120 protein-coding genes, 1 tRNA gene, 1 rRNA gene and 1 pseudogene (2 of these 123 only partly in view) are annotated in these 115,343 nt (G+C 36.6%); 86 read left to right on the plus strand and 37 right to left on the minus strand.

Going from position 1 to position 115,343, the window contains the following annotated elements; genetic code table 11:
- The 10 genes from RBU59_RS18355 to RBU59_RS18400 form a co-directional block, all read left to right on the plus strand.
- Positions 1-946: ribosomal RNA gene (locus RBU59_RS18355) — 23S ribosomal RNA — on the plus strand (it extends 1,972 nt beyond the left edge of the window).
- Between the two features lie 696 nt (positions 947-1,642).
- On the plus strand, positions 1,643-2,416 hold the full coding sequence (locus RBU59_RS18360; RefSeq protein ID WP_308143929.1) for a hypothetical protein: 774 nt from the start codon (positions 1,643-1,645) through the stop codon (positions 2,414-2,416).
- Positions 2,417-2,453: 37 nt separating this feature from the next.
- Positions 2,454-3,140, plus strand: a complete 687-nt coding sequence (locus RBU59_RS18365) for a hypothetical protein (RefSeq protein WP_308143930.1) — start codon at positions 2,454-2,456, stop codon at positions 3,138-3,140.
- A 649-nt stretch (positions 3,141-3,789) separates the two neighbouring features.
- Positions 3,790-4,737, plus strand: a complete 948-nt coding sequence (locus RBU59_RS18370) for a transporter substrate-binding domain-containing protein (RefSeq protein ID WP_308143931.1) — start codon at positions 3,790-3,792, stop codon at positions 4,735-4,737.
- A gap of 121 nt (positions 4,738-4,858) precedes the next feature.
- A complete protein-coding gene (locus RBU59_RS18375) occupies positions 4,859-5,599 on the plus strand; it encodes an amino acid ABC transporter permease (protein WP_308143932.1) in 741 nt (246 codons plus the stop codon).
- Between the two features lie 12 nt (positions 5,600-5,611).
- Positions 5,612-6,346 carry an amino acid ABC transporter ATP-binding protein gene (locus tag RBU59_RS18380; RefSeq protein WP_308143933.1) on the plus strand — a complete coding sequence of 245 codons (735 nt, stop codon included), beginning with the start codon at positions 5,612-5,614 and terminating at the stop codon, positions 6,344-6,346.
- Between the two features lie 21 nt (positions 6,347-6,367).
- Positions 6,368-6,928, plus strand: a complete 561-nt coding sequence (locus RBU59_RS18385) for a helix-turn-helix domain-containing protein (protein ID WP_308143934.1) — start codon at positions 6,368-6,370, stop codon at positions 6,926-6,928.
- Positions 6,929-7,006: 78 nt separating this feature from the next.
- A complete protein-coding gene (locus RBU59_RS18390; protein WP_308143935.1) occupies positions 7,007-8,221 on the plus strand; it encodes an aspartate aminotransferase family protein in 1,215 nt (404 codons plus the stop codon).
- Between the two features lie 88 nt (positions 8,222-8,309).
- The gene (locus tag RBU59_RS18395) at positions 8,310-8,945 is read left to right on the plus strand and encodes a cytidylate kinase-like family protein (RefSeq protein WP_308143936.1); all 636 of its coding nucleotides are present in this window, start codon (positions 8,310-8,312) and stop codon (positions 8,943-8,945) included.
- Between the two features lie 55 nt (positions 8,946-9,000).
- A complete protein-coding gene (locus RBU59_RS18400) occupies positions 9,001-10,146 on the plus strand; it encodes an iron-containing alcohol dehydrogenase (protein ID WP_308143937.1) in 1,146 nt (381 codons plus the stop codon).
- Between the two features lie 279 nt (positions 10,147-10,425).
- Here RBU59_RS18400 and RBU59_RS18405 read toward each other — a convergent pair whose 3' ends face one another.
- The 3 genes from RBU59_RS18405 to RBU59_RS18415 form a co-directional block, all read right to left on the minus strand.
- The gene (locus RBU59_RS18405) at positions 10,426-11,928 is read right to left on the minus strand and encodes a MutS-related protein (RefSeq protein ID WP_308143938.1); all 1,503 of its coding nucleotides are present in this window, start codon (positions 11,926-11,928) and stop codon (positions 10,426-10,428) included.
- Positions 11,921-13,552, minus strand: a complete 1,632-nt coding sequence (locus RBU59_RS18410; RefSeq protein ID WP_308143939.1) for a MutS-related protein — start codon at positions 13,550-13,552, stop codon at positions 11,921-11,923. Before RBU59_RS18410 ends, RBU59_RS18405 begins: the two co-directional genes overlap by 8 nt.
- Before the next feature lie 255 nt (positions 13,553-13,807).
- Positions 13,808-14,257, minus strand: coding sequence for a MerR family transcriptional regulator (locus RBU59_RS18415; protein WP_308143940.1), 450 nt, complete (start codon positions 14,255-14,257; stop codon positions 13,808-13,810).
- A 117-nt stretch (positions 14,258-14,374) separates the two neighbouring features.
- Here RBU59_RS18415 and RBU59_RS18420 point away from each other — a divergent pair, with 117 nt between their 5' ends.
- From RBU59_RS18420 to RBU59_RS18435, 4 genes are all read left to right on the plus strand, one after another.
- On the plus strand, positions 14,375-14,557 hold the full coding sequence (locus RBU59_RS18420; RefSeq protein ID WP_330698557.1) for a DUF2961 domain-containing protein: 183 nt from the start codon (positions 14,375-14,377) through the stop codon (positions 14,555-14,557).
- Between the two features lie 365 nt (positions 14,558-14,922).
- Positions 14,923-15,726: an amino acid ABC transporter substrate-binding protein gene (locus tag RBU59_RS18425; RefSeq protein ID WP_308143941.1), complete on the plus strand. Its 804-nt coding sequence runs from the start codon at positions 14,923-14,925 to the stop codon at positions 15,724-15,726.
- Positions 15,727-16,172: 446 nt separating this feature from the next.
- Entirely contained in the window at positions 16,173-16,823 is a 651-nt protein-coding gene (locus RBU59_RS18430; protein ID WP_308143942.1) for an amino acid ABC transporter permease, read from the plus strand.
- A gap of 15 nt (positions 16,824-16,838) precedes the next feature.
- A complete protein-coding gene (locus tag RBU59_RS18435; protein ID WP_308143943.1) occupies positions 16,839-17,600 on the plus strand; it encodes an amino acid ABC transporter ATP-binding protein in 762 nt (253 codons plus the stop codon).
- A 185-nt stretch (positions 17,601-17,785) separates the two neighbouring features.
- Here RBU59_RS18435 and RBU59_RS18440 read toward each other — a convergent pair whose 3' ends face one another.
- On the minus strand, positions 17,786-18,610 hold the full coding sequence (locus tag RBU59_RS18440) for a glycerophosphodiester phosphodiesterase family protein (protein ID WP_308143944.1): 825 nt from the start codon (positions 18,608-18,610) through the stop codon (positions 17,786-17,788).
- Between the two features lie 431 nt (positions 18,611-19,041).
- On the opposite strand from RBU59_RS18440, the gene RBU59_RS18445 reads away from it, so the two are divergent.
- The gene (locus RBU59_RS18445; protein WP_308143945.1) at positions 19,042-20,742 is read left to right on the plus strand and encodes a S8 family peptidase; all 1,701 of its coding nucleotides are present in this window, start codon (positions 19,042-19,044) and stop codon (positions 20,740-20,742) included.
- A gap of 42 nt (positions 20,743-20,784) precedes the next feature.
- Here RBU59_RS18445 and RBU59_RS18450 read toward each other — a convergent pair whose 3' ends face one another.
- A complete protein-coding gene (locus RBU59_RS18450; protein ID WP_308143946.1) occupies positions 20,785-21,279 on the minus strand; it encodes an acyl-CoA thioesterase in 495 nt (164 codons plus the stop codon).
- Between the two features lie 268 nt (positions 21,280-21,547).
- Here RBU59_RS18450 and RBU59_RS18455 point away from each other — a divergent pair, with 268 nt between their 5' ends.
- The 12 genes from RBU59_RS18455 to RBU59_RS18510 all read left to right on the plus strand — a co-directional run bounded on the left by RBU59_RS18455 (position 21,548) and on the right by RBU59_RS18510 (position 33,131).
- Positions 21,548-22,429 carry a TolB family protein gene (locus tag RBU59_RS18455; protein ID WP_308143947.1) on the plus strand — a complete coding sequence of 294 codons (882 nt, stop codon included), beginning with the start codon at positions 21,548-21,550 and terminating at the stop codon, positions 22,427-22,429.
- Between the two features lie 215 nt (positions 22,430-22,644).
- Positions 22,645-22,716, plus strand: a tRNA-Gln gene (locus RBU59_RS18460).
- Positions 22,717-23,002: 286 nt separating this feature from the next.
- Positions 23,003-23,944, plus strand: coding sequence for a phospho-N-acetylmuramoyl-pentapeptide-transferase (locus RBU59_RS18465; RefSeq protein WP_308143948.1), 942 nt, complete (start codon positions 23,003-23,005; stop codon positions 23,942-23,944).
- Positions 23,945-24,509: 565 nt separating this feature from the next.
- On the plus strand, positions 24,510-25,709 hold the full coding sequence (locus RBU59_RS18470) for a sensor histidine kinase (RefSeq protein WP_308143949.1): 1,200 nt from the start codon (positions 24,510-24,512) through the stop codon (positions 25,707-25,709).
- Positions 25,699-26,346 (plus strand): response regulator, encoded by a 648-nt coding sequence (locus tag RBU59_RS18475; protein WP_308143950.1) that lies wholly within the window; start codon positions 25,699-25,701, stop codon positions 26,344-26,346. The genes RBU59_RS18470 and RBU59_RS18475 overlap by 11 nt, the downstream gene beginning before the upstream one ends.
- Positions 26,347-26,411: 65 nt before the next feature.
- Positions 26,412-27,554 carry an ABC transporter permease gene (locus tag RBU59_RS18480; protein WP_308143951.1) on the plus strand — a complete coding sequence of 381 codons (1,143 nt, stop codon included), beginning with the start codon at positions 26,412-26,414 and terminating at the stop codon, positions 27,552-27,554.
- A 3-nt stretch (positions 27,555-27,557) separates the two neighbouring features.
- Positions 27,558-28,214, plus strand: a complete 657-nt coding sequence (locus tag RBU59_RS18485; protein ID WP_308143952.1) for an ABC transporter ATP-binding protein — start codon at positions 27,558-27,560, stop codon at positions 28,212-28,214.
- A gap of 148 nt (positions 28,215-28,362) precedes the next feature.
- Positions 28,363-29,889, plus strand: a complete 1,527-nt coding sequence (locus RBU59_RS18490) for a serine hydrolase domain-containing protein (protein WP_308143953.1) — start codon at positions 28,363-28,365, stop codon at positions 29,887-29,889.
- A gap of 112 nt (positions 29,890-30,001) precedes the next feature.
- Complete coding sequence (locus RBU59_RS18495) at positions 30,002-30,655, plus strand: GDSL-type esterase/lipase family protein (RefSeq protein WP_308143954.1); 654 nt, start codon at positions 30,002-30,004, stop codon at positions 30,653-30,655.
- A 25-nt stretch (positions 30,656-30,680) separates the two neighbouring features.
- Positions 30,681-31,409 (plus strand): hypothetical protein, encoded by a 729-nt coding sequence (locus tag RBU59_RS18500; protein ID WP_308143955.1) that lies wholly within the window; start codon positions 30,681-30,683, stop codon positions 31,407-31,409.
- 27 nt (positions 31,410-31,436) lie between these two features.
- A complete protein-coding gene (locus tag RBU59_RS18505; RefSeq protein WP_308143956.1) occupies positions 31,437-31,916 on the plus strand; it encodes a DUF1648 domain-containing protein in 480 nt (159 codons plus the stop codon).
- A 108-nt stretch (positions 31,917-32,024) separates the two neighbouring features.
- Positions 32,025-33,131: a PQQ-dependent sugar dehydrogenase gene (locus RBU59_RS18510; RefSeq protein ID WP_308143957.1), complete on the plus strand. Its 1,107-nt coding sequence runs from the start codon at positions 32,025-32,027 to the stop codon at positions 33,129-33,131.
- Positions 33,132-33,148: 17 nt separating this feature from the next.
- Here RBU59_RS18510 and RBU59_RS28690 read toward each other — a convergent pair.
- Both RBU59_RS28690 and RBU59_RS18520 read right to left on the minus strand, forming a co-directional pair.
- Positions 33,149-33,345 (minus strand): annotated as a pseudogene (locus tag RBU59_RS28690) (MATE family efflux transporter); the annotation flags it as partial.
- A gap of 464 nt (positions 33,346-33,809) precedes the next feature.
- Positions 33,810-34,358, minus strand: coding sequence for a TetR/AcrR family transcriptional regulator (locus RBU59_RS18520; RefSeq protein WP_308143958.1), 549 nt, complete (start codon positions 34,356-34,358; stop codon positions 33,810-33,812).
- 186 nt (positions 34,359-34,544) lie between these two features.
- On the opposite strand from RBU59_RS18520, the gene RBU59_RS18525 reads away from it, so the two are divergent.
- Positions 34,545-35,384 carry a carotenoid biosynthesis protein gene (locus RBU59_RS18525; protein ID WP_308143959.1) on the plus strand — a complete coding sequence of 280 codons (840 nt, stop codon included), beginning with the start codon at positions 34,545-34,547 and terminating at the stop codon, positions 35,382-35,384.
- 699 nt (positions 35,385-36,083) lie between these two features.
- Positions 36,084-37,004, plus strand: a complete 921-nt coding sequence (locus tag RBU59_RS18530; RefSeq protein WP_308143960.1) for an oxidoreductase — start codon at positions 36,084-36,086, stop codon at positions 37,002-37,004.
- A 229-nt stretch (positions 37,005-37,233) separates the two neighbouring features.
- Here the strand turns inward: RBU59_RS18530 and RBU59_RS18535 are convergent, their stop codons facing one another.
- From RBU59_RS18535 to RBU59_RS18665, 27 genes are all read right to left on the minus strand, one after another.
- Positions 37,234-37,923 carry an MBL fold metallo-hydrolase gene (locus tag RBU59_RS18535; RefSeq protein WP_308143961.1) on the minus strand — a complete coding sequence of 230 codons (690 nt, stop codon included), beginning with the start codon at positions 37,921-37,923 and terminating at the stop codon, positions 37,234-37,236.
- A gap of 64 nt (positions 37,924-37,987) precedes the next feature.
- A complete protein-coding gene (locus RBU59_RS18540; protein ID WP_308143962.1) occupies positions 37,988-38,890 on the minus strand; it encodes an NAD-dependent epimerase/dehydratase family protein in 903 nt (300 codons plus the stop codon).
- 126 nt (positions 38,891-39,016) lie between these two features.
- On the minus strand, positions 39,017-39,244 hold the full coding sequence (locus RBU59_RS18545) for a hypothetical protein (protein ID WP_308143963.1): 228 nt from the start codon (positions 39,242-39,244) through the stop codon (positions 39,017-39,019).
- An 84-nt stretch (positions 39,245-39,328) separates the two neighbouring features.
- Positions 39,329-40,108 (minus strand): lysophospholipid acyltransferase family protein, encoded by a 780-nt coding sequence (locus tag RBU59_RS18550; RefSeq protein WP_308143964.1) that lies wholly within the window; start codon positions 40,106-40,108, stop codon positions 39,329-39,331.
- Positions 40,109-40,283: 175 nt separating this feature from the next.
- On the minus strand, positions 40,284-40,619 hold the full coding sequence (locus RBU59_RS18555; RefSeq protein WP_308143965.1) for a DUF3784 domain-containing protein: 336 nt from the start codon (positions 40,617-40,619) through the stop codon (positions 40,284-40,286).
- Positions 40,620-40,705: 86 nt separating this feature from the next.
- Positions 40,706-41,173: a hypothetical protein gene (locus RBU59_RS18560; protein WP_308143966.1), complete on the minus strand. Its 468-nt coding sequence runs from the start codon at positions 41,171-41,173 to the stop codon at positions 40,706-40,708.
- 79 nt (positions 41,174-41,252) lie between these two features.
- Positions 41,253-41,654: a cytidine deaminase family protein gene (locus RBU59_RS18565; protein WP_308143967.1), complete on the minus strand. Its 402-nt coding sequence runs from the start codon at positions 41,652-41,654 to the stop codon at positions 41,253-41,255.
- Positions 41,655-41,703: 49 nt separating this feature from the next.
- Complete coding sequence (locus tag RBU59_RS18570; RefSeq protein WP_308143968.1) at positions 41,704-42,543, minus strand: GNAT family N-acetyltransferase; 840 nt, start codon at positions 42,541-42,543, stop codon at positions 41,704-41,706.
- A gap of 144 nt (positions 42,544-42,687) precedes the next feature.
- Complete coding sequence (locus RBU59_RS18575) at positions 42,688-43,686, minus strand: HD domain-containing protein (protein ID WP_308143969.1); 999 nt, start codon at positions 43,684-43,686, stop codon at positions 42,688-42,690.
- Between the two features lie 75 nt (positions 43,687-43,761).
- A complete protein-coding gene (locus tag RBU59_RS18580; protein ID WP_308143970.1) occupies positions 43,762-43,989 on the minus strand; it encodes a hypothetical protein in 228 nt (75 codons plus the stop codon).
- A 252-nt stretch (positions 43,990-44,241) separates the two neighbouring features.
- Positions 44,242-44,994 carry a class I SAM-dependent methyltransferase gene (locus RBU59_RS18585; protein ID WP_308143971.1) on the minus strand — a complete coding sequence of 251 codons (753 nt, stop codon included), beginning with the start codon at positions 44,992-44,994 and terminating at the stop codon, positions 44,242-44,244.
- Positions 44,995-45,168: 174 nt separating this feature from the next.
- Positions 45,169-45,615 carry a GNAT family N-acetyltransferase gene (locus RBU59_RS18590; protein ID WP_308143972.1) on the minus strand — a complete coding sequence of 149 codons (447 nt, stop codon included), beginning with the start codon at positions 45,613-45,615 and terminating at the stop codon, positions 45,169-45,171.
- A gap of 22 nt (positions 45,616-45,637) precedes the next feature.
- Complete coding sequence (locus tag RBU59_RS18595; RefSeq protein WP_308143973.1) at positions 45,638-46,126, minus strand: NAD(+) diphosphatase; 489 nt, start codon at positions 46,124-46,126, stop codon at positions 45,638-45,640.
- Between the two features lie 13 nt (positions 46,127-46,139).
- Entirely contained in the window at positions 46,140-46,577 is a 438-nt protein-coding gene (locus RBU59_RS18600; RefSeq protein WP_308143974.1) for a GNAT family N-acetyltransferase, read from the minus strand.
- A 39-nt stretch (positions 46,578-46,616) separates the two neighbouring features.
- Positions 46,617-47,003 carry a VOC family protein gene (locus RBU59_RS18605; RefSeq protein ID WP_308143975.1) on the minus strand — a complete coding sequence of 129 codons (387 nt, stop codon included), beginning with the start codon at positions 47,001-47,003 and terminating at the stop codon, positions 46,617-46,619.
- Positions 47,004-47,347: 344 nt separating this feature from the next.
- On the minus strand, positions 47,348-48,793 hold the full coding sequence (locus RBU59_RS18610; RefSeq protein ID WP_308143976.1) for a DNRLRE domain-containing protein: 1,446 nt from the start codon (positions 48,791-48,793) through the stop codon (positions 47,348-47,350).
- A 674-nt stretch (positions 48,794-49,467) separates the two neighbouring features.
- The gene (locus RBU59_RS18615; protein WP_330698363.1) at positions 49,468-49,827 is read right to left on the minus strand and encodes a hypothetical protein; all 360 of its coding nucleotides are present in this window, start codon (positions 49,825-49,827) and stop codon (positions 49,468-49,470) included.
- Between the two features lie 56 nt (positions 49,828-49,883).
- Entirely contained in the window at positions 49,884-50,309 is a 426-nt protein-coding gene (locus RBU59_RS18620; RefSeq protein ID WP_308143977.1) for a VOC family protein, read from the minus strand.
- A gap of 361 nt (positions 50,310-50,670) precedes the next feature.
- A complete protein-coding gene (locus RBU59_RS18625) occupies positions 50,671-51,261 on the minus strand; it encodes a GNAT family N-acetyltransferase (protein ID WP_308143978.1) in 591 nt (196 codons plus the stop codon).
- A gap of 42 nt (positions 51,262-51,303) precedes the next feature.
- The gene (locus RBU59_RS18630) at positions 51,304-51,813 is read right to left on the minus strand and encodes a YcxB family protein (RefSeq protein WP_308143979.1); all 510 of its coding nucleotides are present in this window, start codon (positions 51,811-51,813) and stop codon (positions 51,304-51,306) included.
- 24 nt (positions 51,814-51,837) lie between these two features.
- Positions 51,838-52,407: a hypothetical protein gene (locus tag RBU59_RS18635; protein ID WP_308143980.1), complete on the minus strand. Its 570-nt coding sequence runs from the start codon at positions 52,405-52,407 to the stop codon at positions 51,838-51,840.
- Between the two features lie 136 nt (positions 52,408-52,543).
- Positions 52,544-52,765 carry an alpha/beta fold hydrolase gene (locus RBU59_RS18640; protein ID WP_308143981.1) on the minus strand — a complete coding sequence of 74 codons (222 nt, stop codon included), beginning with the start codon at positions 52,763-52,765 and terminating at the stop codon, positions 52,544-52,546.
- A 203-nt stretch (positions 52,766-52,968) separates the two neighbouring features.
- On the minus strand, positions 52,969-53,292 hold the full coding sequence (locus RBU59_RS18645; protein WP_308143982.1) for a DUF3784 domain-containing protein: 324 nt from the start codon (positions 53,290-53,292) through the stop codon (positions 52,969-52,971).
- A 284-nt stretch (positions 53,293-53,576) separates the two neighbouring features.
- Complete coding sequence (locus tag RBU59_RS18650; protein ID WP_308143983.1) at positions 53,577-53,951, minus strand: NUDIX hydrolase; 375 nt, start codon at positions 53,949-53,951, stop codon at positions 53,577-53,579.
- Between the two features lie 83 nt (positions 53,952-54,034).
- Positions 54,035-54,670 (minus strand): GNAT family N-acetyltransferase, encoded by a 636-nt coding sequence (locus RBU59_RS18655; RefSeq protein WP_308143984.1) that lies wholly within the window; start codon positions 54,668-54,670, stop codon positions 54,035-54,037.
- 344 nt (positions 54,671-55,014) lie between these two features.
- Positions 55,015-55,149, minus strand: coding sequence for a DUF6273 domain-containing protein (locus tag RBU59_RS28695; protein ID WP_308143985.1), 135 nt, complete (start codon positions 55,147-55,149; stop codon positions 55,015-55,017).
- 624 nt (positions 55,150-55,773) lie between these two features.
- Entirely contained in the window at positions 55,774-56,691 is a 918-nt protein-coding gene (locus RBU59_RS18665; protein WP_308143986.1) for a DUF2935 domain-containing protein, read from the minus strand.
- Positions 56,692-56,953: 262 nt separating this feature from the next.
- Here RBU59_RS18665 and RBU59_RS18670 point away from each other — a divergent pair, with 262 nt between their 5' ends.
- A complete protein-coding gene (locus RBU59_RS18670; protein ID WP_308143987.1) occupies positions 56,954-57,703 on the plus strand; it encodes an AAA family ATPase in 750 nt (249 codons plus the stop codon).
- A 310-nt stretch (positions 57,704-58,013) separates the two neighbouring features.
- Here the strand turns inward: RBU59_RS18670 and RBU59_RS18675 are convergent, their stop codons facing one another.
- Positions 58,014-58,613: a hypothetical protein gene (locus RBU59_RS18675; protein WP_308143988.1), complete on the minus strand. Its 600-nt coding sequence runs from the start codon at positions 58,611-58,613 to the stop codon at positions 58,014-58,016.
- Positions 58,614-58,958: 345 nt separating this feature from the next.
- On the opposite strand from RBU59_RS18675, the gene RBU59_RS18680 reads away from it, so the two are divergent.
- From RBU59_RS18680 to RBU59_RS18730, 11 genes are all read left to right on the plus strand, one after another.
- The gene (locus RBU59_RS18680) at positions 58,959-60,269 is read left to right on the plus strand and encodes an SPFH domain-containing protein (RefSeq protein WP_308143989.1); all 1,311 of its coding nucleotides are present in this window, start codon (positions 58,959-58,961) and stop codon (positions 60,267-60,269) included.
- Between the two features lie 116 nt (positions 60,270-60,385).
- Positions 60,386-61,084, plus strand: a complete 699-nt coding sequence (locus RBU59_RS18685; protein WP_308143990.1) for a hypothetical protein — start codon at positions 60,386-60,388, stop codon at positions 61,082-61,084.
- Positions 61,085-61,086: 2 nt separating this feature from the next.
- On the plus strand, positions 61,087-61,650 hold the full coding sequence (locus RBU59_RS18690; protein WP_308143991.1) for a hypothetical protein: 564 nt from the start codon (positions 61,087-61,089) through the stop codon (positions 61,648-61,650).
- A gap of 16 nt (positions 61,651-61,666) precedes the next feature.
- Positions 61,667-62,101: a hypothetical protein gene (locus RBU59_RS18695; RefSeq protein WP_308143992.1), complete on the plus strand. Its 435-nt coding sequence runs from the start codon at positions 61,667-61,669 to the stop codon at positions 62,099-62,101.
- Positions 62,098-62,331: a hypothetical protein gene (locus tag RBU59_RS18700; RefSeq protein ID WP_308143993.1), complete on the plus strand. Its 234-nt coding sequence runs from the start codon at positions 62,098-62,100 to the stop codon at positions 62,329-62,331. Before RBU59_RS18695 ends, RBU59_RS18700 begins: the two co-directional genes overlap by 4 nt.
- Before the next feature lie 38 nt (positions 62,332-62,369).
- Positions 62,370-62,807: an NUDIX hydrolase gene (locus tag RBU59_RS18705; RefSeq protein ID WP_308143994.1), complete on the plus strand. Its 438-nt coding sequence runs from the start codon at positions 62,370-62,372 to the stop codon at positions 62,805-62,807.
- A 146-nt stretch (positions 62,808-62,953) separates the two neighbouring features.
- Positions 62,954-63,523 (plus strand): N-acetylmuramoyl-L-alanine amidase family protein, encoded by a 570-nt coding sequence (locus tag RBU59_RS18710; protein ID WP_308143995.1) that lies wholly within the window; start codon positions 62,954-62,956, stop codon positions 63,521-63,523.
- A 207-nt stretch (positions 63,524-63,730) separates the two neighbouring features.
- Positions 63,731-64,495 carry a threonine/serine ThrE exporter family protein gene (locus RBU59_RS18715; RefSeq protein WP_308143996.1) on the plus strand — a complete coding sequence of 255 codons (765 nt, stop codon included), beginning with the start codon at positions 63,731-63,733 and terminating at the stop codon, positions 64,493-64,495.
- 4 nt (positions 64,496-64,499) lie between these two features.
- Positions 64,500-64,943 (plus strand): threonine/serine exporter family protein, encoded by a 444-nt coding sequence (locus RBU59_RS18720; RefSeq protein ID WP_308143997.1) that lies wholly within the window; start codon positions 64,500-64,502, stop codon positions 64,941-64,943.
- A gap of 286 nt (positions 64,944-65,229) precedes the next feature.
- The gene (locus RBU59_RS18725; protein WP_308143998.1) at positions 65,230-65,448 is read left to right on the plus strand and encodes a cation transporter; all 219 of its coding nucleotides are present in this window, start codon (positions 65,230-65,232) and stop codon (positions 65,446-65,448) included.
- A gap of 155 nt (positions 65,449-65,603) precedes the next feature.
- Positions 65,604-67,454, plus strand: a complete 1,851-nt coding sequence (locus RBU59_RS18730; RefSeq protein ID WP_308143999.1) for a heavy metal translocating P-type ATPase — start codon at positions 65,604-65,606, stop codon at positions 67,452-67,454.
- A 92-nt stretch (positions 67,455-67,546) separates the two neighbouring features.
- Here RBU59_RS18730 and RBU59_RS18735 read toward each other — a convergent pair whose 3' ends face one another.
- Positions 67,547-67,918 (minus strand): ArsR/SmtB family transcription factor, encoded by a 372-nt coding sequence (locus RBU59_RS18735; protein ID WP_308144000.1) that lies wholly within the window; start codon positions 67,916-67,918, stop codon positions 67,547-67,549.
- A gap of 541 nt (positions 67,919-68,459) precedes the next feature.
- Here RBU59_RS18735 and RBU59_RS18740 point away from each other — a divergent pair.
- From RBU59_RS18740 to RBU59_RS18880, 29 genes are all read left to right on the plus strand, one after another.
- Positions 68,460-69,182: a GntR family transcriptional regulator gene (locus RBU59_RS18740; RefSeq protein WP_308144001.1), complete on the plus strand. Its 723-nt coding sequence runs from the start codon at positions 68,460-68,462 to the stop codon at positions 69,180-69,182.
- A 189-nt stretch (positions 69,183-69,371) separates the two neighbouring features.
- Complete coding sequence (locus tag RBU59_RS18745) at positions 69,372-70,271, plus strand: PfkB family carbohydrate kinase (protein ID WP_308144002.1); 900 nt, start codon at positions 69,372-69,374, stop codon at positions 70,269-70,271.
- On the plus strand, positions 70,268-71,605 hold the full coding sequence (locus tag RBU59_RS18750) for an ABC transporter substrate-binding protein (RefSeq protein WP_308144003.1): 1,338 nt from the start codon (positions 70,268-70,270) through the stop codon (positions 71,603-71,605). Before RBU59_RS18745 ends, RBU59_RS18750 begins: the two co-directional genes overlap by 4 nt.
- A gap of 84 nt (positions 71,606-71,689) precedes the next feature.
- Positions 71,690-72,571 carry a carbohydrate ABC transporter permease gene (locus tag RBU59_RS18755; protein ID WP_308144004.1) on the plus strand — a complete coding sequence of 294 codons (882 nt, stop codon included), beginning with the start codon at positions 71,690-71,692 and terminating at the stop codon, positions 72,569-72,571.
- 118 nt (positions 72,572-72,689) lie between these two features.
- Entirely contained in the window at positions 72,690-73,517 is an 828-nt protein-coding gene (locus RBU59_RS18760; protein ID WP_308144005.1) for a carbohydrate ABC transporter permease, read from the plus strand.
- Positions 73,518-73,580: 63 nt separating this feature from the next.
- A complete protein-coding gene (locus RBU59_RS18765) occupies positions 73,581-74,561 on the plus strand; it encodes an SIS domain-containing protein (RefSeq protein ID WP_308144006.1) in 981 nt (326 codons plus the stop codon).
- 17 nt (positions 74,562-74,578) lie between these two features.
- The gene (locus RBU59_RS18770; protein WP_308144007.1) at positions 74,579-75,415 is read left to right on the plus strand and encodes a sugar phosphate isomerase/epimerase family protein; all 837 of its coding nucleotides are present in this window, start codon (positions 74,579-74,581) and stop codon (positions 75,413-75,415) included.
- A gap of 453 nt (positions 75,416-75,868) precedes the next feature.
- Positions 75,869-76,528, plus strand: coding sequence for an amino acid ABC transporter permease (locus RBU59_RS18775; protein WP_308144008.1), 660 nt, complete (start codon positions 75,869-75,871; stop codon positions 76,526-76,528).
- Positions 76,509-77,186 carry an amino acid ABC transporter permease gene (locus tag RBU59_RS18780; protein WP_308144009.1) on the plus strand — a complete coding sequence of 226 codons (678 nt, stop codon included), beginning with the start codon at positions 76,509-76,511 and terminating at the stop codon, positions 77,184-77,186. Before RBU59_RS18775 ends, RBU59_RS18780 begins: the two co-directional genes overlap by 20 nt.
- 33 nt (positions 77,187-77,219) lie before the next feature.
- Positions 77,220-77,975, plus strand: coding sequence for an amino acid ABC transporter ATP-binding protein (locus tag RBU59_RS18785; RefSeq protein ID WP_308144010.1), 756 nt, complete (start codon positions 77,220-77,222; stop codon positions 77,973-77,975).
- Between the two features lie 139 nt (positions 77,976-78,114).
- A complete protein-coding gene (locus RBU59_RS18790) occupies positions 78,115-79,011 on the plus strand; it encodes a cysteine ABC transporter substrate-binding protein (RefSeq protein WP_308144011.1) in 897 nt (298 codons plus the stop codon).
- Positions 79,012-79,245: 234 nt separating this feature from the next.
- Positions 79,246-80,088: a transglutaminase domain-containing protein gene (locus RBU59_RS18795; RefSeq protein ID WP_308144012.1), complete on the plus strand. Its 843-nt coding sequence runs from the start codon at positions 79,246-79,248 to the stop codon at positions 80,086-80,088.
- 205 nt (positions 80,089-80,293) lie between these two features.
- Positions 80,294-81,277, plus strand: a complete 984-nt coding sequence (locus RBU59_RS18800) for a hypothetical protein (RefSeq protein WP_308144013.1) — start codon at positions 80,294-80,296, stop codon at positions 81,275-81,277.
- Between the two features lie 135 nt (positions 81,278-81,412).
- A complete protein-coding gene (locus RBU59_RS18805; RefSeq protein WP_308144014.1) occupies positions 81,413-81,727 on the plus strand; it encodes a PadR family transcriptional regulator in 315 nt (104 codons plus the stop codon).
- Positions 81,728-82,234: a DUF2812 domain-containing protein gene (locus tag RBU59_RS18810; protein WP_308144015.1), complete on the plus strand. Its 507-nt coding sequence runs from the start codon at positions 81,728-81,730 to the stop codon at positions 82,232-82,234. It abuts the gene before it with no gap.
- Between the two features lie 107 nt (positions 82,235-82,341).
- Positions 82,342-83,328, plus strand: a complete 987-nt coding sequence (locus RBU59_RS18815) for an effector binding domain-containing protein (protein ID WP_308144016.1) — start codon at positions 82,342-82,344, stop codon at positions 83,326-83,328.
- Positions 83,329-83,702: 374 nt separating this feature from the next.
- The gene (locus tag RBU59_RS18820; protein ID WP_308144017.1) at positions 83,703-84,071 is read left to right on the plus strand and encodes a BlaI/MecI/CopY family transcriptional regulator; all 369 of its coding nucleotides are present in this window, start codon (positions 83,703-83,705) and stop codon (positions 84,069-84,071) included.
- 5 nt (positions 84,072-84,076) lie between these two features.
- Positions 84,077-85,981: a M56 family metallopeptidase gene (locus tag RBU59_RS18825; RefSeq protein WP_308144018.1), complete on the plus strand. Its 1,905-nt coding sequence runs from the start codon at positions 84,077-84,079 to the stop codon at positions 85,979-85,981.
- Positions 85,982-86,157: 176 nt separating this feature from the next.
- Positions 86,158-88,050, plus strand: coding sequence for a leucine-rich repeat protein (locus RBU59_RS18830; protein ID WP_308144019.1), 1,893 nt, complete (start codon positions 86,158-86,160; stop codon positions 88,048-88,050).
- Positions 88,051-88,132: 82 nt separating this feature from the next.
- A complete protein-coding gene (locus tag RBU59_RS18835) occupies positions 88,133-88,285 on the plus strand; it encodes a hypothetical protein (protein ID WP_308144020.1) in 153 nt (50 codons plus the stop codon).
- 147 nt (positions 88,286-88,432) lie between these two features.
- On the plus strand, positions 88,433-89,245 hold the full coding sequence (locus tag RBU59_RS18840) for an alpha/beta fold hydrolase (RefSeq protein ID WP_308144021.1): 813 nt from the start codon (positions 88,433-88,435) through the stop codon (positions 89,243-89,245).
- 346 nt (positions 89,246-89,591) lie between these two features.
- On the plus strand, positions 89,592-89,942 hold the full coding sequence (locus RBU59_RS18845; protein ID WP_308144022.1) for a metal-sensing transcriptional repressor: 351 nt from the start codon (positions 89,592-89,594) through the stop codon (positions 89,940-89,942).
- 214 nt (positions 89,943-90,156) lie between these two features.
- Complete coding sequence (locus tag RBU59_RS18850) at positions 90,157-91,146, plus strand: energy-coupling factor ABC transporter permease (protein WP_308144023.1); 990 nt, start codon at positions 90,157-90,159, stop codon at positions 91,144-91,146.
- A gap of 127 nt (positions 91,147-91,273) precedes the next feature.
- A complete protein-coding gene (gene cbiQ, locus RBU59_RS18855; protein ID WP_308144024.1) occupies positions 91,274-92,050 on the plus strand; it encodes a cobalt ECF transporter T component CbiQ in 777 nt (258 codons plus the stop codon).
- Between the two features lie 123 nt (positions 92,051-92,173).
- Entirely contained in the window at positions 92,174-92,935 is a 762-nt protein-coding gene (locus RBU59_RS18860; protein WP_308144025.1) for an energy-coupling factor ABC transporter ATP-binding protein, read from the plus strand.
- Between the two features lie 174 nt (positions 92,936-93,109).
- Entirely contained in the window at positions 93,110-94,465 is a 1,356-nt protein-coding gene (locus RBU59_RS18865) for a GH1 family beta-glucosidase (protein ID WP_308144026.1), read from the plus strand.
- 375 nt (positions 94,466-94,840) lie between these two features.
- Positions 94,841-95,839: a LacI family DNA-binding transcriptional regulator gene (locus RBU59_RS18870; protein WP_308144027.1), complete on the plus strand. Its 999-nt coding sequence runs from the start codon at positions 94,841-94,843 to the stop codon at positions 95,837-95,839.
- Between the two features lie 110 nt (positions 95,840-95,949).
- Positions 95,950-97,233 carry a 6-phospho-beta-glucosidase gene (locus RBU59_RS18875; protein ID WP_308144028.1) on the plus strand — a complete coding sequence of 428 codons (1,284 nt, stop codon included), beginning with the start codon at positions 95,950-95,952 and terminating at the stop codon, positions 97,231-97,233.
- A gap of 65 nt (positions 97,234-97,298) precedes the next feature.
- Positions 97,299-98,297: a BadF/BadG/BcrA/BcrD ATPase family protein gene (locus tag RBU59_RS18880; protein ID WP_308144029.1), complete on the plus strand. Its 999-nt coding sequence runs from the start codon at positions 97,299-97,301 to the stop codon at positions 98,295-98,297.
- Positions 98,298-98,609: 312 nt separating this feature from the next.
- Here RBU59_RS18880 and RBU59_RS18885 read toward each other — a convergent pair whose 3' ends face one another.
- Positions 98,610-99,518: an AraC family transcriptional regulator gene (locus tag RBU59_RS18885; protein ID WP_308144030.1), complete on the minus strand. Its 909-nt coding sequence runs from the start codon at positions 99,516-99,518 to the stop codon at positions 98,610-98,612.
- A 166-nt stretch (positions 99,519-99,684) separates the two neighbouring features.
- Here RBU59_RS18885 and RBU59_RS18890 point away from each other — a divergent pair, with 166 nt between their 5' ends.
- The 16 genes from RBU59_RS18890 to RBU59_RS18965 all read left to right on the plus strand — a co-directional run.
- A complete protein-coding gene (locus RBU59_RS18890; RefSeq protein ID WP_308144031.1) occupies positions 99,685-100,767 on the plus strand; it encodes a Gfo/Idh/MocA family protein in 1,083 nt (360 codons plus the stop codon).
- A gap of 154 nt (positions 100,768-100,921) precedes the next feature.
- Complete coding sequence (locus tag RBU59_RS18895) at positions 100,922-101,887, plus strand: Gfo/Idh/MocA family protein (RefSeq protein ID WP_308144032.1); 966 nt, start codon at positions 100,922-100,924, stop codon at positions 101,885-101,887.
- Positions 101,888-101,955: 68 nt separating this feature from the next.
- Positions 101,956-102,675: a sugar phosphate isomerase/epimerase family protein gene (locus RBU59_RS18900; protein WP_308144033.1), complete on the plus strand. Its 720-nt coding sequence runs from the start codon at positions 101,956-101,958 to the stop codon at positions 102,673-102,675.
- 575 nt (positions 102,676-103,250) lie between these two features.
- A complete protein-coding gene (locus tag RBU59_RS18905; RefSeq protein ID WP_308144034.1) occupies positions 103,251-105,161 on the plus strand; it encodes an NADH-quinone oxidoreductase subunit 5 family protein in 1,911 nt (636 codons plus the stop codon).
- On the plus strand, positions 105,158-106,021 hold the full coding sequence (locus tag RBU59_RS18910; protein WP_330698364.1) for a respiratory chain complex I subunit 1 family protein: 864 nt from the start codon (positions 105,158-105,160) through the stop codon (positions 106,019-106,021). The genes RBU59_RS18905 and RBU59_RS18910 overlap by 4 nt, the downstream gene beginning before the upstream one ends.
- A 39-nt stretch (positions 106,022-106,060) precedes the next feature.
- Positions 106,061-106,519 carry an NADH-quinone oxidoreductase subunit B family protein gene (locus tag RBU59_RS18915; protein ID WP_308144035.1) on the plus strand — a complete coding sequence of 153 codons (459 nt, stop codon included), beginning with the start codon at positions 106,061-106,063 and terminating at the stop codon, positions 106,517-106,519.
- The gene (locus RBU59_RS18920) at positions 106,503-106,853 is read left to right on the plus strand and encodes an NADH-quinone oxidoreductase subunit C (RefSeq protein ID WP_308144036.1); all 351 of its coding nucleotides are present in this window, start codon (positions 106,503-106,505) and stop codon (positions 106,851-106,853) included. Before RBU59_RS18915 ends, RBU59_RS18920 begins: the two co-directional genes overlap by 17 nt.
- Positions 106,854-107,071: 218 nt before the next feature.
- Positions 107,072-108,151 (plus strand): hydrogenase large subunit, encoded by a 1,080-nt coding sequence (locus RBU59_RS18925; protein ID WP_308144037.1) that lies wholly within the window; start codon positions 107,072-107,074, stop codon positions 108,149-108,151.
- 12 nt (positions 108,152-108,163) lie between these two features.
- Entirely contained in the window at positions 108,164-108,529 is a 366-nt protein-coding gene (locus tag RBU59_RS18930) for a 4Fe-4S dicluster domain-containing protein (protein ID WP_308144038.1), read from the plus strand.
- The gene (hypA, locus tag RBU59_RS18935) at positions 108,495-108,833 is read left to right on the plus strand and encodes a hydrogenase maturation nickel metallochaperone HypA (RefSeq protein ID WP_308144039.1); all 339 of its coding nucleotides are present in this window, start codon (positions 108,495-108,497) and stop codon (positions 108,831-108,833) included. The genes RBU59_RS18930 and hypA overlap by 35 nt, the downstream gene beginning before the upstream one ends.
- A gap of 197 nt (positions 108,834-109,030) precedes the next feature.
- Positions 109,031-109,678, plus strand: a complete 648-nt coding sequence (hypB, locus tag RBU59_RS18940) for a hydrogenase nickel incorporation protein HypB (protein WP_308144040.1) — start codon at positions 109,031-109,033, stop codon at positions 109,676-109,678.
- Positions 109,657-111,954: a carbamoyltransferase HypF gene (gene hypF, locus RBU59_RS18945; RefSeq protein WP_308144041.1), complete on the plus strand. Its 2,298-nt coding sequence runs from the start codon at positions 109,657-109,659 to the stop codon at positions 111,952-111,954. The genes hypB and hypF overlap by 22 nt, the downstream gene beginning before the upstream one ends.
- 18 nt (positions 111,955-111,972) lie before the next feature.
- On the plus strand, positions 111,973-112,215 hold the full coding sequence (locus RBU59_RS18950; RefSeq protein WP_308144042.1) for a HypC/HybG/HupF family hydrogenase formation chaperone: 243 nt from the start codon (positions 111,973-111,975) through the stop codon (positions 112,213-112,215).
- Positions 112,187-113,236, plus strand: coding sequence for a hydrogenase formation protein HypD (gene hypD, locus RBU59_RS18955; protein ID WP_308144043.1), 1,050 nt, complete (start codon positions 112,187-112,189; stop codon positions 113,234-113,236). Before RBU59_RS18950 ends, hypD begins: the two co-directional genes overlap by 29 nt.
- 22 nt (positions 113,237-113,258) lie before the next feature.
- Complete coding sequence (gene hypE, locus RBU59_RS18960) at positions 113,259-114,236, plus strand: hydrogenase expression/formation protein HypE (protein WP_308144044.1); 978 nt, start codon at positions 113,259-113,261, stop codon at positions 114,234-114,236.
- Positions 114,237-114,574: 338 nt separating this feature from the next.
- A protein-coding gene (locus RBU59_RS18965) for an O-antigen ligase family protein (RefSeq protein ID WP_308144045.1) crosses the window boundary here: on the plus strand, positions 114,575-115,343 show its 5' portion. The gene runs 488 nt beyond the window's last position; the window shows 769 of its 1,257 coding nt (coding positions 1-769); the start codon lies at positions 114,575-114,577; its stop codon lies off the right edge, out of view.

The raw sequence follows: 115,343 nt of genomic DNA on the forward strand, positions 1-115,343 counted from the left end.
AAGTTCCGACCCGCACGAAAGGCGTAATGATTTGGGCACTGTCTCGACAATGCACCCGGTGAAATTGAAATACCAGTGAAGATGCTGGTTACCTGCGCCAGGACGGAAAGACCCCATGGAGCTTTACTCTAGCTTGATACTGGGATTCGGTATTGCATGCACAGGATAGGTGGGAGGCTTGGAAGCTACGACTCCGGTCGTGGTGGAGCCACTGTTGGGATACCACCCTTGCAGTATTGGATTTCTAACATGTGCCCGTGATCCGGGCAGTGGACAATGTCAGGTGGGGAGTTTGACTGGGGCGGTCGCCTCCGAAAGGGTATCGGAGGCGCTCAAAGGTCTTCTCAGAATGGTTGGAAACCATTCGCAGAGTGCAAAGGCATAAGAAGGCTTGACTGCGACACCGACGGGTGGAGCAGGTAGGAAACTAGGACTTAGTGATCCGGTGGTATAAAGTGGGATTGCCATCGCTCAACGGATAAAAGCTACCCTGGGGATAACAGGCTTATCACTCCCAAGAGTTCACATCGACGGAGTGGTTTGGCACCTCGATGTCGGCTCATCGCATCCTGGGGCTGTAGTAGGTCCCAAGGGTTGGGCTGTTCGCCCATTAAAGCGGTACGCGAGCTGGGTTCAGAACGTCGTGAGACAGTTCGGTCCCTATCCGGCGCGGGCGTAGGATATTTGAGAGGAGCTGACCTTAGTACGAGAGGACCGGGTTGGACTGACCTCTGGTGGATCGGTTGTACTACCAAGTGCATGGCCGAGTAGCCAAGTCGGGAAGGGATAAACGCTGAAGGCATCTAAGCGTGAAGCCCCCCTCAAGATAAGATATCCCATGCGAAAGCAGTAAGACCCCTTGAAGACGACAAGGTGGATAGGTTAGAGGTGGAAGTGCAGTAATGTATGGAGCTGACTAATACTAATAGGTCGAGGGCTTGACCAAAAGGTTGATGGTTAAATAGAGATGGATAGTGTGTAGTTTTGAAGATATAAGAAAGAAGGTTACCAGATATTTGGTAGCCTTTTTTTAGTTTATACAGCAGGATAACTTATATATAAACGGTCTAATTTCAACCATTGTTATTGCATATTGTATGAGAATTTTTTTACATGAAGTTCAGGTGATCTGTATTATGATGGATAAAGTTATTTATACGAAATTGTTTCAGTGAGAGTTTTAAACCCTTACTAAAATAGTAACGCAGTAACCTATGAGTTTAGCAAGTAGAAAACCGGATAGGAATATTCAATTTGTCTCTTATGGCGTTAAAAAATACAAGCAATTACTTAAATTATATGAGAAACTGATAGTATGGTAATAGAAGTTGTTGATAAGTGTTTAACAATTTCATATTATTTATCTGTATTCTTGTATTTTATTTTTTTTATACTATAATCTAAATTAAGTAAAAATATAACAATTAATGGAATGATAATTTATTTAGTTAACTTTTATTAATATTTATAATGCCTAGCATATCTAAAGATTATTTGGATTAGCTAGTGGCTTTATATACTATTTTTCAAAGGAGATGAATAAAATATGGCAGTAGATATTTATAATAATAGTAGTTAGTAGAGATTAAATAATTAAAATAACAGTGTTTAAATAATAATGTAGAAAAGGGAGTGAATTATAATGAGAAAAAAAGGTTATATAAAGAACTTAGTTATGTTGTTGTTTATTTTTTCATTATTAACTGCAACATTTTTTACTAAGACAATTGCCATTGCAGAAAGTAGTGATGATTCGGAGAAATGTATTTCTACTGTAACATATAATAGAATTACAGATTTAGATGAGCTTATCCGTTTAGCAATTACCCAAGCGAATGAAAAGTCAAATAACAGAAATTCGTTTAATATACGTGACGAAGAAAACATTCAAAATAATGGAATATTGGCGACGCAATTAATTAAAGAAAATACTTATTCTGATGGAAGTATAGAAAAAGAATATGTTATTGACAATATGGCATTAGAAAATACTGTTACCGGTGATGTAATTACTTATGTAGATTCGAGTTTATACAAAAGTCTTTCTCAATATAATGTAGTTGCTGTTCAGACAGTATATTATACATTAAAATATTACGAAAGCGGTGTTCCGGGACTTTATAATGACATATTGGTTCGGGCTAAAAAAGAACAGTCATATGTAAATTATAGTACAACACCAGTTGCATATATAAAACATGGTATAATAGCATCACTTATGGGTTATCCATTTATGGATACTACAGTCACAAACGGAACTCCGGGCAACGGTAAAAAATATACAACAAGTGCAAAAAATAGTTCTTACTATAAAGATGATAGCACAGGTAATTATTGTACCTCTCTTTATGTAAGAACTGGAGATAATGATTCCTTTGAATTAACAGTAGACCTGTTAGAAGTACTTGATGGTTGATTATTAATTATAGATTTTAAATATATGAGGCAATAACGTGAAAAAAGCTTTTAAAGTAGTATGCATTTATTTTATATTAATTTGTCTTACAACTGGCTGCGAAAAAATTGATGACGGAAATTCGTATAAGGCTTATGGATTTCAACCACCGATTGAAAAATTATATTGGGGTATGTCCCTTGATGAAATTGAAGAAGTCTTATCCATTCAAGAGGGAGTTGACGGAGTTGTTTACAAGTACGAAAAACCCGTAACAACAATTATATTAGCAGATAAGATTAAAAAATTCGGTTATGATGCTACCGTTTACCTGGAAGTAAATGACGCAGTAGAAGCTGATTGGTTTCCCTTTAAAACGAGTTATCTTAATTATGTAAAACTCATTTATTCAGATATAGATGGGAAAAAGTTAAAGGATAATATGATAAAAGAATTTGATGCTTCTGGTACAGACTGGGTAGACTTATTAAAAAATAATTGTACCAAATGGGAGAGTAAGGAAAAAATCAGTGACTTGAAACCGGATGTATTAAGTAAACTTAAAGAATACTGGAGTGCCATCGATAAGCACTCGGAAACTGCTGTATCCTCTATATCTAAAACAGATGATGAGCGGATTAATATCGTATCTTTAACTTTGAACAATTCCGGAGCTGCTTTAGTGTCATATAAAGGAGATACGGCTGTAATCATTAATAAAGCCTGTTTAAATAGTTCAAGATGAGATACAAAATTTCTAATTCGTTAAAGAATTAAACTAAATGCATTAAAGGGAGAAGAGTGATTTATAACATTTATTTAGATAAATTAATTGAGTGAGACATACTTCCAGGGTTATAGCAATATAGCTTTAAGCAGCCCTAATTAAAGGATTGAGTGTAATAAACGAACACTCAATCCTTTTTGATTATTAAGATATAAGGAGCAGAAAAATATTTTACAAACAATATACAAACAATATTGTGCAATATGTTGATACAAATATACAAACTATCTTAGAAAAGACTTAGTATGTAAAAATATTTTGTACAAAATATTGTTTGAATGTATATTGACAAACGATTATCGGACGATTATAATATTTTAATATTAACAAAGGTGTTGGGCAAAACCAACACCTTTTTTGATTTTCGCGAAAGCATTTGTTCTAATTCCATCGCGGTCGCGAGCGGCAAGAAGCTGGCGCAGGTTTCTTCTGGTTACCAAGCACAGTAAGGGAGGCTTATACTGCAGAATAAGTCCTCAAAGGTCACACTAACGCCCTTGTTTTTTGGGCATAGGCCCTGAAGAATAGCGTCTTTTGCTATTCTTGCAATGGCTCGCATATTCTTGGCGAGACTATTCACAGTATAATTCTTTGAGGAGGTTTTATTATGAAACGTAAAATGATTAGCTTAATGTTATGCTTTACAGTAATGTTTTCACTATTAACAGGATGTGGGTCTAAAACAAATTCTAAGGGTGTTGATGCAACAAATGTATCTTCAAATGCTGAAACGACTGGTGTGGATACACAAAGCGGAGATACAGGGAATAGCGATACAGGGAGTGGTGATAAGAAAGTTTTAAGAGTCGGCATGGAATGTGCATATGCTCCTTTTAACTGGACACAGTCAGAACCCAGTTTACCCAATGGAGATAAAGCAATACCAATATACGGTACCAGTGATTATGCTTACGGTTATGATGTCATGGTAGCAAAAAAGCTTGCGGATCAGATGGGTATGGAATTGGAAATACATAAGATAGACTGGTCAAGTATTGTATTAGGAATGAATTCCGGTGATTATGATGCAATTATAGCAGGCATGGGTTACACGGAAGAAAGAGAACAAAGTGTTGATTTTACGGATCCTTATTATATCAGAAACAATGTTGTAATTGTAAAAAAAGACGGTCCGTTGACTAATGCCAAGACATTAGCAGACTTTAAGGGAACTTCCTCAACAACCCAGATCGGAACAATATGGGAACAATATGTACCGCAAATACCGGATGTAAAGCAATTAACCTATTATGAAACGACATCCGAGGTAGTTATGGCTGTTGCAACAGGTACCGCAGACTGTGCGGTTCTGGATGAACCTACAGCAATGTCGGCAACGATGTCTAATCCGGACCTTACTTATATTAGATTTGAAGAACCAAATGGTTTTACCGTACCGGAAGGCCAGTCATTAAATGTATGTATCGCCGTAAAAGAAGGAGACAGTGAATTACAGAAAAAGCTGGATGATGCTTTGGATGCAATTGGTTGGGATGAACATAGCATGAATGCATTAATGGATATCGCAGCAACCTTACAACCTTTAAGTAACTAATTTAGGATAATAAATAATAAAAAAATATGACGCATGGGAGCGTAACAGATCCTATGCGTCTCCTTTTTTATATAAAATAAACCGCTGGATAAACCGGTGGTCAATGTTAAGGAGAATGAGTATGGAAAAGAGTATTTTTGAATGGATTATATTTTTATTACAGAAATATGGAATATACTTCTGGAAGGGGACCGTGATAACTTTAGAAACCTCCATACTTGGAACTTTATTTGGGTTTTTATTAGGTTTCCTGCTTGGCATCATTCAATCGACACCGGTTCATCCAGAGGATGGCAGGCTCAAAAAAATATATTACAAAGGAATGAAAGCAATCTGCAACATATTTATCCATGTTTTCAGAGGGACACCCATGATGGTTCAGGCAATGGTTATTTATTACGGATTGAAACAATACGGGGTAGATATATCATCTTTTACTGCGGCTGTACTTGTTATTTTACTTAATACCGGTGCATATATGGCAGAAACGGTGCGGGGAGGTATTATTTCCATTGATAACGGACAGTTTGAAGGTGGAAAGGCACTTGGAATGTCTCATTTTACTATTATGTTTTCTGTTGTTTTACCACAGGCCTTCCGCAATATTATTCCAGAGATGGGTAATCTGTTCATTACAAACTTAAAAATGACTTCCGTACTGAATGTTATCGGAATAGCTGAACTTTATTTTGCTACAAAAACAGCTGCGAATACCTATTACCGTTATTTTGAAGCTTTCTTAATTACAGGAGCAATCTACTTCATTTTATGTGCGGCATTTACAAAATTATTAAACTTATTGGAAAAGAAGCTGGAAGATAAGAAAGATTATGAATTAGCAACAGAATATTTAACGGACTAGGAGGAAAAACATATGACGATTATTAATGTGGAACATTTAAGTAAATCCTTTGGTACCCATGAAGTTTTAAAGGATATAGATTTCAATATAGAAAAAGGAGAAGTCGTATGTATTATAGGGTCTTCAGGTTCCGGTAAATCGACACTGCTGCGATGTTTGAATCTTCTCGAAAACAAGACCAGCGGAAAAATATTTTATGGAGATTCTGAAATCGGAGGTTCCCAGAAGAAAATTAACGATTACCGTTCAAAAGTAGGAATGGTGTTTCAGTCATTTAATTTATTCAATAATATGACCGTACTAGAGAACTGCATGGCAGGATGCAGAAAAGTTTTAAAAAAAAATAAAGAACAGGCACACGCTATTTCGATAAAATATTTAAAAAAGGTAGGAATGGCGGCGTATATCAATGCAAAACCTGCCCAGTTATCCGGCGGGCAGAAACAGAGAGTTGCAATCGCCAGGGCATTGACCATGGAGCCGGAGGTACTGCTTTTTGACGAACCAACCAGCGCACTGGATCCGGAAATGGTAGGAGAAGTTTTAACCGTAATTAAGGAATTAGCGAAAGATGGGTTAACCATGATTATCGTAACTCATGAGATGGCATTTGCCAGAGATGTATCTACCAGAACAATATTTATGGATCAGGGTGTAATTGCAGAATGCGACGTACCCGAGAGATTATTTACGGCACCGGCTAATCCAAGAACGAAAGAGTTCTTAACCCGTTTTATGAATGGGTGAGAAAGGCTTTTCAGCTAAGGAGTGAACAGATTGGATTATATCAATAAAAATATAGCAATTAACTTAAAGAAAATGAGAATTGCAAAAAACCTGAGCCTGGAAGGAACAGCCGAACAAACCGGTGTGAGTAAAAGTATGCTGGCACAGATTGAACGGGGAGAGGCAAACCCATCCATTGGATGCCTGGGTAAGATTGTAAGCGGACTTAGGGTTGAGCTGTCGGAGCTGATTGAAACACCCAGACAGGAGACCTATTATATATCAAAGGATGAAATCGTACCGACCAAAGAAGTAGAGGGGCAATACAGTATTTTTACCTACTTTCCGTATGAAAAGGATAAACCATTTGAGATTTATGGTATGGATATCTACCGGAATGGCACCTACTACAGCGGATCTCATGGTGAAAATACGGTGGAGTATATCACCGTTGCAACAGGAATTTTAACTCTGAGGGTACGGGAAAAGAAATATATAATTCGACCGGGTGATGCATTTCGTTTTGATTCAGATATTGAACATTGGTATCGTAATGATGGAGCTGATACGGTTAGGCTTACCTCGATATTTTGTTTTAAATAATATAGTATATTAAATTATGATTCAAATTGATTTAATAAAGAAGTAATTATTCAATTAATTAGAAAGAAGGCATATGAAATGAAATTAAAAGACACAGGATTAACGAAAGAAGAACTGAAAGCAAAAGCAAAAAAATATATTATCGAGACTTATGAAAGGTTTGACTTTGTGGCTGAAACCGCAAAAGATATGTATCAATATGATGAAACAGGTACGGGATATCTGGATTTCTATGCGGGAATTGCTGTAAACAGCGCCGGTAACTGCAATGAAAAAGTGGTTGCTGCTGTGAAAGATCAGGTTGCGGATATTATTCATACTTTTAATTATCCCTATACCATACCGCAGGTATTACTAGCTGAAAAAATCTGCAATGCGATCCATATGGATAAAATCTTTTTTCAAAATTCCGGAACCGAAGCGAATGAAGCAATGATAAAAATGGCTAGAAAATATGGCGTTGACCTATTTGGCCCTGAGAAATATCAGATTATAACTGCTAAAATGTCCTTTCATGGAAGAACGTTTGGTTCCATGAGTGCTACGGGACAGCCTATGAATGCCTGCCAGATTGGTTTTGGCGATATGACACCTGGTTTTGTCTACGCTGATTTCAATGACTTAAAATCCTTTGAAGATGCGGTAACAGACAATACAATTGCAATTATGGTAGAACCGGTGCAGGGTGAGGGCGGTGTCATTCCGGCAACGACAGAATTTATGACAGGACTTCGTAAATTATGTGATGAAAAAGGCTTATTGTTACTGCTGGATGAGGTACAGACCGGATGGTGCAGAACCGGTGCAGTGATGTCTTTTATGAATTATGGAATCAAACCGGATATAATATCCATGGCAAAGGCGATGGGCGGAGGAATGCCAATCGGTGCTATTTGCGCGAGAAATGAGGTAGCGAGAGTATTTACACCGGGTTCTCATGGAACGACATATGGCGGACATCCCGTATCCTGTGCGGCTTCCTTGGCCCAGGTCACGGAACTACTTGATAGGGACCTTGCTGGGAAAGCGAAAAAAATTGGAAATTATTTTATGAATAAATTAAATACCTTGCCGCATGTAAAAGAAGTCAGAGGACAGGGGCTGTTAGTTGGTGTGGAATTCGATGATCAGATTAAAGGAATTGATGTGAAGCATGGCTGTTTTGACCGGAAGCTGCTTATTACCTCAATAGGTGCACACACAATCCGTATGGTTCCGCCTTTGATCCTGACAGAGGAAGACTGCGATAAAGCATATGAAATTATTAAGGAAACCGTGGAAAGCCTTATATAAAAAATGGATTTAAGAATTAAAGTCGTCTCAAGATGGTTTCTTTCATTATATTTTATGCCGCTAGGGTCGGCGGAATGAGAGGTTACATATGGATAATTACGTAATAACAGTAGCTAGAGGTTTTGGAAGTGGAGGGAAAGAGATTGCTTCCAGATTGGCGGAGGAATTAGGTATTGCCTGTTACGAAAACAGAATATTAACACTTGCATCACAGCTAAGCGGACTGGATGAGGACTTATTTAACGAAGTTAATGAAAAAATTAGGGGGAAAAAGTTTTCCGGATTATTAAGAGGGCTGCCAAGGTCCTTGAAACCAAATCCGGTAGATGTAGATTTTGTATCGGATGAAAGACTGTTCGAATTCCAGAAACAGATTATTTTAAATCTGGCCAGTCAAGAATCCTGCGTAATTGTAGGTAAATGTGCCGATTGGATTCTAAAAGAGCATTCCAATGTAATCAGTATTTATATCGAGGCACCCAGGGATTTTTGCGTTCAGAAAGTTATGAGTAAAATGAATGTAAATGAAGAAACAGCACATACATCCATTACGAAAACAGACCAATACAGAGCAGCCTATTATGAACATTACACCGGAGGAAATTATTGGACAAATCCGGTTAATTATGATCTTACCTTAAATAGTAAGCGGGTTGGAATCGATAATTGCGTGATACTGATTAAAGAATACTTAAAAATTAAGTTCCCTGATTTTTTATGGTAACAAAAAAAGCAGTCAGAGGATTGAAAATTGACAAAAGGATGAATGGAGTTGGATTATGTTTGAATTTATGTTTTCAATACCACAGAATATTATTTTTGGTAAGTCAAGCTTAAAAAAATTACCTTCTATATTAGATAATCTGCCATCCGGTAAGATAATGATACTATCCGGCAGGAGGTTAGAAGCAATCGGAACAGTCAAAAAAGTAACAGATATATTGGATGAGGCAGGAATAGAGCATGTCGAATTCCTTGATATTGAAGCAAATCCTTCCGTTGAAACGGTAAATGCCGCGACAGAAGCTTATTTAAATAATAATACTGCAGGAATTATAGCTTTAGGCGGGGGAAGCCCTATGGATGTGGCAAAAGCGGTTGGAGTACTTGCAGTATATGGCGGTGATATAACACAATATGAGGGCGGAGGTAAAGTTCCCGGTAAAATTGCTCCAATTATAGCAATTCCCACTACTGCCGGTACTGGAAGTGAGGTTACGGCTTTTTCAGTTATCACGGATAAGTCCAGAAATTATAAATTGACTGTATTCAGTAATGAGTTGATACCGGCTTATGCGCTGCTGGACCCTGAGTTAATAATGTCTCTTCCTGCCGATGTTGCGGCTGCGACAGGCATAGATGCTCTGGTTCATGGTATAGAGAGCTACCTGTCAAAAGCAGCTTCTCCTTTTACCGAAGCCATGGCTGAATATGCTATAAAATCGATTGGAAGAAATATACGGCGGTTTGTTGCAGACCGCAGTGATGAAGAAGCTGCAAGCTCGATGCTGCTTGGAAGTACATTTGCAGGAATAGCTTTTAACTGGGCAAGGCTTGGCGATGTCCACGCAATGGCTCATCCGTTAGGAGGTTATTTTGATATTCCTCATGGCATTGCCAATGCAATATTACTGCCGGTTGTTCTTGAGTATAATGCCCTTGCGGATAACGGAAAATATGAAGTAATCTACCATTTATTAAAAACCGGGAAAGATAAAATATATCAGGGTACCAATTCACTGGTGGAAGAAGTGAAAAAACTGTTACATGAGCTCCAGATACCAGAAAAACTTAGCGCTGTCGGTGTCATGGAGGATAAAATTAAGGATATGGCAAAAGATGCTATGAAAAGCGGTAATATAACCGTAAACCCGAGAAAAACTGAGATTAAGGATATTGAAATGTTATATAGGAAAGCGCTGTAGTAATATTGCAGTATACGATTTTTAAGTGCAGGAGGTTAAGAAGAGCTTGTTTAGGTGTAAAAACCTGAATCAAGCTTTTTTTATTTACAAGTTCTCTAGTAAATAAAAAGCTCCACCGGGCAGGATGCACACCTCGCGGAGTGAAAGTATCCTGTTACAGGGTCCGCGAGGGCGCGAAAGTGTCAGCATGCTGACACTTTATTCTGTTTTAGTTTTAAGTGCTTACGCTAGTAGAATATGTTATATCAATTCTATTAGGGGAAAGATTAACCGATAGAATCAATCTAAGATCTCATGATATAAGTCCAGAGCATAACTGGATTTTACCGGTTCGCCGGTATCTATTTCAAAGCTTCTGCTTCCGTCATTATTTCTTTTAGCACGAAAGAAGATACAGTCTTCTGGTGCTTCTGTATATAGTTTATGGGCATATTCATATAGATGCGTAACAAAGAGGGTGAAAAGGCCGCAGCTGCGAAACGCTGCAGTGATCTGCTCTGCCAGATAACCGGCGTCATATTCGGTTGTGGTTGAAAAAGTCTCATTCATAAGTAACAGACTGTCTTTGTTCATAGTAGGGATTAAATCATGAAGTCTGTGTAATTCCTGCTCCAACAGGCCGGTTTTAAGGTCTCTGTCTTCTTCATCGGGAAAGTGGGTGAAGATTCCATTGTATATAAAACAGGAAAAAGAAGCAGCTGTTACAAATAAACCGCATTGCGCCATAAGCTGTGCCAGTCCTATACTTCGTAAGAAAGTGGTCTTACCCCCTTGATTAGCTCCGGTTATAATACATAGGTTTTTCCTGTAAAACGAAACAGAATTTCCTACAACGGGAACTTCTTTTTTTAAGATCAATCCGATATCTTTCAAGCTGGAAAATTCATATCCCTTTGTACTAATAAAATCCGGGAAACATACATCCTCTCCCTCCTTTGTTATCTTGTGAAAAAGACTTACTGCACCCGCGTAGAAACCAAACATTTCCCGAACTGATTCAAAAAAAGTACGTACCTCATTATTAAAATCACTCAGTGTTTTTAGAATCCACACGAAACAGGAATTAATAATTTCCTCGCTGTTATTAATTAATGTTTGATTATCAAGCAGTATGACAGCATCTGCTTTGTTAGAATATTTAGGCTTAGTTTTGGTTGTGTTTTTTTCTGAAGGCGAAATGGTATGCAGTAGTACTTCCCTTAATTTCAGACCAAACCCTGGATGGCCGCCGATTTCTATTTCAGAATGGAATTTCAAATCCTGTAGTTCATTTAATAATTCATTAGATTTTTGAAGAAAGTCCTTGGAATAGTTTTTTAATGTCATCGTAATAAACTCGTTTAAATGAGAGGAGGAAAATGAACTTTTGTTATCAGTTATTAAAGTATTAATAAGGCCCAGGTAGCGGAGATTTATGACTGTAATATCACTTTGGGTAATTAGCTTTTTAGAGACCGGTATCATATTATCATATCTGGGGTGGGATGATTCACTGGATATGTTTATTTTATTGATTGCTTCTGTGGATAAAAGATAAACAGAATTAAAAAATTGTTGATAATGTATTGCTTCTTTCAGAATTTCCTGCCGTTTTATAATTTCCTCTTTTCTCACGGAGGGATTTAAAAATAGTTTTCTAAAAAGCATTCTGATATAAGGATCCTCCTCTGCAATGGTATCCAGTACCAAGTCTAACTTTAAATCACGGATAAACTTACCTTGGGCAGAGCTGGGGTTGGAAGCAGTAATAGTCTGATCATAATATAAAAGGTTATTATTCATGTACCAGTTCCTCCTTAATCTGTTTATAGGTCAAATGATATCGGTTGGCAATATCAGATGCATAAGCAGTGGGTTCGGCAGCTTTAGGTATTATCTGGTAGGTTCGTCTGTTTTTTTCATTGTTACCCGTCTTTGTGCCTAAGCTGAGCATTTCCTTACAGGAGGCTGCGAGGCTGGGAATATGGGTAACGCAGATAATAGAAGAGTTATTTTCGATTAATCTTTGGATTAACAGTTTATTCATATCATATGCATCCAGAGTGGTAGTCGAAGAAAATAATTCATTCAGAATATAGAGATTATCCTGGTTATTTGCATAGGAAAGCATTTCTTTTATTTGTAACAACTCTTCTTTTAATTTTCCATTACCGGTCAAAGCGGTTTCTTCCGTTGAAAAGTGAGTGAATATCCCACTAAATAGAGGGAGTCTGGCAAAGTGACCGGGAACCGGTAATCCTATTAACATGAAATAAGCAATCTGTCCGATACATCGTGCGAAGGTTGTTTTACCGCCCTGGTTGGAACCTGTAATCCAAACACCGGAAAAGATTTCGTCCAATAATATATTGTTTGATATAATGTCCGAACTTATTTTGGACTTGTAAGCCAGTACAAGGTCATAAAATCCCTGTAGTTCAAGCTTTCGGTTAGTTACAATCTCCGGATAACAGAAAGTAAACTGTTTGGATTTTAAAGTATAGATGTAAGTATGGCAGGAAATATAAAATTTAAGTTCACGGTATATTCTGACTATCAGCGGGTCAATAAAATCAGAATGTTTTGTGGTGAACTCGGAACAATCTGTAAAAACCCCCTTTTCTTTTTTATATAAAACATCTGCAATCTTTAGTTCCAAATCCGTTAAGGTGACCTGCCGGAAAAATATAATATTATTCTGATAATTTTGATTGGGGAAAAATACATTCTTTAATTTCTCACTGAAATCATTATCTTCATTTTTAAAATAAAGCAATATTTTATCCGGCAATATGGTTAAATTATAGTGTATAGATTCTATTTTATCTTTTAAAGTAATACTTATATTACTTAAATTAAGAAAAGTATCGCTTATGGTATATTCCTTAAGCAGGGTAAGCATGTTATTCAATCCGGCTGAATCAATTTTTTGTGAAGTCTCTATAAGCAAACAGCGGATACTATTATAATACAGATTCATGGCATCCAGCCTGTATTTACAGGATTGAAGGGGATGATTAGCTCTTTCGGAATAATCAATAAATTGCTTTACTTGGCTTAGTGAACCATAAAATTTTAGAATGGATTGATAGATATCAGGTTTCTCCAGATCTCTGAAAATGTCCTGTCGGTAAGTTATTTCTTCTTTCGTCTGTAATAATTCATAAAATGTCTCTTTTAACATGGTATCGGTATCTTCTAATATTATCTTTTCTATTACCTGATCCAGATTTAAATCTTTAAAAAAAGCAGGAAATCTGCAGGCATCCTTATTTGGGTCATTTTTTATTTCAACCATTTTACTGCCCACCAGTTCAAAGTTTCGCTGTTTATCTGGTAAGGCCTTAAGTAACCACTGCTTTTTTGCTGTTGTCTTAATACGGTCTTCACTTAATTTTGTCTCATACAATAAACTAAAATACGCCATAATATTACCTCCTTAAAAGGAGTGTAAACTATGACGCAGGTGTAAAGTCAATATATAAAATTAAGCAAATAAAATTTTACAAAATGAATCATTTAAAATGAATCATTTAAAACGAATCATATAAAAAGGATCATTTAAACGAATCATATAAAATTATTTCTACAAACGATATATGTAAAATAATGGTTAATATTTTACTAAATAGAATTTTGAAATAACAATAATTCCTGTTTGCCCATAACGGAGTCGAACAGGTTATAACCATAAAATCTGTGATAAATATTGTTCCAGCTTTTCGTTTTCTAAACAAATCAATTTAGAAAGGCGTAAGGCTTCCTGCTCCTCATTTGTTTTATTCGAGCTATCACTATTTAAGTTAAGTAAAATGGAGTCTATTATTTCATTATTGAAATTGGTTATATCAATTATTTTTTGATTTTCATTTTTTCTTTCCAACAATTTCTTTGCAATGATTTCTTTAGAATATCCGCTTAATGTTATTTCTTTTATATCTTTTAAAGGCAAACCGACCTTTTTAAAACTAAGTATAGTGTTAAGTTCAAGCATCTGTTCGGTATCATAATAACGATATCCGTTTGTTTCATCTGTTTTAGCGGGGCAAAACAGCCCTATTTTGTCATATAAGTGCAGTGCTCTGGTTGAGATTCCACTGAATTCGGCAAATTCATGTATTTTTAATAACATAATAGTGCTCCTTTAAAGATAGTATTAGTTAGTCAATTATACAAAGCAATACTTTTTATCAGAAGTATGAAAACCAAGTTCTGATAAGTATGTAAATTACTTCTGATAAGTTATATTATATCCGATCCCATTCGTTTTAACAAGGATATAAAGGTGACGATACAGGCTTTGGGCTGGCGGGAAAACGGCAGATATCTTCCTTTACAGGAGGATATTTCTTCTACTGCATTCTGGTATCAGACCTTGCCTTCCATAAAATTTCCTGAACTTCCGGATAAAGACTATCTGGAGATTATATAACATATCAAAGGAGTTAATTTATATAAACTTAACTCGGATTTGACCAGCAACACAGGTTACGATTACATGATCCAGAAATTCTATTATTATACCAACAATATTGACAGAAACTTAAGTGTATGCTACTATAATGTATGCTTATTATAAAAACCGTATAATTATTCAGTTAGTTATACAGGAAACAAAGGGTTCGTAGTGTAAATCGTTTCGCCAAGAACATGCGAGACATTGGAAGAATAACAAAAGACATGCGGGCCATTAAAAAAATAATAATTGAAAGGAATGCCACAAATTGATTCTTTCACATTATTTATTTGTGGCAATAACACATCTGTAAGCAGATGCGTTATGCAATGGGTATTTAAATGAAAAAAATTATCAGGTTACTAGTTATTACAATGCTGATGGTTGTATTTACTGCCGGATGTGCAAAAAATTCAGAAAAAGATACTTCACTGGACGATATTAAGGCAAAAGGCAAACTTGTTTTAGGGTTGGATGATGCATTTCCGCCGATGGGGTTTAAAGCTGATAATCAGGAAATCGTAGGGTTTGATATTGATGTAGCAAGAGAGGTATGCAAACGTATGGGCATTGAACTTATGATTCAGCCAATCAGCTGGGATGCAAAAGAACTGGAACTCTCTACGAAAAATATTGACTGTATCTGGAATGGTATGACTTATAATGAAGATAGAGCCAAATCAATGACCTTAAGTATTCCTTACATGAAAAATACCCAGGTAGCCGTAGTTCTGGCAAACAGTGATGTTAATTCCCTTGCTGACCTTGCGGGTAAAGTAGTGGCAATTCAGAACGGTTCAACTGCATCAGATGCAATTGAAGCCAATGAAGACTTTAAAAAATCCTTAAAGGAATTAGTAAAAGTAGATGACAATGTACAAGCGCTTTTAGATCTTAAGGTTTCCGGTTCCGACGCGGTTGTTATGGATGAGGTTGTTGCCCGTTATTATACGGAGAAAGAAGAAGGAACTTATAAAATCCTGGATGAAACTTTAGCGGATGAAGATTATGTAGTAGGTTTTCGAAAAGGTGATAAATCACTGTGTGCCGAAGTGGAGAAATATTTAAAGGAAATGGCAGCAGATGGTACACTGGCTAAAATCAGTGAGACCTGGTTTGGTAAAGATCTTACTACGGTAGAATAATTTAAAAGAAAATGCAAAATGTAAATCTTTTCTAGTTGCGTAGTAATTGATATGAAATAATGTTATCTCTAAAAAAGTAATATTATAAATTATATAATTATAGTAAAGTCTGTTCAATAAAAATACTTTTGTAGAGTATGATTATTGGGCAGATTTTTTTTTGTGAATGCATTATCACAAAAAAACGGAGAATTGCAGCGCCAAAACGCTGCCTCTGCGTTTTGTGTGCATCGCGAAGCTTGTTATTGTTCACGGAACTGCTGCCTTTGCAGGGGAGTGAACATAACTAATATACTGATAAAGTATTTTATTGTGATAATATATTACTTCACTAATTCGATAAAGTGTGCTATAATGTAATTTATTCGATGTTATTTTGTAACTACTAATAAAAACACGATAATAGCGACGTGCAAAGTATCTGAATTTACATAAGGAGGAATACAATGACTCAAGAGACTCTTCTTGAATTACTTAAAATAATGGGGTCTGCATCCCTTGTCACCATAAAAATATTTGTTTTAACGTTAGTATTTGGATTACCTTTAGGATTGGTTGTCTCCTTTGGAAGAATGTCCAAACATATCTTTATAAACGGGCCGATACGGTTTTACCTGTTAATTATGAGGGGTACTCCTTTAATACTTCAGTTATTTTTCTTTTTTTATTTTCCTCATTATGTATTTGGAGATACACTGCCAAGATTTTGGGCTGCCATTTTAGCAATGTCGATTAATTATGCTGCTTATTTTGCGGAGATATATCGATCCGGTATTGAATCTATGCCAAGAGGACAGTATGAGGCGGCTACGGTATTAGGGTTCAGTAAAAATCAAACCTTTTTTAAGATAATTTTGCCTCAGGTGATAAAGCGCATCATGCCTCCTATGGGGAATGAATTTATGACCTTAGTAAAGGATACTGCGTTAGTCAGCGTTATCGGTGTTAGTGAGATATATGAACTGGCCACGGATACTATGTCCAGAGTAGGTTCTCTGATACCGTTAATTATGGCAGGAACTTTTTACCTGATTATGAACAGTGTTGTTTCTAAAGCCTGTTCTGTTACAGAGGGTAAGATGAGTTACTATCGATAATCGGAGGATGTAAAATTGAGTATATTAGAAGTAAAGAATTTAGAAAAAAGTTTTGATAACCTTCAGGTTTTAAAAGATATCTCCTTAAAGGTAGAAAACGGTGAGATTATATCCATTATCGGTTCTTCCGGTTCCGGTAAATCTACACTTTTGAGATGTTTAAACCGATTGGAAACCGTAGACTCGGGCGAAATTATAGTGGATGGGGATGTTATGGTATCTACCGTAAACGGCAAAAGCGTATATGCCGGTGAATCCGTTCTAAAAGATATTCGTATGAAAACCGGACTGGTATTTCAGAATTTTAATCTATTTCCTCATTATAATGTATTAAGAAACATTACGGAAGCACCAATCTATGCAGCAGGAATTCCAAAAGAAGAAGCAGAGAAAACAGCTTACGAATTATTAGATAAATTAGGGCTGCGGGATAAAGCGGAAGCTTATCCTTATCAATTATCAGGCGGTCAGTCACAGCGTGTATCTATTGCCCGTGCTCTGGCCTTAAAACCTAAAATTTTATTTTTTGACGAACCGACTTCTGCACTGGATCCGGAGCTAACCGGAGAAGTTTTAAAGGTGATCCGGTCTTTAACCAGTCTAAATATGACAATGATTATAGTTACCCATGAAATGGATTTTGCGAAAGATATTTCAAACCGTATGATTTTTATGGATCAGGGTGTGATTGTGGAAGATTCCACACCCGCAGAATTATTTAACTCAAATAATGAGCGTACCAAGGCTTTTTTAGGTAAGTTCCATGAAGCCATATAGATATCAGTCAAAAATTCTTATATTGATTGAAATTAAATGCGGATAATCCGATAAATTTATTTCCTATACTTTTTATTCCTACATTAAATAAGTACATCTGACAGATAATAGGTTTTATATTATCTGTCAGATGTACTTTTAGGTTTGTCCATTTATGGAAACCATCTTTCAAGCGGTTTCAATATTTATTCTTGAGGAATAAAATGATCAAATATAAAGAAATCAAAGCTGTTACGGCTCTCTTCCAATCCCTCCTGGGATTTTATTGTCCAGGCAAAAGTAGGCACTTTATAAAATCGGCGGCAGAGAATTAAGGATAATGTTTTACGGTGTATATAGTTATAAGATATAAAATCCGGCTTTGTTATAAAATTAAGAAGGAGATTTTGCAGTATAAAATATAAAGTAGCACTGCCCACCTCTTTATCTTTTATTAAATTACTGGCTAACTGCCCTCTCATAATATTAGGACGGTTGCGTTTATACCAAAGTAAAACCAAAGGGTTAAAAGATTCAATGCAATAACGACCGTTATATTTCTCTAACATTGGTGCAGTAATTTTACACACGGAAGTATCAAATATTTCTACTTTAAATTCTACGATCAGAGGAACCTGACCATTCACCATATCAAGTACGGACTGAAAGGAAGGAATCTGTTCTTTTGAATCATACAAAGTTAATTCCTGCAATTCTGCAAAAGTTAGATCACGGACTTTTTTATTTACACCACACACCCTTTTTAGATTAAAATCATGAAAAACAACTGGGATTTTATCCTTAGAGAGTTGAACATCCATTTCTATACCAAAATTATGTTCAACGGCGAGTCTAAAAGCAGCCAGGGAATTTTCAGGTGCGGTTTTGGGATTTTGATGAAGTCCCCTGTGTGCATAATATTTTCCCTGCCAGGATTTTAAATCATGACGGTTTGTTATCTTCGGCATAATTGCAAGTAAATATAGAACCAGAATGATTAAGACGAAAGTTAAAATCATATATAACCACATAGTACCCTCCAAGTTGTCAATACTGCCATATGCAGTTTATGCTTACATATTTTGCAAATCATTTATTAAAATGTCCGGTGCACTTGCTTTTCACAGCACCGCAATCGTTATAAATATTGGTATATATTTAGGATGTTTAACTTCAGGATTTAATATACCTGACATAAAACTGTGCTTTTACCATTATAACATGCACGAGATAAGGTTACAACGTTAAAGGTTATAATTTACATAATATTAACTATAAATTTATGAAATAAAAGCATAAGATTTTTAATCATTAAGCTATTCATAGCAATATGATATGATATATTTAATCGTTATAATTCTAATATTTCATTTGAATAATTAAATTTACTGTTATTATAAAGAATAATAGTAAATACACATCATATATTGTAATTAACTTATTATTAAAAGGATGAAATAACTTGGATCAAAATTGCGGTGATAGGATTATTAGCGAAGATTATGCAGACTTATTGATTGAATATCGTAGATTCCCGCAGGAACTATCCAATATTCCTGATAGTTGTTCAAATGTCATTAATGAAAATCATGCTGTCGTATATGCACCAATTAATCTCTTGCCGGGTAATATAGTCCAGTCCATTGGTTATTTTGTTTTTCCAACTTTGTTTGGTTTAGCTGATACCGGAAGTCTCGAGGCGTCCGGTATAACCAGGTTGTTAAATATACCAAGTTTTGACTTAAGCGGACAGGGAGTATTAGTTGGATTTATTGATACTGGTATTGATTATACTCATCCCGCATTTATTAATGCAGATGGGACTACGAAGATCTTGTCAATTTGGGACCAGACAATCCAGACAGGACCATCGCCGAATACCTATTATTACGGAACGGAATATACCAGGGAACAGATTAATCTGGCATTAGTCAATGAAGACCCAATATCCATTGTACCCAGTATTGATGAGATTGGTCATGGAACTTCTCTGGCAGGATTAACAGCAGGTAATCCAAGCTTGCAAAATAATTTTTCCGGTGTTGTTCCCTCATCAGATATTGTTGTTGTAAAATTAAAACAGGCAAAAAAATTTATCAGAAATTATTTTTTGGTTAAGGAAGATGCCATATGTTTTCAGGAAAATGACATTATGTTCGGGATACGTTATCTAACTGATGCAGCCAGAGAGCTAAACAGACCGATTGCCATATGTATTGGTCTGGAAACGAATCAGGGATCTCACGACGGGCGAGGTGCACTAAGCAGTTATCTGTCGCTGCTTGGGGATCAGGCAGGTATAGCAATTACCATAGCCGCAGGTAATGAGGGAAATGCCGGACATCATTTCCGTGGAGTTATTGAAAGCGGGGGGCAGCAGTCTGAGATTCTGGAATTACGGGTAGGTGCAAATAATTCTGGTTTTTCCATGGAGTTATGGGGGGATTCACCGGGAACTTTCTCCGTGGATATATTATCTCCTACAGGAGAGTACATTCCAAGAATACCTGCCAGGATAGGTGAAACAAGAGTTATCCGGTTTATTTTTGAAGAAACAGTTGTCAATATTGATTATATCCTTTTAGAACAACAGACAGGAGATCAGCTGATTTTATTGAGGTTCGTCAGCCCAACGGAGGGAATTTGGCGGTTCCGGGTATATTCAACGGGAGATTTAACATCTACTTTTAATGTATGGCTGCCTATTCAGAGTTTTATGACAAGTGAAGCTGTGTTTGTTCAACCGGATCCGGATTACACGGTGACTTCACCCGGTAATGCAGTGATACCAATTATTGTAACAGCATATGACTACACTAACAATAGTTTATATCTGAATGCAAGCAGGGGTTATACCAGGATAGATACCATAAATCCTAACCTGGCTGCTCCCGGAGTTAATCTGGTAGTACCTGCACCTGGCGGCACTTATACGACTGCATCCGGTACTAGTTTAGCGGCAGCTCATACCACCGGCGTAGCCGCAATGCTACTGGAATGGGGTATTACTACCGGTTATTATTCCATGTTGGACAGTGTTGAAATTAAAAACCTGCTAATCCGCGGTGCCAGAAGAGATCCGAATAATGTATATCCCAATAAGGAATGGGGTTATGGTATCTTAGACGTATATAATACTTTTAACAGTTTAAGAGGAGATTAATGCTGCCGTATTATAGGCAGGATGAAATGGGGACAAACAGATTTATCCTGCCTGGTTTGAATTAACCCAGGAGTTAAGTGTATCATAGATTTCCTTGTAATTTTTCTTCATATTAATCGGCTTAAAATCTTTATTTACAAAGCAATGTTCGGATTCTCCTGATGTTTTTAAAGTTAGAGAATCCGCATCCAGCACTTTATATTGTATAGTTAGTTTAATTCCGTTAAAAAAAATTACTTTTGGAAGTATTAGCACTTTCTCATTAAATTTTACTGAGGATCTATATTCACAGGATACTCCAAGCACCGGTATTAAAATACCTTTTGCTTCTAATGTATCATATCCTAGACCAATTTGCTTAAGAAAATCTATCCTTGATTCTTCAAACCATCGGATATAATTGGAATGATGGATGATTGCCATCTGATCCGTCTCATAATACATAGCTTGTCTTAAATAAGGTTTGATAACTTCACCTGTTACTATATTATGTGAAATTGCTTCCTTAAAATTCTTTTCCAATAGTTCATTATTCATAGCACCACTCCCTGATATTGTTATTTCATATGGAATATAGTAGCATTTACTTAAATTTAATTCAATATAAAGTTCTCGGTATTTATGAAATAGAGAATGTAACACATAATGTAAAAAATCACCTATATTTGGGGCGTTGGAATTGAAATAGGTTGCCGTATGTGCTAAGATGAAACAGGATACAAAATAGTTGAGTCAAAAGAAAATGCTATAACGGTTCACTTTTGAAAGAATATCAAGTCTTTTACCAGTAAAAAGGAGAGGTATTATGAACGTATTAACCCAAAAACGTCATGAAATTGGAAAAAGAGATGTAATCAGTGTTTTGGAAACGGTAGATGTGGAAACGGGAAAAAGAATTATTTTGCATGAATTTGACTTCTTAATTGAGGCACCAAACTGGAAGAAAAACGGTATGGAATTAATATATAATTCAGAGGGAAGGATCTTTTCGTATGATATAACATCGGATATCAGTACTCTGATAGATTCAGGTGCTTGTGATCGTTGTAATAATGATCATGTACTATCACCGGATCACACAAAATTGGCAGTCAGCCATCATACTTATGAAGATGGCATGTCACGAGTTTATGTTCTCCCTGTGGAAGGGGGGGTACCTGCCTTAATAACACCGATTGCTCCAAGTTATCTTCACGGCTGGTCACCGGATGGCAAGACTCTATCTTATTGTGCAGAGCGCAACGGGGAATATGATATTTATATTATTCCGGCAGTGGGAGGGGTGGAAACAAGATTAACGGATACCCATGGATTAAATGATGGTCCCGAGTACTCACCTTGCGGAAATTACATCTGGTTTAATTCTGTAAGAACGGGACTTATGCAGGTATGGAGAATGAATAATGATGGAAGTGGTCAGATACAGATGACTTTTGATGAGAGTAACAGCTGGTTCCCTCATGTATCACCGGATGGGATGAAAGTAGCATATATAACATACAAAAAAGGTGACGTTGAGGCAGGGGATCATCCGGCTAATAAAAATGTTGAAATTCGCCTGATGTCCAGTGAGGGTGGTGAATATAAGACCTTAGTCCAGTTATTTGGCGGGCAAGGTACATTAAATGTAAATTCCTGGTCACCTGACAGCAAAAAGCTGGCATTTGTAAGTTACCGGATGAAGTAATATTTAATAATGATTCTGCTCTATATATCAGGAGTTGATAACCGAAACTTATACAATACGGTACGGATGAATTGCCATAAATTTTCAAATAAAAGATAAAATAAAAAAAACTTATCTTTTTTTAAAATTTTACTTGAATTATGGTTTAATTTATATTATAATATCATTCGTGGCTGACGAACATCTCGTCCAGAAAACCACTAATTATAATATAATGGGCTATCGCCAAACGGTAAGGCACTGGACTCTGACTCCAGCATCTCAAGGTTCGAATCCTTGTAGCCCAGTTCTAAGTAAAAAATGAGGTCATTAGACCTCATTTTTTTGTCCAGTCATAAGAAGTGTTTATAGATATAATTTTAATTCCAGTAGTGCATCCACAACTAATTTTGAATTCTTTGCAATTTCTAAGATTCATTGGTTTTTGTTCGATTTTCAGATGGAAATAACTTGATTAGTTTTCCTGTAAAGGTTAAAATAATGCTTGGATGAACAACAATGAACTGTTATTTTATTCTTCATTGAGTAAAAGTAACAATAAATTAGATATGATTATAGCAGAGGTAGGATAAGATGTTTTATGATATAAGTAATCGTTTTTTAGTAATCGCATTTTTGATAACATATTTTATTACATGTCTTTCATTGACTCTATTTGCCAAATGGCTTCCCCAGGATAAAGGAAGGGAATATGCTTTTAATGGAACGAAATCGAAAGGAAAATACCGCGGTGCCGGTATAATTATGATAATAATTTTGGTTATAGTATCATGCCTTTTATTGCCATTAAAAGCGGAATATATAATATATTATTTATTAATAGGGATATGTATGATATTCGGTTATTTAGACGACAAGGCAGAAAACCCATGGGGCGAATATAAAAAAGGTTTATTTGATTTATTATTAGCTATTATTACTAGTTATACTTTTTTAAAATATAATGGCGGATTAAATATATTTATTTTTAGTAATCTAAACTTTTATATTGTATGGATTATCGCGGCTGTTTTTATATGGTTATCTATAAACGCAATAAACTGCACCGATGGTGTTGATGGATTAAGTGGTGCATTATCCATCGTTACAATATTATCTCTTGGAGTTATTATATATTTACAGGGACAATCCGGTGATATGATTAAATTCGCAATAATAATGTGTGAAATAATTTTTGCTTATTTATGGAAAAACACTTCTCCAAGTACACTATTGATGGGAGATGCCGGTTCACGTGCAATCGGTTTCTTTATTGCACTTCTGACTTTAAAAACCAATAATCTTATGTTTTATTTAGGTGTAGCGGTAGTATTCATACTTGATGGATTGACAGGTCTGGTCAAAGTGTCTTTTTTACGATTTTTTAAGATAAAAATATTTCCGAATATTATTTTCCCTTTGCACGATTTCTTCAGGAAAGAAAAAGGCTGGTCGGACAGTCAGATCGTTTTTCGATTTGTAACCTTACAGGTAATAATTTCATTTATGACTATATTTTTACTTTTTTTTAACTGAATAAAAACGTCTCGGAGGTTATAGTAATTGATTGATCAAATAAAAATTTTAATCAGATAAAATTTTTTGTTTACAGTATAACTTAAGTCAAATTAGATATAATATGTAGTGGATACAAAAAGCAAGTTCTTAAAGCGAAATGTAAATTTCGTAAGAGTTTGTTTTATGTATACCATTTATAAATATCTTAATTGCAGCTCGAATTTGTTAACCAGAATATAGGAGATGGTATTGATGGAGGCTTTAGGAGACAACGGATTTACTATTAAATGATTCAGGTTGTAGATGAAAATCAAATAATTCAGGCGAAAAAAAGATGTTTTATGGCAATGGCAGGTTTCATACCTGCCATTGTTTTTTGTGCGCCCCGAATGGGCGCTAGCTATGAAGTAACAAAGAGAATCCAATAAGGTCATTAGAAGTGGGGACAGCATACTGACACATGATCCTGATTAAAAATCTTTTGGTATGGAAAATATTTCTTGTTAATGTTATAATCATTTTGGAAAGTTTCAAGTTTTAGTTTGGAAAAACAGGACATATAAAAGCCTGAAAGGAGTACTCATTGGATTATAGTTCGGAAATAATGGTAAAAAGGCTTATATGGATTTTCATGGTTTGGGCAAGCATAATTATTATATTGCTACATATTTACAAGCCATGGCATTTGATTTTTATCTCTGGATTGCTCTTATTATCCTTCACTTTACAGGGAATTAATTATCCTCAGTGTCAGCCTTTTTTGTATTATAAGCTAATTCTTTATATAGAAGTAATCTTAGTATTTTTTTTACAAATGAATGATCTAAGCGGGTATTCCAGAATTTATTATTATGTATTGATTGCAGATGCGACGATAACTTATTCCTGCTTAATCGGTGCAGGTATTACGGGAATAAGTATCTTTGCTAATTTTATCAGTTACTATATCAATTCTGACAATCTATATACAAGAAGCTTTTGGGATATGGTAACGGTAAACTCATCTGTTTTATTATTATTTTTTTCAATCATGTGTCTGGTAAAGTATGAAATCAATCAACGCAGGAAAATCAGTAAAATGATGTATGATCTGAAAGTTAAATCCAAACTGCTGGAAGATACTAATATCAAATTATGTGATAATGCAAATAATATTGAAGATCTTACCATATTAAAGGAAAGAAACAGAATAGCCAGGGAAATACATGATACGCTGGGACACACCCTTACCTCGGTTCTAATCGAACTTGAAGCCGGAGAGCGTCTTATGAAAATAGACAAGGAATCTGCAGCAGAGAAAATCGGACTAGCAAAGGGGCAGGTCAGAAAGGGATTAAATGATATAAGAGAATCGGTTGGTATACTCAACAAGGGAAAAGCCGTTGCCGATTTTACAGCCTCTTTAAAACTGCTTCTGGATGAAACTGCCAGGCATGGAGAAATATTTGTCCGATATGAAATTTCAGATATGCCTCCATTAACAGAATTTCAGGAAAAAGCTCTATTCCGGGCGTTACAGGAAGGTCTGACAAATGGGATAAAGCATGGAAAAAGCAGTGCATTTATCTTTCTGTTAAATTATGATACGAATAATTTAAGATTTCATTTACAGGATAATGGGACAGGGTGTGATAAAATAGTATTCGGATTTGGCCTGTCGGCTATGGAGTATAGAATACGGGAAGTAGGAGGTATCCTGGATATTACCTCTTCCTTACAGGAAGGATGTTGTATCAATATAACAATTCCTATCAAAAAAAGGGAGTGTATGGATGAAGATTAAAATAGTTATTGCCGATGATCAGGCGTTGGTAAGAGATGGGCTGAAAGCAGTGCTTAACCTGGAGGAAGATATAGAAGTGATCGGTACAGCCGACAATGGAAGAGAAGCATATGAACTTTCCCGGAGACTTGAACCGGATATTCTGCTTCTTGACGTAAGGATGCCTGAAATGGATGGCGTGGAATGTATGAGGAACATGAAAAGAATAAATTCAGCTACTAAAGTTATCATGCTGACTACATTTAATGACGAGGAATATATTTTAAATGCCATAGCAGCAGGCGCTAAGGGTTATCTGCTAAAGGACATGGAAGTTACGGAATTGGTGGAGGCGATTCATGATGCGGCAGGAGAAAAACTGGTTATGCCATCTAAAGTGGTAACAAAACTAGCAGAGAGTCTGTCAAAAGTTGTGGAAGAAAAAAATAAGCATCTTTCGTCTGAAAAGTTCGGCTTTTCCGACAGGGAAAAGGAAATTGCGAAAATGGTGGCTCAAGGTTTTAACAACAAGCAGATAGCAGCAGTTCTTTATATATCGGAGGGAACAGTGCGCAATTACATAAGCAGTATATATAATAAAATCGGAATTAGCGAAAGGACTCAGGCGGTCCTGGTTTTAAGGGACTATTTTATTTAATATTCATGTAAGGCGGAAGTTGCTCTTCAAACATAAATAATAATAATGAATGAAGGAGAATCCTTATGAAACCTCTTTCCACTGCGGAACATTATTTAAGGAATAAGAGAAAATTTTTATTTATATTTATTCCTGTAGTACTAAGCATAATAATCGTTTATGTGATACAAATGCTGATATCTTCGGAATTCAGTCTGGTCGAGAGGACCTATGTAGAACCCCAGAAATATTACTCCAGTATCGCTGCAAAAACAAAAGTAATTAATCAGGATCTCATAGACAGTATACTAAAGCGGAAAACGGAGTATGAGAAAGTTTTTCCGTGGGTTGCTCACTATACCTATTTTGATGGTATAATTGAAAAAAATATAGGCAGTAAGGTATTTACAGTAAAACAGGATGACATGAAGTGGCTGATATCAAAAATGAATTTAAAAATTATAGCTGGACGGCTGCCCGCCGCCGGTACAAACGAAATTCTTTTGCATAAAACAGTAGCTGATAATAAAAAGCTGAAACTGGGAGACAGCATTGGCAGCAGTGTGAGTAAAACTGAATCCTTAGAAGGCAAAAAAAATATTGTAGGACTGATAGACGGTAAAAGTATTGTATCTTTTGATTCCCTTGAATATTTTATGGATTTAAACCAGGTAGATCAGGATGATTACAGCACAGGAATTATAATAGTTCCCAAAGAAAATAAAAGGAATGATATTGAACACATTTTGGAAGAAACGGATTCCCAGGGGTTGGATTTAAGAACGTATGATATCATATCCCGGAGAAATAAAAATGACGGCAGTAATATAACTATTATAATTACTATAATAAATATATCGATTTTAATTATAATTACCTTATGCGCAGGTTTTATCAGCTACATAAACATCAATCAAAGACGAAGTGAATTTGGGATATTAAGTGCCATCGGTTATACTTCTCAGGAAATTGTTAACCGCCTGATTTCGGAGATATGCCTGGTAAATCTGACTGCATTGGTTCTTGGTACATTATTTTCCATTTCTATCGGTGAGGTTCTTAACCTGTTGATTTTTACCGGGAAAGGGACCCCATTGATATTGATTGATCCGGATTTCTTGATACAGGCAGCGTGTATACCGCTATTTGTCTGTATTTTTGCTTTGGTTCCTGCATGGAATACACTAAGGAATCTGGATCCTGTAGCTGTATTGGAAGGGCTGGTTTAAAAGATGCAAATTACAGGAAGAGAATTGAATCTTATATACGATTTAAATAAAGAAGAATGTACGTATGCTTTTAAGAATATTGATATCTGCTTAAATGCCCACGAAACGGTGGGGATTATGGGTCCCTCCGGCTGTGGAAAAAGCTCCCTGCTGTATGTACTTTCCGGAATGAGAAAACCAACAGGAGGTACCGTATATTATGATGATATGGATATTGATTACTATACGCTGAATGAAAAAGCAAATATACGAAGATCTAAATTTGGACTGATATTCCAGAAGCATTTTCTGATTGAGTATCTATCCGTTTTGGAGAATGTCCTGACATCAATTAATTCACGAAAAAAAGAAGATATAGAAAAAGCTATGAATATACTGGAAACATTAAAAATCAGCCACCTGGCTGACCGCAGGCCAGGTCAGATTTCCTGCGGACAAAGGCAGAGGGCAGCCATAGCCAGAGCACTTATGAATAATCCGGAAGTTATATTTGCGGATGAACCCACAGCTTCTCTGGATCATAATAATGCCATGGAGGTAATCCATATACTGGATAAATTCAAGGAAAAAGCTACGATTGTGATAGCAACCCATGACCGGACGATACTTAAAAATACAGACCGGATTATTGAATTATGGGACGGCTGTGCGGTAAAATAACCGGTATTAACTTTTCATTCACAGTAAATGTCATATGTCAATTGTCATAAATTTTATTACAAAAGATATGATAAGAAACACTGATAAGGGAAAGAATGTTCTGATATATTTTATTTACCAGATAATTCATACTTTTAGGAGGTTAATTATGCATGAAAATGCGATAAAACATGTGACAGGATTGATTTTATTGGTGTGTATGATTTGTTTTAGCAGTGTTTCGGTAACCGCGAAAGAGACGGAAATTAATCCGGATTACAGTAAAATGGATTCCTTTATTGAGAAAGAGATGAGAACCTGCCGTATTCCCGGATTATCTCTTGGTATCGTAAAAGGAAATGAAATTATTTATAGGAAGGGGTATGGAATAGCAGATCCCACAGGGAGAAAAGTGATGCCCCAAACACCTTTTAAGATTGCTTCCTTAAGCAAATCTTTTACAGCTATGGCTGTTATGCAGCTGGCTGAGGCACAGAAACTGGATCTGGATAAACCGGTACAGACCTTTATACCCGGGTTTCATTTATCAGATAAGACAGCAGCATCGGAAATTACGGTCAGGAATCTCCTTAACCATACAAGCGGTATCGGATCCGGGGAAGATTATGTCTTTGATACCTTGTGGGACGACAGTGTAACGCTTAATGAGTATATTAACAGGATAAGCCGGATAAAACCCGGCAAAAAGCTGTTCCAGTACGGTAATATCAGCTATAATATTTTAGGAAAGGTAATTGAAAACGTAACGGGTCTATCCTATGGAGAATATATCAGTGAAAATATATTCAAACCCCTTGACATGAATCATAGTTATGTTTCACAGGAGCAAGCAAAGGCAGAGGAGATGGCTGTAGGCTATCGTACTTTGTTTGGGATTCCCGTACCGGTCGAATACCCATACCAAATATACAACCTTCCGGCAGCCGGAATCATATCCAGTTCGGAGGATATCTCAAAATACATAATAGCACTGTTAAACGGAGGAAATTATAATCACAGACAAATTCTTTCAGAGAGCGGAGTTACCGGTTTAATGACACCTTCCGTAAAGATTTCAGAATATGTATCCTATGGACTTGGATGGTATGTTACCTCAGGGAGTGTTTATCATGGCGGTGAGTTTACTAATTATCAATCTAAAGTCAAACTGCTTCCTGAGGATTCCATTGGAGTTGTTATTATGTATAATACCTCCAGTATTGTTTTTACCAGACTTTTTAGAACTGGTTACAGGGATAGGATAGAAAGCGGGATCATCAGTATCCTTTACGGATATGAACCGGATTCCGTTCAGCCTGGTTCAGGCATATTTGATTTAAACAGATATCCCATGAGTGTAACCTATACAATTTATATTGGGTTATATCTATTTATCGGTATACTGCTTCTTATATCCGCTATCCGGTTAAAAAATTTTTATCCCGGACTGCAGAAATATAAAAAAAATATTTACATGAAATTAATATATACCATGTTGATTCAAGTGTTTCTGCCTGTTCTGGCAGTGGTATTATTACCGGTTATTACTGGTATGCCATGGTCGTTTATCGTATTCTACGTACCTGATTTGGGTTATTTTATATTGCTGAGTGCAGGTATTGATTTATTATTGGGGATAATAAAAGTAATATTATTTACGAAGTATTTTAAGACAGGGAGGGATAAAAATATGTAATAGTGTTTTTATTTATTGACATAAGTTAAGGATTTGATAAAATAATTATTTAAAAATATATTATTTGATTATTACTATGACAGATAAATAAATGAGAGAGGTCGAATTTACTATGAATGAGATTATGGAATCCATTGACAAAGAAAAACAGGAGAAAATTAAGCGGTATAAGATATTAAACCAATATGTAAAGAAAGGTCAAATCCTGTTTACGGGATCTTCTTTGATGGAGCAATTTCCCATATATGAGTTTATTCAGGATTATGACATCAGGGAAACGATATATAACAGGGGTATTGGAGGATTTACCACAACTCAGATGCTTCCCTGTCTGGATGTAATGGTCTATGAATTGAAGCCTTCTAAGGTATTTATTAATATCGGCACCAATGATTTAAATGATCTGGATTATTCACTGGAAGCATTAATGGGCCGCTGTGAAACTATTGTAAAACAGATCAAAGAACATTTACCGGATTGCAAGATCTATTATATGGCGTATTATCCGATTAACGGAGAGTATGATTTTGGCAATGAAGATATGAAACAGACCCTCAAAATCAGAACAAACAAAAGAATTAATGAAGCAAATCTTGCTCTGGAGCAGATGGCTAGGAATAACCATATAAATTTTATTAATATTAACAGAAATCTTTATGATAACAACGGTAATTTAAATCCGGAGTACTCCATTGAGGGGATGCACATGTATGCCAACGGATATCATGCCATACTGGAGGATCTGCTGAAATATGTCAGGGAATAAAATGCTGTGAAAAGGAGAAAAAAACTTGTCGGTGAAACGAAATAAAAACGGTACGATTACAATAAAAGCAGAAGGTGAAGTAACTGTGATTAGCAGAATCGGAGGGACTTTCAGCCCCAAAAGGCATCCGGGGCTGGATATGAAATATCAGAATTGGATTGAAGCATGTGCGCATACAATAAAAGCATGTTCCCATACGTTAGAAGAAACGGAGCAGTTTTTCTTGCAGCAGTGTGAAGCGCTGCCAATGGATAAGGATGACAGACGTATAAAACAGTTTCAATATTCGGTTGTTATGAATGATTTTATAAATAAACCGGAATATAAATCCCCGGAGGGTATCTTTGCTAAAACAGACGAGGAAATAGAAAAATGGCATAGGGAACACAGTGAAATGCAAAGGGAAATTATGGGGTATTCCCAGGAACATTATGGATTGCATATCACTGGTTATTATCTGCCTCATACAGAGCGGAATCTGTCTTCTTACGAAGAAGCAGAAAATGAACTTAAAAAATATAAAAAACATCCAAAGACGAATAAAGCACATTCATATGAGCAGGATATCTGTGTTTTCTTTGAAAGAACCACCGGGTATATGGAATGTAAGGGAGGAGGAAGAAACCTGTTTGATCAGATCATAGTTTACAGAGGTGTGGAGGAAGAAGATATCCGGTTGCGTAATAACCGGTTTCTCGGATATATCGCCAGTATGCGTGAGCAGGGTTACCTGCCAGATTTTCGTTTACAATAAACTATAAAAGTCCTGGAGGAGGGTCTTATGAAAGAGCGTATTATAATAAAAAGAACAAAATATGATGTTATAATGAACTGTTTAAGTTACATATTGTTAATCGGAATAGTTCTGTATCTGTTTCTGAATTGGAGCCATATTCCCGATAAAATACCGGGACATTATAATGCACTTGGTATGGTCGACAGATGGGGAAATAAAAATGAATTATGGATATGTCCGATTATTGGAGTTATATTAGTTATTGGTATTACCTTAATAGAAAAATTCCCACAGGCATGGAATGTTGGAATTCAGGTTACAGAACAGAATAAAGAAAGAGTATATCGATTATTAAAAAATATGATTGTTACTGAAAAAGGAGTCATAGCTGCTGTATTTGTATTTATAACTGTCAAATCGGCATTGGCAGAACCGTTGCCGATTTGGTTTCTTCCGGTATTTTTAATTCTTTTATTTGGTTCAATTGGTATTTCTATCAATAAATTAATGAAACTGAGACCATGATTTTGCTTCTAAATCCTTTTACTAACAGGCACATTACACCGTTTCCGTCCATATAATGCTATGAAGAAACGGCATTTAAGCCGGTAAAAAAAGTTTAAGGACGAAACAATGAGTATCGAAGGTTTTACAACATTAAGTCATGTGCTTGCCTGGTACAGGAATAAGGATTATATCCGGCTGGGTATACTTAACGCTCAAAATGCTAACTTTCAAATTGAGGTTATTGCAGAAAATCTCCAGGTACCCTGGGCGGTGGACATAAGTGAAGATGGCAGACTGTTTTTTACGGAAAGGAACGGCAAACTGCGGGTCATAGAAAATGGGACATTAAATACAGAGCCGGTATATACATTTGGACCTCCTTTTGTCAGTACCGGAGAAGGCGGGCTGTTGGGGCTTGCTTTGGACAGAGATTTCCTTATAAATGGAGCTATTTATCTTATGTACACCTATGAGGATGGAGGAAAACTCTATAGTCGCGTGGTCCGTTTGTCAATCGTGAACAATTTAGCCTCCGGAGAAGAAATCATTCTGGACCGGATTCCGGCAGGACAGGTCCATAACGGCGGAAGGTTAAAAATCGGCCCAGATGGTTACCTGTATATCACCGTCGGAGATGGCGGAGACCGTGATCTTGCACAGGACATGAACAGTCTGGCAGGCAAAATTCTGCGGATCGGAACAGACGGAAGTATTCCGTCAGACAACCCCTATCCGGATTCGCCGGTTTACGCTCTGGGATTTAGAAATCCTCAGGGTTTGGCATGGAATGACAGGAATATGCTATATGTCTCGGAGCATGGAGAAACAGCCCATGATGAAATTAATATCATACAGCCGGGCGGTAATTATGGCTGGCCGTTCGTCACCGGCGAGGAAGTAATTCAGGGGTATGATATTATAAAACCTGTTATACAAAGCGGAAATGATACCTGGGCTCCGTCAGGAATTGCTTTTGTATCCGCCGGACCGCGAAAGGGTCAATTATTTGTGTCAACACTTCGAGGCTCCGTGCTTCTAGCTGTTACTTTGGACGAATCAGGAACACAAGCTGTTCAAGTGGAACGGTTATTACAGGGACGTTACGGAAGATTACGGGAAGCCTATCAGGCAAAGGATGGCTCTATGTATCTTACTACCAGCAATACGGACGGCAGGGGTCTTGTAAGTCCAGGGGATGATAAAATTCTCCGACTGTTACCTGTTATACAATAATATAAGAAAAGGCCGGTTAATGCTGTTGATGTTGTTTTGTCTGCTTTGTCCCGTTTGCCTTCTCCAAGTAAGCGGGATATGTAAGACGCTGCCCCGCTGCCGTCTGGCTTGTGCCTAATCGACCTACAAAATATATATCGACTACGTTATACAGGGTAGACACCAGCAAGCCTACCATGGTGGGTAACCCTAATCTCAATAATACTTTTGGGATTCATTTCTCATTAACTGTAAATTAGTATCATTCGTCTGGATAGGTAATAATTCCATTGGGTTTTATCATTTATTAACTTCGGAGGATAATGCTTTACTTTTTAGAGCTGCTTTACGTAAATGGTTATATTGCTTATTTGAGAATCATGTAAGGCTGCGCCAGATTAAGAAAAACTTTTACAGTGAGTTTAAAACACTATATTATACTATTCCTGCCGTATCGTCTGTTATAGATAGGCAAAATGAAAGGTTTCGTCTGACCATTCTTGAGCTTTTGAAAAATAATCAGGATAGTATATCCTGCAAAAATATAGAAGCAGCTTCCGACATCATAATCGAATTTACTTCGGTTTTAGCGGATAAAAAAAGATAAAACAGTAGAGGTATTTTGTAAATATAGAATTATACTGCATAGTAATTAGCCCTCTTGGCACAAAACGTATCATATCAAATGTATCGGGGGGGTTAATCTGTGCTTGTTTCTTTTTTCCTCAAAGGCTGAATGACGGGGGCACTTATTTGTTTGAATACAGAAGTCAGTTCAAGGGCAGTTATTGGTGTACCCATCAAAAGCCATTTTCTTAAAACCAGATACATCCCACCAGCAAAAAAGCAGTCAATATATTCAATATGTGAATGCATAATAACATTAGTATTCATTCGTTTCAATAATTTCTCAAAACGAAACATAATTTGAAAATCCAGGTTGGCTCGAAATAGATTCTGCAAAAAATGACGATATTTTGTAAAAATCATACTTAAGATTTGAAACACTTCATCAAAATCCAACTTCGATATATTGTAGTTATAAAATTCATTTAGAATATCATCCAAATGTTCCAGAAGTACATCTTCTTTATATCTGTAATTACTATAAAAGGTTTGTCTTGAGACTCCGGCCTTTCTGCATAACTCTGCAATACTTATTTCATCAAATGTTTTATCCTTTAGAAGCAGTAAAAATGCCTGCTGCAATAAGGATTTAGACTGAATTATCCTGGCATCTTCTTTCATAGAATTCCTCATTTCCCAACAATATAACTTTACAAAAAACGGATATTTGTCCATTAAGCCGGTTTGATTATTGATATGGAATAGATTGTTTCATATAATGAACTTAACTTACAATTGTCCAGTATCTTTATTATACTTAATTGTTACAGTTAAATCAATCTATTAATTTAAGGAGGATTTTATACAATGATAAGAAAACAATATAATAAAATAATTATAATCAGATGGGTAATAATAATTGTTTTGTTTCTGTTTTGCATTTCAAAGCTATTATTTCCAAATAGTTCTTTTACAGGGTTATATGGTCCGATTGCGGCAATCAGTATATGTATTTTAGCCTGTCTGCATGGAACAGACAGGTATGGTTTCAAAAATTTAGCTATATTTTTTCTGATAACATGGCTTATCAGTAACTTTTTTGAAGCATTGAGTATCTACATGGGATTTCCATTTGGTAATTATCATTATACAATGCCTGGTATACGTATATTAGATGTTCCTTTGATTATAATGCCTGCGTACTTTGGAATGGGTTACATGTCTTGGACTTTATCTAATATTCTGACCGGTCAGAATGGTAAAAAGCTAAAAGGAACGCATATATTTTTGGTACCCTTTGTTGCAACGTTTATTATGGTTATGTGGGATGTAGTTATGGACCCTGTTATGGCTACAATTAACAAGGAATGGATATGGGAAGACGGAGGTACCTATCTAGGGATTCCTATATCAAATTATTTAGGATGGTTCTTTGTAGTGTATGTCTTTTTACAGCTGTTTGCAGTTTTCATTGCAAAATTTGATATTAAAGGAAACGATACACAATTTAATAAGGCTTTTTGGTTGGAAGCAGCTATGTTATATGGAATTCAGGCAATGAATTTTGTTGGATATGCCATAGTAAACACAAATAATATTGAAATCTATCGTTCGACGGGTTTGATAAGTATCTTTACAATGATGTTTGTAAGTATCCTGTCAATAATAACAATATTTAATTCAAATCCTAAGGGGGATAAATTATAATAAAAAGATTAAACAAATTAAATGATAATACAATAACATGGAGGAAAAACAGAGAATCTAATTCATTAAGATGGGCGATTATTGTAGTTTTATTTATATTATACGCCTCAATTCTGTTTTCACCAAACACTCGTGTCTTTGCATGGAATACAGGTGCTCTATGTGACCAGGGCAGCGGCTTCAAAAGTGTGACGGCAGGAGAAGGATAAGCCTTACGGATGAAATTGATCCCATGCGTAGCAAGAAGCAGGTTTTAGAAAGATAAGCTGTCAGTTACTTAGATATTACTCTAAGTGCCTGCCGGTTTCTCTCTAGCATTATTTCTTCTGTATTGGGCATTAAGAGGGTAAATTGCTTTATTTAGCTCTATGTTTGATTTATTTATTGATAAAAACATAGTTATTTATAAATTTTTTATAGAATATTTATAAAAAATTAGCACAAAAAGTTAATCAAAGTTACTTAAAAATAAGCTTGACTAAGATAAAACTCTAAGTGCTATTATCAGAATAAGCATCTAGTATCATTACTTCGATGCATTAATTTAATTAGTAAATATTGCTTACAAAGAATAAATTTAAAATTAATAAGGAAGAAACCAAAAAAATATAAAAGGAAAGGCAGCCACAATGTGATTCGTTCACATAGATTAATTGGCAGTATCCCAGCACAGTCTGGGATATATAATGGGTGTAAAATATGAAAAGGAATTGGACTTCAGCTGATATTCCCTCACAAAAAGGCCGCTCTGTTGTTATTACAGGCACCGGTGGAATCGGTTATGAAACTGCCCTGGAGATGACCCGCGTTGGAGCGGAAGTTATAATGGCTGGACGGAATAAGGATAAAGGGGAAGAAGCAATAAGAAAAATCAATAAAATAATTCCAGCCGGAACAATACGTTTTGAACAGCTCGACCTGGCTGATTTAACATCTATAAAAGCGTTTGGCGAACGGTTAAGGGAACAAGATAAAAGTTTGGATATTCTTATAAATAATGCGGCAGTAATGAATCCACCTCAGCGTTTGGTTACAAAAGATGGATTTGAACTGCAATTGGGCACAAATTATCTTGGACATTTTGCTTTAACTGCACAAATGCTGCCTCTTCTGCAGAAAGGAAATAAGCCGAGAGTGATCACTTTAAGCAGTATAGCGCATCTCTCCGGAGCTATTGATTTCAATAATCTTCAAGCTGAACACAACTATACACCAATGGTAAGCTATTCCCAGTCAAAGCTTGCCTGCCTGATGTTTGCATTTGAACTGCAGAGGAGAAGCGATGCTGCGGGCTGGGGAATTACGAGCATGGCGGCACATCCTGGTATTTCAAGAACGGATTTGATTCCGAACGGGGCCGGAAAGAATAGTGCAGCGGGAATCGCCCGTCGTTTCTTAGGACCGATTTTATTCCAGCCGGCATCCCATGGAGCTTGGCCATCTCTTTATGCGGCGACGGCGGAGGAGGTAACAGGCGGCACTTATTACGGTCCATCTATGATGAGAGAAACAAGAGGGTATCCCGGAATAGCAAAAATTGCACCTCAGGTAAAAGATACCAGGGTTGCTTCAAAACTATGGGAAGAATCTGAAAAACTGACAAAAGTGAAGTTTATTTAACCGCTTATAATCTAATAAAACAGAACAAAGACCCAGATAACACGCCAGGTCTTTGTTCTGTTTTATTATGAATATAAATAATCAAAACCATTTTAATAATTAGATTTTCTCATCCTGCTTCATAAATAGTTTAGACAGAGCGGTACCATATGAGGTGAAACATTACAAATTTCTGCTACTTCATTTATTGTATACATTGATTAAACTCCTTGATTGAGATTTCAGTATTTTACTCCAAAATTCCGCCATGATAGCAGATAATTTTATCTGCCGGGTGCGCCAATAATCGTTCCATGGAAGCTTTTGCTTTCTCCATATCCAAGGTAAACTGTGGATTTGCTATTACCGGAGTCCCATTTTCTAAAGCCATAGCATCTCCCGATAGAATCACATTAAATTCCGAAAGATAAAGAGAAATGTGTCCCGGAGTATGGCCGGGGGTTGAAATCACCTGGCATCCTCCGCAAAAGGGCAGCAGCTCTTCGCCGCAAAGTAACTGATCAACCGGAACTTGTTCCACTGAGCGCAGAAGCTTGCAGAAGGCTTTACCAAATTCCTGCATATTTTCCGGCAATACTTTCTTAAGCTCTTCGGCCTGATCAAGACGTAAGGATCTTCTGGCACCGGAGATATATGGTGCCTCTTCCTCAGAGGCCAGGATTTTAACATTAGGATATTTATTCTTATAAGCGGCAGCAGCGCCTACGTGATCGTGGTCCTGATGTGTAATAATAATGTGTGTCACTGTCTCCGGTAAGATTTGGTTATACAGGAGGGCTTCTTCGATTTTAGGAAGGGAACCGACATAACCGCAATCCACTAAAACACAATTTGTTTCATCCCATAAAACTACAGGGTAAATCTTATCAGATTTATCACCAAAAGACATATCGATTTCTAATATAATGTATTTATTCATAGTTCACCTCTATGCACTGTTTGATAGCAGGAAGCCATAATAATTTCGCGAATACCAAATAAAATTACTTGAAATTTTCATCAATATATTTAAGATAAGGTTTATGGTTCACTTCACCGCAATGATCAATATACCAAGAATAGGCTTCCACTAAACCTTCTTTCAAGGGTTTTGTTTCAGGCATCCATTTGTTCTGTTTTGTTACATCAAGTTTGTATTCATAATTATTGAAGCTGAAGTAATTACGTTGATCATGCTCGGCGGTCACATTCATTAATTCTGCTTCTTTACCGGCTGCCTGGTAACACATGGTTACCCATTCCCTTACCGTTATGCCGGTTTCATTACCAAGATTAAAGATATGCTCTGAGGGGTGTTTTTCCAGCAGGATATCAATAAATCTGCATAAATCTTCAATATAAAAAAACTGTAACTGCATACTTCCGTCATTCGGCAGATAAAACGGTCTGTCTTGCCTGGCACAGTCAAAAACAAATGCTTCACGATAGATATTATTCATTGGTCCATAGATATAAGGAGGCCTTAGAATATATGCCTGAGGAACGCTCTCTAATAAGAACTGTTCTGCTTCATATTTATTTACTCCATAATCCCCCCAGTAGCGATTTCTTCCGACTTTCTGTTCTTCCGTAAAGGGCTGTCTTAGGGTCTCCGGATAAACGGCACTTGAACTTAAAAAAACATAATCTTTTACATCTTTAACAGCATTTAAAAGGCATTTTACATCTTCTTTGGTATAAGCAGTGATATCCAAAATAGCGTCAAATTGATAATTAACTAATTGATCACCAAGTTGTAACCGGTCGGCTTTTATTAAGGTCGTTCCTTTGGGTTGTGCATGAAAACCCCGGTTTAGCACTGAAACGTTATAACCTTTATTTACATAATATTCTGCAATATAACGACTAACAAATACGGTTCCGCCGGTTATCAATATATTTTTCATATGTGTCACCTTTCTCAGTTTATAGTTGGTAATACGTTCTGAACAATTCGAATGCTTAATCACATACCGGGATCTTCACTGGGGAATATAAGCGGAAGAGTACAACAGCCGTAATTATATAGTTACTCAATCTACGATAAATAGCTTAGCACCTTTTTCAGTGTGTGTACGATGAGGATTGATATCTTCGGCAACCTGATCTGCTATATATCCAGGTGAATATTCAACAAGACGAACCCTTATATTTCCCAATTCAAAGGTACGCCAGTAGGCCTCTCCGGTTATGCCCGGATGTATGGTCGGTTTCACTGTATTCCAATCAACTGTGCTGAAAGGGACATCTTTAATCTTCATTTGATTTTCTCCTGCGCCTCTAATAGATAGATTAAGGTCTTGCAAAACTATATAGTTTATTAATATATAATGACGTATTAAGGATTAAATTGGTTTAAATCTTTTTCTTATCTGATGTTCGTCATCAAGTACAGCTTCTCTGGCCGGTAACCCTGTAATGGCCACTAATTCATTTTGCGCTCCTATTACTCTTTCTAACCATATTTTTTTATACGGATCAAAGTCCCGGCAGTCTTTTGGTATAGAAATCGGTTTTCCAAATACGAGACGGTTCCAGGCCCCCTCCACGGCCTGTTCTATAAAAGCCGGTAAAACGGGAATACCAAGTAACTTGGCTAACCAGAAAGCTCCACGCTCAATATCCTCTATACGATCTTTGTTTATGTCATAAATAGTTCCCTGAGGGAATATTAAAAAATGTTTTGATTTATCACTCTCCGTAAACCACTTTTCAGCCGTTTTAATTGCTGCGAAAGACCCACCGGTGCTTTTGCGGTCCACTGCAAAAACTTTCTCAAACTCTAATATGGGCTTTAATTCTTTTGGTATGGAAACACCATTAAAGCAATCTTCTTTCGCGAAAACAAACAGCTCGGGATAAGTATCTTTGTTTGGATGCATAATCTCATAATAATAACTCATTATGAGAGGAGCATCAGAATCAGTTAAATGATTCGTTGCAATAATATAAGAAGCAGCAGTAAAATCCTCCGGTACATGATATGCTTGAAAATTATAGGCTTTTAAAAGCATTTTTTTTGCTTCAATAATTCTGTTTCTTAATTTATCCGGATCACCCGCAATACTTATTAATTCTTTTATTCCATCCTCATTAAATAATGAACTGGCATTAAACAAATGCATAATATTACTCCTGGTTAATTTAATTTAAATTTATTTGAATTAATTTTAACATAAATATATCGGTAATACCAATGGATTCATAAGTTTTTTCTTGAGGGTGATCAAACTTATTGAGACCAATTTTCTGGAACTGAACCAGGTTAATAAGAAATCAACTATTGAAAAATGCCTGCCTCTATTTAGTTTTATATTTTTCAAATGCTTTTACCGTATCCATGTGAACATCATTAAAAAAAATAATTAACCAAATAATAAATGCAATGATAGCAATGTACTGTGAAAGAATAAAAGAAAATAAGGCTCCCATCAACATAATAATTGTCCAGATTAACATAGAATTTCTTTGGTCGCTGCTTAGTCTTCTAATATCATATTGTTTCCTTTGTTCCTGTGTAAGTAAGTTAAATCCGCTAATCAAAACGGCCGCTTTGTCACCCAGTAAGGTAAATAAAATAGTTATAACGGCAAAGATTAGACCTAAAATAAGGCAAGCATAAAAACCGATATTCATATCACATACTTCCTTTCTAATTATTTATTCTTACAGCCCTCACTGTATTTATGGCAACCACGCCAGGGATTCCACATAGCCATAAGCTAAAACCTTGACTTCTCATAGTTGTATGGAATGCTGGTTCCAACAACCACATCTTCAATCTTATCAATAATCAGCCAGTCATCCATATTGCCTTGATGGTCAAAACTAAGGGGCGGGTCGATGGCTTTTATATCGTCAAACTCAACCAGACACAGACATTTTTTAAACCAACGTTCCTTTTGTTTCTCCGTTAAGTTGAGTTTGGATTGATTATCCACAAGAACATTTGTAATTTCAATATCAGTGAGTTTAACATAGTTTTGAACAGATTTTACTTTTGCATAAGCAGAAATTTTAGCAGTTCCCTTTTCCATAAAATACAGAGTTTCACTTTCAAATACTCGGCTGTGAGGAATTTTTCGTCCCGCAGCACCTCGTACAACCATCGTTTTTGTACCATTCATAATTTTATCCAACTCGCGTTCTCCGGTTTTTCCGGTGTTATCACAATAAACTAAATGTACCATATAATCTCCTCCTAAACAGGTAAATCTAACGCCAAGCTTTACCTCTAATTTGTAAGGGCGGATTTACGCTCAGTTTCAATTAGTTAAAACGACTATCTGTCCACCAATTCGGACATAAATCACCAAGTTTTACTGTTTCTAATGTATCATAATCCATTAACACATCAATGTCCTTGCTGTCTTTATTCAGTTGCATCATAAATTCTCTGCAAGCTCCACAAGGTGGGCCCACTTTTCCGTCAGGCATAATTGCAAGAACTTTTGTTATCTTACTTTCTCCATTGGTTATCATATTTGCAATAGCGTTTCTCTCAGCGCACATTCCAAGTGAAGAACTCGTATCAATGCAGACACCGACATAAATATTATTACTAGCAGTTAATATAGCTGCAGCAACTCCGCCTGCATCAATAAACGGTGAAATGGTTCTTGCATTTTGCACCTGTTTCGCCTTGTTAAACATCTCATTCCATAGGTTCATCCTTTTTCCTCCTCAAAAATAATATTAGCAGATAGTTACCCGAGTGGTATCAGATTTTTCGTTCCATACAGATTGAATCCGGCATATTAGCATACTGTCCATAATTTGGTATCATTTTATAGCCTGCTTTTTGATACATACGATGGGCGGCCTCTAATGGCTTCCCGGTTTCTAAAATGCACCATCTATACCCTTTGATTTTGGCCTTTGCCTCTAATCGCCGAACCAATTCTGCTCCCAGGCCCACTTTTCGTATGGAGGCTTCAACATAGATACGTTTTAATTCCGCATGATCTTCATCATACATTTTAAAAGAACCGCATGCAATAGGCTCACCATTCCGATAGACCACAATCACATCATGGATACTGTCTCTCTTATTATATTGCTCATACTGACTTCTCTGAAACCTGCCTCCAACGAGTTCATCAAGGGTTTGATCCAGTCTGCCGCAAAGCATTGCAAAATCCGGATCGTTCCCATCTGTGTCTTTAAACTCCAGTTCCGATAGATTAAGTAACTGACTTTTGGCTTTTTTGCTGAATTTATGAATAACGGCATCGTATGCTTCATCAATCATTTGGTATAACATGTCCATATCGAAGAAAACATCCAGATTAATAGTATTCCAATAGGGCTGCTGAACCGGTGGACAATGATAACCGCGTACGATAATATTCGGATAAAGCTGACGGTACAGATTAGCCTTCTCCGGTTCGCATTTTAATGTTAACTTATAAAATTTTTCTTCTGCATTGAATTGTGCAAATATTTTGCCCATGACCTTATAACAGATCGGATATTCTCCAAACGGTCTTGCTTCATAGGCGCCTGGATGGTTCAAGCAGTATTCTTTTATGGCTGAAATTACTTTAGGATTATTCTCCATGGTTTTTTCTCCTATGAAAAGTGATATTCGTTATAATGAATGCTTTCATTATGGAAGAGTTAAGCACAAAAGGAGCTATTTAATGTTACATTAAAGCATAATAGAAAGTCGGTTAAAAATGCAGTATCGCAAAGGACATTATACTTATACTGCGAAGATCCATTTATTAAAATCAAGATTCAAAAGTGATTGTATCCGGTCTCGAGCACCGAGGTCTATCTCTGTGAGCCTCTTTGGTTGGTTATCTACAAGCACCAATGGATCGATATACCGTTTTTTAGCGGAGATATTAACACTATATTGGTTATCCGGTTTTTCCGCCGAAACTGCAACGGCGGTGAGTTCCGTATAGTTTTTCCATAGTTTAGACAGTTTTTCATCCCTATTTAGTTTCTTAATAACTTCACTTTCCGTTTGATATAAATCGTCTTCTGCCAGGATGCCATTTGTTATGGCCAGGCGTATGAGATCCGCTAAATACTGCATTGAAAAGCGGTCTTGGTCCGACACGAAAAAGTGAGAGTTCCGTAAGGATATCTCCGTAAACTTTTTAGCGGCATCCAGGGAGTGGAAGCAGAGTTCATCCGTCCCATATTCATTGGTTGTAATGGTCAAATCCTTATAGAGACTGCTCAGAGTTACAAGATCTATATTATATAAGCAGTAGCCGTTGCCAAAGGTATATTCCAGTCGGTCAGCCGAAAGCATGGGAGTATCATTATCGGCAATTGGATATTGGTGATAGTCACTAATGTCTTCAAGCTTTATATGGTGCTTTTTCAAAAGATCGGTGATTTCTCTTGAACTTTTAATAAATAAAAGGGTTTTATCTTCTGTTGATTCTTGGGTTAAATGATCACCATGCAGAAAATCAATAGTATGTGCAAAGGCTGGTGTTGCTATATCGTGAAATAATCCTGCGATAGCCTGCCGAATGTCGTGAGTGAAATTCCAAACGATTTTTGAAACGCCTACACTGTGTATATATCTGGTGTAGGGAGTTATCTCCATCTGGTAAAATGGAAATTTTGTGTATTCACAACCGCAATGCATGCCGATATCAGATAATCTCTGCATTTTGGAGGTATTTGCCAGTTGTTTTAATAAAACAGGAATTTCTTCCGTATAGATTGAAGTATACAAGATTTAAGTCGCTCCTTCTTAATAGTGTTAAAATAACGGAAATACGTATTTATCTCTATTCGCCATCGTAATAATCTACGTTTTCACTTGTTTATAAAGCTTGTTAATATTCAAACCCCATACACCTATCTTCCCGGAATCAGGATAAAAAGCGACGTCAACTAAGTTACAGGTGTCAAAGTCCAAATATACCAGTGTCTCATTCGATGAGCTGTTTGTCAGTTTATGTTCGCCTTTTTCCTCTGCCGGAAAGTATAACAAATCTCCAGCGGATACAATTCTTTCGTCATTTGGTGTCTTCAATAGTCCACTCCTGTTAATGTTATTTTCTATTATCTGAGAAATCTAAATATAATTTTATAAGTAAAAGAACATTAGTTGAAACCAGAAGAAACCAATTATTTTTCCAGAGTGCAAAATAAGTAATAACCAAAATACACCATATTGATAGAAAAATAAAGGAAGAATATTTTTTCAAAACAATCACCTCATATAGTTTTTCGGAAGTTTTCTAATTAGCGTTGCTTTACCGATTATACATTTCATAAATGAATCTTATAATTTAATTGCTTTGATAACAAACGTTGTATTGATTAATTTAGCCTTGTGCTTTGAATAGTATTTTAGCGTAAAATCTTGTTCCTTGGCAAGAATATCCTGATCGGTTTCTTCAATCAACTTATCAATTTTAAATCCAGCAGATGCCAGTTCATTGATATAGGAGGATAATTTCCAGTTTTTTATTTTCATTGCCTGATTGCCTTTTGATAAATCAATCGTTGCTTCCTCCAGATACGACCTGAATATTGTATATTTATTGTCCTTAGCTTCGATACACTGCATCAAGGGGTTATCCCAAGAAAATATAAAAACACCGGATTTTTTCAAGTATTTATGAACCAAAGCTATGGATTGCTTTAAATCGGTAGTCCACCCGAATGCGTAGATCGAATAAACAAAATCAAAGTAATTTTCCGGTATGCCTGGATTATCTTCCATAGGTGATACAAATAGATTTGCTTTTATATTATTTTCTGACAGGAGTTTTTTTGCATTTTCTATCTGTTTTGAGGATAAATCCAAACCCCATAACTCATTCACACCTTGTTTAGAGGTGTATAACAAAGAATGACCGCTGCCGCAGCCAATATCTAAAACTTTTTTGTTCTCTAATAAATCAAATAATTTCAAAGTATCTTCTTTTGGTAAAGTTGGGCCATAGGTAGGTAGGGAAGTAGAACCAAACCATTCATCTGCTATAAAATCCCAACTCTTTTTATTTTGAACTAATATTTTATTATCTTTCATATTTCACACCTATTGCATATCGCAGGCAGGCCTGCGATACTGCCACAGAATAAAATGCGAAACAAAAGTTTCGCAGAGTGAAAGAATCATACAGTGGCAACCTTTCCTTTTCAAAATTTTCTGTCACTCCTTCTCCCCGGTATATATTTTTGTAAATGTTAACAATGAAATAATTTATGAATAGAGTATAAATCTTTGACTTGGATAACCGAATTCTTCTATTAATTCATCTTCAACAAAACCGAATTTCTTATACAAAACCCGTGGGGCTGTACCCTTAGGGTCGTCTTCTCGAAAAGTGGACACCGTTATATTATGGGTTCTATCAAGATGCTTTAAAGCAGTTAAAAGTAACATAGTTGCTATACCTTGCTTTCGGTACTCCGGTAAAACAGCAAGACAGCATATCATATTGTGTTTTTTTGAAAATAACAGCACCCCAACTACTTTCTCAAAGTCTTTTACACAGATTGCTTCTTGTTCTCCCATAAACTTCAATACGGTGCATTTGTGATCATTTAAACCATCTATTGTTTCGAGTCCGGGAAAATTAGAATGAACCACATGTACAAGTTGCATCCAGGAATCAATGTCATCATATTTTCCAAATTCTACAATCATTTGTCACTCCGCAGCTTCTGATTTATTTTTCGATAACTTCTTTTACCAATTGCCAGGCAATACTTCTGTCTCTAAGTCTGGATAATGCTTCTGATAATGGAACCCATGCAGCAGAATCTACTTCCTTGGAAAGGGTAAATTCTGCTTTCCTAACGTTTGCCTTATATCCCAACATAAGCATATATTTCTTATCATAAAAATAACTGCGTATATATTGTATTTTTGTTACATCGAGTCCAACTTCTTCTTTTATTTCCCGTATTGCAGTTTCTTCAGCATTTTCGCCAAGCTGTATAATACCTGCAATACATACATAATTTGTCGTTGATACATAGTCTTGTCTTAATAACGCAATTTCATTAAATTCGTTAACTACAGCGCAGATAACACCGGTTGAAAACATATCCCATAACGGCACTTGACAGGCCTCACAATAGGGTATCATTCCTTCATCACCAATTTCTCTGCCTATTAATTTATTTCCACAGTGCGGACAATATGTAAAATGCATTTTGCTTCTCCTTTTATAAATCCAACTTCATTACAATTTCATCGTCTTCAATTTCACCGGTTTCTATAAACCCCATGCTTTCGTATAAATGTTTCCCAGCCTCATTACCAGGAACATAATCTAAAAACACATAGTCAAACTTCCCGGTATCTTTGATTAGGTTAAGGGCATACATCAAAGCTTTTCTGCCATACCCCATACCCTGTCGATTACTTGCGATCATAAAACGCCATATGCCGCACTCACGTTTTTTTTCATCCCAATCAAGCATCATAAACCCTATAATTTCTTCATCGTTATATATTGCATACGGTTTTGCTTCATCTGGATAAAGCCAGGCTTGTGCTAATGAATACACATTTGAGGCTACATATTTACTTTGTTCTTCATTTAATTTCATTCCAACAACTGTTTTGAAATTATTTTCATTTACTTCTTTTAAGGATACCATATTAAATTCCTTTCTTTGGCTTATTATATTTCTATTATTCTAAATAAATAAGCACCATCTGATACCATATTTATCAATGAAATCTGTCATCAGTGAGCTGTAATCACATGGCGCAAGCGGTATTAAAATTTCGGCATCGATTTTTAATACTTCATAAGCTTTTTGTACTTTCTCTTCGTTACCTTCTCCATAATGCAAACAGAACTGCATTACATTGCCTGTAACCGTTTCTTCGCCAATAATGGCATATTCTGAATTTCGTTCTGACACAGCTAAAATCTCCCCATCAATATCAAGCTCGGAATGCATAAATGTTCCATCTTCATTTGGATAACTGCTGATGAGATCAGCGTCAAAAGCCTTTTGATATAGTGCCACCGCCTCATCACTACTTGTAACATATGCCTGCATCATTGATCTTTTCATAATAACCTCCTGATTCATTCAGTTTATTACCTTAAAGTATTAAAAGAATTGTTAAAGCCAGAAATAAAACCATCTAAAAGTTCATTATTTATCATTTTTGTCACTTCCCATTGGTAATATGTGTATTTTAAATATATCACTATATGGATAATATATCAAATTATATACTAATATATTATCTTTTATTTCATACCTAATTTACAGAAACGACAAATTAATTATTGTTTTATAGCAGTTAATTGCAATTTTCGTAACACTATAATGCCTGACGCAATCCACTCAAGATGATAGACCGCGGCAGGCATTATAGTATTACTGATTTTAATTTGCCTTATTAGTTCAGCTTATGCAATTTGTGTGATTAAAAGTTGTGCAGAAACAGGTCTCGTACCTCCAGCAATAGGTGTGATCGTTAGTGCTGTTGGATTACCAGCAGGGTTTCGGACAGATAGTACTGAATTGGGTGCTGTTGTTGTCACAAAGGCCATGCCCACAATCTGAGTAGTGCCAGTAGCGCGCCCAACCGCTGTATCTGGTAAATCCACGCCATTGAGAGTTAAAATCAATTGACCTGCTTCGTCTACACTAACTTCAAACAATACCTGATAAGTGCCAATCGTAGCTAAATTAAACGTACTCGTAGTAATACGGGTAATGATCCCACCATTAGTAGGTCCATCCTGAGGAAAACTTACATCAGCGCCAGGCGTAACTGTTAGTACATTGTCTGGAGGCATCAATGCAAAAAAGTTTGCAAAGTTTAAAGCTCCTACTGGTCCGGTGGGTCCGGTGGGTCCGGTGGGTCCGGTAGATCCGATTCCCGCTGGTCCGGTAGGACCTGTATCGCCGGTCGGTCCAGTCGGTCCGGTAGGACCTGTATCGCCGGTCGGTCCAGTCGGTCCGGTAGGACCTGTATCACCGGTGGGTCCAGTCGGTCCGGTAGATCCGGTTCCAGCTGGTCCGGTAGGACCTGTATCACCGGTCGGTCCAGTAGGTCCTGATAATCCGATTCCAGCTGGTCCGGTGGGTCCGGTGGGTCCGGTGGGTCCGGGTAATCCGATTCCAGCTGGTCCGGTGGGTCCGGTAGGTCCTGATAATCCAATTCCAGCTGGTCCGGTGGGTCCGGTAGGTCCTGATAATCCAATTCCAGCTGGTCCGGTGGGTCCGGTGGGTCCGGGTAATCCGATTCCAGCTGGTCCGGTAGGTCCGGTAGGTCCGGTAGGTCCGGGTAATCCGATTCCTGCTGGTCCAATCGGTCCAGTTGGCCCGGTCGGTCCAACATCATTTCCATAGAAGATAACTAACAAAGGTGAAAATGGAATGTCAGCATCATCACTCCCAAATTTCACCACGGTCAATCCGTCAATGTTTATCAGGACAAGGCCATAATTAGGATATATTCCACTTAGCCACTGATTCACAAGATCGGTGACATTAATAGCAACAAATTTCTGGATATCGCAGGTAACAATATTTATACTGTTGCCGGTGGGCACAGAAAGCGGTTGGGTATTGTAAGTAACTGTCTGTGTGTCAAATGGGGATAATACTCTGTATACCTCTACCGGGCTGGGAGTAATACCTGTTTTATCTTCTGTGTAAAGTACTAGAGCCGCAGCAGTAATAGAGGTTACGGGTAATGAGGGCAGGGCAAATTTGAGATAGCTTGCCGTTGTTTGATATAAAGGATCTGTACCTACCAGCAAATGCTGGTCGGATGAAAAATTAGTATTAGGATAATTGCTGGATACAAATGTGGCACCTACAGGTATCAGGTTTAACGATGGCATTAAAATCATTCCTTCCTTACTATATATTTTTTTAAATATTTTTATCAAAAATATTTTTATTATATTCAATGTCATTATATGTCGCTTTATATATCTTGCTACTGATATTTGTAAGGAATTATCATTTTATGTAATTTGGTGCTTGCGAAACGCCACAGCCCATATAAAAGCGAGGTATCTTAGAGTTTAATTATCGTTGGCAAAATAAATAAAAAAGAAGAGACCAATACCTCTACATTATCATAAATACCTTATGATTAAGTTGCGAGCAAAAACATGAGGAAACTGTATGATGAATACTATAATAAAAGAAATAGGATTACTCTCAAGGAGTTAGAGAAAAATATATTTCTGTGGATTTGTGAAATGGGTAGAAATTATACCAGAGAGCCTTTAGAAAAAATGATAACGATTGAATGAAAGACAGGGACTGTTCTTTTTGAAGAAGCAGGTGGTGTATATGAGAAACTGGGTAAGGGAACAGTTTCTCATTAGAAGAATATATTTTATATAGTACTAAATATAACGCCTTACCTGTTTCATATAATTTATATATTCTTGTCCAAATTTCTTTATGCACCATCTCTCTTCGGATAGGATAATCCAATGTGCCGATATTTGAAATACGAATAGTATTGCAAGGAACAGCAACGACTGGGTAAGCAGCGAACAGCCTAAAAATAAATAAAATATGCCACATACATCGGATTACGAGAAAACTGATAGAGCCCTTTAAGATTAATACCATTCTCTGAAGGTTTTGCAAAATTTAATACAGATACAAGACACAATAAGAGACCTAATCCATAAACCATCAAACCGGCATAAAACCAGTATGTGTCAGTTGTAAGATTGAAAAAACACAGAGATATAAAAAGCAGAAGGTTTGAAATCTGATAAAACCAGAGCGCCACCTTTTCCTTTCCAATCAGCGGAGCAAAGTAAGCCGCACGTTTTAATGCTTCCTTGTCTAATATGCTTAAAAGTCCAAATCTTATAAGGAGAAATGGTATTACGGTGAAAAAGGCATTCATGGTATCCTCGATGTCTTAAAGGGCAGACAATTTAATTAATTTAGTAGTTCAAAGAGTTACAACAATCCAAAATGGGTACTCTCCATAATTGATTTCATTTGACATAAGCAAAATGGGTGTCCGGCGGGGTCAAACATAACTCTCCAATCATCAGAAAACTGCTTATCTGCCATTGTTGCCCCGCAAGTTATTGCATATTGTACTGCTTTTTCTAAATCATTAACGGCGAAGTCCATATGTGCCATTTGCTGTTGAGCTTCCGGTTCTTCCGGCCATACAGGCGGTTTATATTCAGGATTCTGTTGAAATAAGATACACGGATATGTCCCCTGATTGGTTCCTGGAGCATATACACATGCATATTCTTCATCCATAAGCATGATTTCCCATTTGAGCAGTCCCGCATAAAATTTTGCTAATTCATGCGGTTCTTTGCAATCCACTGTAAACGAATACATTTTGATTTTCAATTCATCATTCATAACACAAATACCTCCTAATTTAAATAGTCTACACTATAATTTCTGATTTGTTCCTGTAACTTGATAATGGGTACTATACGTAATTCACTTTTTATACTTTTTTGGCGCATTATTTCAGGTAACTATCTATTCATAATGTTTCAGGGTTATTTAAAAGCTTTAACCATTTCCTTTGTCTGTGAGCATAAAAGCATTTTGCCCAAAGATATACAAAAGGCGTTTTCACGGATTTTAACAGATTGAAGACATTTTCTTCCGTTGTTGGAAATCAGGAAGTTTTTATAACAGTTTTTCTCTTCACAATTCAGTTACCTCCTTGAAGGCCTAATAAAACTAATAATATTGCTTTGTCTAAATTATTCTATTTTAACTTCTTCCGCATGATAAGCCCTTGTTCCGTTTCTTTTAAGACATAAAATCCCGCCTTTTTATACATCTCAAAGTGACCGCCAAAATTAGACGATTGATAACTTGATTCTTTGTAAGGATAAACCTCAACAAAGTCAAATCCGTCTTGGGCCGCATCCTTACACACAGACTCCAACAGCAGCGTAGCAATGCCCTGTCTTTTTTTCTCCGGTGCAATCGTAAAACAAAATATGGATTTGACTTTTATGTCTTCATTAGCTTCTTCTAAAGGCACATAAAACATAAATCTCTGCCAGCTGGCACATTTCAGGCAATCTGATTTCGTATTGGCATTACACCAGCCAACCACCGCATCGCCGCTATAAGCAAGATAACCTTGAATGTTATTGCCTTTCACATATTGTAAGGCACATTGTCTTCTTTTCTCTGCGGTTGAAAGGTCTACGTTCATATAATCCTCGTTACTCCAACACACGCAATAACATTTATGTTCATCCACGTTATCATCGTGTGGGGTAATATCAAAAAAATGTACGTAATCCTCTGCAAGCTCCGGTGTCAGTTTACGTATTTCGATAGACATATTTTACCTCCCTCATAGATAATTTATAGTTCCCGTTAAAACTTACAACACATGCCGGATGCTTTTTAAGTTTGATAATGCCATTTCCTCAAAGACTTGTTTAGCAGTAAGACTCAGAAATGCTCTTTTGGGTAGTAACGCATATAATCCTGGTGCTTGTATTAAGTAATAGAAATCTGCATTTTCCCAAATTTCAGAGTAAATATTCCATCTTAATTCCGAATCGATTGCTGAAGTTTTGAATTTAATACTAGCATTCGAGAAGGTCAGATTATATTCCTCATGGTATTTTAATGTTTTCTTAAACTGATATATCGGTAAGTAATAGTATACTGCACCTCCAACGATTAAACCAAATAATCCAACACCTAAAGCTATCATGCTATACACACTAAATGATGAAAGAAAAAAATATAGCATCGCAAACGATAAATAAAACGCAAGGACAATAACACTCGTTTTAGTAATTATTTTGCTTGCAAACAAATATTGTTGATGTGCTTTCACATATTCAGCTTGTGTATATTTGAATTTTAATTCCACTGTTTCCATTAATATCTCCTCTAAATGGTCTTGTTAACCGAGTACTTCGAATGTAAAACTACAGGGTTTTTCACCGTTTGTATTAAGTGGTGATGAATTGATTTCTTTTAATTTCAGCTTTACTCCCAAAGCGTTTTGATAGTGATATAAAAAGTGGCCTGCACAACAACCGCAGTAGGTAGGCGAAACAGAAAAAGGTTGTTTTAATTTTTTAATCGATCCACAGGAACAAGTGGTTTTACCCGAATGAACACCATTTTGATAGCCGCCGAAAGTAATCGTAAATGTACCATCATCATTCAGATAAGGTGACATCATATATTGAATGCTTGATATCAATGCTAGTTTTTCAGAAAAAGGTTTATCCTTGTGTTTCAGGGCAAACGCCTTACAGTCCTTGTCACGCTGACCTCCTTTGCAGCAACCTTGCTTTTCCATAATGAAAAGACATTGCTCCTTTGTAAGCAATTGATCCATTTTGTCAATTAGTGAAGTAATATTATGGGGATTATTGCAATCTGCTTCAAAATCCATTTGTTCCATAATCCCGCTATTGATTTTCTGCTTTTTCATTGTGTCTCTTATCTTTTTTAAAGTTGGCATTTTTATCCCTCCATAAAATTTTTTGCGCTTTTAATTTCTAAATAAAGAAATCCTTGAGGCAAATTCAATAGTATTATCTGAGTATGCAAATGATCTATCCTGTCGTTCAGACTTTGATACAATTCATATTACCTTATCATGTCACCATATCGACCATTAGTCTGTTAAACTTTTCTGCCTCCTCAAAGCAGGCGTTGTGCGCTGATTGCTCAAACCAAATAAGTTCCTTTTTGGGTGCTTTTATTTGTTGAAAAAACTTTTCAGCCACAACGGACGAAACCTGATAGTCATGTCTTCCAAGGAAAAAATAAATGGGTATTTCGACCTTTTTTACTGCCTGAAACAAATCCGTTTTCAAGAAATCTTCCTGTGAGAGCTTGTTTCTCGCAGGTGAATTAAGTGACTTAAAAAAGCGGACAATATCACGAATGCGCTAATAAATAGATTTTCCTGGCACCATCTGCATCTTAGCTATACTGTATTTAAAATTATTTCCCTGCACATCTCTAAAGGAAGGGGTGTGAGCTTTGAATATTGACATTGGTAATCCTCCAAACCTAATCATTTTTTACTTTCCAATTGATACCTTTTTATTAGTAAAAGAACAAACAAAATAATCCAAACTATCCATGCAAATGTACAACCTACTCCGCTTTTAAAGAAATCAATCACTGCTCCTATTACGAATGGAACTGCCATAATCATCATCCGTATTCCATAGTTTTTACACATATACATTTCTTCCTCATGAGTTTTCCTGTCTGACCGCATATTATATCCTGTTAGAAACTTTGATGCTTTTCCATTAGAACGGTAGAAACTCCAGCCCAGTAGGAACATAATGATTGCAATACCAATATCAAGCAAAATTAAAAATAGCGACATATTTCTCACCTCAATTTCATAGTAAGTTATTCAGTTATGTAATTATCAAGGTAATCAAATAACATACGAAAACCTTCTTCATGTATCCAAAAGTTTTTGTCTTTATTTATAACAGCTTGTTTAAACTCCTTGTATCCAATAAATTTAACCTCAGAGACTTCATCCTCCTGGAGTATTAAAGAAGCCGGATCTAAATCCATTTTTAGAAGATAAACATCATAAAATTCATTATCGATAAACTGTCCGTCATTTAAGACTACGATTTCTTTAAACGTATACAGGTATTAGACTTCATCTATTTGGTTTGAGATATCCAGACCTAATTCTTCAGAAAACTCTCTTATAATCGTTTGTCTGTTATCTTCCTTGCTTTCAATATGTCCTCCCAGAGATACATACCACATGTTAGGACACGAATCTTTATTAGCGCTCCTCTTTTGCAGCAGTAATTCGTTTTTGGAATTTATGACCCATACTTGAATAACCCGATGGCAAATTCCTTTTTTATGCGCTTCCTTTCTTTCAATAATATCACCGGTTTTATTACCCTGCTCATCTAAAACATCAAAATACTCCTCTCTTGCTTGTAAAACATCTACAATTGAAGTTTTTCCTGAGCTTGTCACTCCATTTAAGAATATAATTCGACCTTTATCCATTTGTATTTTCCCACTTTCTTTTATGTACTGCAAATTCATCTTGTGAAATTAGTTAATTAATAATATCGGTCAATGTCAGTAACTCACTGTATAATAGAATGACTGTGTATAAAAAATTCTTCCTGACTTGGCTGATATTTTTTCTCCAAGCTTTCTAAACGCTCATCAAAACGCTCAGCCTCTTGTTCATCTATTTCAAATACAGGACTTTGATAGTAAACCCATTTTCTTCCGTCCAAGACATCTGATTTAAGTTCTTTAACCATCATTGCCGCCGGATAGGTACCATTTTCAAGACAGACGTTGTACTTTTTGCAACTCTTAAAGCCATGACTTACATAATTATTCGGATTCCCAAATATTACAATCACATCATAATCAAGTGCGGCCGCCTGTACAAAGGAATACTCTATTAGTTTTTTTCCATACCCCTTTCTCTGATATTCTGGCAAAATACAAACCGGACCGAAAGTAAGGATGTCTTTTTCTTCTCCAGACTCATCAATTAGTTTTGTTTTCGTGTACATGATATTCCCGATGATTTGATTATCAACTTCGATCACCAGATCCAACTCCGGCAGAAAGTCTTTGTGGGATCGCATAACATGAACTAAATAGTGTTCAATACACCCTGGAATATATAAATTCCAAAAAGATTTTCTTGTGATTTCTTCTACTTTCTTATAATCTGTTTCTTCCTCATTCCTAATCTTAATCATTTAGTTTTTTTCAACCTCCTTTTACATAAGACCAATTTTATGTACTTTTTATTAGGGTTATCTACTTTTATCTAAGTCATCTTTTTCTGGTATTCTAGGGTTAAAAATATCAATATTACTTTCTTCACTTACAAGAAAAATTCTTGTTTCTATGTGAGATTAAAACTAATTGTATTCACACCGCCGATTTGCTAAATGAATTTCCTATCGCGTTGTTTTACTTCGGCTACAGGAGCGAACACTCATACTGTACGGATTTATTTATTTTGCCGTATGATTGAGAAAATCAACTTCATACTGCCACTCACCGTATTTCCTTTCATTGTCAGTAATAGTACCCTCTGTTAGGGTGATACGCAAAACGATTGAGTTCGGATTGTTTTCCATACCGGAATGATTCTTGACTGTTCGGCAACGGTGAATTTGCTATAAAACTCACTGTTAAGATATTTTCTTAGTGAGCAGTCAGCCCATGTCACATCACCAGCGTGAATATTATAGGAGAGTTGTTCGATTATGTTTCAGTTATAACCAAGGCTGCATTGCCTTGTATATCAAGAATGCGCAAAGATAGCCACCAAATGGTATAACCTCGCCCATATTAAACGTCCTTATTCTCCTCTGCAAATTCAAATTTATCACTGCATTAATGTAGTAGGAGACACTCATTTACAATTTCTATAAATTTTATTATTCCTCCAGTTCAGTGATTATTATTACCATATTGCCAACAACCGCGAAGTTTTTCATACGTATATTCACATGCATGATTGCTATTATATGTAACATATGTTTCTTTAAAATTAATAAAATTATACCATATTATTCCATTAAATACAATTTTACCATAGTATTATTATTATTTGCAAATGATTTGCTATAATTGTCCTATTGAAATACTTCTAAGCCATATTCGTTTCAAATACAAAAGGTAGAAGATTTTAGTATGGATTCCATCTTTGACCAGTATTAAATAATTTGTTTGGGGAGAGTGAAAATGAATGAAAGGAGTTAACAAGAGCTTTAAAATCGTAATACCTATTAGCCGGTGCGGTATTAAACAAAGAGCCTGTTGAATAAAAAAATCCATCAGGCTTTTAATATTAGCATTTAAACATTTTCAATAATCTTAAATAATGATTTGCTTCACGTAAAGTATGGTCGCCTAATAAAGGTATAATAATGGATCTTACTTTACATTCTAATATGCCTTGTGTTCCCTGAGCCTTAAAATCACGTAAGGCTTTCGTCGCTTTTAAACTTTCAGCAGTTACTTGAATTGAGGGGGCGGTATTATCCATGGCTTCTTTCGCTTCTTCAATTAATGAGTCGAATTCATTACCAAAATGATTCGCTTTATTTATTAAATCTTCTTCTGTTGGATCAAGTAATCCACGAATGAATTTTGAGTGTTCCGCCATAATTCGGTTCCAGAATACTTCGAATTCCAAGGCATTGTTTTCAAAGTCAAGTTCCTCTCCGCTCTGTAAGTTTTGAACCATTTGTAAATAAAGCTTTGCTTCCCGTAAGATATGATCGATTAAGAGCGGGTAATTCACGGTAAACATCTTGCATGATAAAACATCGGATAATATCGTACATTTAAATTGTATTAATGCTGTAATTAAATCAATCGCTTTTTCGTTTATTTCACAAACTTTCTGCTCTAAAACATCATTACAGGGATAATTTCTACTATCCAAATCCATCTGCTCTTTGGTTATTTCAGTAGGTATTTTAATTCCTGTAAGATAGGATGTGGCCATTTCAGCATCCAAGGTATATTGTGTAAATACTTCTCCTGATCTCAGTACATCCGGACTGACATTTCCGTTTGAAATACAAACTACTTCCCATAACAAACGGTCGAATTCTCTGCGGAAAGTATCCGCTTGTTCTGTGAAGTTTTTGTCTCTTGGTGTAAATCCTAATTCTAAAAAAAGTGAATGTTCTTTCATTATCCTTCCAAAGAATAAATGTAATTCTAAGGAGTGTCTGACAAAGTTTTGTTTCGGCAACATTTTAATTTCTCCGTATACGGACTTATGTTATTTTATGATTGATATGATTTTATGTGATAATCAATTAGTCCAAATTGTAAAATTTAGTTTTATGCTTTGCAACACTCTGATAAAAGTATAATAATCATGATATTTCTTTCTAAAATAACAAAGTTATATTGAGATTTGATCTGTGGAGTGTTAAAATTATTTCAGGTTACTTGTATCAAACTTGTTAAATTGAATAATGATTCTTAGTTCGTATTATATAAGGGAGCAGCATATGGATAACCTATTTATCAGGGAAATCAAGATTAACTGGAATAAAGTCGGAGACGATAACTATGTCTATGACATAACATCCATAAGATCAGTTAATACCATAGAACTTAACAGTAATGTCACTTTCTTTGTAGGTGAGAACGGGACAGGAAAATCAACCTTACTGGAGAGTATTGCAATCGCTTATGGATTTAATCCGGAGGGCGGTAACCGGAACTTTAATTTCTCAACAATGGATACCCATTCGGAACTGCATCAGGCAATTACACTGGTGAAAGGAACAAAACGGCCCCAGGGAAACTTTTTCTTACGTGCGGAAAGTTTTTATAATGTGGCAAGTAAGATAGAAGATTACAGGGATGGGGATAATTATGACGATTATTATAGAAGTTATGGCGGTAAATCAATGCATGACCAGTCACATGGGGAAAGTTTTCTGGCCTTGATGCAGAATCGGTTCAGAGAACAGGGAATCTATATACTGGATGAGCCGGAAGCGGCATTATCGCCCCAACGGCAGTTGTCTCTATTAATGCTGATTCACAATCTGGCTAAGAAAGGGACACAATTTATTATTGCGAGCCATTCGCCGATTTTGCTTGGAATACCCGGAGCGGTAATTTTTTCTTTTGATGACGGAGGGATAACAGAGATTTCTTATGAAGAGACAGAAAGTTATAAGTTAACGGAACTATTTATCAATCACAGGCAACTTGTTTTAAATAACCTGATTGAGGAGAGTGAAAGTTGAAGAGAGTATATAAAAGCGTATGGTATAATTTGAAAGACCTAAAAGTCAAAAGTCAGGCAGGCGGTTCCTTTCATAGTTACTAATAGACTCTTGACTTTCTGATCTTTTATGTAAATGTTAACTATTCTTGTTTATAAACAAAATATCTAATTTCCTGTGGCAAAGAGATTAAATCGTCTTTTACATTGGTTGGGTAAACTACCAGATTGTTTAGTTCCTGTAAATCAATCCAGGAAAAAACCAAATCGATTCGTTTGTTACCGTAGTCATTATAAGCAGGAAAAGTACCCTCTAAGGGGATCTGAGTATCCTATTCCGACTCATCGTCACTGACAGCGGAAGCTATTACGGAGGACACATCCACGGCATCAGGAGCATCTAAAGTAAGTTCCCCATTGTCTGCCACTTCATTTGGATCCGGATTTTCTTCGGTACCCTTTTCCTCATCCCACAGGGAAGTATATTGCTTTTTCTCTTTCAGCTCATTCATCATAGCTGCGTTTTTGGCAGACATATACATTACCATGCTGAATTCCATGAGTTTCTTTTCATCTTCGGCAGGTACTTTTCCACCCCTGGAGATTCTTCTTGCAACTTCCATAATCTTTGCGGTATCCCGGGCACATTCGGACATAATATCACCTTGTTGTTTCGCTACTTCAGCATTATATAAGCCGGAACGGGTAAGCATGACCTGTTCCAGGAAATTGCTGTATTCCTCACACTTTTCCGAAACAGCATTATAAGATAGGTCCAGGGTTACAGCTTCATGGGAAAATACCTCTTTTCCGTTCGGAGTTGTATTGATCTTCTCATCTAGCGCTTTCTTTTTTTTCGCTAAGGACAGTTTCTGATCCCAGAACTCCTCAAAACGTGCAGAATAAATCTGCTTTGCTTCACCTATTTTCATATAATCACCTCCTCGCAGGAATAATTTATGTATCTTGTCAAAGTTTATATCGTCATAAGCTAAAAAAAATTAAACCTTATCAAATTTAGTTGCAGTAAAAATGATTTTACCATGATAAAAATGTCATATTTCTACTAAAAGTAACAAAGTGATGTTGAGATTTACTCTATGGAGTGTTAAAATTATAGCAGGCAACGAATATCATGTTCTTGTTTTGCCTGGTAATAATGAATTATGTCCATTGATAACAGGGGCAAACTTTGAGAAGAAATGGTCTTTCAATCTGTAGATAGAAGGGAATTCTTACAGATGGAGAATGTGATATGATATGAGGAGGACAAACAGATGGCAATTGTAGAAGTAATTAAATATAACGGTGGTCCGGATGTATTTGCCTGGAAATATCCCAGTGAGGAATTAGGAACCTGGACACAATTAATTGTAAATGAAGCCCAGGAGGCTGTTTTGTTTAAGGGTGGTAAGGCGCTTGATGTATTTGGAAGCGGACGCCATACCCTAGAGACGGCTAATATTCCCTTGTTAAATAAGCTTGTGAATCTTCCGTTTGGAGGGCGCACTCCGTTTACCGCTGAAGTATGGTTTATCAATAAAGCATTTTCCCTTGATGTAAAATGGGGAACGGCGTCTCCCATTCAGATTCAGGATCCCAAATACGGCGTTTTTGTACCGGTCCGTTCGAATGGAACCTTCGGTGTCCAGATAGAGGAATCAAAGAAATTTCTTATTAAATTAGTCGGAACCTTATCTGTATTTGATAAGACAACTCTGGTAAAATATTTTCGCGGTTTATATATCACAAAAGTAAAAGATGCCATATCCCAATATGTAGTACATAAACAAATCAGTTTACTGGAAATAAATGCATACATAGATGAACTTTCCAACTTTATGAAAGAGCGTATTGCACCTACATTAGATGAGTATGGAATCGGACTTGCTAATTTCTATGTAAATGATTTAAGTATACCGGAAGAAGATCCCGCAGTTGCAAAATTAAAAAGTGCATTGGCAAAACGTGCTGAAATGAATATCATCGGTTACAGTTACCAGCAGGAACGTTCTTTTGATACTCTGGAGGGAGCAGCCAAAAACCCGGGTTCGATATCCTCCGATTTGATGGGAGCAGGAATAGGGCTTGGTATGGGGGTAGGTATCGGTGGTTCAGTCGGTAATGCCTTTAGCGGTGTATCCCAGGAAATAAAGGTTGGCAAGGACAACGGGACAACGGTCAAGGAGTGTCCGAAGTGCCATTCGAATCTAAATCCATCTCAGAGGTTTTGCGGAACCTGTGGTTATGATACAGAAGCGAAAGATAAGAAAGAAAAGGAAACTGAAATTAAATGCAGCAAATGCGGCAGTATAGTGGTCGATAATATGAAGTTTTGTCCGGAGTGCGGCAAAAAATATAACCCATGTCCGGAATGTGGTACAGATATGCCGGAGGAGGCTAAATCCTGCCCCGTATGCGGCTGCGAAAAGCCATTTAACTGCTCTGGCTGCGGCAAATTAATTCCCAAAGGCAGTAAATTCTGTCCGGAATGCGGTCTTAAGCTTATTAAGGCATGCCCGAAGTGCGGTCTGGCAATTCAGGGTTCACCGAAGTTCTGCCCGGAATGCGGTGAAAAACTGGAATAAGCTAAAAAATAGGTATGGTGATATATTTAGGTAATTTTGAACTAAAGTTTTATTTTAATAAATAGAGTCGATGTTTGGTAATAGAGTTGAAGTCAAGGAAAAGGGAGGATTAAAGGGTGACAAGAAGAGGAAAAACGTTATCATTTATTGGAGCTATAAGTATTGCTGTTACTATAGTATTATTCTTTTTACTGACAAGAGAGAGAAGTGCTATGACCTGGGCAGGGTTTTGCTCAATTGTATTGGCAGAAATCACTATGATAGGCGGGCTGGTAGTACTGGAAGCGATTTCGGCTAACCTTTCACAGATCGTTATCAGCGCGGTTGGAGGAGGTGCATTGATAGCGATTCCTCTCATTTCTATTGTGGTTTCGCTGTTGTTTATGATATTACAGAGCCATGCTTACAGGGCTTTTGCAGCGATTCAACTTGTATCCCTGGCTGTATTAATGATTCTGCTTATTATCGCTTATCATGTCTCCTCCAGTGTGAAGTATACCAGTGATAACTTGTTATCTGCTGAAAAAACCATAACCAGGATTACAGATAAATTAAAGATTCTTGCAGGAGACAGGAACAATAAAGCTTATGCTGAAAAAATCAAAAGAATTGCGGAGGATATCAGATATAGTGACGTATCTGTAGCCGCAGCGGCAGATAATGAAATGGAAGTTAAGCTTGAGCAGTTAAAACGCATACTGTTAAGCGAAGATGACCAGAAAGAGGATAAGGCCAATGCCTTATTGGAGGATATGGCATTGCTTGTAGACAGGTCTAGATTGGAAGTTAAAAACACGAAACAGGGAGGTTTCTAAACTTGAAGAATTCAAAAGCAGCAGTTGTAATATATAGAATATGGGAGACAGTAGAATATCTTCTCGGAGCGATGATTGCAACACTTTTTGGGCTGGTAGCATTAGTAGGTATGTTTGATCATGAAGAAGACGGTGCTGCAATTATTATTATTATAAGCTGGTTATTTACAGCATTAGGACTCTGGCTTATTCAGCTGGGCAGGAAGAGAAAAATATTATTAAAGAATTTCAGAGAGTATGTTACCAGGTTATCACTGGACCCTACGGGTTCAATTGAAAACCTGGCAGCTTCGATAAATACTTCACAGGATGTTGTGAAAGACAATCTGCAGATAATGATCAATAAAAAGTTTTTTGTTGACGCATATATAGATGAAATTAATAATCGGGTTGTATTTCAGACAGGCGTCAGAGAAGTGCCACAATATAATGAGTTTGAATCTAACATACAAAACCAGTATGCAGAATATGTAACGGTTACCTGTAAAAGCTGCGGCGGAATCAATAAGGTTTTAAAAGATAAAGTCGGCGAATGTGAATATTGCGGATCGCCGATTAAGAATTAATTGCGGAGATAATAGTATGGCGAATATTAAAAAGAAAAGAACATCCGTTATAACAATTATATTATGGGACATATTCTTCTTTCCGGTAGGTATTTATTTCATTCATAGAAGGTTAACGGAAGATAAAACAGAAACATTGAAGAATAGCAGGACTGTTAATGTACTTGGATGGATTCTGGTCGTATTAGGATTAATATATTTATTACTAGGATTTACCGGTGGGCTTGAGTCTGAAAACGGGGAATCTGTTGTAGGTATGATAGTTATCATGGTTACACTTTTTCTTGGAGGAGGTCTGCTTACCTTGCGCGGTGCCAAGAGAATGAGAATCCTCGGTGAACGGTATAATAAATATTGCCAGATCATCTATGCAAACCAGACAGACCTCGTAACGATTGCTAATGCAGCAGGGGTATCAGCGAAACTGCACAAAAAGATCTTCGGGATATGATTGACAGTGGTTTCTTTCCCGGGGCATACATTGATCTGACCTTACTGGAAATTATATTGCCGGGAAACAGAAGCAAGAGTCAACAGGGTAACATTCAACAACCGGCCAATTACAAAGAACCAAGAAGAAAAGTGATAAAATGTCCGAACTGCGGAGCAAATAATGAGGTTGTAGAGGGTATTACCAAAGAATGTGAATATTGTGATACACCTATAATCTATGAGGGATAAAAGCATTCAGAATTAAAAAACCTACCGGCAGGATGTACATGTCAGGTAATATGTGTAGGATTGGAGTAAATATGCAGGGATACAATTGTATCATGGTCTATAACAAAGAGAAAAGCAGGCTGTTATTTTGCAAACGGACGAAGAATCCTTATTTAGGTCTGTATAACCTGGTGGGCGGTAAGATTGAAGATGGAGAAGATGGTTATAAAGCAGCTTATCGGGAGCTTTATGAAGAAACGGGAATATCGAAACAAGATATTTTGCTGCGGCATATGATGGATTTTACTTATTATAATCAGGAATGTTATGTAGAAGTATATGCAGGACATTTATGCAAGGAGATGGATTTGAAGGAGGAGGCTCACCCGCTGTTTTGGCTGGAATTAAGTGAAAACTTCTTCGATGGCAGCAGGTTTGCCGGAGAAGGAAACATTGGACATATGGTGGAGCAGGTGAAAGAATATGGTATGGGATGACAGAAACCTGAATGTATGATTTGCATAACATTACAAAGGTAATAGGATACTAATATAGACAAGCATGTGAAACGGAAGAAAATCACTGTAGCATCCTGCCATTGTTGGAATATAATAATATAGCAAATAAGAAAGGACGTGTTCCTTTGGCTATTAAAATATTTATAGATCAGGGTCATAATCCCAGTGGATACTTCAACAGTGGTGCTGAGGCTAACGGCGTATATGAATCAGAAGTCAATTATCAGGTAGGAATATATTTACAAAACTTATTAAACAATGATCCGAGATTTGAGGCACGTGTCTCAAGGCCAACTCCGGATACGATTCTGGGCACTAACAATTCTACCAGTTTACAGGAAAGAGTTCGTATGGCAAATGAATGGCCTGCAGACTATTTTATCAGCATCCATTGCAATTCTAATCCAAATCCTGATGTGAATGGTACGGAGGTATATATATATCAGACCGGAACCCAGTCAAACTGGCTTGCAGCTGCGGTGTTAACTGCTGTTACCCAGACTGTTGGAACAAGAAATAACGGAGTACGTGTAAATCCATCCCTGTATGTCTTACGCAGAACAAATATGCCATCCATATTAATTGAATTAGCATATGTAACGAATGAATCCGATGCCCAGAAACTTAGGGATGACCAATATCAGTTCGCAAATGGAATTTACTTAGGGATTAAGCAGTATTTTGGTTTTCAGTAGTATATAATTAAATAAACAGCAATTCATCAGATAAATAGGTCATGTTTTTTTAGCAGGGTGGGAGGTATTATTATATATCTCATCCTGTTATTTTAGGAAAGAAAATGGGTCAGGTTTAGTTTGAATGAAGCTGACAAACCTTATTGACAGAGATGAAAGTCTAATATATTATGAAAGTATTATTCTAATTTATATGGGGGATTTACATTGGATACGGATGATAATAAATATGACAAAGAATTTCAGGTTATAGTTTTAGCCGGTGAGTTACTTTTAAGTAACGGTGCCGAAATATTCCGTGTTGAGGATACGATGGACAGAATTGCAAAGGCTTTTGATCTTGCTGATATGGACACCTTTATCATAGCAAATGGTATTTTTGTTACTGCTAAAGGAAATGAAAGTAAGCATCAATTTAAAATCAAACATATACCAACAGGAGCTACAAATCTGGAGAAAATCGAATTAGTAAATCAGATTTCCAGACTGATTGAACAAAAAATCTATGATGTTGATGAGGCCCTTTATCAGTTGCAGGAACTTAAGAAGAAAAGGAGGTATTCCGAGAAGACACAGATCGCGGCTTATGGCCTTGGCAGCAGCAGCTTCTGTTATTTTTTGGGGGGAAGTGTAAAAGATTCTTTTGTCTCATTATTTTTAGGAATTGTATTAGGTCTTACAATGTCCCTTTTTGCAAAAAGTTCAGTAACTAAAGCAATTCAGAATATTATGGGGAGTGCCATTGTTACCATACTGGCGATTATGGCATATCATACGGGATTTGGGGATAATATTGATAAGATGATTATTGGCGCTATTATACCGTTAGTACCCGGAGTTGCTTTTACCAATGCTGTCCGTGATTTTATCGAAAATGATTATATTTCAGGAATCGTGCGAATGCTGGATTCCGTATTAGTTGCTTTTAGTATAGCAATCGGCGTTGGAGTAGTATGGAGTATAATGAGGTGACAAGATGATATTACAATTAATTTCGGCTTTTATTGGAACCGTTGCATTTTCAGTATTATTTAATGTAAGGAAAAAGTATTTTCTGTATTGCGGTATAACAGGAACCAGCGGATGGTTCGTTTATTTAATGGTATATGATTTTACCTCCGGTAAAATGATTGCCAATTTTTTTGCTGCAATTATGGTAATGTTTCTATCCAGAACGTTTGCCGTATCGAAGCAGTGTCCCTTAACGGTTTTCCTAATACCAGGCATATTTCCTTTAGTACCCGGTGCAGGTATTTATTATACGGCATATGAGATAACGCAGTCGCAATTTGACAAGGTATTAATGAATGGTATGGATACCATTCAGACAGCAGTTGTCATTGCACTTGCAATCTCCATTATAATTACGTTGCCGCCGGTAATTTTCCGATTTACAGGTAAGCTGCTTAAATGGCTGTAAGTTAATGAGGGACATATTTTCATAGGTAATAGACCAGAGAATTTTATGAAATTTTTAAAATAGTTATTGACAAATCACTCACAGATGAATATACTAAAGACAACAATCAAATGATTGCTTGATTGATAAATCATTTAATTGATATGTGCTTTGTAAAAATATAGTGATCGAGGGAACGGCAGCCGAATTGAATATATATATATGCAAATATTCATTCAAAAAACAATATTGCATTTAAACACTCGAATCAATTATATAATTTAAATGAACTGAAAGGGGAAATAATATGAAAAAGATAATTAAATTACAGGATCTGGATTGTGCAAACTGTGCAGCAAAAATTGAAAATGCAGTGAAAAAGCTGGAGGGAGTAACCGGCGTTAAGGTTAATTTTCTCAGTCAGAAGATGGAGCTTGAAGCTTCGGATGACAGGTATGATTCGGTATTAAGCGAAGCCATAAAGGTCATTAAAAAAATTGAACCGGATGTAACCGTGAAGGCATAAATCCTGTGCTGCCGCAGATTCCTTGATATTTTGTACATATAACAGAGGAATATCATTTCTTATTTGCGGCAGCTTTTCTTATTTAATTATGATATTTGGCAGCACCAGAGTCCGGATGACCGGATTCATGCTTATTAAAAAGGAGGATAACAGACATGTCAAAAAGGGAAAAAAAGCAGTTGATTCGAATTTTTATAACAGCAGGTCTGTATATTACTGCAATTCTTCTGCCTTTTAACGGGATTGCTAAATTGGCTGTCTTTCTAGTGGTGTACTGTATTATCGGAGGAGACATTCTTCTGAAAGCAGGAAGAAATATTTTACATGGTCAGGTTTTGGATGAAAATTTTTTGATGGCCGTGGCAACGGTAGGTGCATTTTTTTTAGGAGAATATCCGGAAGGTGTTGCAGTTATGTTGTTTTATCAGGTAGGCGAATGGTTTCAGTCCTATGCGGTGTCAAAATCCCGACGCTCTATTTCGGAATTAATGGATATACGTCCGGATTTTGCTAATGTGCTTCGTGACGGGCAGCTGGTACAGGTAGATCCGGAGGAGGTGTCAATTGGCGATACCGTTGTGGTTAAACCGGGAGAGAGGATACCGTTAGACGGCATTGTAACAGAGGGGGTATCCTCCATAGATACTTCTGCGTTAACCGGTGAGTCCGTGCCAAGGGATATACAGACAGGGCAGGATATTATCAGCGGCTGTATTAACCAGACTGGGCCGCTGACGATTCAGGTTACAAAAGAATTCGGGCAGTCCACCGTAGCCAAAATTCTTGAGCTGGTGGAAAACGCCAGTGACAAGAAAAGTAAAAGTGAAAACTTCATTACAAAATTTGCAAGATATTATACACCGATTGTTGTGATCGGAGCGGTATTATTGGCAATTCTGCCGCCTTTGCTTACAGGTCAGGAATTTGACATCTGGGTAGCCCGGGCATTAACCTTTTTGGTTATTTCCTGCCCCTGTGCCCTTGTCATTTCCATTCCTCTAAGCTTTTTCGGTGGAATCGGCGGTGCATCAAAATCAGGTGTTCTGGTGAAAGGAAGCAATTATCTGGAAGCTCTTGCAGATACAGAGGTAGTTGTGTTTGACAAAACAGGAACCCTGACCAAAGGTTCCTTTGCGGTAAGCAAAATACAGCCGGAGAGTATGACAGCAGAGGAATTGCTGGAAGCTGCAGCTTATGCTGAGGACTACTCCAATCATCCCATTGCGATATCCATTAAGAAGGCTTATGGAAAAGAAGTGGAGTCCTCCCGGGTCTCTGACATAGAGGAAATTGCAGGCCATGGTGTAAAAGCAGTTTTTGACGGAAAAGTAATCCTTGCAGGTAATGTAAAATTAATGCAAAAGGAGAATATCCCTTATAGCAAGGAGGTTTTAACCGGTACCATTGTACATCTGGCAGTGGAGGGTAACTATGCCGGGTTTATCTGTATTGAAGATGAGATAAAGGAAGATTCCAGGCAGGCAATCAAGGACCTGAAAGCGGCAGGAATAAAGAAAACGATCATGCTGACAGGGGACGCAGATGCGGTCGGACAGAAAGTGGCCGGTCAATTAAAGCTGGATAAGGCTTATACGGAACTGCTTCCCGCCGATAAAGTGGAGCGGATGGAAGAGTTGATGAGAGAGAAAAGTGCCAAAGGGAAGCTTGCATTTGTCGGCGACGGAATCAATGATGCACCGGTTCTTGCCAGAGCGGATATCGGTATTGCCATGGGCGGATTAGGTTCTGATGCTGCCATTGAAGCAGCCGATGTGGTTATCATGACGGATGAGCCATCTAAGATTGCCAAAGTTATGAAGATATCCAAAAAGACACTTAGGATTGTAAGGCAAAACATTATTTTAGCATTAGGGGTAAAAGGTGTGGTATTAATTCTTGGAGCTTTTGGTCTGGCTTCCATGTGGGCCGCCGTATTCTCTGATGTAGGTGTATCCGTAATTGCTATCTTAAATGCAATCCGTGCCTTAAATATCAAGAAAATATAGGGCAGTATGATGTTAAAAAACTATTTTGAACCGGGAATCCTAATAAAGGGTACAACGGTTTAAAATAGTTTTTTTATTTGTATAGAATTAAATTACAAATGCGGGTTCGTAGGGCAGTTTAATTGGAAGTAATCATCAATCATCCGATGTACCAGTCGGGCCCTTTCATTATCGGACAGGGTATAATACACTTCCTTACCATCCCGTCTGCTGGTTATGAGATTGTTTAATCTCAGAGTTTTCAAATGATGGGAAACAGCGGCGTCACTCATGTTTACGGCAGCGGCAATATTGGAGACACATTCTTCCGAGTGACAAAGTAGCCATAAAATACGCAGGCGTGATCCGTCGCATAGCTGTTGAAAAGTTACGGCAGCTTCTAAAAACCGGGACGCCTCCGGCATTTCTTTTAATATTTTCTCAATATTCTGACCATGATCATGGGGCATAATTATGTTATTCATATAGTAACTCCTTTGAATGGATTTTCTTTCGATTAATAAAACCTTTCTGTTTTCTATAGTATCCTTCCTTGCAATACATGTCAAATAATAAAACATGGTGTTAATTCAGTTATAAAAAATTACATATTTTCTAAATTAAGATAATGCAAATATATTTAGAATAATATAAAAATAATATATTGACATGTATTAACACGTATTATATTATGAATGTAATATTGTACTATTATATTATGGTGATTTAATTGGATACTTATGACTAAATAAAAGACGAAGTTTTTAATGCTGTGGTATTAGCGGGCTTGATACTTTTGAGGAATGGAGAAGAAATATATCATGTTAAAGGTACCAAGGAAAGTTTTGCAAAAGCAGATGGACCTTAAGACATGGAAGTAAACTTTGGAAGTACACCGCATTAGCATTACGATGATGGGAAGGCTGGAAGAGAATAAAAGATGAAAGGATGCCACACTGAGTTCTTTCAACCAGTGTAATATGTGGCAATACTGCGAACCAGTTTGCGGTATAAATGGGTATAAGAATGAAATTCGAAAAAATTGACAGTTTGCCTTTATATACACAGCTTCAAAACCATATAAAGAAGCAGATTGATCAAAGAGATCTGGAACCGGGTGATCAGATTCCATCTGAAACAGAGTTGCAAAATGTTTATGGAATGAGTCGTGTTACGATTCGAAAAGCGATAGCAGAACTTGTAAAGGAAGGTTATTTAGTTAAAATACAAGGAAAAGGAACCTATGTAAGTCAGGTGGCCGACTTTGATTCTACAAATAATATCAGAAGTTTTACGAAACTCTGTATCATGCAGGGACATGCTACAATAGCAGAGGTACTGCATGCAGGACTTGTGAAAGGAACGAAAGAGCAATGTACTTTCCTCGGATTACCGGAAGATTCAGAGGTAATGTGTATCAAAAGAGTTCGAAAAGTAGATGATATACCAATGGTTCTGGAAACAAATTATTTTCATCCGGTATTTGAATTTTTAAAATATGATGATTTACGATATTCTCTATATGATATTCTTATTTCAAAATATCATATTCTGCCTTCTACAAAAGGACTTAATACAGTATCTATCAGAAATGTTCAGGGAGAGGAAGCAGAAGCACTTAAGGTAAAGGATAATATGGCAACGATCTATAATCAAGTAGAAGTGTTTGATGATAAAGGCAAGGCTATTCATATTGTGGAAGAAATCGTGAGAGTAGACAAGCCTGAGGTATTTAAATTCTATTTATAATTACGAAAGTATAAAAAAGCATGCTATAAAATGTTACAGCGTGCTTTTTTGTACTATTTTTTTATGCAAAAAGGAAAAAATATATCTGATTTATTAAAAAAGTAGTTGCAATTTATACAAGACAGTGTATAATGACATATGAAGACGTATTAACACGTACTATTACAATATGAAATGGCAGTGATGAATATGGTGAAATTATTAGGAATAGGAATTGGAACAATGGACATTTACCGGCATCATGGAATGATGTACCCGGGAGGAAATGAATACAATATAGCCTATCATGCCTCAGCGCTTGGAGGTCAGGCTGCGTTTATGGGGGTATTTGCAAACGACGAGGTAGGCAAGATTTTATTTGATACTTTGGATAAACAGGGAATAGACTTGTCGCATTCTCATCATGAAGAGGGAACAAGCGGATATGCCATTGTAGATCTTGTGGATGGGGATCGGGTTTTTATAGATTGGAATAATCATGGAGTTACCGATGAACATCCTTTTGAAATTACAGAAGAAGAAATAATATATGCAAAACAATTTGATGTGGTCTGTACAAGTCATTATGGACGTCTAACTTTAGAAAAAGTAAAAAAACTGGCACAGGGTGGAGCACATATTTGTTATGATTTTTGTGATTTTTTTACATTAAAAGATATTGAAACTCTTGCACCCTATCTGGATTTCGGATTTTTATCTGCCAGTCATGTACAAGATAAAGAAGAAATAAAAGAACTTTTAGAAAAGGTTGTTACCTTAGGATGCAAAATCGCGGTAGCGACTATGGGAGGTGATGGATCGATTGCCTATGATGGAAAGAAGTTTTATATACAGTCATGCATTAAAGTAAAAGCTTCTGATACCATGGGAGCCGGAGATTCGTTTATTTGTGCATTTTTAATGAATTATCTGTCGAGGAAGGCTGACGAGTCTTCTGATCTCGATGATAAGATAAGTAATTCACTTCATGAAGCGGCTCTTTTTGCAGCAAAGGTCGTAACAACAAATGGCAGCCTTGGTATTGGTTACAAAGTCAATGTCAACGACCTGAAACAAATTCTGAATATTAAAGAAAGGGAAGAGATATGAAAAAAAGAATTTTAGCATTAATATTAATTGGTATGATGTCCTTGGGGAGTATTACGGGGTGTAGTAACGGAAGTTCATCAAATCCCTCAGCAGGTGATGGGGCAACTTCTGGGGATAAGGTTAACACTGGTTCCGGCGATGAGAAGGTTACAATTTCTTTATTAAACAAATATCCTGAAAAAGGTTATGTGGAATATTTTCAAGATGCAATTGCAGATTATGAAAAAGCAAATCCTAATGTAACAATTAAAATGGAAAATGTAAGTGATGCAGCAATGAAGGATAAGCTTAGTGTCTTAGCCTCCGGCGGAGATATGCCCGATATTTTCTTTTCATGGTCCGGTGAATACCTGAAAAAGTTTGTCAGAGCAGGTAAGGCAATTGATTTAACTACTTATTTAGAGAAAGATTCCGATTGGAAAAATGGATTTTTACAGGCTTTTTTAAATGAAAGTACATTTGATGGAAAATCCTATGCAATACCATATAGGAGTTCTGTTTTATATATGGTGTACAACAAGCAGATATTTGCAGATAATAAATTAGAAACACCTAAAACCTGGGATGAATTCCTTGCAGTTTGTGAAACCTTAAAAAAGAAAGATATAACACCAATATCATTTGGGGATTCTGAGAACTGGTATACTATCTGGTGGGTTGGTCAACTAAATGCAATGCTGGTGGATAATGATACACTTACTAAGGATTATAATCCGCAGACGGGTACGTTTACTGATTCCAGATATGAAAAAGCAGTTCAATATTTTTTGGATTTAAACAAGAATGGATATCTAGGGGAAAATGTTAACTCGAAAGATTATTATCAGGTTAGGGAAGAATTTTGCGCTGGTTTATCTGGTATGATTATGGATGCTACCTCACAGTTTTCTTTTTATGCCGATGCTCTTGGAGATCAATATGGGTATTTTAAAATTCCTACAATTGAAGGTGCAGAGGGGAATCAGACAGCTGTAACCGGAGGTTCTGAGGTTTATGCTGTTTCCTCCAGCTGTAAGAATCCGGATGTAGCGGTTGATTTTATTAAATTTATGACAACAAAGGATCAGGCAATAAAACAGACAACAAAAACAGGTCTTCCTAATGCAATTAAAGGAGGAATTACAGAAGCTACCAGCGATGCAACTACCGTGGATGCTTATTTTACCGCCGAAGAATATACGAATATAGCATCCTGGCTTGATACGGCAGTAGATGCGACCGTAGCAGATGCATATATGACTTCTCTACAGGAAGGTTTAGATGGTAAATCAGCCGGAGATATTATGAAGAGTGTACAGGAAGCAGCATCAATCGCAGCGGCTAACTATAAGTAAAAAAAGTCCTGGCTGCTGAGGGATATATATTATAAATGTGTAAAAATATAAATTAACCTCGGCAGCCCTATGAAGGAGTATCTTATGGATAAAAGAAATAGAAAGACTGTTTTTCTATATTTAGCACCAGCAGTTATTATATCCTCCATTTTTTTATACCTCCCAATATTCATTAATTTATATGAAAGTTTTTTCAGCTGGGGTGCATTAACTCCTAAAAAAACATTTATAGGTATAGAAAACTACATAAAAATGTTTACAGATGATATATTTGTTACCGCTATTGGGAATAACCTTATTTTTGTTGTCGTATCAGTTATATGTCAAATAGGAATTTCATTAGTGATTGCCAGTACGCTAGAGGCAAAATTCATGAGAAAATCCCAACGTTTTTTTCAAACGGTGTACTTTATTCCATCATTGCTTATGGCAACAGTTGTAGGTATAACGTTTAAGATGATCTATAGTCCATCATTAGGAATAATAAATCCCATGCTGGAATTAATCGGAATAAATACTTCACATATTGACTTACTTGGTAATGCGCGTTCTGCTACTTACGCTATTGTAGCAATGTCCCAGTGGCAATATATTGGATATACCGTTATTCTTTTTGTAGTTGCTATACAGAATATTCCGGAAGACTTGTATGAAGCAGCAGCAATTGACGGAGCACCTGCCATTAAGAAGTTTATGTATATAACAATACCCCAGCTAAAAGATACTATTTTAATTAATACAATTATAACGGTGACTGGTTCGATCAGAGAATATGATGAAGTTTTTGTTACGACAAACGGAGGACCTGGAACAGCAACAGAAACATTAGCTACCTATTTATATAAGGTTGGCTTTAAAAATGATCAAATGGGATATGCGTCTGCAATAGCATTTTTTATTTTTATTTTAACGTTCCTGATAGGTTTGCTGCAAATGAACAGCTATCATCTGGAAGACAGCAACTAGGAGAAAAAGGTTGAAAGATAATCTAATAAAGAAGGGATTTTGCCACATAGGGCTTCTTTTAACCATACTATTTAGACAGTACCGCAGACCTGCCTGCGGTATGCAAGGGGTGTAAACTATGAAAGCCAGAACAAAAGCTGTACCATTAGCTTGCCATTTAGTTTTTACTATATTAGCAATCATTATTATTCTGCCTCTATTATGGATGATAATTACCGGTTTCAAATCAAATAGAGATTTATTCCTTTCGCCGTTCAGTATACCCAAAAAATGGATGTTCAGTAACTATATAGATGCCTGGCAATCTGGTATTGGAGTATATCTTAAAAATAGTATTATAGTTACTATCGCAGCGACCGCGGTATCCACATTTATAAGCTGTTTGGCTGCTTATCCTTTATCAAGATTAAATTTCAAAGCAAAAAGAGTTACAGTTTATTTTATTATGGGAGGTTTAATGCTGGCACCGCAATCGTCGGTGATATCCCTATATAAAATGATGAGATTAACAGATTTATATAATACTACAACTGGACTTGTTTTAATTGATGCAGCATTTCGTATTCCATTTGCAACTTTTTTACTAATGACTTTTTATAAGAGTATCAGTTATAGCTTGGATGAGTCTGCGTTTATTGACGGTGCTTCAACATGGGAAATCTTTATGAAAATCATAATGCCTCTCAGTAAACCAATTATTGCATCCTGTGCAATTGTAAGTTTTCGTGCTGTATGGAATGAATTACTATTTGCAAACGTTTTGCTGGAAAGTGATACTAAGAAAACAGTCCCAGTTGGGCTTATTAACCTCCAGGGAATGACGACTACTAACTGGACTGTTGTTGTAGCAGGAATGGTAATCTCCTCGTTACCTTTAGTTATATTTTTCCTGGTGATGGAGAAGCAATTTGTACGCGGCCTGACAGCCGGAAGCGTGAAAGGATAAGTTCTGCTGGTAAGAAATTAGTTCAAAAAACTATGTGAAAAATTAATATAAGGAGATAACATAATGGAAATAAAAAAAATAATCGAAAAGATAATAAAAGAAAAAGAAAAATTTGGTGGTATTAAAAATATTGTTTGGATAGCAGCAGGGGGATCTTATGGTGGGTTTTACCCCGCACAGTATTTTATGGACCGTGAATCGAAGACGATTCATTCTCAAGTGTTTACCAGCAATGAATTTGTCTATGCACCGCCTAAATTCTGCGGACCGGATACGATTGCTGTTATATGCTCTATGAGAGGAACTCCTGAAACCTGTGACGGCGCCCAGATAGCAAAAGATTTGGGGGCTGTGACAATCAGTTTGTATGTTGACGAATCAAGACTTACAGAAATCTGTGATTATAATATTAAATATCAAAGTATAGCACTTGATGAAAGTAGACAGGATATGGTCAACTCCAGTATGGGCTTAAAAATTGCTATGAATCTATTATATTTAACAGAAGATTTTGGGGGTTATGCGGATGCAATGGCAGGATTTGAAGTGTTACATGATATTTACCAGGATGCTGTAGAGTATACCAAACCTCTGGCTCAAAAGTGGGCAGAAAAAAACAGAAATAGTAAGACAATTTATGTTATGGGCAGCGGCCCTGCAATGGGATCGGCATATATATTTTCAATCTGCAATCTGATGGAAATGCTGCAGTTGGATTCACCTACCGTTAACTGCTGTGAATTCTTCCATGGTCCTTTCGAAATATTAGATAAAGGAACTTCCGTTTTTCTGTTAGTCAGTGAAGGTAGAGTTCGCCCGGCAGATGAAAGAGCAATTAAGTTCTTAAAACAGTATGGCGGAGATAATGTATATATTTTAGATGCTAAGGAACTAGGTATTAACCGAATAAAGGATTCCGTATCGGAATATTTTAATCATGTTTTATTCTCACCTATACTGAATAACGTCTATATGCGTGAGCTGTCTTACGTGATTAAACAAGATTATATGACACGTCGTTACATGTGGAAAGTAGCATACTAGAAAAAGGAAGGAACCTTATGAAAAATTTGAGAGTATCTCAGATTGCTGCTTCTAATTATCCGTATTATAGATATTCCCTTGATTATACTCTGGATTCTTTGGAGCGTATCGGAGCGGAAAATATTGAATTATATGCCTGTTATCCTCATTTACATATTGATGATACGGACTCCGTCAGATTAAAAAGCATAAAAAAGAAACTGAAAGACCATGGATTAAAGGCGATATGCTTAACTCCGGAGCAATGTTTGTATCCGGTTAATATAGCTTCAAAAGATATAACAGCAAGAAAGAGAAGTATAAATGTATTCGAAAAATGTATAAAATTTGCCGCTGAGCTGGAAATAGACTTATGTATGTTCTTAGCAGGATACGGCTGCCTGGATGAAAATGATGAGGATATATGGAAACGATCCGTGGAGTCTTTGACCTATTTGACGGATATTGCTAACAGTTATGGTATTGAAATTGCTTTAGAATCATCTCCAAAAGAATATACAGTTACACAAAGTTCGGCAGATATCATAAAAATGATTCGGGAAATAAATTCACCGGTACTTAAGGGATTAATTGATACAGCAACCTTAGGATATTCCAATGAGACAATGAAAGATGCCGTAAACACCTTAGGGAATTATTTAAGGCATGTGCATGTAGGAGACGGAATCCCCAATGGACATCTTATTTTAGGAGATGGAAATCTAGACTTACCAGATATGATAAATGAATTGGATAAAACAGATTATAAATATTATCTTAGTCTGGAGATTCTAAATGACAAATACCAGAGAATACCAGAAGCTGCAATGGAGCAATCTTTTAAATGGATAAAATCATATATAGAAAATAAATAAAATAGAACAGATACTTATAAGGAAACCTCAACCATGTATTTTTCAGAAAAATAATGGCTGGGGTTTTTGTTCTTTACAATGTTTTATATGTGCAGAACCATAGTAAAAAAACATAATAAATAAAATAGTAAAAGGCATTGACAAACGGATAGGATTAATATACAATACCAATATCATATAATTCATATAATAATAATATGAATTAATAAAATAAAAATCAGCAGAGGAGATGTTCCTATGAAATTTATAACGAAACAAAATGACATACGAAATATTGATATTAAAAACTGTTGTTGCATGTGTATTTTCTGTCGTACGGAATAATTGCATGCAGGTTTTCAGATGAGTAAGTTTTATAGTAATCTTGCAAGGGTGCAAAAATTCCGTAAGCAGGTGCATGGCGCAACTGCTATTTTTTATGCGTATATAGCGCATTAGGGAGAGGATAGGGAAATGAATCTTGATTTTATACACAAATATACTCCACTTTATATAGAAGCTGCGAAACTTACAGTCCGGATTGCTTTCATTGGAATTATACTTTCAATTGCAGTAGGTTTTCTATGCAGTTTGATTCGTTATTATAAAATACCGGTATTGCACAGGGTAATAGGAGTATACATAGAACTTTCCAGAAATACTCCCTTATTGATTCAATTATTTTTTTTATATTTCGGATTACCGAAGATAGGTATCATGTTAAGTTCTAAGACCTGCGCCATCGCTGGACTCATTTTTCTCGGCGGAAGTTATATGTCGGAAGCGATAAGAAGCGGATTGGAAGCAGTTCCGGATAGTCAGCTGGAATCCGGTTTAAGTCTCGGATTAACTAAATTACAAGTCATTCGATATGTCCTTATGCCCCAGGCAGTTTCCATATCCGTACCGGCTTTTGCAGCAAATGCAATTTTTCTCATTAAGGAAACTTCGGTTTTTAGTGCGGTTGCGTTAGCAGATTTGATGTATACGGCAAAAGATTTAATCGGATTGTATTACGAAACAAATGAGGTTTTACTTATGTTAGTGATTGCATATTTAATTATTTTATTACCGGTTTCAATCCTATTTACATTGTTAGAAAGGAAATTAAGACATGCGGGATTTGGGGATTAGTGTTCTGTTTCAGGGTAAAAATTTTGTAAGACTCTTAGAGGGATTGGGAATAACTATAGGAATTTCCTTACTTGCAGTAGCAATATCCATTGTGCTTGGTATTATCCTTGGGATGATCATGACGATAAAAAATCCGATCATAAAGGCAGTGACCAGGGTTTACCTGGAATTTGTCCGTATCATGCCTCAACTGGTTCTTTTATTTATTGTGTATTTTGGTGTAACAAAAGCTTTTGGAATTCATCTATCCGGAGTAGTCTCCGCAGTGATTGTATTCTCCATATGGGGAACCGCAGAAATGGGGGATTTGGTCCGGGGTGCTCTCTCCTCCATACCAAAACATCAATATGAAAGCGGTAAGGCAATTGGTCTTACAAAATTGCAGATTTGCTTCTATATTATCATACCACAGACTATAAGACGGCTAGTACCCCTTGCTATTAATCTGGTTACCAGAATGATAAAAACTACATCGTTAATTGCATTAATCGGCGTTGTGGAGGTTGTGAAGGTCGGGCAGCAGATCATTGAAGCTTCTCGTTTATCCGTACCGAGTGCAGCCATTTGGATCTATGGTGTAATATTTTTCTTTTATTTTATCGTATGTTATCCGATTTCTCTGCTATCAAGGAGATTAGAAAAGGCCTGGAAGTATTAGAGGATAATCAGAAAGGAATTGTGTGATATATCAATGAGTGAGAAAGAAACTATTTTAGAAATGAAAGACCTGAAAAAAAGTTTTGGTACCTTAGATGTATTAAAAGGTATTTCCTTAGAGATTAAACAAGGTGAGGTTGTAGTAGTTGTTGGTCCTTCGGGATGCGGTAAGAGCACCCTGCTTCGATGTATTAATGGGCTGGAGGGGATACAGGGCGGCGAGATAACACTGAGAGGGGAAACGATCAGTAACCAGACGAAAAACATGCATCTGGTAAGACAGAAAATCGGTATGGTTTTTCAAAGCTATGATTTATTTCCTCATATGACAATTCTTAACAACATTTTATTAGGACCTTTAAAAGCCCAGGACAGAGCTAAAAAAGAAGTAGTCAAAGAAGCTGAAGCTTTGTTGAGAAGGGTTGGTCTTTTTGAAAGAAAAGAAACTTATCCGAGACAGTTATCCGGCGGACAAAAGCAGAGAGTTGCCATCGTAAGAGCATTATGTATGCATCCGGAGATTATGTTATTCGATGAGGTTACCGCAGCACTGGACCCGGAAATGGTAAGAGAAGTTTTGGATGTTATGCTGGAGCTTGCGAAAGAAGGCAGTACCATGATAATCGTAACCCATGAAATGCAATTTGCCCGTGCGATTGCAGACCGGATTATCTTTCTTGACAAAGGTGAAATTGTAGAAGAAAGTGAACCGGAAGCTTTTTTCACCAATCCGAAGACGGAGAGGGCTAAGAAGTTCTTAAATGTATTTGAATTTGAACATGTTAAGTAAATCCACCGTCTCCAGGCGTAGTGAGTGGGAATATTGGCTTTGATTACCGTGAAAGGTATTAAAAATAGAGAAGCAGATGGGGTAACGAATCCGTCTGGCAATAATATTTGGTTTGTAACCAGGAAAAGAGGAGAATAAGATGAAACAATTTAAAAAAGTATTTACCTTACTATTTATAGTAACATTAATTACTGCGGCATTCACCGGTTGTGGCAGTAAAGCAGGAAATGATACGAAAGAAAGTACGGGTTCCGATACAACAACAGCAAGACAGGGCGGTACTGCAAGATCTCTGGAGGAAATAAAAAAAAGCGGTAAAGTAGTGATTGGTGTATTCAGCGATAAGAAACCATTTGGTTTTGTGGATGAAAACGGTGCTTATCAGGGATATGACGTATATTTCGGCAACCAGATTGCTAAAGATTTAGGCGTAGAAGTAGAATATGTTCCGGTGGAAGCAGCCAGCCGTGTTGAATACCTGGTTACCGCTAAAGTAGATATTATTCTTGCTAACTTTACTGTTACGGAAGAAAGAGCAAAACAGGTAGACTTTGCCAAACCTTACATGAAGGTAGCATTAGGCGTAGTATCACCGGATAGTGCTTTAATCACTGCACCGGAACAGTTAAATGGCAAAACTCTAATCGTAAGTAAAGGAACCACAGCAGAAACTTATTTTACTGAAAATTACCCCGACGTTAAATTATTAAAATTCGACCAATATTCCGAAGCTTACAATGCTTTATTAGATGGCCGCGGAGATGCATTCTCAACGGATAATACGGAAGTGCTTGCATGGGCCCTTGAAAATAAAGGATTTTCAGTTGGAATTGAGTCTTTAGGGAACTTAGATACCATAGCACCGGCAGTTCAGAAAGGCAATGGGGAATTATTGAACTGGCTGAATGAAGAAATCGTAGCTTTAGGTAAAGATAATTTCTTCCATAAAGATTATGATGAAACCTTGGCACCGGTATACGGAGATGCTGCTGATCCGGAAAGTCTGGTAGTTGAGGGCGGAGTTGTTGAAAAATAATTTTATTATTTTTATGATAAATTAGTTTTTATAGTACCAAAGCTTTTATAATAGTCATAAAATTCATAAACATATTGTAACACAAAAGTACCGGATTTCTTCAGAATAGCCGGTACTTTTCTATATCAGGGAAAAACTTCCTTTAGTTTATTTCGCTTTTCTTAATCTGTGTTATTTGTTATAATAAGTCATATACGGTGACTATTAACTTTTATGTATACAAAGGAGAAGCCTATGAAGAGAAAATTAATCGTTTCTTTCCTCGTATTTATGTTAGTACTTACTTTACCAATTGAGGCAAGTGCTAAAACTTATACAACCAAAAAAGAGGTATATAATATTATCAAAAAAAATCTCTTGGCGCATAAAGATTCATTTACCATAACAACAGAGACGGATGTGATGAATGAGATAGGAAGAAATGCAGATCTGTTCAGTGCGGTTGTTGCCCTTGATGATGAGAAAACATCAAAAGACGGTGATTATCTTAATTTATCCATAAGCAGCTGGAGGAGTAATTGGCAGTGGAGCAGTCAGGGAGAGACAGCAAAACTGACCTTTTCGGCTGTATACAAGACAACCTTAGAGCAGGAGAAAGCAGTAGACGGGAAGATATCGGAGATTCTGGATGTTTTAAAGCTGGACAAAAAGACAGAATATCAGAAGGTGAAAGCCATTCATGACTACATCATCAAGAAAACCAGTTATGATCAAAGACTGGAGAATCATTCGGCGTATGATGCTTTATTTAATAAATCAGCCGTATGTGAGGGGTATGCCCTGGCGGCTTACCGCTTATTTACGGAAGCCGGTATCAAGTGCCGGATTATTACCGGATATGCAAAAGGTGTTTCCCATGCATGGAATATAGTTTCTGTAAATGGAAAATGGTACAATATTGACCTTACCTGGGATGACCCGATTACAAATACCGGTAAACCGGTGTTAAGTTATGATTATTTCTTAAAAAATACGAAGGATTTCAGTGATCACACAAGGGATAACGAATATACTATGAGCGCTTTCCTAAAAAAATATCCGATAGCAAAAGAAAGCTATAAAATGAAGCAAAAGTAAAAATACAAAATAAAATTATAAAAACAAAAAGCATAGAAAATAAATACAGAATAAAATTCAAAAAATGCCGGAGTCAGTTCAGTATCCACCGGCATTTTTTTTATAGGATAGTTCTCATCACTTCCCTATAAAAATTAAAACCCTGCCAGGTTTAATTATTTCCTGGATTCATATAATTAATTAATGAATTAAGGAACGAAATAAAGTGAAATTAGTAGAAAGGAATAAAAAGAGATATATTATAAGGCTTTTTACATTAGTGATAATCCTGCTTATCTTTATCCTATCACGAGAATTTAATAATCGATTACCTGAAACAGAAATGGTTATGGGAGGTAAGTTTTATAATCAGGTTTTTGAAAATACGGAGAAAGCAGTATTAAATAATAAGGCAGATGTAGAGAAGTATTACCGTCCTTCCAAACTACCGGTACAAAATGTTAAATACGATCTAAGTTTTATTGATAAATACTTCGGAAAAAAATATTCACAGATCAAATTACCGTTATCTTTATTTAAAACACCGGAAGATACAATCATGAATTATTTCAGTATACTTCGGGATGCTGCCAATCCTCAGGAGGGGAAGAATGCAGGGTGCGGGACAATCGGTAATGCAACACTGCCTTATCCTGTTGCCTACAATTTTTTATCGTCTGAATACCAAAAGAAATTATCTTATGAACAATATTTAAAAACTTTTGAAAACATATTGCACATCAGTTTAATAAAATATAAAGAAATACCGGTATATAATAATTTATCAAATATAGTGCGTTATTTTGTAGAAATAGAGACAATAGAAGGATCAGAAAAAGAAGCAGCTTATTTTGCATATTATTATGGTTTTGTAGATCTTATAAAAGAGGGCAATGGATATAAAATATCGGATGTTAATTTCTATGGGGAAAATTATTTATGTGCACCTATGCATGGATGGTCTTATAATGCAGAGGCAGTAGTTGATGTTAAATATGGCGGCTGGTGTTCCCTGGTGAAGAAGAGGCATCCGACACAACAAAAAGATTATATTAAGAAGATTTATTTTAAGGGAACGGATGGATATGATTATCTGATCGAATTCTTTCAACTTACGAATGATACGGATATCGAAATTGCACAATTTAGAAAAGGTCAGGATAAGAAATGGAAATTAATTAAACTTGAACCTGAGAAGTGTTTAAAATAAGTAACTTTAAATCAGAGAAATACAATTAAAACTATTCCAGTCAATGTAAATTCTGATATTTTATGTATTGACAAATATATCGGCAGATGATATATTCAATATATCGAAAGACGATACATCGGGAGGCGATTAAAAATGGATAAAAATATCCCATTGACGGAAGCAATATATTATATTCTGATCGCTGTGAAATCACCGAATCACGGATATGGTATTATACAAAATGTTTCTGATATAACTAAGGGCAGGCTGATATTAGGTCCGGGAACCTTATATGGAGCAATTAATAATTTATTGGATAAAGGGTGGATCAGACTTTATCGGGAAGAGAAAGATTCCAGAAAGAAAAAAGAATATATTATAACAGAATCCGGAAGAAGTGCATTTAAAGAAGAAGTAATGCGGTTGAAAGAATTATTAGAAAATAGTAAGTATATGGAGGGAATTTAGATGTTGAGATTTCGTTTATATTATGACAAAGATAAAGAGGAAAAATGGCTGAACCAAATGTGCGGGAAAGGTTATGCCTTAAAGAAGTTTTTTCTGGGTTTATATACTTTTGAACCATGTAAAGCGGGAGAATTTATTTACCGAATTGATCTACTGCAGAATTGGGAGGGAGATAAATATGATTATGTAAACTTTCTGGAGGAATACGGTGTTGAGTACGTGGCACAATGGTACCGTTGGGTTTTCTTAAGGAAAAAAGCTTCAGACGGAGCATTTGATTTGTATACGGATCCAGTTTCCATGATTTTGCAGTATACACGAATTAGAAATTTCTTTTTCGTAGGGTTAATAGTAGAATTAATTGCCGGTTTGTTAGAGGTAAGTACGTTCACCTATGGAGTAAACGTAATAAATGCAGGGGGATCCGTTCTGATATTTTTATTATTCGGAATCTTTTTAGGTATGGTACTTAGGTGTAATCGAAAGATAAAGCAGTTAAGGACATAGTAAGAAAGTAGTTTTAAACTGTTTTTTAATTTGATATAAAATATTAATATACTCTTGACTTTGACGTCGTGTCGTACTTTATACTTTGAAATATGAGGAGGATAATCATGGAATTACAAACAATCAGTCAGGTATCAAAAAACTTTCATATTTCAACAAGAACACTTCGTTATTATGAGCAGATTGGATTACTAAAAAGCGTTAAAAAAGAAGATTATGCCTACCGCACATATGGGCAGGATGAAATCAACCGGTTACAGCAGATTATTATTCTGCGTAAGTTAAGAATTCCGCTGAAACAGATTATTATTATACTGGAAAGCGATAATTCCAGGAGGGTATTAGAGGTATTCAGGCAGAACTTAATTGAGGTGGAGGATGAAATTACGGCTTTATCAACCATTCGTTCCATACTGCAGACATTAGTCAATAATTTAAATGAAAATACCAATCTGGATATTAAGCTGAACATGTTTAAAGACAAATCCATTCAAAAAATTGTCGATTCCCTGGCTATCTCCAAAATTAATTTTAAGGAGGAAAATGCAATGGATGATTTAAACAAAGCAAATGAGAGTTTAACAAAATTAAAAGATGTAAGGATTGTCTATTTACCACCGGCTGCGGTAGCTGCTTACCAATATGTTGGTGATGAACCGGAAATGCATGTTAACAAGGTAATGGATGAATTTGTACGAAACAGCGGACTGGCTAAAAGAAAACCTGATTTAAGGCATTATGGGTTTAACAGTCCGAATCCAGTTGATGATACCGGATTTCACGGTTATGAAATGTGGGTTACTATCCCGGATGACCTGGAGGTACCGGCGCCTCTTACTAAAAAATATTTTGAAGGGGGATTATATGCTGCTCATATGATTCCTATGGGGGCGTTTGAAGAATGGGGACTTCTTAATGACTGGGTAACGAAGAATAATCCGAATTATGAAAGTAATACCGGAGATAGAGGAGCTGAGTGTATGTTTGGTTTACTGGAAGAACATCTAAACTATGTTAACCACATAAACCTGCCGGATTCAGAACCGGAGAATCTACAATTAGACCTATTATATCCAATAAAAGAAAAAGATTAGTTTATAATATTTAGATAATATAAGGTTAATTCTAAGGTTGATGTTATTCTTAAGTTTTATAACATACAATGGTATGTAAAATCTCTCCCATGGGGTAAGGGAATTACATCCAATGTAATATGAAAACTTAAGGTTATATCAGCCTATTTTTTATTTTATCTGAGTCTATTGTATATCAGAGCTTATTACATATTCAGTCTATTAAAACAGTATAATAAAAATCAATTGATAAATTATATAACCTGCTTACATATATTACATAACATGGGATAAATTTACTGAAAATATATAACGAGATTATATTGACAAAACCGTATTACAAATGTAATATAAAAGCGTAGTACAATTGTAATACGAGAAAGGAGCAAAAAACAATGAACAAAATTTCCGATTCAGAGTGGAAAGTAATGAAAGTGGTATGGAAAAAGTCACCCATATCCGGAAGTGAGATAGTAGATGAACTGGAGGCAGTTACAGGCTGGAACCCCAAAACAATACATACCTTAATTCGAAGGCTGGTAGCAAAAGGTGCTATAAATGCGAAAAAAGAAAATACCTATTATTCCTATTATGCGGCCGTTTCAGAGAAAGAATGTGTAAAAGAGGAAACGGAAAACTTTCTTGAAAAATGCTTTAATGGTTCCTTAAATATGCTGGTAGGCAATTTTATTAAAGAAGACAAATTAACAGATCAGGATATAGAAGAACTTCAAGAGATATTAAAATCAAATAAGAGAAGGTAAGGATTATGAAATATTTGACTGGGATTTTTACAGAGATACTTTATCTTGGAGCTGCTTCAAGTGTATTAATTTTACTTATATTAATGGTAAAGAGGGTTTTTCATAAAACCATAAGCCCGAAATGGCATTATTATATATGGGTTTTACTGCTGATACGGTTATTGGTTCCTTATTCCCCGGAAAGTTCGTTAAGTGTGTTTAATTTGTTTAACAAAACTGCGGAGAAAGTTACTATACAGCTTAATGAACTAAATAACCCGCGGCAGAAAGAAGTACCGGATAAAGTAAAATCAGATAACCAAACTACGATACCTAAAACACCTGATAAGACAGTTGATAACAATACGAAATCCGTTCAGCTAGGCCCTGTTACGGAAGCTTATAACAGCGTACCGGACAGTTCAAACCAGTATAAGGTATTAGACATAATTACTTTGCTGTGGGTAACAGTGGTTTTACTATTAGTTCTATATATTATTTGCATAAACATAATGTTTGCCTATAAAGTTAAGACAAGTTATACAAGATTAACGGATGAAAGAATAAACGGTATACTTAAACGATGCAGATATAAAATGAATATCCGAAAACCGGTAAAACTCCTCACTACGAAGAGATTAAGGGCGCCTTCTCTATACGTAATGTTTCAACCTGAAATTCTGGTTTCCAGTGCATATCTGGATCAATTAAGTGATGCAGAGATTGAGTATATTTTCCTTCATGAACTTACTCATTATAAAAGGAAAGATATTCTGATAAATTGGATTCTTACACTTTTACAGATGATTTATTTTTTTAATCCTCTCATCTGGTATGCTTTTTACAAAATCCATGAAGAGTGCGAAATATCCTGCGATGCGGAAGCCTTAAGGTACATAAAAGAAGAAGAGTACAACAGTTACGGCAATACAATTATTAAATTAATAAGACTTTTTTCAGAATCAAATTTTGTACCTGCAACTGCAGGTATCAGTAAAAATAAATCTAGTTATAAAAGGAGGATACTTATGATAAGTAAATATAAAAAAAGTAAATGGACCAGTGATTTCTTAACGGTACTGTTAATTCTAACGGTTGCCGTAGTCGGTTTAACAGGATGTAAAAAAACAACGGATATGATAGAACCTAATACAGCGGATACAATAGAAACAACAGACAAAACAGATGCAGCAGAAACAACAGACACAGCAGAAACAACTGACACAACGGACACAGCAGGCACAACAGATGAGACAGTAAATAACGATAATAATACACAGATGGAAGAGCATTCGAATTCTGATGATACGAAGGAAAGCAATACTGCAGGCGATAATGATAACAATAATGGAAATAGGAGTGATAACAATACGGATAATTCGTTAAGTGAAACAAAAAATAATACTGGTTTAGCCCCCTCCGAAGGCAGGCGAAATAATACCCGACCAATTCCCGCAGAAGAAAGGCAGAACGTGTTAGTTCCTGACGAAGACAGAGGGAATCATAGCGGTAATCCTGCCGCTGAAAGGGTGAGATTAGTTTCTGATAATGAATCGGTTTATTATGGAGATTGGGTGATTAAAAAAGTGCTGGCATATGGCACGGCCGGAACCTATAGCAAAAAGGATGCGGATAAACTGATAGGAAAGAGTCTAAGTTTCAATGAAAGTCAGGCAACCTGTTTCGGTGATGATCCGACCTTAATTGACCAGAGTGTAAGTAATCCTGAATATACGGAGTCAGAAGTTACAGCCAGAGAATTTTTAGCAAATTACCGTATGAGTTTTGAGAAGTTAGGTATCAAAGCAGATTCCGTGTCTGAAATCAGTATGAGCAATACAGATGAAAGCAGTTGTAATTTCCTGGTTAAAGATGACAATACCCTGGTTTTAGTTGGCGGCGGTACTTATTTTGAATTGACCAGAAAATAAACTGTATTAATATATGGAAAGACTTCCAGCATTTTTCATCGTTTCTGAATGCTCACTGTGATACAATTGATAGATGATACAATTTCTCACTATAATCAGCAATTGGCATATATAATATGATCTTTGGCCGATAAAAGAAAAATATGGTTAAAGAAATCAGAGGAGAATGAGAAACTATGGGAAAAAAGGGAGTAAAGCTAATTACGGGCCTGATATTAATAAGTATGCTATTTATAATGAATGAAAGAATATTAGGTGCGATCATAACTTATGACTTTGAATCAATGTATGAGGGACAGACACTTAAATATAGTATCGTAAATCCTGGCAGTGAAGAGAAACCTGGAACGGTTATGGTAACCGGTATCAAAGGGCAGGAATATTCTTTTGGTGATGTAGTGATTCCTGAAACAGTTTCTAATACAGGAATTACCTATAAAGTTACACAAATCAGTGATTCGGCATTTAGCGGCTGTATGGATTTAGACAGCATCCAATTGCCGGAAACGATAACCGTCATCGGTGACAGTGCTTTTGCAGGCTGCGGCAGTCTGCATACCGTAAATATCCCGGAAAGTGTAACGGATATTGGTGATTATGCTTTTAGGGACTGTTTCAGTTTAAATGGATTAACAATTTCTTCCGGTGTTAAAAGTATAGGTGAAGGCACTTTTTATAACTGCACCGGTCTAAAAAATATACTATTTCCGGAAGGGATAACGAGCATAGGAAAGCAGGCATTTTATAGCTGCAGGAATCTTACCAAAGTACATTTACCGGGAAGCTTGAAAACAATAGGAGAATCGTCATTTTCCGGCTGTACCGGACTTACGGATATCAAAATCCCGGAAAGTGTAACTCGTATAGAAATGTATGCCTTTACAGCCTGTAAGAGCCTTAAGGGTATTCAATTCCCAAAGAAATTAACAAGTATAGAAGCGGGAGTTTTATCCGGATGTATTAAGCTGAAAAGCTTTATCATACCGGAAGGGGTTAAGCGTATCGGCTCATCCGCTTTTGATTCCTGTACCGGCCTTGAGAATATAAAAATCCCATACAAGGTAACAAGTATTGGTGCTTATGCATTTAATAAATGTGGCAGCCTTAAGAAACTATATATACCGGTAAGTGTGAAATCAATAAGGGAGTATGCATTTACAGGTACCAAAATTGATTTTATTGTCTCTAAAAATTCCTATGGTGCGGCATATTTAAAAGAAAATGCGTATTCTTACACATATCTGACTGACAGCCTTACGAAAAAAATAGCATTAGAGGATATCTTAATTAAGCAGAAAGATATCAGAATATATCCGGGTGAAAAGGTAACCTTATCTGTGATTTATTATCCCGGTAATACCACGGATAACAGGAAAATAAGCTGGTCAAGTAATAATAAAAAGGTTGCGGCAGTAGATGTAAACGGCAGAATCACTGCGGTTAGTTCCGGTTCTGCTACAATTACGGCAATGGTGGGAAACAAAAAAACAACTCGAATTATCTATGTTGAATTAAACCCTCCAAAAACCGTAAAAGCAGTTTCCAATGGTTATAACAGCATAAAAGTAACATGGACTAAAGTAGACGGTGCATCTGGTTATAGAGTATATAGATCTACATCAAAAGACAAAGGTTATTTAGAAATAGCTAATGTTTCCAATACCTCGGTCATGGATATTAACTTAGGGAAAGGACGTACTTACTATTACAAAATATCCGCCCGTGGATATACTGGCAAGACTGAATTATACAGCAATTATTCCAAAGTAGTAAGTGCTAAACCGATACCGGCAGTTCCAGCAAAGGTAAAGGCAGCTGCTGTTTCTGAAAATAGTATTAAATTATCCTGGTCTCCGGTAAACGGTGCCGTAGGTTATTCCGTTTACAAAGCGGATTCCAAAAATGGTACTTATAAGTGGCTTGGTAATGTAAGGGCGAAGTCTTATACTGATCCATCATTAAAAACCGGTAAAACGTATTATTATAAAGTAAGAGCTTATAATTACAATTATGTGGGAAACACAAAAGTGTTTGGTGTGTTTTCTTCAGTAGTGTATGCAAAACCGTAAAGATAATACTCTTTTGTTGCTTCTAAGGGGGATATCATGTATAATAATGGTAAATAAATCCCGGTGAGAGGAGTTTAACAATATGAATAGTGCGGGGAGTATGTTTTTTACCTTTTCCATTATTAATCTGTTCTTAGTAGCAGCCTCTGTTTGTATCATGGTTCTGGTTATATATGCCTTAATTCTTTCCATTAAGGCCTTAAAAATCTACATTGAGAAAAATAACAGATTATAAGGAAATATAAGGAAGCCTGTTGTTTTAACAGGCTTTTTCTTCCGTAAAAATACTCAAAAACGGTACTTAATCAGAAGGCTCATTTTATATCACAAATTAATATATTGTGAATAAAATAGAAAGATATTAAATGATAGGAGAATTCCTATGGGATATTATGTTACGGTTGAGCCAAACGTAAAATACTATGTTGAAGATTTAAACCCGGAAGGAAAAAAAACTATATTATTTCTGCATGGCTGGCCCGGAAGTCATAAATTATTTGAGTATCAATTTGATCAGCTGCCGAAGTTGGATTACCGCTGTATTGGAATAGATACCAGAGGATTTGGAGATTCGGATAAACCATTTAGAGGATATGATTTTGACCGTTTATCTGATGATGTAAGATGTGTGGTGGAAGAACTGGGCTTATGCGATTTCACCTTATTAGGGCATTCTAACGGTGGTGCAATCGCCTGCAGATATATGGGACGTCATAAGGGGTTTGGGGTATCTAAGCTTGTACTTGCTGCTGCTGCGGCACCAAGCCTGATTAAACGCCAAAACTTTCCGTATGGAGTGGATAAAGAGTTTGTTTTGAATATAATAGAGGATACTTATAAGGACCGTCCCCAGATGTTAAGGGGATTTGGAGATATGTTTTTTTATCAGCATACTTCCCAGGCTTTTAGCGATTGGTTTTTTCAGCTGGGCTTACAGGCAGCGGGATGGGCAACAGCATCTGTTGCTAATACCTGGATAAGAGATGTTTTATTTAATGATTTAACCTCAATTTGTGTACCAACCCTGATTATACACGGAATTCATGATGCGGTGGTACCATTTCAATTAGGCGAAATTCAGAATCAATATATCAAAAACTCCAGACTGATCCCTTTCCAATTCAGCGGACATGGCTCTTTTTATGATGAGATGGATAAATTCAATGAAGTGGTGGTCAATTTTATAGAGTCATAAGTCTTCTTTAGATCATTATACTAGTATATGCGGACTCAGAGATATCATTGAGGGTTTGCTTAAATACTCCAGGAGGTAGACTTGGTCATATTATGGCGGAAGCCAAAGAATACCTCGGTCCGTATATATTAGCCTGTTTCTGTCAGCCTGTTTTATACAGATCAAACGTTAGATGAAATAATCATTGTTTTTTATAGACATTTATTGGATTGAATGCTAATATACTAATATCCGGTAAATGAAGTAAATCGTAACAGGCAAAAAGCCTGATGGAAAAAGAATATATAGGGTTTTGTTTAGAGGGAAAATTAAATGATCTTGGGAGATTAAGAAAGGAATAGTACGTATGGAAAAGAAAGGACAAGTCCATACCCATAAGGACGCTTTAGGGAATGAATATACTCACAGCCATGGGGCGGAACTGGAACATAAACACAAGCATGAAAATACCAAAGCGGTTTTAAACCGTTTATCCCGTGCGGTTGGGCATTTGGAATCAGTGAAACGGATGGTGGAAGAGGGTAAGGACTGCAGCGAAGTATTAATCCAATTATCAGCTGTAATAGCTGCCTTAAATAATACCGGTAAAGTTATACTGAAAGATCATATAGAGCACTGTATTGTAGATGCGGTTGAATCGGGAGATGAGGAAGCAATTGAAAATCTAAACAAAGCGATTGACCGGTTTATTAAATAGAAAAAATTAATATAATAGTGTGACATAAACAGCTGTGTATAAAAAATTTGATGCACGGCTTTATTATTTAACAGGAAAGATCTCTGAACAATCCAGGAGTAAATAGAGCTGTTAAATAAATCAAAAAAAAGTAATTTATATCCCCTATACGGGCTTGTATTGTATATAAATAACTATATAATGAAAGCAGTACTATTTATAGGAGGATATTAATATGCATATGGCAGACGCTCTGGTTGCTCCCGGGGTTGCAGCAACTATGTATGCTGCATCAACAGCAGCCGCTGCATATTCGGTTAAAAAAGTCAGGCTGGAAAATGATATAAAGAAAATTCCTGTTATGGGAGTTATGTCGGCTTTTGTTTTTGCAACGCAGATGATAAATTTCACGATACCGGGTACCGGTTCCAGCGGACATTTATGCGGCGGACTTCTTCTTTCTATTTTATTAGGTCCCTACGCAGGTTTTCTGTCTATGATTTCGGTACTTTTAATTCAATGTCTTTTGTTTGCAGACGGAGGGTTGCTTGCATTAGGCAGTAACATCTGGAACATGGCTTTTTATGGGTGTTTCATCGGTTATCTGTTAATCTACCGTCCAATGGTAAAAAGAAGTATGAAGTCAGGGTGGATTATTTTGGCTTCCGTTCTTGGCAGTGTTGTCAGTCTTCAGTTAGGTGCTTTAAGTGTAACCCTCGAGACCATAGCTTCCGGTATTACTGCATTATCTTTTGGTCAGTTTCTTTTATTGATGCAGCCGATACATCTTGCGATCGGTACTGTGGAAGGCCTTATAACGGCTGCAGTCGTTATATTTGTTAATAATACCAGACCGGAACTTCTACATAATTACGCTGGAAAGAACCGGGTAAGTTTTAAACAGGTGATTTTAATTCTTTCAGCAGTAGTGGTATTGATCGGAGGAGGATTATCCTTAGTAGCCTCCGCTAATCCGGACGGCTTAGAATGGTCCATTGAGAAAGTTACAGGCAGTACGGAGGTTGCACCGGAAAATAAATATGCTGATGCAGTGAAAGCTGCAGAGGACATTCAGGGTAAAACCGCTGTTTTACCGGATTATTCCTTTGCGGACAGTAATCTGGTACTTGGTACATCAGTATCAGGAATATTTGGTTCTATTGTAGTAGCGCTTGTGTGTGTGGGTTGCGGAATACTCTTTAAATTTTTTAAAAAAAAGGGATAAAATAAAAGTATAATTTAATTATGAACTTTTTTATAGCTAAACATAAATGAATAGGTGCGGGTAGGTTTTTTGGAACAATAGTCCATTGAATCTACCTGATTTTTTAATAAAAGGAAAGAGAGAAAACATGGGAAAATTAACGAATGCCTTATATGAAATACATGATTTAGATGAAATGGCTGAAAGAAATACCAGGATAAATATGGTTCATCCCATAGTCAAACTTCTGATTACCGTATTTTACATCACTTGTGTGGTATCCTATCATAAATATAATCTGTTAGGATTACTTCCAATGATTCTTTATCCTTTCATCGTGTTTAATCTTGCAGAAATCTCAATAAAAAGCTGTTTCAGAAAGTTGAGGATCGTATTGCCGCTGGTATGTTTTATCGGATTATTTAATCCTTTTTTTGATCATATGCCGATATTTAAATTAGGTAATTGGGTAATTACCGGAGGTGTGATATCCATGGTGACGCTTATGCTAAAAGGCACCTATTCATTATTGGCTTCTTATTTATTCATTGCCACAACAGGGATTGAGAGAATATGTTACGCATTGAAAATGCTCCATATTCCTGGTATCATTGTTACTCAGGTACTACTTACTTATCGGTACATTACCGTTTTGTTAAAGGAAGCAAATGCGGTATTTCAGGCATATTCCCTGCGTGCACCAAGAGAAAAAGGGGTAAGATATAAAATATGGGGTTCTTTAATCGGGCAGCTGTTATTCCGCAGCATTGACCGGGCAGGTAACCTCTATGACAGTATGCTGCTTCGGGGTTTTAGGGGAGAATTTTATTATGCTCATAAGCAAAGAATTACGAGTATTGACTCGATCTACCTTGTATTGTGGGTTGGTATAATTTCGGCTCTTCGCCTGATAAAACTGATTTAGGACTTTTATGACATAAAAAGTAACAGATAAAAAAATAGATTGTCCGAGGAACTGCTTTTTGCAGGGAATGAACAGTAACGTTAATACTGTGGAATGGATAAGATTAGAAAAAGGATGAGATAAATGACACAACATAATATAGAATGCAAAAACATATCATTTTCTTATGAAAATGGTAAAGAAATTTTAAAGAACATATCGTTTCGGGTGGTAGCAAAAGAAGCAGTCGGAATAATCGGAGCAAATGGAGTGGGTAAATCAACGCTGCTTCGTATTCTGGTGGGACTGGAATTAAATTTTACTGGAGATGTCTTTGTTGATCAGGTATCGGTTAATAAAAAGAACCTGGCTGATATACGCAGTAAGATCGGATATTTGTTTCAGGATTCTGACAACCAGTTATTTACCCAAACGGTTTATAATGATGTTGCCTTTGGCCCTAGAAATTATGGTTTAAAAGAGGAGGAAGTCGATAAGAGGGTCATGTTTGCACTTAAAACAATGGGCATCCTGCATCTTAAGGATAAACAGATTTATAAGATGTCCGGCGGAGAGAAGAAATTGGCGTCTATTGCAACCATACTTGCCATGGAACCGGAAATTATTCTATTAGATGAGCCGTCCATAGCTTTAGATCCGAAAAACCGGCGAACTCTGATTCAAACCTTAAACAACCTGGATTACATTAAAATTATTGCATCCCATGACCTGGATATGATACTGGATACCTGTGACAGGGTTATATTAATTGCAGACGGCAGAATTATCAGAGAGGGAACAACCGAATTAATACTAAGGGATAAAGAACTGTTAGAAGCCTACAATCTGGAGCTTCCTCTCTGTCTTCGGGGATATCAGAAAAGAGTTAGAAATAATTATATCTGATAAAAACACTTTGAGTCCTGATTCTGGAGTATAAGATAAACTATTGACTTATAAAATAGGTATTTACTATAATATCTAAGATTCCAATTGGAACATAGTGATAAAAGGCCATTTATTCTAAAACGGCTTTAGACACCAGATGCATAAACATAATATAAATAGGAGAATTTTAGAATGAGATTTCCGGATAATTTTTTATGGGGGAGCGCTACCGCTTCCTATCAACTCGAAGGTGCTGCATTCACAGATGGCAGAGGATATACGGTATGGGATGACTTTTGTCGAAGACCCGGAAGTATATTAGATGGAAGTAATGGTGATATTGCATGTGATCATTATCATAGATATCCTGAAGATGTGTCCATTATGAGTGACATTGGTTTTGGCGCTTACCGTTTCTCTCTTGCATGGTCCAGAATTTTACCGGATGGAACTGGGACTGTCAATCAAAAAGGAATAGATTTTTACAATTCCTTAATTGATGAACTATTAAAGAAAAATATTACGCCATGTATTACCCTATATCACTGGGACATGCCATATGCTCTATACCGTAAGGGCGGCTGGCAGAATAAAGACAGCGTGGACTGGTTCGCCAATTATGCAGAGGTAGTGGCCCGCGCTTTTGGTGACCGTGTTAAATTTTTCATTACATTTAATGAACCCCAGTGTTTTATCGGGTTAGGTCATGTAAACGGCGAACATGCACCGGGAAATATAATGTCCAGGCGTTCTGTTCTTGAGATGACTCATCATGTATTAATGGCTCATGGTAAGGCAGTACAGGCTATTCGAAGTGCGGTGCCGGATGCCCTGGTAGGTTATGCGCCGACTTCCGGTGTAGCCTGTCCCAATACGGATAGTTCAGAAGATATAGAGGCTGCCCGTAAAGCTTATTTTGATTTAGTAGATCAGCCCAATTATATGTGGAATGTAAGCTGGTTCAGTGATCCGGTTTTCTTTGGAAACTATCCGGAAGCCGGATTGAAGGTATTTGAAAAGGATTTACCGGATTTTAAACCGGAAGACTTTAAATTGATATCGGAACCGATTGATTTTTACGGGCAGAATATTTACAATGGTTACTCCGTTGAAGCCGACGGACAGGGAGGTTATCGCAGATTATCAAGAAAACCAGGGTTCGCAAGAACAGCCTGCGGATGGCCTGTTGTACCGGAATGTTTATATTGGGGGCCGAAATTCTTATATGAGAGATATAAAAAGCCAATTTATATTACTGAGAATGGCATTTCCTGCACCGATTCCGTATGTCTGGACGGTAAAATACATGATGCGGAACGAATTGATTTTCTTCATAGATATCTATTATCATTAGGGAAAGCAATAGAAGACGGCGTTGATGTAAAAGGATACTTTGTATGGTCCCTTATGGACAATTTTGAATGGGCGAAAGGATATACGGAACGGTTCGGAATTGTACATGTGGATTATGAAACCCAAAAACGCACCTGGAAAGATTCTGCTTTTTGGTTAAGAGAAATGATTAAATCCGGCGGAGCAATCTTATAATATAATACCCTGTAAGTAATCGCACAGCTTAATAATGCGAGTTCTTTACAGGGTATTTTTTTAGGTTATTAGCAGCCCGTGATATACCAATAAAAAACTGATGTTTATACTGGAAATTGCAAGGACTGGTGTTAATTATAAATAAATACGTATATATTTTATATACACTATTTTTAATATAGTTATATGAATAATATAATAAAATGGTTCTTTTGTTACTGTTCACTCCCCTGTAAAAAGCAGCAGTTCCGCAAATAATAACAATGCTTTGCAGTGCACACCAGTTAAAAGCAAAGAGCACTTGACAATTATATGCAGATGGGTGTATGATTATTTTGCATTAAAATATATGCGCATATAGTTTAGGGGGACTCCATGAAGGTTACCATAGAAGATGTAGTTAAAAAATCCGGATTATCCTATGTAACAGTTTCCAGAGTAATCAGCAATGCACCTAATGTCCGGGAGTCAAACCGTAAAAAGGTAATGGAAGCAATAGAGGAATTGGGTTATGTACCAAATGCAGCTGCCAGGACTCTTGCTACCGGTAAAACCAATGTAATAGCAATGTTTATCGCTGATATCACAGACGATTTTTTTGGGTGTATTATCAAAGAGGTAAATGCACAGCTTTTAAAGCACGGCTATTTATTAGCCATTTCAATCTGTGATGAAGATGACGATCATCTGGATATGGTTTTTCTTAACCAGCACAGAGTGGATGGGATTATTTTATTAGTAGCTAATAAAGAAAAGTATTACATTGATATTTTAAAAAATCAGAAAGTACCCTTTGTAGTTGTGGATAATCAGACAATAAATGAAGATATTACCTCAGTACTTGCAGATAACGTAACCGGCGGCTATTTAGCCGTTAAGCACCTGCTGGACTTAGGTCACACGGAGATTGGGTTAATCGGTGCTGCCCCCTACGGTTTGTCAACGTTGGAGAGGCAGATGGGCGCAATCAAGGCACTTACGGAACATTCTTTGCAGCCGGCTGCCGTACACTATGGGGATTATGATCAGTTAACCGGATATGATACCATCATGACATGGAATAGAGAGAATAAACTGCCCACGGCGGTTTTTGCCTTTGATGATCATATTGCCCTTGGAGCTATCAATGCAGCAAAAGATCTGGGATTAAATGTTCCCGTGGATTTATCCGTGGTAGGATATGATGACAGCCCACTGGCGAATCATTATTCACCAAAGATTACATCAGTCAGACAACCCGCAGAAGAAATGGCTCAAAATGCAGTAAATCAATTGCTGTCTTTTATTAACAATCAGGATAAGGGATATTATGCCATGAAGCTTGCCCCAAAATTAGCTGTTAAAGAGTCAACGGCTTCATATAAGAAAGACTGAATTGCAATTGCTTAACAAAATAATAACATAGGCAATTGCGAAACTATATAGTCTTTTGAATATACCGTGCAATTGCCTAAAAATAATAACAAATAGAGAGGAGAAACATTATGTCAAACTTAAAACTTACAATCATAGGAGCAGGAAGCACTTATACACCGGAATTAATCGAGGGTGTAATAGAGCGGTCTGCCAATCTGCCGGTTACGGAGATAGCACTTATGGATATAGATAAAAGGAAACTGGATATCGTAGGCGGACTTTGTAAACGTATGATTGAAAAAGCAGGACTAAAGACAGAAGTTATATTGACCATGGATCTTAATGAAGCTTTAGAGAGAGCTGATTTTGTCCTTAGTCAAATCCGCGTGGGAAAATTAGCCTGCAGAATTCTGGATGAAAAAATACCTTTAAAATATGGCTTCATCGGACAGGAAACAACGGGCATTGGCGGATTCTTCAAAGCGTTGCGTACCATTCCTGCTTTACTTAATATAACAAAACAAATGGAAACAATCTGCCCGGAGGCATGGCTGATTAATTTCTCTAATCCCTCCGGAATTTTAGCACAGGCTTTACAGAATTATACTAAAATCAAAACCATCGGTTTATGCAACGTACCGATTAATATGATAGCCGGAGTAGAAAAATCTCTGGGTGAAACTAATCTGGACATTGAATATGTGGGTCTTAATCATTTAAGTTATATTACCGGAGTAAAAAAAGAGGGCAAAGATCTGCTTGGCGACGCACTTTTACAGGGAGTTAACGGGCAGGGTATGAAAAATATCCCTTTGCAGGGTTTTAGCAGTGAATTAATCCAGACCATTGGTGCCATACCATCCTCTTATTTAGAGTATTTTTATTACAGAGATGATAAATTAAAACACTTAATGGAAGAAGAAAAATGCCGTGGTGAGGTCTGTTTGGACATAGAAGAACGCTTACTAACATTATACCAGGATGAAAATTTATCGGTAAAACCTAAGGAACTTGAGAACCGAGGCGGTGCTCGTTATTCGGAAGCGGCAATATCTTTAGTTGACGCAATCTATAATGACAAACAGGAAGTCCATGTAGTTAACACATTAAATCAGGGTGCCCTTGAATTTATGGCAGAGGACGATTCGGTAGAAATCTCAGCGGTTATCGGTAAAAACGGAGTAAGACCAATTCCAATCAAAGGATTTAAGAATAAGCATATTATGGAACTTATGAAAACTGTGAAAGCTTATGAACGTCATACGGTGGAAGCAGCGATCCATGGAGATGAAGCAGAAGCCATGCAAGCTTTATTAATACATCCTTTAGTCGGAGACTATAATAAAGGCAGGGCATGCTTTAATGAAATGAAACAGGCCCATAAAGCGTACTTGCCACAGTTTAAAAATTAATTGCCTTAATTGCGGGGCAATTAAGGTATGAGCAAGAAGCGAGAAGAAAAATAAAGGAGAAATCCATGGAAAAGAAATATATTATCGGAGTAGACGGCGGCGGAACCAAGACTGATTATTTAGTCTTTACCACAGCCGGAGAATGGGTTGATAATCTACGGGTTGGAAGCCGGAGTCATGAGGTTTTAGAGGGTGGTTTTGCTGAAGTTGAGGAAAAAACCTTAGAGGATATTAATTATTTATTGAAGAAGAATGGGATAAAAACATCCGAAGTCGGCGCGGCAGCCTTTGGTATGGCCGGAATTGATACACCGGCGCAGCTTGGTAAAATGAAAGGGATATTAGATAAAACAGGTTTAAAGTATGTAGTCTCAAACGATTCTTTACTGGGTATAAAAGCCGGCTGTCCCTCCGGTGTTGGAATCTGTTCCATTAACGGAACAGGAACGGTGGCAGCGGGTATTAACGAAAGAGGGGATATACTCCAGGTTGGCGGGATAGGTATGGCAACCGGTGACAGCGCAGGTGGGCATTATATCGCTACATTGGCTGTCAGAGCAGTATATGATTCTTATTTCCGCTGCGGCCCCCGTACCATTTTAACGGATAAGATAATGAAATTCTTTGGGATACAGGATCCTCTGGAATTACTAAATACCATAAGTGATAAGTTTTGCAGAAACCGTGAGATGGATAAAGCAATTGTTACCTATTTATTTAACGCGGCAAATGAATCAGATGCTGTTGCCGTTGATATTGTAAAGGAATTAGCCAATCAGCTCGCAAAATCAGTTTCCGGTTGTATTCTGGGGCTGGATTTTAAGGGCTTACCTGAGATAGTTTTAGCAGGTTCCATATGGACTAAGTCAAATTGTCCCCTATTAATATCTCATTTTAAAGAATGTATCTATCAATATACGGGTAAGAAACTGGAACCATTTCCGCTTAAAGTGATTCCTGCAGCCGGTGCTGTATTATGGGCACTGGAATTGGCCTTGGGCCACCCGGCCGGCAGGGAACAGCGTACGCTTATTATTAATAACGAAGTTTTGAATAATCTATAAATCCATCAGCCGAACAGGGAGAGACCTATAAGGCAGCAGTCTAATAAGGGATATTTAATTGAAGTTGGCTTTCCCACTTTGTTGTATCATAGAATTCGAGTGTCTAAGGGTCTCTCAACCTGTATTTTATGAATTTAAACGCCGGTATTCATTCAAAACGCAAAATTGACCTTTTGACGCTTGAAACATAATAGGAAAAGTCTCGGAACTTCCAAATAGTAGTTGTTGCTCTGCAACCCGCCAGGAACGGAGTAAAAGTATATTGTTGCCCAATCCGCGTGGGCGGGAAAGTGTCAGCATGCTTATCACATATCATTTATTAACCGGTTCAGAGTGCATGTACTTATTCTGGAACTGTTTCGGTGTGATACCTTTAAATTGTTTAAATTGGGAAATAAAGTAGCTGGAAGTAGAGAAACCTACTGCCAGGGCAATTTCTGTGATATTTAAATCAGAAGTGCTTAACAGTTTTTCTGCCTTGGATATCCGCACATAATTCAAATATTCTTTAAAATTCTTCTTCATGATTTTTTTGAAAGCTCTGGAAAAATAGCTGTAACTCAGACTGCAGATATCAGCCATATCAAGGGAAGTAATGTCATTTTGATAGTTGTTCTCCACATAGTCAAACACTACCTGCATACGCCTAACCATATCTTTATTCATCTCCAGATTTATATTTAAATCGATATTCTGAGCATTCCAGCGGCGCAGGATAAATAAAAACAGATTAAATATATCGGCTCTTATGGCTAACTCATACCCATATTTCTGCTCCGAATATTCCTTTGAAATACCTTTTATGATATCAGGAATAACGGAACATTCGATTTCATCTTTTTTAAATACTTTCTGATGAGTGGATTCATTTAATATAAAAGGCATTACATATTTCATTTCAAATACAGACTGAGTCGTAGTGTAGAGTATTTCCGGTTCAAATTTAATGACAATATAATTATTATAACCCTCTGTCAGGGAAATAATATTATGTATCTCATTGGAATTAATCAGTACCATATCTCCGGCGCTAAAATAATAATCTTTGTTATTTAATAAAATCCGGTATTCTCCTGACAGAGCATAAAGTATCTCTATATAATCATGGATATGGGCATACGCCATTGTAACAGCACCTGTAGATTCCTGGTTATGAACGCTGAAAGGCAGAGGCAGGTCATCTATCATATCTTTTTTCTCTACGTAATAAGTATACTCCAAAGTTAATATCCCCCAATGACAAAAAATTGATATTTTATCTTAAAATTATTATATCATAAAAAGAGGCATTATGCTATATTTTAGTAAAGTAATACAAATGGTTCGATTAGAAAGGTCATGAAGTTAATCAAACCTGCCCAAAATACTATATAAGGAGATTATCACTATGGAGAAGAAAGTAAAAGTTGGCATTATTGGCTGTGGAGGAATTGCGAATGGAAAGCATATGCCTTCTTTAAGCAAACTGTCTGATGTTGAAATGGTAGCTTTTTGTGATATCGTAGAAGAAAGAGCACAGAAAGCAAAAGAACAATACGGTACACCGGACGCTAAGGTTTATACCGATTATCAGGAATTATTAAAGGATCCGGAAATTGAAGTAATTCATGTATGTACACCAAACCGTTCCCATGCACCTATTTCGATTGATTCCCTTCATGCAGGAAAACACGTTATGTGTGAAAAACCTATGGCAAAAACTGCTGAAGATGCAAGAAAGATGGTTCAGGCCGCAAAAGAAACCGGCAAAAAACTGACAATCGGATATCAGCACAGACATAAACCGGAATCCATTTACTTGAAGAGCGTAATTGAACGCGGTGATTTAGGAGAAATCTATTTTGCGAAAGCATATGCGGTAAGAAGAAGAGGAACTCCTAACTGGGGTGTTTTCTTAAATGAATACGAACAAGGCGGAGGTCCGTTAATTGATATAGGAACCCATTCCTTAGACGTTACTTTATACCTTATGAATAACTACGAACCTAAGATGGTTGTTGGTACAACCTATAAAAAAGTAAATAATGCCGAATGCGGCAACCCTTGGGGCGGCTGGGATAAAGATCAGCATACCATGGAAGATTCTGCTTTTGGTTTTATCGTTATGAAAAACGGCGCTACCATTATCCTGGAAGCCAGCTGGGCACTTAATACCAGTGAACCGATTCCGGAAGGAAGCACAATGCTCTGCGGAACGGATGCAGGCGCTCAGATTAAAAACGGTGTAACAATCAATAAAGGTGAGTTTAATCGTTTGATTGAAGTGAAACCTGATATGGCCAGCGGCGGTGTTGCTTTCTACGAAGGAGTTTCCAGTAATCCTGCAGAAGTAGAAGCAAGACGCTGGATTGATGCAGTAAAGAATGATACTGAAGTGGTTGTAAAACCGGAACAGGCCTGTGTTGTATCCGAGATCCTGGAAGCAATTTATAAATCAGCTAAATCAGGACAACCGGTTTATTTTGACTAATTAAGATCAGGGAAGTTTAAAGAGAAATTAATTCTCTATATATAATATAAGTCACTTGGATAGAACGTTAAAATGAGCACGAACAGTGCTCATTTTAAACTTTCTTCCCCCATTAGTTTAGACGTCGCCGTACGCGGCAGAACGAGAGGTTAATATGAATATTGCTGTTATCAGTTATTGGCATGTACATGCGGAAGGGTATTCCAAGGAAGTAATAGAAAAGGCAGGCAGCAAAATAACTGCTGTTTGGGATGAAGAAACAGAACGCGGAGAGAAATATGCAAAACAGTTTAATGCAAAGTTCTATGAGGATTATGATGAGCTGTTATCCGATAAAAGTATTGAAGGCGTTATTATTACTTCCCCAACTTCTATGCATAAAGAGTTAATTATTAAGGCAATTCAGGCAGGCAAAAAAGTATTTAGCGAAAAAGTATTAGGATTAACAACTGCTGACTGTTTGGAAATAAAAGAAGCACTAGTGAAAAATAATATGGATATTACACTTTCTTTAGTGAAGAAATGCGACAAAGAGTTCCTGTTTGCAAAGCAAATGGTTTTGAGCGGTGATTTAGGCCAGGTTACGTATGCAAGGATGCGTAATGTTCATAACGGCAGTATTGGTAATTGGCTGCCGGAGCACTTTTACAGTAAAGAGTTATGCGGAGGCGGTGCTATGATCGATTTAGGAGCACACCCTATGTATTTATTGAATTGGCTTTTAGGAGAACCTAAGACGGTTCAATCCACCTTTACCGATGTAACCGGAAGAGGGGTTGAAGATAATGCAGTATCTCTGCTGGAATTTGATAAGGGAGCTATCGGTGTATCAGAAACCGGATTTGTATCTGTTTATAATCCTGCCACCCTTGAGATCAGTGGGACTAAAGGATGTCTCTTGATTCGTGATGGTGCATTTTACGCAACGGAAGCTACAGGAGGCAAATGGGTAAAAGCCGAAAATATGCCAGAATCACTTCCATCCCCAGTAGTACAGTGGGCAAAAGGTGAATTTAATAAAGATGGGGTAACATTCGGAATTGATGACGCGATTATGTTAACCAGAATGATGGAAGCAGCATACAAATCCTATCAAAGCGGTAATAAAGAAACTGTATAACCTAAGAAAAACGGATCGAAAGATATCCGTTTGACTTAGCATTATAAAATAGAAACGAGGTATTTTAGATGGAAGTTTCATTACAGTTATATTCAATCAAGGAAGAAACGAATAAAGACTTTAAAAAAGCGGTGGAGCAAGTTTCTCAAATCGGATTTAAAGGTGTTGAATTTGCCGGTTACGGCGGTTTAAGTGCAGAGGAATTAAAGACTCTTTTAGAAGAGAATAATTTATATTCCGTAGGCACCCATACCGGGCTTAAGATATTTGAAGAATCCTTTGAAGAAGAACTAAAACTTAATAAGACCATTGGTTCTAAATACATCATATGTCCTTATGCCGAAGTAGATACAAAAGAAAAAGTGGATCACTTAGTAAAACTTTTAAATACTGCTGCAGAAAAAGCTGCCAAAGAGAATATAAAGGTAGGATATCATAACCATGCCCATGAGTTTGTCAAAATAGACGGTAAATTTCCGTTAGATATGATTGCTGAAAACACAAGTGACAATGTTATTCTGGAACTGGACGTATTCTGGGTGGCATATGCCGGTATTGACCCTGTGGAATATATTAAGAAATGGGGAAAGAAAGTTGAACTGATTCATATGAAACAGATCGATACGCTCAAGGCAAATGTGGACATGGGTGATGGCATCATCGATATGAACGAAATAAAAGAAGCTTCCGCTTATGCCAAATTCTTTGTGCTTGAACATGAGGAATATGATAAACCGGTATGGGATAGCATTCATAATGATATTGATTATTTAACCAAAATAAAATAATTGTAAAACATGACCGAGGCAAGAAATAAATGATGCAAATTAGCGTAACATAATATAATTGCCTTTTGTCAGGTGATTCTTGTTATAAGAATAGGACTGCTGCAGAATCTTAAGTTTATTAAATTAACTTTAGAGATTTTGCGGCAGTTCTATTTTTGTTGTATATAAATAAGAATTTAGCAATTATTGGTTTGTTAAATTATTTTCCATATATGTATTTATATGGAAATATATAAGATAGAGTTTGTAGGAAATACTGTTTTTATATCGAATATCAATTGGAAAATTAGCTATAATGCTGATATTGCAGCTGAGAAAATTAATTAGTGAAATATTTATCAGAGTCAAAAACACATTTTAGCCTATATATTTACTTTAAAACTTACCAAATTTCATGAAATATTTAGTGAATAACAGAGTAATTTAAAAATAGTTTTTGAAATTTATAAAATATTCATTAGGATTAAATAATTCATTGTCAATACAATAACGAAGTTCGACATTGTAAATGAAAAAGCACTGTGCTATAATAACTCATTGTGAAATTTGTATATTATATGGATAAGGTGACGATTATGAATGTAATTTATGCATTAATTTTATTTCCATTAGTAGCATCCATTATAACCTTTTTTGTAAGAAACGACGGAATAAGGAATGCCGTTGTTAAAGTTAGTTCTTTCATAATTTTAATGCTGACTTTAATTGTTTCGATACGATATTTTAATAATGGAATATCCTTTACTCCCGAGGGAGAAAAAGCTGTTGATATCTTTATTATGGCAGTTGAAACCCTGGTAGCAGTTTATATTATACTTGCAGGTTTAAAAAACAAGAAGTATATTGTATCTGTATTTGCAATAATTCAGACTCCGTTAATACTCTGGTTTGAATTAACCGGAAAACACGGTATCGAAATCAAAACCGGCATCATATTTGATAAACTTACCGCAATTATGATATTGATTATAGGTGTCATAGGCAGTCTTATCTGTTTGTATGCTGTGGGATATATGAAATGGTACCATACTCATCATAAGGAATATAAAGAAAGAAAACACTTTTTCCTAGCAATCTTATTTTTATTTCTTTCAGCAATGTTTGGATTGGTTTTAAGCAATAACTTAACCTGGCTGTATTTTTGCTGGGAATTGACCACCCTATGTTCGTATTTACTTATCGGTTATACCAAAACGGAAGAGGCTAAAAATAATTCATTCCGTGTGCTTGCCATTAATTTAGGAGGGGGTCTTGCTTTTGCAGCTGCAATCGTGTTTATCGGAATTAATTTTAAGACCCTGGAATTATCGACATTAATAGCAATGAAACCGGAGGCTATGGTTATGATTCCGGTATTCTTACTCTCCGTTGCCGCACTAACCAAATCGGCAGGACTTCCTTTTTCTTCCTGGCTTCTTGGTGCCATGGTAGCACCCACACCATCCTCTGCTCTGTTGCATTCCGCTACGATGGTGAAAGCAGGCGTTTATCTCATTATCAGGTTAGCACCGTTATTAGGGCTTTCTTCAGTAGGTTTAATAGTAACAACTATGGGCTGTCTCACGTTCCTGGTCTGCTCATTAATTGCAATTTCTCAAAGCGATGCCAAGAAGATTCTGGCTTATTCTACAATTGCTAACTTAGGGTTAATTGTAATCTGTGCCAGTGTCGGAACTCAGGAATCCATTTGGGCCGCTATTTTACTTGTTATATTCCATGCTATCTCCAAATCCCTGTTATTCTTATCTGTCGGATCCATTGAACACCAGCTGGGAAGCAGAAATGTAGAAGATATGGATATTTTACTCCATGTATCCCGTAAACTTTCCTTATATATGATTATCGGAATTGCAGGTATGTTCCTGGCACCATTTGGTATGCTTATATCAAAATGGGTTGCGATGAAAGCATTTATTGATTCGAATCATATATTTACAGTAATTGTAATCGCATATGGAAGTGCTGCTACTTTATTTTACTGGACAAAATGGATGGGTAAGCTGGTATCCAATGCAAATGCTAAAAAAATCAGGAAACATACTTTTTTTGCGGAAGAGGAGATCCCTATTTTTATACAGGCAGTATTAGTGGTGGTATCCTGTTTTACTTTCCCGCTTATATCTAAATATGCTCTTGTTCCATATCTTACTAATCTTTATGGAACAAACGCTGTGATACCGATTGGAACCAGCGATGTTAAGATTATGATTATCATGCTTGCTATGTTACTGTTAATACCCATTAGCTTTATACCAATCTATAAACAGGATAAGCGCAGAATCGTACCGATCTATATGGCGGGTGAAAATACCGGAGATAATGAGACATTTTACGGTGGCAACGGCAAAAAACGCAAGGTGGAATTACGGAACTGGTATCTAAAAAGTTATTTTGGATCTCAGAAATTATCATTCTGGTGCAATATAATATCCATCTGTGTTCTAGGTGCCGGAGTAGTACTTCTGATTGGAGGATTTGCAAAATGATGTTTATATTAAGTATAATTGCAATCATTGTTCTAACACCATTGGCTGGCGGCTTGTTGACGGGTGTAGATCGTGTTATAACTGCCAGAATGCAAGGCAGACAGGGTCCTCCTATATTTCAGCCATTTTATGATGTATTAAAGCTATTACAAAAAGAATCCATTGAAGTTAATTTAATGCATCGTTTTTTTGTATATATAGCATTAATATTTGTAGTATTTACTACTGTTATTATGCTGACGGGAGGCGACATCTTACTTGCAATATTTGCGCTTACTCTGGGCTCCATATTTTTCGTATTAGGCGGGTATGCCTCAAATTCACCTTATAGTTTAATCGGTTCGGAGAGAGAACTGCTGCAGATGATGGCCTATGAACCTATGGTACTTCTTACCGGGATTGGATTATATTACATAGATAAGAGCTTTTTTATTAAAGACATGATAACAGCGCCTGCACCGGCTATTCTTTTCCTTCCGGGAATATTTTTAGGACTGTTATTTATATTAACATTCAAACTTAGAAAATCACCTTTTGACTTTAGCATGGGTCATCATGGACATCAGGAAATTGTACAGGGTATCACAACCGAATATTCAGGCAAAGATCTTGCAGTGATAGAAGTCACACATTGGTATGAAACAATCATTGCCTTAACCTTGGTATTTTTATTTTTTGCCGATAGAAATCCAATCAGCTATGTGTTTGCTGTGATAGCATGCCTTCTGGCATATCTTTTAGAAATTATCATTGATAATGCTTTTGCCAGAACAAAATGGCAGCTTGCATTAAATTCAAGTTGGATTGTTACAGGAGTTCTGGGATCAATAAACCTTATTATAATTTCCTTTTTTAAGTAAGACGAAAAGTCTGAAAACAAACGCAGGAATGGAGTTAATATGAATTATATAAAAAAATCACCATGGATTTTGCATTATGACGGCTCCAGCTGTAACGGCTGTGATATTGAAGTACTGGCCTGCCTCACACCTTTATATGATGTAGAGCGCTTTGGCATTATTAATACAGGTAATCCGAAACACGCAGATATTTTATTAATTACAGGAAGTGTAAATGAACAGAATATACCGGTTGTAAAGCAGCTATATGAACAGATGGCTGCACCAAAAGTAGTAGTAGCAATCGGAATATGTGCAACAAGCGGTGGTATTTTTGCGGATTGTTACAATGTAGTTGGCGGAGTCGATAAAGTATTGCCGGTGGATGTCTATGTACCCGGTTGTGCGGCTCGTCCGGAAGCAATTATAGACGGAGTTGTTAAGGCACTAAGTATATTGGAACAGAAACAAAATGAAAAACGGAAGAAAGAAAGTGGTCGATATGGAACAGCAAATTAAAATCATACAGCCAAGTGAATTATTAGCAGAAACCCTCCGCCTGAAAAATGACGGTTATCGCCTGGTAGCAATTACCTGTACCAGTAAAGACGGATTGGAAATCACATATTCTTTTGATAAAGAATATGATTTTATCAATTTAAGACTTTTAGTTGATTCAGAAATTGAAGTTGAGAGCATAAGCAGTATCTACTCGTATGCATTTTTATATGAGAATGAAATCAAAGAATTATTTGGAGCCAATATGAAAGATATGGCAGTAGATTTTAATAATAATCTATATAAGATACCGGTTAAAACTCCATTTAAAACGATTAAAGAGGAGAAAGTGTAAATTGTCTCGCCAAGAACATGCGGGCAAAAGTCCAGGGTACGAGGCTTATTAAGAATATAAGAAAACGCTATTCTTCATGTATTATTTAAGATGCCGCCAGAGCGGTATTGTGTATGGAGAGTTGAAAGAAATTCACTTTTAACCTCCGAAATTCGTGCCTGGGTATCCACGGCGTAAATTGAGTTGCGCATAAGACATGCGCAGGAATGGAGAGAATAATGGGAAATAGAACTGTGATTCCATTTGGCCCTCAGCATCCTGTACTTCCGGAACCAATCCATCTGGATTTAGTGCTTGAGGATGAAAAAGTAGTGGAAGCGATACCAAGAATTGGTTATATTCATAGAGGTCTTGAGAAGCTGGTAGAGAAAAAGGATTTTCAGCAATATACCTTTGTAGCGGAAAGAATCTGCGGAATCTGCTCTTTTATGCATGGCATGGGATATTGCATGTCTATAGAAAGCATTATGGATATTAAGATTCCGGAACGGGCGGAATTCTTAAGGACAATTTGGGCAGAATTATCCCGTATGCACAGCCATTTGTTGTGGCTGGGGCTTTTAGCGGACGCATTTGGTTTTGAAAGCCTGTTCATGCATTCCTGGAGACTTAGAGAACAGGTTCTTGATATATTTGAGGAGACTACAGGCGGACGTGTTATATTTTCAGTCTGTGATATCGGCGGTGTAAGAAAGGATATCAGTGCAGAAACCCTGGAGAAGATAAACAGAATTATTACTGGTATGGAAACAGAATTAAAAGAAATTACACAGGTGTTTTTAAACGATTCTTCCGTTAAGTACCGTACTAAAGGTGTAGGCGTTCTATCAAAACAGGCAGCGTATGATTTAGGAGCGGTAGGTCCAATGGCTAAAGCAAGTGGGATCAGTATCGATTTAAGGACTCAGGGATATGCCGCTTACAGTAAATTAAATTTTGAACCAATTATAGAAACAGATGGGGATTCCTACGCAAGGACCTCCGTTCGTATAAAAGAAATCTTTCAATCTATGGATTTAATTAAGCAGGCAATTGCAATTATCCCTGAGGGAGAGATTAAGGTTAAGGTGATTGGTACTCCTAACGGAGAATATTTTACCAGAGTAGAACAACCCAGAGGGGAAGTAATTTATTATGCTAAGGCGAACGGATCTAAATTTTTAGACCGTTTAAGGGTACGTACCCCTACCTTTGCCAATGTACCTGCTTTATTAGAAACCTTAAAGGGTTGTGAACTGGCAGATGTTCCTATTTTAATTCTTACTATTGACCCATGCATTAGCTGCACCGAACGATAAGGAGAGGGAACAATGTCAATATTAAGTATGAGTAAAACACTTTTTAAGAGTTTAATACATGGACCATATACCGTACAATATCCATTAAATAAGAAGGAAAGCTACGAAAGGACCAGAGGCAGAATAGAAATTTCAGTTTCTGACTGCATTTTCTGCGGATTATGCCAGAGACGTTGTCCTACGGGAGCAATTTCTGTGGATAAAGCCAATGCATCCTGGAGCATAGAAAGGCTTCAATGCATACAATGTAATTATTGCGGTGAAGTTTGTCCGAAAAAGTGCCTTAAGATGAATAACGAATATACCGCACCTTCATTCGGAAAGGTAAGGGATGAATATAAGAATGCACGAGTATCCGATAACGCAGAGAATAATTGAAATAGCAGAGGAATATGCTAATAAAAATGAAGCAGCTAAGGTTAAGCAGATCAACCTGGTCGTTGGTGATTATTCCGGTTATGTAGCCAGTTCCATTGAATTGTATTTTGAAATAATTGCAGAAGGCAGTTTATGCCAAAAAGCGAAACTTAATATTGAACGGATTATACCGAAGTTAAAATGCAGTTCCTGTGGTGAATTATTTGTAAGAAAACCATTCTCCTTTGAGTGCCCCTACTGTAAAGGGGAGGGGGTACCCACTAAGATCGGGCAGGAGTTTTATATTAAATCAATTGAGGTATGAAAAAGCAACTGCGCTGCAGTTGCTTTCGAAATATAATAATTAAAGTCTCAAGACTTAATTATCATATTTCCCTGGTTTTATGCAAAATTGGGGCTGTCTGAGATCAGCCATGCGGTGTAACAGAAAGCAATAAACAATGGAAATAAAATAATATTATTAGATAAATGATACAGGTTAGAATAGAAAGGAGAGGTATCATGTCAGAGAATAAAGAAATAGAAATTATGCAATCCGTTTACGATAAAAATGATGAGGTTGCCTCTAAGATTAATGCATCTTTTACCGGAAACGGAATCTTTGCAATTAATGTGATGGGGTCTCCCGGAGCCGGTAAAACATCCACGCTGATCCAGTTGATTAAACGTTTAAAGGACATAACAGCCTATGTAATAGAAGGTGACATTGAAGCAGATTTTGATACAAAACTGTTACAGTCCTTGGGAGTAAAAGCAATTCAGGTTAATACCGGCGGAGCCTGCCATCTGGATTCACCGTTAATCGGTAAGGCAGCAGAAGAGCTGTCCTTAAAGGATGGTATTTTGTTTATTGAGAATATAGGTAACTTAGTCTGCCCTGCTGAATTTCAGATTGGTGAACATGTTAAAATGCTTATCTCAACTGTTACAGAAGGCAGTGATAAGCCTTATAAATACCCTCTTGCATTTGAGAAGGCAGATATTATTATCTTAAATAAATGTGATCTCATTCCCTATGTGGATTTTGATGAGGATTTCTTTATGAAAGGTGTCAGAGCTCTTAATAAAACGGCGCCGGTCATTAAAGTCTCCTGCAAAACAGAAGACGGTTTTGAGGAAGCGGTAGAATGGATAAGAAACAAGTTGTAATAACCAAAAGAATAAAAGTGTTCGGTATGATACAAGGGGTTGGTTTCAGGCCCCTTGTATTTCGACTTGCAGAGAAATACAAAATTCATGGTACCGTAAAAAATATCGGCGGTATTGTTGAAATCATAGCCCAGGCTTTTGAGGAACATGTAAACAGTTTTTTATACGATTTGGAAAGTAATTCCGGAAATGAATATGAAATTGACCATATACAGATAGAAGATATAAAGGAGAAACCATATACTGAGTTTAAGATAATAAAAAGCAGTTCAGATCAAGAGGTATCCATAATACCACCGGATCTGCCTGTCTGTAAAAAGTGCCAAAAAGAAATGGACGCTATAGAAAACCGGAGATATCAGAATCCGTTTATCAGCTGTACGGCCTGCGGACCAAGATATACAATCATAGAGAAGCTTCCATATGACAGAGGTCATACCAGTATGGAGGATTTTGTTATGTGCCAAACCTGTAATAAGGAATATACGGAAACAGACAGCAGGAGATTTCATGCCCAGACCATATCCTGTAATGATTGCGGCCCTTATGCTATTATGAATGATCGAAAAGATAAGGAGGCCATAAGTGAAGCGGTTAATATTCTCAAATCAGGGGGAATCCTTGCAGTCAAAGGCATTGGCGGCTACCATTTTGTATGTTCTCCCCTGATAGAAGAGACAGTCCTGAATTTACGCAAACTAAAAGGCAGGGAAGAGAAACCTTTTGCTGTTATGTTTGAGAATATAAAATCAATTGAAGAATACTGTATTGTTTCAAAGGAAGAGAGAGATTTATTAGAATCGAAAGCAAGGCCGATTGTACTGTTATATACCAGGGAGAAGGGCATGGCAGAAGCTACGGGTAAAGGTGGAATCTACTGCGGTGCTTTTTTGCCATATACTCCGCTCCAGATACTTTTAACCAGAAACATAGGTCCTCTTATTATGACCAGTGCTAATCTGTCGGATAAGCCTATTATCAAAGAGGATAACATAATACTTAACTTAAAGTCTCCCTATTTAAATGGTGTTTTATATCATAAAAGGCGAATAGTCCGTTCGGTGGATGATTCCGTGGCTAAAGTAATAGATCATAAACCTCAATTGCTACGAAGAAGCAGAGGTTACGTTCCGTATCCGATATTTTTGCCCCAGGGAGATAAAGAAAATACAGATTTAGAAATATTTGCAGCAGGCAGTGATTTGAAAGCAGCATTTTGCCTGTATAAAAAGGGCAGTGGGGTGGTATCACAATATTTTGGCGATTTAGAAGAACGATCTGTTTTGGAGGAATATAAATCATCCTTTGTAGATTTATCCACACTCTTACAAATTACACCAGGCTTAGCCTTATGTGATTTACATCCTAATTATCATTCCTCCAGGTATGCGAAAAGTTTAGGAATTCCTGTAATTTTGGTACAACATCATCATGCCCATATAGCATCAGTTATGGCAGAGTATGATTTAGAGGGACCGGTAATTGGTGTGGCTTTTGACGGAACAGGTTACGGTAGTGACGGTAATATATGGGGCGGTGAATTTTTAATCTGTGAAAAGAGTGAATTTAGCAGGGCAGCACATTTACAATATACACCAATGTTAGGCGGTGATACTTCCATGTCCGATGCTAAGAAGACCGCGGATTGCTTTTTGCTTAAGGCAGGACTTATAACGGAAATTCAGGATGACCGTCTTCCTGTAATTAAAGGTGCGATAGAGAATCATATTAATACGGTATTAACGTCCAGTATGGGCAGATTGTTTGATGCGGTAAGTTCAATCCTCTCTATATGTCATAAAAGCCGTTATGAAGGGGAATGCGCGGCTATGTTGGAGAAAGAAGCCGTGCTGGCCTTAAGAAAAGAGATAAGTCCGGAAAAGGTGACCTTTGCTTTCAATGAAAATAACGGTATAATTGAAATAGATCCGAATCCTGTTCTTAAAACGTTATGTCAATTAAGAAATTCAGTGGATAGAGGTTCCTTAGCTCTTGGATTTCATTATGGAGTTGCAGATATTATCTTAAAGGTTTGCGAATGGATTAGAAATAAACAGAATATTAATACAGTAGCTCTTGGGGGCGGCGTATTTCAAAATACAGTCCTTTCTGAACGTGTTTTAAAGCTATTAAGAGAAAAAAATTTCTCGGTATATGTCAATATGGCAGTTCCGCCCAATGACGGTTCTATCAGCCTTGGGCAGACTTATATCGGTCTGATGAAAAGCTTTAATTCTAAGAATAGTGAGAGCAGGGATAATCTAATGGTGAAATAAGAGAAAGGGGGTTAGTTTATGTGTGTTGCAGTACCCGGTAAAATAATTGAGATTTTTGGTGATATCGCTAAAGTTGACATCAAAAGTAATGTATGTGAGGCAAATATTAAACTGGTTGACGCTAAAATCGGTGATTATATCTTAATTCATGCCGGTTTTGCCCTTGAAGTTTTGAAAAAGGATGCGGCAGAGGAATTAATAAGTATTTTTGAAGAACTTGAGGAGGAGGAGTATGAAAACCCTCGAACAGGTAAAGGATGAATTAAAGAATTATTCGGGAAGAAAAATAAAAATTATGGAAGTATGCGGAACACATACCTCCAGCATTTTTAAAAACGGTATCCGGAGTCTGTTATCACCCCGGATACAATTGATTTCCGGTCCCGGATGCCCGGTATGTGTTACGGCTTCTGCTTATATTGATAAGCTGGTGGAATATGCATTGTCAGAAAACACTTGCGTATTAACTTTCGGGGATATGATGAAAGTGAAAGGAAATCAGTATTCCTTAACGGAAGCAAAAGCCTTAGGAGCTAATGTAAAAATTCTATACTCCCCCCTCTTAGCAGTAAAAATGGCGATGGAGGATAAAAATACCACGTATATATTTGCAGCAGTAGGTTTTGAAACTACGACTCCTATATATGCTTTAATGCTTGAGGAAATAATTCATAATGATATAAAGAACTTAAAGTTTATGACTTCCATAAAAACCATACTTCCTGCTTTGTCTTATATATGCGAAAACGAAGAAAATATTGATGCGTTTTTATGCCCGGGCCATGTCAGTGTAATTACCGGTTGTTCCATATATAAGACTCTGGCTGAAAAATATCAAAAGCCCTTTGTGGTCGCAGGATTTGAAGGGGAACATATTTTGGCGGCCGTAGATGAAATATTGCATCAGATACAAAAAGAACAGTATTCCATGAAGAATATGTATACCAGTACCGTAACAGATGAGGGCAATCAAAAAGCAGCAGCCCTTATGGATAAATATTTTGAGTGTATGGATGAGTATTGGAGAGGAATCGGAAGTATCAATAATTCCGGTCTCAGATTAAGAGAAATGTATCGGAAATACGATGCCGGAAGTAATATAAAAGATTATACGGAAAATACTCCAAAAGGCTGTAAATGTAAGGAAGTAATTTTAGGCCGTATAAACCCGGCGGATTGTCCGTTGTTTAAAACTGTCTGTACGCCATTAAACGCAATTGGTCCTTGTATGGTTTCAACGGAGGGTGCATGCGGAATCTGGTATAAAAATAGAAAGATATAAGAGTGAAAAGGTGGCTTAAACTATGAAAATTGATATGGCCTACGGCAGCGGAGGAAAGCAAACAGGTAATTTAATAAATGATATATTTTTAAAAAACTTTGATAATTCCATACTGGCTAAAATGGAAGATTCAGCGGTTCTTAAGGTTAATGGGAAGATCGCTTATACAACGGATTCCTTTGTTGTTACTCCCATGTTTTTTCCCGGAGGGGATATCGGTAAAGTTGCAGTCTGCGGAACTGTTAACGATTTACTGATGATGGGGGCTATACCTAAATACCTTACGGCAGGTTTTATTATTGAAGAGGGAGCAGATATGGAAACCATAGACCGAATTGCGAAATCTATGTCCTTGGCGGCCAAAGAAGCGAAAGTTCAAATAGTTGCCGGTGATACGAAAGTAATTGAAGGAAAGGGTGGAGTGTATATCAATACTTCCGGTATCGGCGAGATTATGAAAAGCGGAATAAGCATCTCCAATTGTAAAAAAGGAGACGTTATTCTGCTGTCCGGTAATCTCGGGGAACACCATGCTGCTATTATGTCCCTTAGAATGGGAATAGAAAACACGATACAAAGTGATTGTGCTCCGCTTCGATCTATTGTAAAAAATTTGCTGGAGCATAATATTAGAGTCCATTGTATGCGGGATGTTACCAGAGGAGGTCTGGCTACTGTTTTGAATGAAGTATCTCAAAGTTCTTCCTGCTGTGTGGAAATTTATGAGGATTCCATTCCTGTCAGTGCTCAGGTAAAAGGTTTCTGTGATATATTAGGTCTTGATCCGCTCTACATGGCAAATGAGGGAAAGATGATTGCTGTAGTTCCGGAAAACCAGGCAGAGAAAGCGTTGGCAATTATTAAGAAAAGCAGATATGGGGCAAATGCACAAATCATCGGTAAGATTACAAAAGGCAGCGGTGTGACCATGACTACCTCTTTAAAAGGCAGCAGAATCATTGACATCCTCTATGGAGAGGGTCTTCCTAGAATTTGTTAAGAAAAAGCTGATAGGTCTTCGAATAAATAGACAGCTATCAGCTTATTTTTTGATACATTAGGTCTGACATATCAATTGCAATAAACTTAATATTAAATTATTAAAGGTTTTAGATAATATGCTGCTTCTGATCTTTATCCGGAGTGCTGTTATATCTAAAAATATGCTATTTATTCTTTTTTTGTTAATTTATGAATAAAATGTTAATATATAATGAACAAAATTGTGAAAGAAAAGTGAAAACAGTTGATAATTTACAGTTAATATGCTAATATAATTCTTTGTGAAAATAGTATATAATACCGAAAAGATGATTACTGGGATTTACGGTTTATAGTATGAGTAAAGTGAATAATACACATTATGTGTTAACAATTTATTCACTTTTGAAAAGAGGAATTATTATCGAAAAAAAAGCAGCGATTAGACGTCAGATAGACGATTCTTTAACATATACAAATATAATTATATTGACAGTAATATCAATCTTTTTGCCATATATATTTGCAGGTATCATATTGGTTGGATTAGGGATATATCTTGTGATAAATAAGCAAACCCGTAAGATTATATTTGCTCAAAAGTATTCCAAATACATATTTTGGTTTTTTGTTTTTTATCTAATAGAAGCACTGTTGTATGGCAACTGGTTTGGTGTTGGTGCTGGATTTGGGTTGATTCTTGCTGTGTTTATCGGATTGTTTCAGCGAAGTTTTATGACCAGAGAATTGTATGAAAGAGTATTAACACTTGTTTGTCTTTTAAGTGTAACAAGTTCAAGCTGTGCGATCAGCCAAAAATATGTGATATCCCTTCTGGATGATTTTTACAGTTATAATCGCATATCGGCAATGTTTTTACATCCCAATTATTTCGGCACTATTACTGCAACTGTTATCATAGTCTGTGCGTACAAAATATTTACGAATCAAGGGCCAAAATGGCTATATTATATTATAGGAATTTTAAATGTCGTAAGCATTTATTTATGTGAAAGCATGTTTGCATGGATTGAGGTATTTGTAGGTATTTCAGTGTTACTTATTGTACTTAAGAAGTGGCGTATATTTTGGGTCTGGGTTTTTGCGGCAATCCTTGCAGTTTTTA

Origin of the sequence: Anaerocolumna sp. MB42-C2, from assembly GCF_030913705.1 — a bacterium.
Classification (GTDB): domain Bacteria; phylum Bacillota; class Clostridia; order Lachnospirales; family Lachnospiraceae; genus Anaerocolumna.

Coding starts and splice junctions, on each gene's coding strand:
- RBU59_RS18475 (WP_308143950.1), top strand. CDS start 25,699: ATGAAGATTAAAATAGTTATTGCCGATGATCAGGCGTTGGTAAGAGAT.
- RBU59_RS18595 (WP_308143973.1), bottom strand. CDS start 46,126: ATGCATTTTACATATTGTCCGCACTGTGGAAATAAATTAATAGGCAGA.
- RBU59_RS18740 (WP_308144001.1), top strand. CDS start 68,460: ATGAAATTCGAAAAAATTGACAGTTTGCCTTTATATACACAGCTTCAA.
- RBU59_RS18910 (WP_330698364.1), top strand. CDS start 105,158: ATGATGTTTATATTAAGTATAATTGCAATCATTGTTCTAACACCATTG.
- RBU59_RS18810 (WP_308144015.1), top strand. CDS start 81,728: ATGTTGAGATTTCGTTTATATTATGACAAAGATAAAGAGGAAAAATGG.
- RBU59_RS18490 (WP_308143953.1), top strand. CDS start 28,363: ATGCATGAAAATGCGATAAAACATGTGACAGGATTGATTTTATTGGTG.
- RBU59_RS18620 (WP_308143977.1), bottom strand. CDS start 50,309: ATGAATGATGAATTGAAAATCAAAATGTATTCGTTTACAGTGGATTGC.
- RBU59_RS18380 (WP_308143933.1), top strand. CDS start 5,612: ATGACGATTATTAATGTGGAACATTTAAGTAAATCCTTTGGTACCCAT.
- RBU59_RS18520 (WP_308143958.1), bottom strand. CDS start 34,358: ATGAAAGAAGATGCCAGGATAATTCAGTCTAAATCCTTATTGCAGCAG.
- RBU59_RS18675 (WP_308143988.1), bottom strand. CDS start 58,613: ATGAAAATAGGTGAAGCAAAGCAGATTTATTCTGCACGTTTTGAGGAG.
- RBU59_RS18915 (WP_308144035.1), top strand. CDS start 106,061: ATGAATTATATAAAAAAATCACCATGGATTTTGCATTATGACGGCTCC.
- RBU59_RS18790 (WP_308144011.1), top strand. CDS start 78,115: ATGAAACAATTTAAAAAAGTATTTACCTTACTATTTATAGTAACATTA.
- cbiQ (WP_308144024.1), top strand. CDS start 91,274: ATGGGAAAATTAACGAATGCCTTATATGAAATACATGATTTAGATGAA.
- RBU59_RS18405 (WP_308143938.1), bottom strand. CDS start 11,928: ATGAATAATAACCTTTTATATTATGATCAGACTATTACTGCTTCCAAC.
- RBU59_RS18540 (WP_308143962.1), bottom strand. CDS start 38,890: ATGAAAAATATATTGATAACCGGCGGAACCGTATTTGTTAGTCGTTAT.
- RBU59_RS18665 (WP_308143986.1), bottom strand. CDS start 56,691: ATGTTGCCGAAACAAAACTTTGTCAGACACTCCTTAGAATTACATTTA.
- RBU59_RS18735 (WP_308144000.1), bottom strand. CDS start 67,918: ATGAATAACATAATTATGCCCCATGATCATGGTCAGAATATTGAGAAA.
- RBU59_RS18655 (WP_308143984.1), bottom strand. CDS start 54,670: ATGATTAAGATTAGGAATGAGGAAGAAACAGATTATAAGAAAGTAGAA.
- RBU59_RS18570 (WP_308143968.1), bottom strand. CDS start 42,543: ATGGAGAATAATCCTAAAGTAATTTCAGCCATAAAAGAATACTGCTTG.
- hypB (WP_308144040.1), top strand. CDS start 109,031: ATGTCAGAGAATAAAGAAATAGAAATTATGCAATCCGTTTACGATAAA.
- hypA (WP_308144039.1), top strand. CDS start 108,495: ATGCACGAGTATCCGATAACGCAGAGAATAATTGAAATAGCAGAGGAA.
- RBU59_RS18610 (WP_308143976.1), bottom strand. CDS start 48,793: ATGCCATCGTTAAACCTGATACCTGTAGGTGCCACATTTGTATCCAGC.
- RBU59_RS18850 (WP_308144023.1), top strand. CDS start 90,157: ATGCATATGGCAGACGCTCTGGTTGCTCCCGGGGTTGCAGCAACTATG.
- RBU59_RS18605 (WP_308143975.1), bottom strand. CDS start 47,003: ATGAAAAGATCAATGATGCAGGCATATGTTACAAGTAGTGATGAGGCG.
- RBU59_RS18600 (WP_308143974.1), bottom strand. CDS start 46,577: ATGGTATCCTTAAAAGAAGTAAATGAAAATAATTTCAAAACAGTTGTT.
- RBU59_RS18890 (WP_308144031.1), top strand. CDS start 99,685: ATGGAGAAGAAAGTAAAAGTTGGCATTATTGGCTGTGGAGGAATTGCG.
- RBU59_RS18395 (WP_308143936.1), top strand. CDS start 8,310: ATGGATAATTACGTAATAACAGTAGCTAGAGGTTTTGGAAGTGGAGGG.
- RBU59_RS18765 (WP_308144006.1), top strand. CDS start 73,581: ATGGAAATAAAAAAAATAATCGAAAAGATAATAAAAGAAAAAGAAAAA.
- RBU59_RS18925 (WP_308144037.1), top strand. CDS start 107,072: ATGGGAAATAGAACTGTGATTCCATTTGGCCCTCAGCATCCTGTACTT.
- RBU59_RS18700 (WP_308143993.1), top strand. CDS start 62,098: ATGATTGACAGTGGTTTCTTTCCCGGGGCATACATTGATCTGACCTTA.
- RBU59_RS18905 (WP_308144034.1), top strand. CDS start 103,251: ATGAATGTAATTTATGCATTAATTTTATTTCCATTAGTAGCATCCATT.
- RBU59_RS18560 (WP_308143966.1), bottom strand. CDS start 41,173: ATGGTACATTTAGTTTATTGTGATAACACCGGAAAAACCGGAGAACGC.
- RBU59_RS18465 (WP_308143948.1), top strand. CDS start 23,003: ATGTTTTATGATATAAGTAATCGTTTTTTAGTAATCGCATTTTTGATA.
- RBU59_RS18880 (WP_308144029.1), top strand. CDS start 97,299: ATGGAAAAGAAATATATTATCGGAGTAGACGGCGGCGGAACCAAGACT.
- RBU59_RS18745 (WP_308144002.1), top strand. CDS start 69,372: ATGGTGAAATTATTAGGAATAGGAATTGGAACAATGGACATTTACCGG.
- RBU59_RS18930 (WP_308144038.1), top strand. CDS start 108,164: ATGTCAATATTAAGTATGAGTAAAACACTTTTTAAGAGTTTAATACAT.
- RBU59_RS18410 (WP_308143939.1), bottom strand. CDS start 13,552: ATGGCGTATTTTAGTTTATTGTATGAGACAAAATTAAGTGAAGACCGT.
- RBU59_RS18565 (WP_308143967.1), bottom strand. CDS start 41,654: ATGAACCTATGGAATGAGATGTTTAACAAGGCGAAACAGGTGCAAAAT.
- RBU59_RS18805 (WP_308144014.1), top strand. CDS start 81,413: ATGGATAAAAATATCCCATTGACGGAAGCAATATATTATATTCTGATC.
- RBU59_RS18900 (WP_308144033.1), top strand. CDS start 101,956: ATGGAAGTTTCATTACAGTTATATTCAATCAAGGAAGAAACGAATAAA.
- RBU59_RS18430 (WP_308143942.1), top strand. CDS start 16,173: ATGACTCAAGAGACTCTTCTTGAATTACTTAAAATAATGGGGTCTGCA.
- RBU59_RS18950 (WP_308144042.1), top strand. CDS start 111,973: ATGTGTGTTGCAGTACCCGGTAAAATAATTGAGATTTTTGGTGATATC.
- RBU59_RS18730 (WP_308143999.1), top strand. CDS start 65,604: ATGTCAAAAAGGGAAAAAAAGCAGTTGATTCGAATTTTTATAACAGCA.
- RBU59_RS18830 (WP_308144019.1), top strand. CDS start 86,158: ATGGGAAAAAAGGGAGTAAAGCTAATTACGGGCCTGATATTAATAAGT.
- RBU59_RS18695 (WP_308143992.1), top strand. CDS start 61,667: ATGGCGAATATTAAAAAGAAAAGAACATCCGTTATAACAATTATATTA.
- RBU59_RS18760 (WP_308144005.1), top strand. CDS start 72,690: ATGAAAGCCAGAACAAAAGCTGTACCATTAGCTTGCCATTTAGTTTTT.
- RBU59_RS18440 (WP_308143944.1), bottom strand. CDS start 18,610: ATGTGGTTATATATGATTTTAACTTTCGTCTTAATCATTCTGGTTCTA.
- RBU59_RS18400 (WP_308143937.1), top strand. CDS start 9,001: ATGTTTGAATTTATGTTTTCAATACCACAGAATATTATTTTTGGTAAG.
- RBU59_RS18585 (WP_308143971.1), bottom strand. CDS start 44,994: ATGAAAGATAATAAAATATTAGTTCAAAATAAAAAGAGTTGGGATTTT.
- RBU59_RS18895 (WP_308144032.1), top strand. CDS start 100,922: ATGAATATTGCTGTTATCAGTTATTGGCATGTACATGCGGAAGGGTAT.
- RBU59_RS18825 (WP_308144018.1), top strand. CDS start 84,077: ATGAAATATTTGACTGGGATTTTTACAGAGATACTTTATCTTGGAGCT.
- RBU59_RS18635 (WP_308143980.1), bottom strand. CDS start 52,407: ATGCCAACTTTAAAAAAGATAAGAGACACAATGAAAAAGCAGAAAATC.
- RBU59_RS18360 (WP_308143929.1), top strand. CDS start 1,643: ATGAGAAAAAAAGGTTATATAAAGAACTTAGTTATGTTGTTGTTTATT.
- RBU59_RS18415 (WP_308143940.1), bottom strand. CDS start 14,257: ATGTTATTAAAAATACATGAATTTGCCGAATTCAGTGGAATCTCAACC.
- RBU59_RS18455 (WP_308143947.1), top strand. CDS start 21,548: ATGAACGTATTAACCCAAAAACGTCATGAAATTGGAAAAAGAGATGTA.
- RBU59_RS18795 (WP_308144012.1), top strand. CDS start 79,246: ATGAAGAGAAAATTAATCGTTTCTTTCCTCGTATTTATGTTAGTACTT.
- RBU59_RS18545 (WP_308143963.1), bottom strand. CDS start 39,244: ATGAAGATTAAAGATGTCCCTTTCAGCACAGTTGATTGGAATACAGTG.
- RBU59_RS18630 (WP_308143979.1), bottom strand. CDS start 51,813: ATGGAAACAGTGGAATTAAAATTCAAATATACACAAGCTGAATATGTG.
- RBU59_RS18370 (WP_308143931.1), top strand. CDS start 3,790: ATGAAACGTAAAATGATTAGCTTAATGTTATGCTTTACAGTAATGTTT.
- RBU59_RS18495 (WP_308143954.1), top strand. CDS start 30,002: ATGAATGAGATTATGGAATCCATTGACAAAGAAAAACAGGAGAAAATT.
- hypF (WP_308144041.1), top strand. CDS start 109,657: ATGGATAAGAAACAAGTTGTAATAACCAAAAGAATAAAAGTGTTCGGT.
- RBU59_RS18870 (WP_308144027.1), top strand. CDS start 94,841: ATGAAGGTTACCATAGAAGATGTAGTTAAAAAATCCGGATTATCCTAT.
- RBU59_RS18670 (WP_308143987.1), top strand. CDS start 56,954: ATGGATAACCTATTTATCAGGGAAATCAAGATTAACTGGAATAAAGTC.
- RBU59_RS18425 (WP_308143941.1), top strand. CDS start 14,923: ATGAAAAAAATTATCAGGTTACTAGTTATTACAATGCTGATGGTTGTA.
- RBU59_RS18770 (WP_308144007.1), top strand. CDS start 74,579: ATGAAAAATTTGAGAGTATCTCAGATTGCTGCTTCTAATTATCCGTAT.
- RBU59_RS18550 (WP_308143964.1), bottom strand. CDS start 40,108: ATGCATTTGTTTAATGCCAGTTCATTATTTAATGAGGATGGAATAAAA.
- RBU59_RS18680 (WP_308143989.1), top strand. CDS start 58,959: ATGGCAATTGTAGAAGTAATTAAATATAACGGTGGTCCGGATGTATTT.
- RBU59_RS18650 (WP_308143983.1), bottom strand. CDS start 53,951: ATGGATAAAGGTCGAATTATATTCTTAAATGGAGTGACAAGCTCAGGA.
- RBU59_RS18860 (WP_308144025.1), top strand. CDS start 92,174: ATGACACAACATAATATAGAATGCAAAAACATATCATTTTCTTATGAA.
- RBU59_RS18725 (WP_308143998.1), top strand. CDS start 65,230: ATGAAAAAGATAATTAAATTACAGGATCTGGATTGTGCAAACTGTGCA.
- RBU59_RS18485 (WP_308143952.1), top strand. CDS start 27,558: ATGCAAATTACAGGAAGAGAATTGAATCTTATATACGATTTAAATAAA.
- RBU59_RS18555 (WP_308143965.1), bottom strand. CDS start 40,619: ATGAATATCGGTTTTTATGCTTGCCTTATTTTAGGTCTAATCTTTGCC.
- RBU59_RS18750 (WP_308144003.1), top strand. CDS start 70,268: ATGAAAAAAAGAATTTTAGCATTAATATTAATTGGTATGATGTCCTTG.
- RBU59_RS18720 (WP_308143997.1), top strand. CDS start 64,500: ATGATATTACAATTAATTTCGGCTTTTATTGGAACCGTTGCATTTTCA.
- RBU59_RS18785 (WP_308144010.1), top strand. CDS start 77,220: ATGAGTGAGAAAGAAACTATTTTAGAAATGAAAGACCTGAAAAAAAGT.
- RBU59_RS18835 (WP_308144020.1), top strand. CDS start 88,133: ATGAATAGTGCGGGGAGTATGTTTTTTACCTTTTCCATTATTAATCTG.
- RBU59_RS18645 (WP_308143982.1), bottom strand. CDS start 53,292: ATGTCGCTATTTTTAATTTTGCTTGATATTGGTATTGCAATCATTATG.
- RBU59_RS18875 (WP_308144028.1), top strand. CDS start 95,950: ATGTCAAACTTAAAACTTACAATCATAGGAGCAGGAAGCACTTATACA.
- hypD (WP_308144043.1), top strand. CDS start 112,187: ATGAAAACCCTCGAACAGGTAAAGGATGAATTAAAGAATTATTCGGGA.
- RBU59_RS18390 (WP_308143935.1), top strand. CDS start 7,007: ATGAAATTAAAAGACACAGGATTAACGAAAGAAGAACTGAAAGCAAAA.
- RBU59_RS18590 (WP_308143972.1), bottom strand. CDS start 45,615: ATGATTGTAGAATTTGGAAAATATGATGACATTGATTCCTGGATGCAA.
- RBU59_RS18865 (WP_308144026.1), top strand. CDS start 93,110: ATGAGATTTCCGGATAATTTTTTATGGGGGAGCGCTACCGCTTCCTAT.
- RBU59_RS18775 (WP_308144008.1), top strand. CDS start 75,869: ATGAATCTTGATTTTATACACAAATATACTCCACTTTATATAGAAGCT.
- RBU59_RS18705 (WP_308143994.1), top strand. CDS start 62,370: ATGTCAGGTAATATGTGTAGGATTGGAGTAAATATGCAGGGATACAAT.
- hypE (WP_308144044.1), top strand. CDS start 113,259: ATGAAAATTGATATGGCCTACGGCAGCGGAGGAAAGCAAACAGGTAAT.
- RBU59_RS18535 (WP_308143961.1), bottom strand. CDS start 37,923: ATGAATAAATACATTATATTAGAAATCGATATGTCTTTTGGTGATAAA.
- RBU59_RS18615 (WP_330698363.1), bottom strand. CDS start 49,827: ATGAATGCCTTTTTCACCGTAATACCATTTCTCCTTATAAGATTTGGA.
- RBU59_RS18625 (WP_308143978.1), bottom strand. CDS start 51,261: ATGTCTATCGAAATACGTAAACTGACACCGGAGCTTGCAGAGGATTAC.
- RBU59_RS18525 (WP_308143959.1), top strand. CDS start 34,545: ATGATAAGAAAACAATATAATAAAATAATTATAATCAGATGGGTAATA.
- RBU59_RS18510 (WP_308143957.1), top strand. CDS start 32,025: ATGAGTATCGAAGGTTTTACAACATTAAGTCATGTGCTTGCCTGGTAC.
- RBU59_RS18920 (WP_308144036.1), top strand. CDS start 106,503: ATGGAACAGCAAATTAAAATCATACAGCCAAGTGAATTATTAGCAGAA.
- RBU59_RS18755 (WP_308144004.1), top strand. CDS start 71,690: ATGGATAAAAGAAATAGAAAGACTGTTTTTCTATATTTAGCACCAGCA.
- RBU59_RS18530 (WP_308143960.1), top strand. CDS start 36,084: ATGAAAAGGAATTGGACTTCAGCTGATATTCCCTCACAAAAAGGCCGC.
- RBU59_RS18780 (WP_308144009.1), top strand. CDS start 76,509: ATGCGGGATTTGGGGATTAGTGTTCTGTTTCAGGGTAAAAATTTTGTA.
- RBU59_RS18480 (WP_308143951.1), top strand. CDS start 26,412: ATGAAACCTCTTTCCACTGCGGAACATTATTTAAGGAATAAGAGAAAA.
- RBU59_RS18820 (WP_308144017.1), top strand. CDS start 83,703: ATGAACAAAATTTCCGATTCAGAGTGGAAAGTAATGAAAGTGGTATGG.
- RBU59_RS18450 (WP_308143946.1), bottom strand. CDS start 21,279: ATGAATAATGAACTATTGGAAAAGAATTTTAAGGAAGCAATTTCACAT.
- RBU59_RS18375 (WP_308143932.1), top strand. CDS start 4,859: ATGGAAAAGAGTATTTTTGAATGGATTATATTTTTATTACAGAAATAT.
- RBU59_RS18840 (WP_308144021.1), top strand. CDS start 88,433: ATGGGATATTATGTTACGGTTGAGCCAAACGTAAAATACTATGTTGAA.
- RBU59_RS18815 (WP_308144016.1), top strand. CDS start 82,342: ATGGAATTACAAACAATCAGTCAGGTATCAAAAAACTTTCATATTTCA.
- RBU59_RS18505 (WP_308143956.1), top strand. CDS start 31,437: ATGAAAGAGCGTATTATAATAAAAAGAACAAAATATGATGTTATAATG.
- RBU59_RS18845 (WP_308144022.1), top strand. CDS start 89,592: ATGGAAAAGAAAGGACAAGTCCATACCCATAAGGACGCTTTAGGGAAT.